At 69.7% G+C, this 111,363-nt stretch carries 113 protein-coding genes, 2 tRNA genes and 3 riboswitches (1 of these 118 only partly in view); of the genes, 77 read left to right on the top strand and 38 right to left on the bottom strand.

Annotation, left to right across the window (positions count from 1 at the left end; translation table 11 throughout):
- Positions 1 to 861: the 5' portion of an MFS transporter gene (locus tag JOE46_RS15835; protein ID WP_097213008.1), read on the bottom strand. Its footprint begins 570 nt before the window's first position; 861 of the gene's 1,431 nt are visible here — the first part of the coding sequence; the start codon lies at positions 859 to 861; its stop codon lies off the left edge, out of view.
- 168 nt (positions 862 to 1,029) lie between these two features.
- Between JOE46_RS15835 and JOE46_RS15830 the strand changes: the two genes are divergently transcribed.
- Entirely contained in the window at positions 1,030 to 1,932 is a 903-nt protein-coding gene (locus JOE46_RS15830) for a LysR family transcriptional regulator (RefSeq protein WP_245221877.1), read from the top strand.
- Positions 1,933 to 2,006: 74 nt separating this feature from the next.
- Positions 2,007 to 2,621 (top strand): dihydrofolate reductase family protein, encoded by a 615-nt coding sequence (locus JOE46_RS15825; RefSeq protein WP_097213006.1) that lies wholly within the window; start codon positions 2,007 to 2,009, stop codon positions 2,619 to 2,621.
- A 5-nt stretch (positions 2,622 to 2,626) separates the two neighbouring features.
- Here the strand turns inward: JOE46_RS15825 and JOE46_RS15820 are convergent, their stop codons facing one another.
- Positions 2,627 to 3,286 (bottom strand): enoyl-CoA hydratase-related protein, encoded by a 660-nt coding sequence (locus JOE46_RS15820; RefSeq protein ID WP_097213131.1) that lies wholly within the window; start codon positions 3,284 to 3,286, stop codon positions 2,627 to 2,629.
- Between the two features lie 90 nt (positions 3,287 to 3,376).
- Here JOE46_RS15820 and JOE46_RS15815 point away from each other — a divergent pair, with 90 nt between their 5' ends.
- Entirely contained in the window at positions 3,377 to 3,976 is a 600-nt protein-coding gene (locus JOE46_RS15815) for a TetR/AcrR family transcriptional regulator (RefSeq protein WP_097213004.1), read from the top strand.
- Positions 3,977 to 3,984: 8 nt separating this feature from the next.
- Here the strand turns inward: JOE46_RS15815 and JOE46_RS15810 are convergent, their stop codons facing one another.
- Positions 3,985 to 5,379, bottom strand: a complete 1,395-nt coding sequence (locus JOE46_RS15810) for an FAD-binding oxidoreductase (RefSeq protein WP_097213003.1) — start codon at positions 5,377 to 5,379, stop codon at positions 3,985 to 3,987.
- A gap of 309 nt (positions 5,380 to 5,688) precedes the next feature.
- On the opposite strand from JOE46_RS15810, the gene JOE46_RS15805 reads away from it, so the two are divergent.
- Together JOE46_RS15805 and JOE46_RS15800 are read left to right on the top strand one after the other, a co-directional pair.
- A complete protein-coding gene (locus tag JOE46_RS15805; RefSeq protein WP_209927823.1) occupies positions 5,689 to 6,171 on the top strand; it encodes an adenosine-specific kinase in 483 nt (160 codons plus the stop codon).
- A gap of 129 nt (positions 6,172 to 6,300) precedes the next feature.
- Entirely contained in the window at positions 6,301 to 6,483 is a 183-nt protein-coding gene (locus JOE46_RS15800) for a hypothetical protein (protein ID WP_209927820.1), read from the top strand.
- A 130-nt stretch (positions 6,484 to 6,613) separates the two neighbouring features.
- Here the strand turns inward: JOE46_RS15800 and JOE46_RS15795 are convergent, their stop codons facing one another.
- Together JOE46_RS15795 and JOE46_RS15790 are read right to left on the bottom strand one after the other, a co-directional pair.
- Complete coding sequence (locus tag JOE46_RS15795) at positions 6,614 to 6,808, bottom strand: hypothetical protein (RefSeq protein ID WP_143548491.1); 195 nt, start codon at positions 6,806 to 6,808, stop codon at positions 6,614 to 6,616.
- 217 nt (positions 6,809 to 7,025) lie between these two features.
- Positions 7,026 to 7,436, bottom strand: a complete 411-nt coding sequence (locus tag JOE46_RS15790) for a VOC family protein (protein ID WP_097213000.1) — start codon at positions 7,434 to 7,436, stop codon at positions 7,026 to 7,028.
- A gap of 144 nt (positions 7,437 to 7,580) precedes the next feature.
- On the opposite strand from JOE46_RS15790, the gene JOE46_RS15785 reads away from it, so the two are divergent.
- The 3 genes from JOE46_RS15785 (at position 7,581) to JOE46_RS15775 (ending at position 10,285) form a co-directional block, all read left to right on the top strand.
- Positions 7,581 to 8,222: a TetR/AcrR family transcriptional regulator gene (locus JOE46_RS15785; protein WP_209927819.1), complete on the top strand. Its 642-nt coding sequence runs from the start codon at positions 7,581 to 7,583 to the stop codon at positions 8,220 to 8,222.
- A 149-nt stretch (positions 8,223 to 8,371) separates the two neighbouring features.
- Positions 8,372 to 9,298 carry an NADP-dependent oxidoreductase gene (locus tag JOE46_RS15780; protein ID WP_097212997.1) on the top strand — a complete coding sequence of 309 codons (927 nt, stop codon included), beginning with the start codon at positions 8,372 to 8,374 and terminating at the stop codon, positions 9,296 to 9,298.
- A gap of 51 nt (positions 9,299 to 9,349) precedes the next feature.
- Positions 9,350 to 10,285 carry an AraC family transcriptional regulator gene (locus JOE46_RS15775; protein WP_209927818.1) on the top strand — a complete coding sequence of 312 codons (936 nt, stop codon included), beginning with the start codon at positions 9,350 to 9,352 and terminating at the stop codon, positions 10,283 to 10,285.
- Between the two features lie 100 nt (positions 10,286 to 10,385).
- On the opposite strand, the gene JOE46_RS15770 is transcribed toward JOE46_RS15775, so the two are convergent.
- Together JOE46_RS15770 and JOE46_RS15765 are read right to left on the bottom strand one after the other, a co-directional pair.
- Positions 10,386 to 10,459: transfer RNA gene (locus JOE46_RS15770), tRNA-Pro, on the bottom strand.
- Positions 10,460 to 10,497: 38 nt separating this feature from the next.
- Positions 10,498 to 11,460, bottom strand: coding sequence for a metallophosphoesterase (locus tag JOE46_RS15765; RefSeq protein ID WP_354578616.1), 963 nt, complete (start codon positions 11,458 to 11,460; stop codon positions 10,498 to 10,500).
- A gap of 69 nt (positions 11,461 to 11,529) precedes the next feature.
- Between JOE46_RS15765 and JOE46_RS15760 the strand changes: the two genes are divergently transcribed.
- The gene (locus JOE46_RS15760) at positions 11,530 to 12,006 is read left to right on the top strand and encodes a GatB/YqeY domain-containing protein (RefSeq protein WP_097212994.1); all 477 of its coding nucleotides are present in this window, start codon (positions 11,530 to 11,532) and stop codon (positions 12,004 to 12,006) included.
- Positions 12,007 to 12,075: 69 nt separating this feature from the next.
- On the opposite strand, the gene JOE46_RS15755 is transcribed toward JOE46_RS15760, so the two are convergent.
- Positions 12,076 to 14,448, bottom strand: a complete 2,373-nt coding sequence (locus JOE46_RS15755) for a transglycosylase domain-containing protein (RefSeq protein WP_269589529.1) — start codon at positions 14,446 to 14,448, stop codon at positions 12,076 to 12,078.
- A gap of 252 nt (positions 14,449 to 14,700) precedes the next feature.
- Between JOE46_RS15755 and JOE46_RS15750 the strand changes: the two genes are divergently transcribed.
- The 3 genes from JOE46_RS15750 (at position 14,701) to JOE46_RS15740 (ending at position 16,810) form a co-directional block, all read left to right on the top strand.
- Positions 14,701 to 15,024 carry a WhiB family transcriptional regulator gene (locus tag JOE46_RS15750; protein WP_077043079.1) on the top strand — a complete coding sequence of 108 codons (324 nt, stop codon included), beginning with the start codon at positions 14,701 to 14,703 and terminating at the stop codon, positions 15,022 to 15,024.
- 234 nt (positions 15,025 to 15,258) lie between these two features.
- Entirely contained in the window at positions 15,259 to 15,882 is a 624-nt protein-coding gene (locus JOE46_RS15745) for an RNA polymerase sigma factor (protein ID WP_209927816.1), read from the top strand.
- Entirely contained in the window at positions 15,875 to 16,810 is a 936-nt protein-coding gene (locus tag JOE46_RS15740; RefSeq protein WP_209927814.1) for a hypothetical protein, read from the top strand. Before JOE46_RS15745 ends, JOE46_RS15740 begins: the two co-directional genes overlap by 8 nt.
- A gap of 15 nt (positions 16,811 to 16,825) precedes the next feature.
- Here JOE46_RS15740 and JOE46_RS15735 read toward each other — a convergent pair whose 3' ends face one another.
- Positions 16,826 to 17,275: a cupin domain-containing protein gene (locus tag JOE46_RS15735; protein WP_097212966.1), complete on the bottom strand. Its 450-nt coding sequence runs from the start codon at positions 17,273 to 17,275 to the stop codon at positions 16,826 to 16,828.
- A 101-nt stretch (positions 17,276 to 17,376) separates the two neighbouring features.
- Here JOE46_RS15735 and JOE46_RS15730 point away from each other — a divergent pair, with 101 nt between their 5' ends.
- Positions 17,377 to 17,859, top strand: a complete 483-nt coding sequence (locus tag JOE46_RS15730; RefSeq protein ID WP_179800621.1) for a MarR family winged helix-turn-helix transcriptional regulator — start codon at positions 17,377 to 17,379, stop codon at positions 17,857 to 17,859.
- Positions 17,856 to 19,112, top strand: a complete 1,257-nt coding sequence (locus tag JOE46_RS15725; protein WP_209927811.1) for an MFS transporter — start codon at positions 17,856 to 17,858, stop codon at positions 19,110 to 19,112. Before JOE46_RS15730 ends, JOE46_RS15725 begins: the two co-directional genes overlap by 4 nt.
- Here JOE46_RS15725 and JOE46_RS15720 read toward each other — a convergent pair.
- A complete protein-coding gene (locus JOE46_RS15720; RefSeq protein WP_097212813.1) occupies positions 19,091 to 20,203 on the bottom strand; it encodes an ArsA family ATPase in 1,113 nt (370 codons plus the stop codon). The two genes, JOE46_RS15725 and JOE46_RS15720, sit on opposite strands and share 22 nt — an antisense overlap.
- The gene (locus JOE46_RS15715) at positions 20,200 to 21,216 is read right to left on the bottom strand and encodes an ArsA-related P-loop ATPase (RefSeq protein WP_097212814.1); all 1,017 of its coding nucleotides are present in this window, start codon (positions 21,214 to 21,216) and stop codon (positions 20,200 to 20,202) included. Before JOE46_RS15715 ends, JOE46_RS15720 begins: the two co-directional genes overlap by 4 nt.
- 54 nt (positions 21,217 to 21,270) lie before the next feature.
- Between JOE46_RS15715 and JOE46_RS15710 the strand changes: the two genes are divergently transcribed.
- The 11 genes from JOE46_RS15710 to JOE46_RS15660 all read left to right on the top strand — a co-directional run bounded on the left by JOE46_RS15710 (position 21,271) and on the right by JOE46_RS15660 (position 30,449).
- Positions 21,271 to 21,435, top strand: a complete 165-nt coding sequence (locus tag JOE46_RS15710) for a DUF4177 domain-containing protein (RefSeq protein ID WP_072750449.1) — start codon at positions 21,271 to 21,273, stop codon at positions 21,433 to 21,435.
- A gap of 6 nt (positions 21,436 to 21,441) precedes the next feature.
- On the top strand, positions 21,442 to 21,900 hold the full coding sequence (locus tag JOE46_RS15705) for a RidA family protein (RefSeq protein WP_097212815.1): 459 nt from the start codon (positions 21,442 to 21,444) through the stop codon (positions 21,898 to 21,900).
- Between the two features lie 122 nt (positions 21,901 to 22,022).
- A complete protein-coding gene (locus tag JOE46_RS15700) occupies positions 22,023 to 22,808 on the top strand; it encodes an MBL fold metallo-hydrolase (RefSeq protein ID WP_097212816.1) in 786 nt (261 codons plus the stop codon).
- Between the two features lie 82 nt (positions 22,809 to 22,890).
- The gene (locus tag JOE46_RS15695; protein ID WP_097212817.1) at positions 22,891 to 23,784 is read left to right on the top strand and encodes an LLM class flavin-dependent oxidoreductase; all 894 of its coding nucleotides are present in this window, start codon (positions 22,891 to 22,893) and stop codon (positions 23,782 to 23,784) included.
- A gap of 76 nt (positions 23,785 to 23,860) precedes the next feature.
- On the top strand, positions 23,861 to 25,336 hold the full coding sequence (locus tag JOE46_RS15690; protein ID WP_097212818.1) for a 2-hydroxymuconic semialdehyde dehydrogenase: 1,476 nt from the start codon (positions 23,861 to 23,863) through the stop codon (positions 25,334 to 25,336).
- A complete protein-coding gene (locus tag JOE46_RS15685) occupies positions 25,333 to 26,154 on the top strand; it encodes a 2-keto-4-pentenoate hydratase (RefSeq protein ID WP_354578631.1) in 822 nt (273 codons plus the stop codon). Before JOE46_RS15690 ends, JOE46_RS15685 begins: the two co-directional genes overlap by 4 nt.
- 11 nt (positions 26,155 to 26,165) lie before the next feature.
- A complete protein-coding gene (locus JOE46_RS15680; RefSeq protein ID WP_209927809.1) occupies positions 26,166 to 26,924 on the top strand; it encodes a 2-keto-4-pentenoate hydratase in 759 nt (252 codons plus the stop codon).
- On the top strand, positions 26,921 to 27,376 hold the full coding sequence (locus JOE46_RS15675) for a RidA family protein (RefSeq protein WP_097212819.1): 456 nt from the start codon (positions 26,921 to 26,923) through the stop codon (positions 27,374 to 27,376). The genes JOE46_RS15680 and JOE46_RS15675 overlap by 4 nt, the downstream gene beginning before the upstream one ends.
- On the top strand, positions 27,373 to 27,894 hold the full coding sequence (locus JOE46_RS15670) for a 3-hydroxyanthranilate 3,4-dioxygenase (RefSeq protein ID WP_097212820.1): 522 nt from the start codon (positions 27,373 to 27,375) through the stop codon (positions 27,892 to 27,894). Before JOE46_RS15675 ends, JOE46_RS15670 begins: the two co-directional genes overlap by 4 nt.
- Positions 27,895 to 27,897: 3 nt before the next feature.
- Positions 27,898 to 28,893: an amidohydrolase family protein gene (locus JOE46_RS15665; protein ID WP_097212821.1), complete on the top strand. Its 996-nt coding sequence runs from the start codon at positions 27,898 to 27,900 to the stop codon at positions 28,891 to 28,893.
- A 215-nt stretch (positions 28,894 to 29,108) separates the two neighbouring features.
- Positions 29,109 to 30,449, top strand: a complete 1,341-nt coding sequence (locus JOE46_RS15660) for an MFS transporter (RefSeq protein WP_097212822.1) — start codon at positions 29,109 to 29,111, stop codon at positions 30,447 to 30,449.
- Between the two features lie 82 nt (positions 30,450 to 30,531).
- Here the strand turns inward: JOE46_RS15660 and JOE46_RS15655 are convergent, their stop codons facing one another.
- From JOE46_RS15655 to JOE46_RS15640, 4 genes are all read right to left on the bottom strand, one after another.
- Positions 30,532 to 31,464 carry a LysR substrate-binding domain-containing protein gene (locus JOE46_RS15655; RefSeq protein WP_097212823.1) on the bottom strand — a complete coding sequence of 311 codons (933 nt, stop codon included), beginning with the start codon at positions 31,462 to 31,464 and terminating at the stop codon, positions 30,532 to 30,534.
- 87 nt (positions 31,465 to 31,551) lie between these two features.
- Positions 31,552 to 32,481 carry an alpha/beta hydrolase gene (locus JOE46_RS15650; protein ID WP_245221063.1) on the bottom strand — a complete coding sequence of 310 codons (930 nt, stop codon included), beginning with the start codon at positions 32,479 to 32,481 and terminating at the stop codon, positions 31,552 to 31,554.
- A 172-nt stretch (positions 32,482 to 32,653) separates the two neighbouring features.
- Positions 32,654 to 33,328 (bottom strand): Crp/Fnr family transcriptional regulator, encoded by a 675-nt coding sequence (locus JOE46_RS15645; RefSeq protein WP_077043064.1) that lies wholly within the window; start codon positions 33,326 to 33,328, stop codon positions 32,654 to 32,656.
- A gap of 179 nt (positions 33,329 to 33,507) precedes the next feature.
- Positions 33,508 to 33,774, bottom strand: a complete 267-nt coding sequence (locus JOE46_RS15640) for a hypothetical protein (RefSeq protein ID WP_097212824.1) — start codon at positions 33,772 to 33,774, stop codon at positions 33,508 to 33,510.
- A gap of 185 nt (positions 33,775 to 33,959) precedes the next feature.
- Here JOE46_RS15640 and nth point away from each other — a divergent pair, with 185 nt between their 5' ends.
- The 4 genes from nth to JOE46_RS15620 are packed head-to-tail and all read left to right on the top strand — an operon-like array spanning position 33,960 to position 37,231.
- Positions 33,960 to 34,640: an endonuclease III gene (gene nth / locus JOE46_RS15635; RefSeq protein WP_097212970.1), complete on the top strand. Its 681-nt coding sequence runs from the start codon at positions 33,960 to 33,962 to the stop codon at positions 34,638 to 34,640.
- Between the two features lie 7 nt (positions 34,641 to 34,647).
- The gene (locus JOE46_RS15630) at positions 34,648 to 35,322 is read left to right on the top strand and encodes a TlpA disulfide reductase family protein (RefSeq protein ID WP_097212825.1); all 675 of its coding nucleotides are present in this window, start codon (positions 34,648 to 34,650) and stop codon (positions 35,320 to 35,322) included.
- Between the two features lie 14 nt (positions 35,323 to 35,336).
- Complete coding sequence (locus tag JOE46_RS15625) at positions 35,337 to 36,044, top strand: CoA pyrophosphatase (RefSeq protein ID WP_097212972.1); 708 nt, start codon at positions 35,337 to 35,339, stop codon at positions 36,042 to 36,044.
- Positions 36,041 to 37,231, top strand: a complete 1,191-nt coding sequence (locus JOE46_RS15620) for a MarP family serine protease (protein ID WP_209927807.1) — start codon at positions 36,041 to 36,043, stop codon at positions 37,229 to 37,231. The genes JOE46_RS15625 and JOE46_RS15620 overlap by 4 nt, the downstream gene beginning before the upstream one ends.
- Before the next feature lie 62 nt (positions 37,232 to 37,293).
- Here JOE46_RS15620 and JOE46_RS15615 read toward each other — a convergent pair whose 3' ends face one another.
- The 3 genes from JOE46_RS15615 to nhaA are packed head-to-tail and all read right to left on the bottom strand — an operon-like array spanning position 37,294 to position 40,079.
- On the bottom strand, positions 37,294 to 38,223 hold the full coding sequence (locus JOE46_RS15615; RefSeq protein ID WP_097212827.1) for an alpha/beta fold hydrolase: 930 nt from the start codon (positions 38,221 to 38,223) through the stop codon (positions 37,294 to 37,296).
- Positions 38,224 to 38,256: 33 nt separating this feature from the next.
- Positions 38,257 to 38,790 (bottom strand): phage holin family protein, encoded by a 534-nt coding sequence (locus JOE46_RS15610; RefSeq protein WP_077043945.1) that lies wholly within the window; start codon positions 38,788 to 38,790, stop codon positions 38,257 to 38,259.
- A gap of 2 nt (positions 38,791 to 38,792) precedes the next feature.
- Entirely contained in the window at positions 38,793 to 40,079 is a 1,287-nt protein-coding gene (nhaA, locus tag JOE46_RS15605) for a Na+/H+ antiporter NhaA (protein ID WP_097212829.1), read from the bottom strand.
- Between the two features lie 208 nt (positions 40,080 to 40,287).
- Here nhaA and JOE46_RS15600 point away from each other — a divergent pair, with 208 nt between their 5' ends.
- Positions 40,288 to 41,688, top strand: coding sequence for an MFS transporter (locus JOE46_RS15600; protein ID WP_209927805.1), 1,401 nt, complete (start codon positions 40,288 to 40,290; stop codon positions 41,686 to 41,688).
- Here JOE46_RS15600 and JOE46_RS15595 read toward each other — a convergent pair.
- Positions 41,685 to 42,872 carry a serine protease gene (locus JOE46_RS15595; protein ID WP_097212832.1) on the bottom strand — a complete coding sequence of 396 codons (1,188 nt, stop codon included), beginning with the start codon at positions 42,870 to 42,872 and terminating at the stop codon, positions 41,685 to 41,687. The genes JOE46_RS15600 and JOE46_RS15595 overlap by 4 nt on opposite strands.
- Positions 42,873 to 43,105: 233 nt before the next feature.
- A complete protein-coding gene (gene acs, locus JOE46_RS15590) occupies positions 43,106 to 45,049 on the bottom strand; it encodes an acetate--CoA ligase (RefSeq protein WP_097212833.1) in 1,944 nt (647 codons plus the stop codon).
- 361 nt (positions 45,050 to 45,410) lie between these two features.
- On the opposite strand from acs, the gene JOE46_RS15585 reads away from it, so the two are divergent.
- The 6 genes from JOE46_RS15585 (at position 45,411) to JOE46_RS15560 (ending at position 52,029) form a co-directional block, all read left to right on the top strand.
- The gene (locus JOE46_RS15585) at positions 45,411 to 47,003 is read left to right on the top strand and encodes an ABC transporter substrate-binding protein (protein ID WP_374102898.1); all 1,593 of its coding nucleotides are present in this window, start codon (positions 45,411 to 45,413) and stop codon (positions 47,001 to 47,003) included.
- Between the two features lie 33 nt (positions 47,004 to 47,036).
- A complete protein-coding gene (locus tag JOE46_RS15580) occupies positions 47,037 to 47,963 on the top strand; it encodes an ABC transporter permease (protein WP_097212836.1) in 927 nt (308 codons plus the stop codon).
- A complete protein-coding gene (locus JOE46_RS15575) occupies positions 47,956 to 48,936 on the top strand; it encodes an ABC transporter permease (RefSeq protein WP_209927801.1) in 981 nt (326 codons plus the stop codon). Before JOE46_RS15580 ends, JOE46_RS15575 begins: the two co-directional genes overlap by 8 nt.
- A gap of 60 nt (positions 48,937 to 48,996) precedes the next feature.
- Entirely contained in the window at positions 48,997 to 50,763 is a 1,767-nt protein-coding gene (locus JOE46_RS15570; RefSeq protein WP_209927799.1) for an ABC transporter ATP-binding protein, read from the top strand.
- Positions 50,748 to 51,215, top strand: coding sequence for a VOC family protein (locus JOE46_RS15565; RefSeq protein ID WP_097212839.1), 468 nt, complete (start codon positions 50,748 to 50,750; stop codon positions 51,213 to 51,215). The genes JOE46_RS15570 and JOE46_RS15565 overlap by 16 nt, the downstream gene beginning before the upstream one ends.
- A 61-nt stretch (positions 51,216 to 51,276) precedes the next feature.
- Positions 51,277 to 52,029 (top strand): oxidoreductase, encoded by a 753-nt coding sequence (locus JOE46_RS15560; RefSeq protein WP_097212840.1) that lies wholly within the window; start codon positions 51,277 to 51,279, stop codon positions 52,027 to 52,029.
- Positions 52,030 to 52,477: 448 nt separating this feature from the next.
- Here the strand turns inward: JOE46_RS15560 and JOE46_RS15555 are convergent, their stop codons facing one another.
- Positions 52,478 to 53,305, bottom strand: coding sequence for an HAD-IB family hydrolase (locus JOE46_RS15555; RefSeq protein ID WP_245221853.1), 828 nt, complete (start codon positions 53,303 to 53,305; stop codon positions 52,478 to 52,480).
- 381 nt (positions 53,306 to 53,686) lie between these two features.
- Here JOE46_RS15555 and ssd point away from each other — a divergent pair, with 381 nt between their 5' ends.
- The 10 genes from ssd to JOE46_RS15505 all read left to right on the top strand — a co-directional run bounded on the left by ssd (position 53,687) and on the right by JOE46_RS15505 (position 61,010).
- Positions 53,687 to 54,802 carry a septum site-determining protein Ssd gene (ssd, locus tag JOE46_RS15550; protein ID WP_209927796.1) on the top strand — a complete coding sequence of 372 codons (1,116 nt, stop codon included), beginning with the start codon at positions 53,687 to 53,689 and terminating at the stop codon, positions 54,800 to 54,802.
- Positions 54,799 to 55,989, top strand: coding sequence for a TadA family conjugal transfer-associated ATPase (locus JOE46_RS15545; protein ID WP_209927794.1), 1,191 nt, complete (start codon positions 54,799 to 54,801; stop codon positions 55,987 to 55,989). The genes ssd and JOE46_RS15545 overlap by 4 nt, the downstream gene beginning before the upstream one ends.
- On the top strand, positions 55,986 to 56,768 hold the full coding sequence (locus JOE46_RS15540; RefSeq protein WP_307861350.1) for a type II secretion system F family protein: 783 nt from the start codon (positions 55,986 to 55,988) through the stop codon (positions 56,766 to 56,768). The genes JOE46_RS15545 and JOE46_RS15540 overlap by 4 nt, the downstream gene beginning before the upstream one ends.
- Positions 56,765 to 57,349, top strand: coding sequence for a type II secretion system F family protein (locus tag JOE46_RS15535; protein ID WP_209927790.1), 585 nt, complete (start codon positions 56,765 to 56,767; stop codon positions 57,347 to 57,349). The genes JOE46_RS15540 and JOE46_RS15535 overlap by 4 nt, the downstream gene beginning before the upstream one ends.
- 72 nt (positions 57,350 to 57,421) lie before the next feature.
- Positions 57,422 to 57,625, top strand: coding sequence for a DUF4244 domain-containing protein (locus JOE46_RS15530; protein ID WP_097212846.1), 204 nt, complete (start codon positions 57,422 to 57,424; stop codon positions 57,623 to 57,625).
- Between the two features lie 14 nt (positions 57,626 to 57,639).
- Positions 57,640 to 57,993: a TadE family type IV pilus minor pilin gene (locus JOE46_RS15525; RefSeq protein ID WP_307861292.1), complete on the top strand. Its 354-nt coding sequence runs from the start codon at positions 57,640 to 57,642 to the stop codon at positions 57,991 to 57,993.
- Positions 57,990 to 58,334 (top strand): Rv3654c family TadE-like protein, encoded by a 345-nt coding sequence (locus tag JOE46_RS15520; protein WP_097212847.1) that lies wholly within the window; start codon positions 57,990 to 57,992, stop codon positions 58,332 to 58,334. Before JOE46_RS15525 ends, JOE46_RS15520 begins: the two co-directional genes overlap by 4 nt.
- Before the next feature lie 126 nt (positions 58,335 to 58,460).
- A riboswitch (SAM riboswitch) is annotated at positions 58,461 to 58,572 on the top strand.
- Between the two features lie 22 nt (positions 58,573 to 58,594).
- On the top strand, positions 58,595 to 59,410 hold the full coding sequence (locus tag JOE46_RS15515; RefSeq protein ID WP_209927788.1) for an AfsA-related hotdog domain-containing protein: 816 nt from the start codon (positions 58,595 to 58,597) through the stop codon (positions 59,408 to 59,410).
- Positions 59,407 to 60,153 carry an HAD family phosphatase gene (locus JOE46_RS15510; RefSeq protein WP_209927787.1) on the top strand — a complete coding sequence of 249 codons (747 nt, stop codon included), beginning with the start codon at positions 59,407 to 59,409 and terminating at the stop codon, positions 60,151 to 60,153. The genes JOE46_RS15515 and JOE46_RS15510 overlap by 4 nt, the downstream gene beginning before the upstream one ends.
- Positions 60,150 to 61,010, top strand: a complete 861-nt coding sequence (locus JOE46_RS15505; RefSeq protein WP_209927785.1) for a hypothetical protein — start codon at positions 60,150 to 60,152, stop codon at positions 61,008 to 61,010. The genes JOE46_RS15510 and JOE46_RS15505 overlap by 4 nt, the downstream gene beginning before the upstream one ends.
- 122 nt (positions 61,011 to 61,132) lie before the next feature.
- On the opposite strand, the gene JOE46_RS15500 is transcribed toward JOE46_RS15505, so the two are convergent.
- The 3 genes from JOE46_RS15500 to JOE46_RS15490 all read right to left on the bottom strand — a co-directional run bounded on the left by JOE46_RS15500 (position 61,133) and on the right by JOE46_RS15490 (position 64,239).
- A complete protein-coding gene (locus JOE46_RS15500; protein WP_209927783.1) occupies positions 61,133 to 62,284 on the bottom strand; it encodes a phosphoribosylaminoimidazolecarboxamide formyltransferase in 1,152 nt (383 codons plus the stop codon).
- A gap of 24 nt (positions 62,285 to 62,308) precedes the next feature.
- Positions 62,309 to 62,385, bottom strand: a riboswitch (ZMP/ZTP riboswitch).
- A 26-nt stretch (positions 62,386 to 62,411) separates the two neighbouring features.
- Complete coding sequence (locus JOE46_RS15495; protein WP_209927781.1) at positions 62,412 to 63,635, bottom strand: MFS transporter; 1,224 nt, start codon at positions 63,633 to 63,635, stop codon at positions 62,412 to 62,414.
- Positions 63,613 to 64,239 carry an FMN-dependent NADH-azoreductase gene (locus JOE46_RS15490; protein ID WP_209927779.1) on the bottom strand — a complete coding sequence of 209 codons (627 nt, stop codon included), beginning with the start codon at positions 64,237 to 64,239 and terminating at the stop codon, positions 63,613 to 63,615. The genes JOE46_RS15495 and JOE46_RS15490 overlap by 23 nt, the downstream gene beginning before the upstream one ends.
- Positions 64,240 to 64,340: 101 nt before the next feature.
- Here JOE46_RS15490 and JOE46_RS15485 point away from each other — a divergent pair, with 101 nt between their 5' ends.
- The gene (locus tag JOE46_RS15485; protein ID WP_097212853.1) at positions 64,341 to 64,922 is read left to right on the top strand and encodes a TetR family transcriptional regulator; all 582 of its coding nucleotides are present in this window, start codon (positions 64,341 to 64,343) and stop codon (positions 64,920 to 64,922) included.
- Here the strand turns inward: JOE46_RS15485 and JOE46_RS15480 are convergent.
- The gene (locus JOE46_RS15480; RefSeq protein ID WP_209927777.1) at positions 64,919 to 65,695 is read right to left on the bottom strand and encodes an SDR family oxidoreductase; all 777 of its coding nucleotides are present in this window, start codon (positions 65,693 to 65,695) and stop codon (positions 64,919 to 64,921) included. The genes JOE46_RS15485 and JOE46_RS15480 overlap by 4 nt on opposite strands.
- Before the next feature lie 189 nt (positions 65,696 to 65,884).
- A riboswitch (SAM riboswitch) is annotated at positions 65,885 to 65,998 on the top strand.
- A 320-nt stretch (positions 65,999 to 66,318) separates the two neighbouring features.
- Here JOE46_RS15480 and JOE46_RS15475 point away from each other — a divergent pair.
- From JOE46_RS15475 to JOE46_RS15435, 9 genes are all read left to right on the top strand, one after another.
- Positions 66,319 to 67,467, top strand: coding sequence for an ABC transporter substrate-binding protein (locus JOE46_RS15475; protein ID WP_097212855.1), 1,149 nt, complete (start codon positions 66,319 to 66,321; stop codon positions 67,465 to 67,467).
- Positions 67,464 to 69,299 (top strand): ABC transporter permease, encoded by a 1,836-nt coding sequence (locus JOE46_RS15470; protein WP_097212856.1) that lies wholly within the window; start codon positions 67,464 to 67,466, stop codon positions 69,297 to 69,299. Before JOE46_RS15475 ends, JOE46_RS15470 begins: the two co-directional genes overlap by 4 nt.
- Positions 69,280 to 70,179, top strand: coding sequence for an ABC transporter ATP-binding protein (locus JOE46_RS15465; protein ID WP_209927775.1), 900 nt, complete (start codon positions 69,280 to 69,282; stop codon positions 70,177 to 70,179). Before JOE46_RS15470 ends, JOE46_RS15465 begins: the two co-directional genes overlap by 20 nt.
- Positions 70,166 to 70,909, top strand: a complete 744-nt coding sequence (locus JOE46_RS15460) for an ABC transporter ATP-binding protein (protein ID WP_097212858.1) — start codon at positions 70,166 to 70,168, stop codon at positions 70,907 to 70,909. The genes JOE46_RS15465 and JOE46_RS15460 overlap by 14 nt, the downstream gene beginning before the upstream one ends.
- Before the next feature lies 1 nt (position 70,910).
- Complete coding sequence (locus JOE46_RS15455; RefSeq protein WP_209927773.1) at positions 70,911 to 71,933, top strand: LLM class flavin-dependent oxidoreductase; 1,023 nt, start codon at positions 70,911 to 70,913, stop codon at positions 71,931 to 71,933.
- The gene (locus JOE46_RS15450) at positions 71,930 to 72,427 is read left to right on the top strand and encodes a CMD domain-containing protein (RefSeq protein WP_143548490.1); all 498 of its coding nucleotides are present in this window, start codon (positions 71,930 to 71,932) and stop codon (positions 72,425 to 72,427) included. The genes JOE46_RS15455 and JOE46_RS15450 overlap by 4 nt, the downstream gene beginning before the upstream one ends.
- Positions 72,424 to 73,026: a peroxidase-related enzyme gene (locus JOE46_RS15445; RefSeq protein ID WP_097212861.1), complete on the top strand. Its 603-nt coding sequence runs from the start codon at positions 72,424 to 72,426 to the stop codon at positions 73,024 to 73,026. The genes JOE46_RS15450 and JOE46_RS15445 overlap by 4 nt, the downstream gene beginning before the upstream one ends.
- A gap of 212 nt (positions 73,027 to 73,238) precedes the next feature.
- The gene (locus tag JOE46_RS15440; protein ID WP_245221833.1) at positions 73,239 to 75,047 is read left to right on the top strand and encodes an amino acid transporter; all 1,809 of its coding nucleotides are present in this window, start codon (positions 73,239 to 73,241) and stop codon (positions 75,045 to 75,047) included.
- 13 nt (positions 75,048 to 75,060) lie between these two features.
- Positions 75,061 to 77,478, top strand: a complete 2,418-nt coding sequence (locus JOE46_RS15435) for a lysylphosphatidylglycerol synthase domain-containing protein (protein WP_209927769.1) — start codon at positions 75,061 to 75,063, stop codon at positions 77,476 to 77,478.
- Here the strand turns inward: JOE46_RS15435 and JOE46_RS15430 are convergent.
- Positions 77,475 to 79,805, bottom strand: a complete 2,331-nt coding sequence (locus JOE46_RS15430; RefSeq protein WP_097212864.1) for a DEAD/DEAH box helicase — start codon at positions 79,803 to 79,805, stop codon at positions 77,475 to 77,477. The two genes, JOE46_RS15435 and JOE46_RS15430, sit on opposite strands and share 4 nt — an antisense overlap.
- A 388-nt stretch (positions 79,806 to 80,193) precedes the next feature.
- On the opposite strand from JOE46_RS15430, the gene JOE46_RS15425 reads away from it, so the two are divergent.
- The 4 genes from JOE46_RS15425 to JOE46_RS15410 all read left to right on the top strand — a co-directional run bounded on the left by JOE46_RS15425 (position 80,194) and on the right by JOE46_RS15410 (position 84,928).
- Complete coding sequence (locus tag JOE46_RS15425; protein WP_005248460.1) at positions 80,194 to 80,397, top strand: cold-shock protein; 204 nt, start codon at positions 80,194 to 80,196, stop codon at positions 80,395 to 80,397.
- A 141-nt stretch (positions 80,398 to 80,538) separates the two neighbouring features.
- The gene (locus tag JOE46_RS15420; RefSeq protein WP_097212865.1) at positions 80,539 to 81,123 is read left to right on the top strand and encodes a hypothetical protein; all 585 of its coding nucleotides are present in this window, start codon (positions 80,539 to 80,541) and stop codon (positions 81,121 to 81,123) included.
- A 101-nt stretch (positions 81,124 to 81,224) separates the two neighbouring features.
- Entirely contained in the window at positions 81,225 to 84,149 is a 2,925-nt protein-coding gene (topA, locus tag JOE46_RS15415; RefSeq protein WP_097212866.1) for a type I DNA topoisomerase, read from the top strand.
- Positions 84,150 to 84,178: 29 nt separating this feature from the next.
- Positions 84,179 to 84,928, top strand: a complete 750-nt coding sequence (locus JOE46_RS15410) for an AraC family transcriptional regulator (protein ID WP_209927767.1) — start codon at positions 84,179 to 84,181, stop codon at positions 84,926 to 84,928.
- Here the strand turns inward: JOE46_RS15410 and JOE46_RS15405 are convergent.
- Entirely contained in the window at positions 84,865 to 85,254 is a 390-nt protein-coding gene (locus JOE46_RS15405) for a VOC family protein (RefSeq protein ID WP_097212868.1), read from the bottom strand. The genes JOE46_RS15410 and JOE46_RS15405 overlap by 64 nt on opposite strands.
- A gap of 91 nt (positions 85,255 to 85,345) precedes the next feature.
- Here JOE46_RS15405 and JOE46_RS15400 point away from each other — a divergent pair, with 91 nt between their 5' ends.
- The 4 genes from JOE46_RS15400 (at position 85,346) to JOE46_RS15385 (ending at position 87,652) form a co-directional block, all read left to right on the top strand.
- A complete protein-coding gene (locus JOE46_RS15400) occupies positions 85,346 to 86,539 on the top strand; it encodes a DNA polymerase III subunit delta' (RefSeq protein ID WP_097212869.1) in 1,194 nt (397 codons plus the stop codon).
- 69 nt (positions 86,540 to 86,608) lie between these two features.
- A tRNA-Thr gene (locus JOE46_RS15395) sits at positions 86,609 to 86,684 on the top strand.
- 172 nt (positions 86,685 to 86,856) lie between these two features.
- Positions 86,857 to 87,387: a hypothetical protein gene (locus JOE46_RS15390; protein WP_209927766.1), complete on the top strand. Its 531-nt coding sequence runs from the start codon at positions 86,857 to 86,859 to the stop codon at positions 87,385 to 87,387.
- A 79-nt stretch (positions 87,388 to 87,466) separates the two neighbouring features.
- The gene (locus JOE46_RS15385) at positions 87,467 to 87,652 is read left to right on the top strand and encodes a hypothetical protein (RefSeq protein ID WP_209927764.1); all 186 of its coding nucleotides are present in this window, start codon (positions 87,467 to 87,469) and stop codon (positions 87,650 to 87,652) included.
- Positions 87,653 to 87,664: 12 nt separating this feature from the next.
- Here JOE46_RS15385 and JOE46_RS15380 read toward each other — a convergent pair whose 3' ends face one another.
- Positions 87,665 to 88,480, bottom strand: a complete 816-nt coding sequence (locus JOE46_RS15380; protein WP_307861291.1) for an MBL fold metallo-hydrolase — start codon at positions 88,478 to 88,480, stop codon at positions 87,665 to 87,667.
- 123 nt (positions 88,481 to 88,603) lie between these two features.
- Between JOE46_RS15380 and JOE46_RS15375 the strand changes: the two genes are divergently transcribed.
- Both JOE46_RS15375 and JOE46_RS15370 read left to right on the top strand, forming a co-directional pair.
- Complete coding sequence (locus JOE46_RS15375; RefSeq protein WP_097212871.1) at positions 88,604 to 89,239, top strand: TetR family transcriptional regulator; 636 nt, start codon at positions 88,604 to 88,606, stop codon at positions 89,237 to 89,239.
- 39 nt (positions 89,240 to 89,278) lie between these two features.
- The gene (locus JOE46_RS15370) at positions 89,279 to 89,965 is read left to right on the top strand and encodes a hypothetical protein (protein ID WP_209927763.1); all 687 of its coding nucleotides are present in this window, start codon (positions 89,279 to 89,281) and stop codon (positions 89,963 to 89,965) included.
- Here the strand turns inward: JOE46_RS15370 and JOE46_RS15365 are convergent.
- A complete protein-coding gene (locus JOE46_RS15365) occupies positions 89,955 to 90,320 on the bottom strand; it encodes a PH domain-containing protein (protein ID WP_077043026.1) in 366 nt (121 codons plus the stop codon). The two genes, JOE46_RS15370 and JOE46_RS15365, sit on opposite strands and share 11 nt — an antisense overlap.
- A gap of 211 nt (positions 90,321 to 90,531) precedes the next feature.
- Between JOE46_RS15365 and JOE46_RS15360 the strand changes: the two genes are divergently transcribed.
- From JOE46_RS15360 to JOE46_RS15335, 6 genes are all read left to right on the top strand, one after another.
- Positions 90,532 to 91,266 carry an RDD family protein gene (locus JOE46_RS15360; RefSeq protein ID WP_097212873.1) on the top strand — a complete coding sequence of 245 codons (735 nt, stop codon included), beginning with the start codon at positions 90,532 to 90,534 and terminating at the stop codon, positions 91,264 to 91,266.
- A 30-nt stretch (positions 91,267 to 91,296) separates the two neighbouring features.
- Entirely contained in the window at positions 91,297 to 91,719 is a 423-nt protein-coding gene (locus JOE46_RS15355; protein ID WP_245221061.1) for a DUF2752 domain-containing protein, read from the top strand.
- 201 nt (positions 91,720 to 91,920) lie between these two features.
- Positions 91,921 to 92,118: a hypothetical protein gene (locus tag JOE46_RS15350; protein ID WP_097212874.1), complete on the top strand. Its 198-nt coding sequence runs from the start codon at positions 91,921 to 91,923 to the stop codon at positions 92,116 to 92,118.
- Positions 92,119 to 92,181: 63 nt separating this feature from the next.
- Positions 92,182 to 92,838: a GntR family transcriptional regulator gene (locus JOE46_RS15345; RefSeq protein ID WP_209927762.1), complete on the top strand. Its 657-nt coding sequence runs from the start codon at positions 92,182 to 92,184 to the stop codon at positions 92,836 to 92,838.
- A 98-nt stretch (positions 92,839 to 92,936) separates the two neighbouring features.
- The gene (locus JOE46_RS15340) at positions 92,937 to 94,112 is read left to right on the top strand and encodes an MFS transporter (protein ID WP_245221819.1); all 1,176 of its coding nucleotides are present in this window, start codon (positions 92,937 to 92,939) and stop codon (positions 94,110 to 94,112) included.
- A 103-nt stretch (positions 94,113 to 94,215) separates the two neighbouring features.
- Complete coding sequence (locus JOE46_RS15335; RefSeq protein ID WP_097212877.1) at positions 94,216 to 95,142, top strand: barstar family protein; 927 nt, start codon at positions 94,216 to 94,218, stop codon at positions 95,140 to 95,142.
- A gap of 74 nt (positions 95,143 to 95,216) precedes the next feature.
- On the opposite strand, the gene JOE46_RS15330 is transcribed toward JOE46_RS15335, so the two are convergent.
- Positions 95,217 to 96,554 carry a M1 family metallopeptidase gene (locus tag JOE46_RS15330; RefSeq protein WP_097212977.1) on the bottom strand — a complete coding sequence of 446 codons (1,338 nt, stop codon included), beginning with the start codon at positions 96,552 to 96,554 and terminating at the stop codon, positions 95,217 to 95,219.
- A gap of 2 nt (positions 96,555 to 96,556) precedes the next feature.
- Positions 96,557 to 100,447, bottom strand: a complete 3,891-nt coding sequence (locus JOE46_RS15325; RefSeq protein WP_209927761.1) for a Pls/PosA family non-ribosomal peptide synthetase — start codon at positions 100,445 to 100,447, stop codon at positions 96,557 to 96,559.
- Between the two features lie 257 nt (positions 100,448 to 100,704).
- Between JOE46_RS15325 and JOE46_RS15320 the strand changes: the two genes are divergently transcribed.
- From JOE46_RS15320 to JOE46_RS15310, 3 genes are all read left to right on the top strand, one after another.
- Positions 100,705 to 101,409, top strand: a complete 705-nt coding sequence (locus JOE46_RS15320) for a YciI family protein (protein WP_209929120.1) — start codon at positions 100,705 to 100,707, stop codon at positions 101,407 to 101,409.
- On the top strand, positions 101,410 to 102,627 hold the full coding sequence (locus JOE46_RS15315) for an RNA polymerase sigma factor (RefSeq protein WP_209927760.1): 1,218 nt from the start codon (positions 101,410 to 101,412) through the stop codon (positions 102,625 to 102,627). It abuts the gene before it with no gap.
- A gap of 90 nt (positions 102,628 to 102,717) precedes the next feature.
- A complete protein-coding gene (locus JOE46_RS15310; protein ID WP_209927759.1) occupies positions 102,718 to 103,008 on the top strand; it encodes a DUF1905 domain-containing protein in 291 nt (96 codons plus the stop codon).
- Positions 103,009 to 103,018: 10 nt separating this feature from the next.
- Here JOE46_RS15310 and JOE46_RS15305 read toward each other — a convergent pair whose 3' ends face one another.
- The 4 genes from JOE46_RS15305 to JOE46_RS15290 all read right to left on the bottom strand — a co-directional run bounded on the left by JOE46_RS15305 (position 103,019) and on the right by JOE46_RS15290 (position 104,937).
- Complete coding sequence (locus JOE46_RS15305) at positions 103,019 to 103,678, bottom strand: SDR family oxidoreductase (RefSeq protein ID WP_209927755.1); 660 nt, start codon at positions 103,676 to 103,678, stop codon at positions 103,019 to 103,021.
- Positions 103,679 to 103,764: 86 nt separating this feature from the next.
- Complete coding sequence (locus JOE46_RS15300; RefSeq protein ID WP_097212883.1) at positions 103,765 to 104,238, bottom strand: iron chaperone; 474 nt, start codon at positions 104,236 to 104,238, stop codon at positions 103,765 to 103,767.
- A gap of 67 nt (positions 104,239 to 104,305) precedes the next feature.
- On the bottom strand, positions 104,306 to 104,524 hold the full coding sequence (locus JOE46_RS15295) for a hypothetical protein (protein ID WP_097212884.1): 219 nt from the start codon (positions 104,522 to 104,524) through the stop codon (positions 104,306 to 104,308).
- A 56-nt stretch (positions 104,525 to 104,580) separates the two neighbouring features.
- On the bottom strand, positions 104,581 to 104,937 hold the full coding sequence (locus tag JOE46_RS15290) for a VOC family protein (protein ID WP_097212979.1): 357 nt from the start codon (positions 104,935 to 104,937) through the stop codon (positions 104,581 to 104,583).
- 177 nt (positions 104,938 to 105,114) lie between these two features.
- On the opposite strand from JOE46_RS15290, the gene JOE46_RS15285 reads away from it, so the two are divergent.
- The gene (locus JOE46_RS15285; RefSeq protein WP_209927753.1) at positions 105,115 to 107,916 is read left to right on the top strand and encodes a LuxR C-terminal-related transcriptional regulator; all 2,802 of its coding nucleotides are present in this window, start codon (positions 105,115 to 105,117) and stop codon (positions 107,914 to 107,916) included.
- Positions 107,917 to 107,936: 20 nt separating this feature from the next.
- Here the strand turns inward: JOE46_RS15285 and JOE46_RS15280 are convergent, their stop codons facing one another.
- The 3 genes from JOE46_RS15280 to JOE46_RS15270 all read right to left on the bottom strand — a co-directional run bounded on the left by JOE46_RS15280 (position 107,937) and on the right by JOE46_RS15270 (position 110,778).
- Positions 107,937 to 108,554: a LysE family translocator gene (locus JOE46_RS15280; protein WP_097212886.1), complete on the bottom strand. Its 618-nt coding sequence runs from the start codon at positions 108,552 to 108,554 to the stop codon at positions 107,937 to 107,939.
- A 42-nt stretch (positions 108,555 to 108,596) separates the two neighbouring features.
- Complete coding sequence (locus JOE46_RS15275; protein WP_209927751.1) at positions 108,597 to 109,628, bottom strand: oxidoreductase; 1,032 nt, start codon at positions 109,626 to 109,628, stop codon at positions 108,597 to 108,599.
- A gap of 76 nt (positions 109,629 to 109,704) precedes the next feature.
- Complete coding sequence (locus JOE46_RS15270) at positions 109,705 to 110,778, bottom strand: Glu/Leu/Phe/Val dehydrogenase family protein (RefSeq protein WP_097212888.1); 1,074 nt, start codon at positions 110,776 to 110,778, stop codon at positions 109,705 to 109,707.
- Positions 110,779 to 111,073: 295 nt separating this feature from the next.
- Between JOE46_RS15270 and JOE46_RS15265 the strand changes: the two genes are divergently transcribed.
- A complete protein-coding gene (locus JOE46_RS15265) occupies positions 111,074 to 111,355 on the top strand; it encodes a hypothetical protein (RefSeq protein WP_097212889.1) in 282 nt (93 codons plus the stop codon).
- Positions 111,356 to 111,363: the final 8 nt, after the last annotated feature.

Genomic DNA, 111,363 nt, shown 5'->3' with positions numbered 1-111,363 from the left:
GACCACCTTGAGATAGGTGATCGAGAAGGTCACAACCAGGTAGTACATGATGTTCTCCGCGAACCGCAGGCCCATCGCGGTGAGCACGCCGCGCGGGTAGCGGCGCAGCACCTCGAACACGCCGTACGAGGCGGCCTTGTTCTTCTCGACCAGCTTCTGTGCCTCGAGGAAGATCGGTGCGTCGCTGACCTTGGTGCGAATGTAATAGCCCACCAACACGATCAGGGCGGACAGCCAGAACGCCACGCGCCAGCCCCAGCTGAGGAAGGCCGCGTCGGAGAGCGTGCTCGTCAGGACCAGGAGCACGATGGTGGCGAGCAGGTTGCCTGCCGGGACGCCCGCCTGCGGCCAGCTGGCCCAGAACCCGCGACTGCGGTTGGGGCTGTGCTCGGCGACGAGCAGCACCGCCCCGCCCCATTCGCCGCCGACGGCGAAGCCCTGAATGAAGCGCAGCGCCACCAGGATCGCGGGCGCCCAGTAGCCGATCTGCCCGAAGGTGGGGATGCAGCCCATGAGGAAGGTGGCCGCGCCGACGAGCAGCAGGCTGAACTGCAGCAGCTTCTTGCGTCCGAACTTGTCGCCGAAGTGTCCGAAGACGATGCCGCCGATGGGCCGGGCCGCGAAGCCGACCGCGTAGGTGACGAACGCGGCGATGATCGCGTCGAGCTCGTTACCGCCCGCGGGGAAGAAGACCTTGGAGAAGACCAACGTGGCGGCGGTGCCGTAGAGGAAGAACTCGTACCACTCCACGACGGTGCCCGCCATCGACGCACCGACGACCTTTTTCAGCCCGGACGGTGCGGTGTCCGGGGCCGGGGCCGGGTCGCCCCCGCCCGCCCGTGACAGTTGTTCGGTACTCATCGCTGACTCCTCATGTGCTCGGCCCGACAATCGATTCGCCCTGTGATGCAGTCCACATTCGGCGTCCTGCGATGAGTATTGGTGCACGCGATGCGGCCCACAATGAGGAAAATCGCACTCTGGATCTGCAAGAATGCAGATGTGGTGGATTCCGTGGAGCGGCATTCTCTGGGTCGTCCGAGCGCCGACGACCTCCTGGTGCTGCTCGCCGTCGGCCGGACCGGGCGCTTCACCTCGGCCGCAGAGGATCTCGGTGTCAACCACACGACCATCTCCCGCCGCATCGCGGCGCTGGAGAAGAGCCTGGGCGGACGGCTGCTGGTGCGGGCGGCGGGTGGCTGGGAGCTGACGGACCTCGGCAGGCAGGCGCTGGCCGCCGCGGAGAGCGTCGAGACGGTCGTCGACGCGCTCGCCTCCGATTCCTCCGGGCAGGGCAGGCTCAAAGGGGTCGTGCGGGTGTCCGCGACGGACGGGTTCAGCGCGTACATCGCCGCCCCCGCCGCCGCGCGGGTGCGCAGGCGCCACCCGGACCTCGCGGTGGAGATCGTGGCGACCACCCGCCGGGCGTCCAGGCAGCGGTCCGGCATGGACGTGGAGATCGTGGTCGGACGGCCGCAGGTGCACCGGGCCGAGGCCCTGCCGCTGGCGGACTACGTGCTGGGGCTGTACGCCTCCCGGGACTATCTGCGCGAGCGGGGCACCCCGCACGCGATCGCGGAACTGGCCGATCACTCTCTGGTGTACTTCGTCGATTCGATGCTGCAGGTGGACGACCTGGATGTCGCGCGGAGCATCGCTCCCGAGATGCGGGAGTCGGTGAGCTCCACGAACGTCTTCGTGCACGTGGAGGCAACCAGGGCCGCGGCGGGGATCGGGCTGCTGCCCTGCTTCATGGCCGACCGTCACCCGGACCTGGTGCGGCTGCTGCCGGAGTTGGTCTCGACGAAACTGACCTATTGGCTGGTGGCCCGGTCGGAGGCGCTGCGCAGGCGGGAGGTGGCGGCCGTGGTCGAGGAGATCAGGGACACCGCCGAGCGGGAGCGTGACCGGCTGCTCGGGACGTTTCGGTAGCGCCGATGAGTTTCGGTCCGTCCGGGAGTCAGAACCTATGACACCCGCGACACCGAGCACACAGGAGTACGACGATGAAACTGACTGTCACCACCTTCGTCACCCTCGACGGCGTCTATCAGGCACCGGGCGGTCCCGAGGAGGACCCCAGCGACGGGTTCGTCCACGGCGGATGGTCGGCGCCGTACGGAGACGAGGACTTCGGGGGGTTCATGATCGAGGTGTTCGACCAGGCGGACGCGTTTCTGCTCGGCAGGAAGACATACGAGATCTTCGCGTCGTACTGGCCGAACCACGACGACCCGGCCGACCCGATCGCCGGCCGGCTCAACCGGCTGCCGAAGCACGTCGCCTCGACCACCCTCGCCGCGGCCGACTGGCAGAACAGTCGCTTGATCACCGGCGACACGCGCCGGGCAGTCGCGGACCTCAAGGCGCAGGACGGGCGTGAGCTCCAGGTCCACGGCAGCGGGGCACTCGTGCAGTGGCTGCTGCGGGAGGGCCTGGTCGACACGCTGCACCTGCTGTCCTTCCCGGTCCTGCTCGGCACCGGAAAGCGGCTGTTCCCGACCGACTCGCTGCCGACCGCCTTCGCGTTGGCGCAGTCGCGGGTTACGGGTAGGGGTGTGGTCATCAGCTCCTACGAGCGTTCGGGCGAGCCCGAGTACGGCGACCTCGGCGAGGAGTAGCGGGCCTAGGCGGGGTTCCGAAGCTCCGCGAGCGCCGCGCGGTACCGGCGTTGCTTGATCGTGCCCAGGGTCTCGCCGGCCTTGGGTGCGAGGGCCCTGGCGCGGTCCATCGCGGCGGGCAGGACGGACTGCTCGTCGACCGCTTCGTCGACGATGCCCTCGGCGGTGGACTCGGCCCCGCCGTAGCGCCTGCCGGTCGTCATGGCGTCGTGCGCGGCGCGGACGGGGAGCTTGGCGGCGATCAGGTCGGACATCCCCACCGAGAAGGGGATCTGGATGTCGACCTCGGGGAAGCAGAAGAACCCGCGGTCGGCGCGCATGACCCGCTGGTCATGGGCGAGCGCCAGCATGGCGCCCGCGCCGAAGGCATGTCCCTGCAGCGCCGCGACCGTCGGTAACCCCAGGACGAGCACGCGGGCGAACAGTGCCTCGACCCGCGCGCCGAACGCCGGGATCTGGTCGGCGTTGGCCATCAGCCACGGCAGGTCGAGGCCGTTGCTCCAGATCTTGCCCGCGGCGGTGGTGACGAGGGCCCTCGGTCCCTCGGCGGCCTCGACGGTGTCGAGGTGCGCGTCGACCGCGTCGAGCCAGTCGGGGTTGAAGCGGTTCTCGCCCGAGCCCAGGTTCAGCACGAAGACGTCGCCGTCGCGGCTCAGGGTGGGCAGGTCGTCTGGGGTGTTCGAGAATGTCATTTCTAGAAACTATCTTCTAGAGCGTGTGGCTGTCCAGCCGCGGGGTTCTGCGATACTCGGCGAATGGCCCGCACCACGTTCTCCACCGACGCACTGCTCGACGCCGCGCGCGAGGTGATCCTCGAGCGCGGTCCGCGGTCCGCGACGATCGCCTTGATCGCCGCGCGGGCGGGCGCGCCGACCGGGTCGATCTATCACCGCTTCGCCTCGATCGACGAACTGCTCGCGCGGACCTGGCTGCGAGCCGTGCGACGCACCCAGCAGGTCAGGCCCGCCGGGTTCGACCCCGCCGGGGAGCCGGTCGAGGTGGTGGTGGAGCTGGCCCTCGCGCTCTACGACCACTGCGTCGCCGAGCCGGGCGACATGCTGTTGTTGGATCGGCTCCGCCGCGAGGACGTGCTGCACCTGAACCTGGGCGACGAGCTGATCGCGGAGGTCGGACGGTCCGACGAGCAGACCGGTGGCCTGATCGCGGAGCTGGCGCGCGCGGTGTTCGGGCGGGCAGGCAAGCGGGAGACGGACCTGGTGGTGCTGGCCCTGGTCGACCTGCCGTACAGCTTCGCCGGGCGCTACCTCCAGGCGGGCGCCCGGCCGCCGAAGAGTCGCCGGGATCGGCTACCCGACGCCGTGCGGGCGATCGTCGCGACCCGTCCGCACGATTAGCCCGTGGCTCACGCCGGCCTGATGTTGGCGTTGAGGTGGAAGGTGTTGCCGGGGTCGTACTGTGCCTTGACCGCGGCCAGCCGGTCGTACTTGCCGGGCCCGTATGCGGCCCGGACCCGGTCCTCGTCCGGTTCCGCGATGAAGTTGACATAGCTGCCCTGGTTCGACGAGAGGGGTCGGAGCGCCTCCCAGATCGAGCGGGTCCACGCCCGGTCCGCGGCGAATACTTCTGGGGTGTCGGACATCCCGGTGATGTTGCATACGTAGTGCGGGGTGCGGGCACCGCCGAATGCCGTGTCGTCCTCGCCGACGGCGGTGAAGGCCCCGTCCAATCGGAAGATCGGCATGAACGAGAGCGGGGAACGCTTGCGCGGCGCCTGCTCGACGATCACGGCGATCACCTCGTCCGTGAGGGCATCGAGGTCGAGCGCCTTCTCGTAGCCGAGGATGCCCCAGGGTGCAGTGCCGTCGAACATCTGCTGCAGTCCGGTGTAGGGGATCGGGGTGACGAACTCGAACAGCGGTGCCAGGGCGTCTCTGATCGGGGCAACCGTGGACGCGTGTTCCGCCGTCGACGAGTATCCGGCGATGATGAGCGCGTGGCCGGGCATGCCCCGGAACTGCTCGGGCACAAAGGGTTCCGGCGGCGCGCACATCCCGGCCGCGATCAGGCAGCCGGCCCTCGCCGGCAGGGTCGGGATGAACTCCTCGCACACGTGCAGCGCGGCGGCGCCGTCGTCGAGCGACCAGAAGAACAGTCCGAGGTTCACCTCGGGGCCGACCGGGTGGAGGCGGTACTCGAACTCGGTGACCACGCCGAAGTTCCCGCCGCCGCCCCGCAGCGCCCAGAACAGATCCGGATGCTCGTCGTCGGAGGCTCGGACGACGCTGCCGTCCGCGAGCACCACCTCGGCCGATGCCAGGTTGTCGATGGACAGCCCCGCGAGCTGGGTCAGCCAGCCCATGCCGCCGCCGAGGGTGAGTCCGCCGACCCCGGTGTGGCTGATCACCCCGCCGGTCACGGCCAGCCCGTGTGCCTGGGTCGCGGCGTCCAGATCCGCCATCGTGGCGCCGCCCCCGATCCGCGCCATCCCGGTTTCGGGTTCCACCGAGGTGCCGTTCATCGCGCTGAGGTCGATCATCAGGCCGCCCTCGCTGACGGAGGTGCCGCTGTAGGCGTGCCCGCCGCCCCGGACCGAGACCTCGAGTTCCCGATCCCGGGCGAAGCCCAGCGTGGAACCGACGTCATCGGGGGACACACATCGCGCGATGCAGAGCGGACGGCGATCGATGTCGCCGTTCCAGATCGATCTGGCCTCGTCGTATCCGGTGTCGTCGGGGCCGAACACCGGGCCGCCGATCGCCGATCGCAGCACGCCGAGGTCGTCGCTCACCTCAGTCATCACGCTCTCCGTCCGTCGGGGCCGGCTCCGCATGGCGTGCGGTCGCGCGTTGCTCCCCGCTGTCCGAGAACGCCGGACCTCGGTGCCGACCGGACCGCGACGGCGCCTCGAACAGGGCACCTGTGACGTGCGTCAATCGTATTCGGTGGCGCTTGCGGGCGGCAAGGAGTCCCGGGCCGCCTGATCCGGGCGATGTCCTGGCGCCGCTGCTGATCGCGTTCGAATCACGTTGTTGTGGACCTCGCCGGAGCGGGGCAGACTGTTTGTCGACGCTGGCCTGCCGAATCGCAGTCACCCCAGGAGGTGATCGTGGAGTTGCACATCGTGGCGGTCGACAAGCCCGACAACATGAACGTGGTCGTCGGGCAGTCCCACTTCATCAAGACCGTCGAGGACCTGCACGAGGCACTGGCTGGAGTGAGCCCCCACCTCCGGTTCGGTGTGGCGTTCTGCGAGGCCTCCGGACCTTGCCTCGTGCGCTGCTCGGGCAACGACGATCGCCTCGTCGAGCTGGCCACGCGCAACGCGATCGCGGTCGGCGCGGGCCACTCGTTCTTCGTGTTCGTGGAGGACGGATATCCGGTGAACATCCTCAACGCGCTGAAACAGGTACCGGAGGTATGCGGCATCTTCTGCGCCACAGCGAACCCCGTCGAGATCATCGTGGCCGAGACGGAGCTCGGCCGGGGCATCGCTGGCGTGATCGACGGACGCCCACCGGTCGGGGTGGAGACGAGTGCCGACGTCGCCGACCGCCGGGCATTGCTCCGCACGATCGGCTACAAGCTCTGAGCGCCTTGCGATGACTGGGTGTGTGCCGGGAGGGTGGGCGGCCGCGAGGTGACCAATGGCCCTGGCGGCGGCGACCGACGGTGATGACACTGAGGGCAGATCGGGACTCGTCGACGGGGAGGCATCATCATGAGCGACAGTAAAACCGGCGCCGCCGGGGGTGGCGCGATCTACGCCCTGGGTATCTTCGGAGCCCTGGTGTGGTTCTGGCAGCAGGCGGACACGTTCGGGGAGTATGTCCTCGCGATCGTTCAGGGGCTGTTCTGGCCGGCCTGGATGGTCTACGAGGTCTTCGAGGCGCTGGTCCGCTGAGAGCAGATGAACCGGCTGACGAAAGGGGCTCCCCAACGCCTGCGGCCCCGGCCGGAGCGTGGACCGGAGTTCGGTCCAGGTGTCCAGGGCTACTTTCTGTTTGGCGAGCACTGGGCGACTCGGGTTCCGCTCAGTTGGCGCCGAGCCTGCACCGCTTCTTCTGAAATGCCTGGGTGACCGCGAAGAAGAGGCGACCACTCGTGCTGGACAGGCTCAGCCATTCGCCCCGAAAGTCGCGGGCGGACTCGTTCTGGTCGGTGAGATCATTCACCGTCGATGGAAACGCATCGAGATCGGCAGGGTCAACCTGCAATGGATCGGACATAATTCCCCCTCCGGAATCCCCCAAACCTCGCTATTACAGCACATCGCGTTAGGGCAGGCGCGGCGATTACTGCGGGACTCCGCGTGGACGCGCGCACCGCAACGGTGCCGCAAGGCAGCGGTGCGGAATCGGCCTGGACCACGGGGAAGACGAGCGAACAGGCGATGGTCCTCGAGCCCTCCGGCGCGCCCCGACGTCGGGGCGTACCGGATGGGCCTCAGGCGAGCGCCGAGGCGTCCTCGGGCGCGTCCTGGTCGGCCCATTCGACGAACTGGACGACGATGCCGTTGGGGTCGGTCACCTGGAACAACTTCTCGCCCCAGGGCTCTTCCCGCAGCTCCATCGTGATCTCGACGCCCTCCGACTTGATCCGTGCCTCTTGTGTGGCGAGATCGTCGACGGTGAACGCGAGGATGAGGCCGTCCGCGTGACGGTCGCGGAACCCCTCGGGCAGCACCTCGATCCCACGCTGGAGCAGGACGATGTCGACCGCCGCGTCGGGCCGGTTCAGCGAGGCGAAACCGTCCGTCGCGGCCTGCTCGCGGTATCCGAGGTGGGTGACGAAGAACGCGCTCGACGCGGCGACGTCGTCGACGGTGAGCGAAATGGTGGAAGCGGTGACCTGCATGGGTGTCTCCTTCGAGCGGGATGGGCGGGGTTGTGGCGCGGCGAGAAACTTATGACGGACGTAATTATACATTCGACGCACCTAGGGTCAAGGAATTCTTACGTCGGATGTAAAAAGACGTCGAACCTATGGGAGGCTGCACTCATGGCAGATGGCATGGGGTTGCGCGAACTGAAGAAGCAGGAGACCCGGCAGGAGATCTCGGACCGGGCGACCGAGTTGTTCCTCGAGCGGGGATTCGAGGAGACGACCATCGCGGACATCGCGTCCGCGGCGCGGGTGGCCAAGAAGACCGTCACCAACTACTTCCCACGCAAGGAGGATCTGGCCCTCGATCATCACGAGGCGTTCACGTCCGGGCTCGCGAGGACGGTGGCTGAGCGGGAGCCGGGGGAGTGCGCGCTGGCGGCGTTGCGCCGGGCCTTCGCGGCCGACGTGCAGCGCCAGGATCCCGTCATCGGCTTCTCGGGGATGCCCTTCGCCCGGATGATCGCCGACAGCCCCACCCTGACCTCGCGGCTGCGTGAGTTGAACGAGCAGCGCGAGGAATCGCTCGCCGCGGTCCTGGCGATCGAGACCGGCGCGGAGCCGGGTGACATCACCGCACGCGCGGCCGCAGCCGTGCTCGGCGGCGTCCACCGGGTGCTCTTCGGGGACGTCGTACGGTTCACGCTCGACGGTCTCGGCAATGACGAGATCGCCGAGCGTGTCGGTGAATCGGGGCGGCGGGCCTTCGACCTCGTCGAGCCGGCGCTGGCGGATTACGCGGTGCGCGCGGGCGAGTGACCGGGGCTGCGGGGCCGAGGCCGTCCGGCCGCCGAAGGTGCTCGCGGGCGAGACGATCGGACATATTTCTGAGCAATATAGATATTCTCCGGCTCGTTGAATCTCCCTAATGTCGACGGCAACAACGAAAACGACAAAGGAGAGTTCGCATGTTTGCTGTCATCCAGAAGTCCTTCGGTGGTCCCGAGGTGCTCGAGATCGCCGAGACCGAACGACCCACGCCGCTCGGTGGCGAGGTGCTCATCCGGGTCCACGCGAGCGCGGTGAACCCGGTGGACGTGGCCGTCCGATCGGGCGCCCTCAAACTGCTGGGGGAGCCGAGTTTCGGCGTCGGCTGGGACATCTCCGGGGTGGTCGAGGAGGCAGGGCCGGGGGCCCGGTTCGCGGTCGGAGACGAGGTCTTCGGGATGCCGTTCTTCCCGCGCGCCGCGACCGGCTATGCGGAGTACGTCGCCGCGCCGTCCCGACAGGTGGCCCGCAAGCCGGCCTCGCTCGATCACGTGCAGGCGGCCGCCCTCCCGCTCGCCGCGCTCACCGCGTGGCAGGGGTTGGTCGACGCGGCGCGGGTGGATGCCGGTGACCGCGTGCTCATCCACCGGGCCGCGGGCGGTGTCGGCCACCTGGCCGTGCAGATCGCGAAATCCCGCGGGGCGCATGTGATCGCGTTGGCCAGTGCCGCCAAGCACGACTTCGTCCGCGGGCTCGGCGCCGACGAGGTGATCGACTACCACGCCACCGACTTCACCGAGGTGCTCCGCGACATCGACGTCGTGTTCGACTCCACTGCCCAGGGTGCTCGTTCGCTGAGCGTGCTGCGCCCGGGAGGCACCCTCGTCAGCATCCTCGAGCACGGGAACCGGGAACTCGCCGCGGAGGTCGAGGTGGCGGGACGGCGCTTCGCCGGGGTGTCGGTCGAACCGGATTACGCCGCACTCGAGGCGATCGCCGAGCTCGTCGACGCCGGGCGGATCCGCCCGCACATCGAGGAGACGTTCCCGCTCGCGGAGGTGGGCAAGGCGCACGAGCTGCTCGAGTCGGGGCAGGTGCGGGGCAAGATCGTGCTGAGGGTGGTCTGACCCGGGCGGCCGTATCGTTGCGGCTGGGGTAACCGAAGGAGGCGCAGGGCGTTGGACATCCTGACCGAGGCGCTGGCGTCGATGCGGACCGGACATCCGTCCTCCGTCCGCACCAACGGGCGCGCGCCGTGGGGGCTGCGGTTGCCGCCGGTCGCGGGGGCGGGCTTCCACGTGGTGCTGCACGGCACCTGCTGGCTCGTCCCGCTCGAGGACGCGCCGCACCTGGAGCCGGTCGCGCTGAGCCCCGGTGACGTGATCTTCCTGCGGGACGGCCGCGGCCACATTCTCGCCGACCACCCGTCCACCCCGGCCGCGGTGGAGACGGCCGAGCAGTTTCAACCGGGGTCGCCGATCGGCACCGTGTCGGTCGGCGGCGACGGCCCCCGAACCAGCCTGCTGTGCGGGAATTACCACCTCGACCAACGGCGGCCGCACCCACTGGTCCGGCAGCTGCCCGAGGTGGTGCACCTGCCGAGCGGACACGGCCGTCACCCCGAGCTCAGCGCGGCGGTCCAGCTCCTCGGCGCCGAGCTGGATAACCCGCGCGTCGGGTCCGACGGGATCGTGCCCGCGTTGATCGACTCGCTGCTGCTGTACATCCTGCGGGCCTGGCTCGAGGCCCAGCCAGGCGCGGACGCGGAGGGTTGGGCCGCCGCGCTCGCCGACAGGGCGGTCGCGCCCGCGCTGGCGGCGATCCACGACGATCCCGCGGCCGCGTGGTCGGTAGAGTCGCTGGCCGACCGAGCCGGACTGTCCCGCGCGGCCTTCGCCCGGCGGTTCACCGCCCTGGTGGGGGAACCGCCGATGGCGTACCTGACCAGGTGGCGCATGACGACCGCCGCCAGGGTGTTGCGCGAATCCGACGCACCGCTCAGCGCTGTGGCCGCCCGGGCAGGCTACGGCTCGGAGTTCGCCTTCGCAAAGGCCTTCAAGCGCGCGTACGGGCTGGCGCCGGGGAGCTATCGGCGTCAGGTGCGGGTGGCCTGATGTCCACCGCAGGCGTCGGCACCGCGGGACGATCCGGCGGAGCCCTCCCGTAACGAAGAAGGACCCGATCCGCGTCGCGGATCGGGTCCTTCTGGCACTGTCGGGGTGGCGGGATTTGAACCCACGACCTCTTCGTCCCGAACGAAGCGCGCTACCAAGCTGCGCCACACCCCGTGCCCTGCATCTGCCCTCATCGGGCAGCGAGCGAAAGTCTAGCGCACGACTGCCGCGGAAGACGAAACGCCTGGTCGCACGCCCTTACTTGGGCCCTTGTTCGGCGCCGCGACCAGGGTCAGCAGGGTCGCCTCCGGGCGGCAGCAGAAACGGGCAGGCGCGTACGGGGAGGTGCCGATGCCCGCGGACACGTGCAGCTGGGTGTGGGCTCCCCACTTCGACGGGCCCTTGACCCGCGAGCGGTCGATCTGGCAGTTGGTGACCAGCGCACCGTAGAACGGCAGGCACAACTGGCCGCCGTGGGTGTGCCCGGCGAGCACCAGGTCGTAACCGTCCTCCGCGAACCGGTCCAGCACGCGGGGCTCCGGCGAGTGGGTGATGCCGAGCTTGAGGTTGGCCATCGGGTTCGGCGGCCCGGCGATGGTGTCGTAGCGATCCCGCTTGAGGTGCGGATCGTCGACGCCCGCGGTGGCGATCCGGATGCCGGCGACCTCCAGCTCGCGCCGGGTGTGCGTGACGTCCAGCCAGCCGCGCTCGGTGAAGGCCGCGCGCAGGTCCTGCCACGGCAACGGCTCGCCGTGGGTGCGCTTGTGTTCCTTCTTGAAGTACTTGAACGGGTTCTTCGGCTTCGGGGCGAAGTAGTCGTTGCTGCCGAAGACGAACAACCCCGGGCGGCCGAGCAGGTTGCTCAGCGACTGCACCACCGCGGGCACCGCACGCTGGTGCGAGAGGTTGTCGCCGGTGTTCACCACCAGGTCGGGGTCGAGCCGGTCGAGCTCGCGCAGCCAGTTCTGTTTGAGCTTCTGATTCGGCATCATGTGGAGGTCGCTGATGTGCAGCACCCGCAGCGACGAAGACCCCGGTTCGAGGACCGGCATGGTGACCTCACGCAGGGTGAATGCGTTCCGCTCGATCAGCGAGGCATACCCGATTCCGAGCGCCGCGGCGCCCGCCAGTCCGGCCGCTGTTCCCCGGAGCACGTTGCGTGAGTCGTCTAACACCATTTCAGGATACGCAGCGCGCGCAATCGACATGCGCGTCAGTGCGCGGAGCGCGTAGCGTTCGGCACCATGTCCGATTCGACTTCCTCCCTCAAATCCACGCTCCGGGCCGACATGACGGCCGCCATGAAGGCCAAGGACGCCCTCCGCCTGCAGACCCTGCGGATGCTGCTCGCCGCTGTGCAGACCGAGGAGGTCTCCGGCAAGGAGGCCCGCGAGCTCACCGACGACGAGGTCCTCAAGGTCCTGGCGAAGGAGTCCAAGAAGCGCGGCGAGTCCGCGGAGATCTACACCGAGGCGGGGCGCGGCGAGCTGGCCGCGACCGAGCGTGCCGAGGCGCAGATCATCGACGAGTACCTCCCGACCCCGCTCACCGACGCAGAGCTGGCCGACGTCGCGGACACCGCGATCGCGCAGGTCGCGGAGGAGATCGGTGAGCGGCCAGGGATGCGGCAGATGGGTCAGGTCATGAAGGCCGCCACCGCGCTCGCGGCGGGCAAGGCCGACGGCACTCGCGTCTCGAAGGCGGTCAAGGACCGGCTCTAGGCGCTGCGCGCTCGTGAGTGCTTCCGGCCCCTATGGGGTCCACAAGCACTCACGGGCGGCGCGGCCGCCTCAGCGCGGCAGCGGGGGGAGCTGGATCGGCGGCAGGCCGGGGATCTGGATCGGCGGCGGTACCGCCGCCGCGGGTCCTGGCGCCGGTGCGGGCGGAGCGGCGGCCTTCGCCGAGCCGTCACTGACGTAGATGGTGATCGCCGAACCGGGCACCGCCGAGCCGGCGGGCGAGGTGCTCAGCACGTCGCCGCGCGGCGGCGGTCCGGACGTGGTGACGGCGTTGACGGTGAACCCGGCCGCCTGCAACGCCCCAGTCGCCTGCGACTGGGTCATCCCGGTCACCTCCGGCACCTGACCGTTCTTCGATCCCTTCTGGTACTTCGGGTCGATCGGCGGCAGCGAGATCGGACCGTACTTGTCGACCACCGGCTTCATCGCGAGATACCAGGCCCTGGCGGGTTCGTTGCCGCCGAACACGTTGCCGTCGCCGCACTGTCGCAGCGGCGAGGTGCAGATCTCGCGGGGGGTCGGCGAATCCGCGTACACATAGACGCTGGCCGCCAGGTTGTTCGTGAAGCCGAGGAACGCCGAGGACATGTGCGACTCGGTGGTGCCGGTCTTGCCTGCCATCGGCAGCGTCCAGCCGACGGATCCTGCCGCGCCGGCCGAGGTGCCACCGGGCTTGTCGTCCTTGCTCATCGCGTTGGCGAGGGTATCGGCAAGACCGGGCTCGACGACCTGCTCACAGGCCTCCTGGGTGATGGACACCGGCTTGCCGTTGCGGTCGTAGATCGAGTCGATCGGCGTTGGCGGGCACCATTTTCCGTGCGAGGCGAGGGTCGCGGCGACATTCGAGAGCTCGAGCGGGTTGATCCAGGTGGGGCCGAGGGTGAACGACCCGAGGTTCTGCTCCTTCTGGAAGTCCGCCATCGACTGGTTGTCGTGCCCGGAGGTGCCCGGCTGCGCGTAGGAGCGCATGCCGAGGCGCACCGCCATGTCGACGGTCGGGGCGACGCCCACCTGCTCGATCAGCTTGACGAACGCGGTGTTCGGGGACTGGGCGAGGGCGTCGGTGACGGACATCGAGGCCGGGTACTTGCCGGCATTCTCGACGCAGTACATGTTGGCCGGGCAGCCCTTCGCGCCGCCGTAGCCCATGCCCTTGACCTCCGCGCGCCCGGGGACCTGGAGGGTTGCGTTGGTGCCGAGGCCCTTCTCCATCGCCGCGGCGGTGGTGAAGATCTTGAACACCGAACCCGCGCCGCTGCCGACAAGTGAGTACGGCTGCGGCTGCACGGTCTCGTTGATCTCACCGTTCAGGCCGTAGGTCCGGCTGCTGCTCATCGCCAGCACCCGGTGCTGATCCTGCCCCGGCTGCACGACGTTCATCACCTGGGCCACGCCGTCGACCGTGGGGTTGGCGGTGGCGGTCAATGCGCTGTGCGTCGAGTTCTGCAGGACCGGGTCGAGGGTGGTCTTGATCAGGTAGCCGCCCTTGTTGACCTGTTCGCGACTGATCCCGGAGTTGGCCAGGTACTGCAGCGCGTAGTCGCAGAAGAAGCCTCGGTCGCCCGCGGCGATGCAGCCGCGGGGCAGGGTGTTCGGTTCGGGCAGGACGCCGAGCGGCTCCTCCTTGGCCGCCCGGATCTCGTCGGCGCGGTCGGGGATGTTCGCGATCATGGTGTCGAGCACGATGTTTCGGCGCTCGAGCACGCCCTCGGGGTTGGTGTACGGGTTCAGTGCGGAGCTGGACTGCACCATGCCCGCGAGCATTGCGGACTGGGTGAGCCCGAGATCCTTCGCGTCGATCCCGAAGTAGGTGCGGGCCGCGTCCTGGATGCCGAACGAGGCGTTGCCGAACGGAACCAGGTTCAGGTACCGGGTGAGGATCTCGTCTTTCGTCAGCTTCTTGTCCAGGGTCAACGCCATCCGGATCTCGCGCACCTTGCGGGCCGGGGTGGTCTCGATGGCGGCCCGGCGCTCCGCGTCGGTCTTGGCGACGACCAGCAGCTGGTAGTTCTTCACATACTGCTGGTCGATCGTGGAGGCGCCCTGCTGGACCTGACCGCTGGTGGTGTTCGTCAGGAAGGCGCGCAGCGTGCCCTGCCAGTCCACGCCCTGGTGATCGGCGAACCGCTTGTCCTCGACGGAGACGATCGCCAGCTTCATGTTGTTGGAGATCTTGTCGCTTGGCACCTCGAATCGGCGCTGCTCATAGAGCCAGGCGATGGGGTTGCCCGCGGCGTCGACCATGGTCGAGACGGTGGGGGCATCGCCCTGCACCAGCTCGGCCGAGACGTTGTCGACGGTATCGGCGGCCCGGTTCGAGAGGATTCCGAACCCGCCGGCCAGGGGAAACATGACGCCCGCGAGCAGAGCCCCGGCAAGAGCGGAGCATCCGGCGAGCTTCGCGACAGTTTTTGCGATCGGCACGGGGGACAGCCTACGTGGACGAGCGTCCGCGACCTGCAGATGTGGGCCGCATGCAGCACTTGATGGACGTCCGTACCAAAAAAATGCCTCAGCACCTTGCGCTAGACGATCTTCAATGCCTAAGTTGTCTTCTGAGTGTGATAGAGATAACACTCGTTGAGGAATGTGGTGTGACTCGCTGTGATACGGCGGGTCATACGTAATTCCAGAGCGTCTGCGAGGGCGACGCTTGGACTGCAGAGGGGCACCAGAATGACCGTTATCACCACGGCCCACCGGTTGGACGTCGAGGAAGCCGAGGCCCGTATCGCTTGGGTCGCACAGGCCAGATGCCGGGCAGTTGATCCTGACCAGTTGTTCGTTCGTGGCGCTGCGCAGCGCAAGGCCGCCACGATTTGTCGGCATTGCCCTGTTCTCATGCAGTGCGGCGCCGACGCCCTCGACAACAGGGTCGAGTTCGGTGTGTGGGGAGGCATGACCGAGCGTCAGCGCCGCGCCCTGCTCAAGCAGCACCCCGAGGTCGAGTCCTGGGCCGACTTCTTCGACACCCAGCGGTCGCAGTCCAACGCCGTCTGACACCGGCGCGCCGGCTGGGGCGAAAGCCCCGGCCGGGCCGGTCCGCGGAGGTAACGACACCCCGCGATATCGGCTGTGAGAACCCGCTCGATTCATTTCACCCGCAGAAACTCCTGCCGGTTTCCCCCGTGGACCGAATGGCCACGTGACCGTGTTGTTATCTACGGGGGTCCCGCCTCCTCCTCGGACTGAGCCGGCCGTGAACCGGGAGCGGCGTCGGTGACAAGTAGGCATGTGGACACTGATGCACTCCGCGAGGTCCCAGCCCCGCGAGACAATGAGCTGATCGCCCGGTCGCTGACGGATCCGGACGCCTTCGCGGGCATCTTCGATCGTCATTTCGCCACGATTCACCGCTACCTCGCTCGTAGGGCAGGGGCGGATGCTGCGGATGATCTCGCCTCGGACGTGTTCACGATCGCGTTCGGTAGACGGGTCGGTTTCGATCTCGAGTACGAGCAGGCGTTGCCCTGGCTGTACGGCATCGCAGGCAATCTGCTGCACGGGAACCGTCGCCGCCTCAACCGGGACGTCGCCCTGCTCGCCCGTCACCCGAGGCCCGAGGCCCCGGTGGCCTTCGAGGAGCGGGTCGACAGTTCGCTCGATGCCCGGCGTGAGTTCCTGGCGCTCGAGCGCCGACTCCGGCGATTGCCGCAGGCCGATCTCGACACGCTGCTTCTCCATGCATGGGAGGACCTCAGTTACGCCGAGATCGCCGAGGCGCTGCAGATCCCGATCGGAACCGTTCGGTCTCGCTTGAACCGACTCCGACGCAAGCTCCGTGAACCGGACGGCGTCGATCCCGCAAGAACAGGACGACAACAGACCGAGTCGAGGCAAGGAGAAGGGCATGCGTGATTTCACGGAGATCCGCGGTCGGCGACCCGAGCCGCAGCCTCCCCGCGACGAGGTCGTCCTCCGAGCGAGAGAGAGCCTGATGCGCACCATCGAGACCGAGACCGCCCCGCAGCCACCCGCCGTCGAGGCCACTGATTCCCGCGCCGCGGTCGTTCGACTCGACCAGCGCCGGCGGCGAATGTGGCGGGTCGTGGCAGGCGTGGGTGCCGCCGCCTGCGTTGCTGTCGCCGCGTCGATATTCGTCGTCGGAGACGACGGACTGGGCGAGTCCGGGCAGGTGCAGGTCATTGAAGCCGGCCCGCAGTTCACCCTGCGGCAAGCGGCACTGGTTGCGGAGAAGTCGGAATTGGTCGGGGCCGGACCGATCCGGCACATGCGGTTCGTCAACCTCACCGACGAGGGCCAGCCGACGTACGACGCCTACGTGCGTCCGGACGGAACCGCCCTCGTCGGCGAGTCCGGGGGCGACCTCCAAGAAACGTCCGGGTACCTGACGAGCGCGCAGTTGGCCGAGCTCCCCGCAGACCCCTACCAGCTGCGGACACGAATGTTGAGCCTGTCGAGCGAGCTCGGGCTGGGGTACCCCGGGGAGGCTCCGGATCGGGCGCTGTACCGGTTGGCGACCGAACTGCTGCCTGACCCGGAGGTCACCCCCGAGATCAAGGCGGGGATCTACCGGGTGCTGGCCGGGCTCGACCTCGAGGCGATCAGGGCACGTGATCTGGGTGTCGGTGCGGACCGGGCAGGGCGGCCCGGCGATGTCCTGGAGTTCACCTTCGAGGAGGGCTACGTCGACCGGCTGGTGATCGACCGTGAGACCAGCGCCCTGCTCAGCACCGAAACGGCGGACCGCGAAGGAAAACCCGCCGGCGGTCAGGTCTACGTCTCCGCCGAAATGGTCGACACGATGCCGCTGGCCTACGCCTGAGAATCCATCCGAGAGCTAGCCGTCGGCCAGCCGGAAGTCGGCGAAGTCGAATCCCGGTACGACCACGCAGCTGACCAGGATCGGTTCGTCACCGGCCGGGCGGGCTCGCTGCCAGTGCCGCGCCGGGACCAGGAGCTGCGGGGCCTGACCGGCAACGATGTCGGGGCCGAGGAGGTGTTCGGTGACCCGGCCGGGCCGGTCGCCGTCCCCGCCGAGGTCCAGCAGGAGCGGGCCGCCGCGGTGGTGCAGCCAGATCTCCTCGCTGCGCACCGTGTGCCACGCGGACTGTTGGCCCGGCATCAGCAGGAACAGGATTGCGGTCCCGGCTGCCCGGGCTCCGGGATAGTCGCCGGGCAGGGAGGTCGCCGGGACGGTGATGCCGCTGCGCCAGGTCTCGCGATACCAGCCGCCCTCGGGGTGTGGCGCGAGGTTCAGCTCGCGCGCCCAGTCGGGCAGCTCCGTCATGGCACCGATCATTGCAGCGCCTGCCGTTCCCGTCAGGCGGTCGACACGTTTCCCCCGGAGTTATATGCTTGCCGATAGGCAACTAAATGGGAGGGGTAACGATGGCGACGGTGCACTCGGAGGACGAGGTCACCCGCCTCAAGATCGCCCTCGGCCGGATCGCCCGGTTGGTCGACCGGCAGGTCTCGGGTGACGGCATGACCCGGACGCAGCTCTCCGTGCTCGGGACCGTCGGGCGACTGGGCCCGCTGCGGTTGGGCGCGCTGGCCGAGACCGAGGGGCTGAACCCGACCATGCTCTCGCGGGTGGTCGGCAAGCTCGAGTCCGACGGCCTGCTCGAGCGTTCGACGGACCCGGGGGACCGCCGGGTCGCGCAGGTGCAGGTCACCGAGGCCGGCGAGCGGATGCACCGCCGGCTGCGCGGCGAACGGACCCGACTGTTCACGGACGCGCTCTCTCGGCTGCCGGAGGAGCAGGAGCAGGCCCTTCGATCCGCCCTGCCCGCGCTCGAGTCGCTGGCCAGGGAGATCGCGCCGCAGCCCGCCGGATCCGGTTCGGGCACCGCCGCGCGCGGCCGGCCGTGACCACGCTCGCGGCGACCGCGCACCGGACCTTCGCGTCCCTCGCCACCCCGAACTTCCGCCGGTACTACGGCGGGCAGGCGGTGTCGATGGTCGGTACCTGGATGCAGGCCGTCGCGCAGGCGTGGTTGGTGCTCCAGCTGACCGGGTCTGGCACCGCGCTCGGCCTGGTGATCGCGCTGCAGACCCTGCCGGTGCTGCTGTTCGGCCCGTACGGCGGCGTCGTCGCCGACCGCCTGGACAAGCGCAGGCTGATGATCGGGCTGCAGTCGATGATGGGCGTGCTCGCGCTGGTGCTCGGGATTCTCACGGTGACCCAGACGGTGACGCTGTGGCAGGTGTACGTGCTCGCGTTCCTGCTCGGGGTGAACAACAGCTTCGAGAACCCCGCACGACAGGCATTCGTGCTGGAGATGGTCGGGCCCGAGAACCTGCGCAACGCGGTCAGCCTGAACTCGGTCCTGGTCAACGTGGCCCGCGCGGTCGGGCCCGCGATCGCAGGCATCATCATCGCGGCGGGCGGGCTCGGACTCTGCTTCCTCCTGAACGCGGTCAGCTTCGTCGCGGTGGTCGTGTCGCTGGTCACCCTCGACCTCGGCGCCCTGCGTCCCTCGCCGCCCGCGCACCGGGGGCCGGGTCAGCTGCGGGAGGGCCTGCGGTACGTGCGGCGCACCCCGGCACTGCTGGTCCCGCTGCTGATGATGGCGCTGGTCGGCTGCCTGGCCTACGAGTTCCAGGTGGTGCTGCCGGTGCTCGCGCGGGACACCTTCGGGGGCGACGCCAGCGTCTACGGATTCATGACCGCCGCGATGGGATTCGGTGCGGTGGTCGGCGGGCTGTTCGTCGCCGCCCGCGGCAAGACCGGGATCCCCGCGCTGATCTCGGCGGCGACGTCGTTCGGGGTGCTGATCGCCGCGGCCGCCGTCGCCCCGACCTTCTGGCTCGAACTGGTGATCCTGGTGTTGGTCGGCGCCGCGAGCGTCGGATTCCTCTCCATCGGGAACAGCACCCTGCAGCTCGAGGCCGAAGCCGGCATGCGCGGCCGGGTGATGGCCCTGTGGTCGGTGGCCTTCCTCGGGTCGACGCCGATCGGCGGGCCGATCGCGGGTGCCGTCGCCGAGCAGTTCGGCGGCCGCGTCGCGCTCGCGATGGGCGCGGCCGCCTGCCTGGTCGCCGCAGGCGCCGCCGCTCTCGTGGTGCGGCAACCCCGGCAGGCGGTGGTCGACGAGGTCGGTCAGCCCCGGCCGGTCAGCTGATCGGCGACCGCCCGCAGCGCCTCGAGGTCGGAGACCTCGAAAGGCAACGACGGCACGCCGACCACGGGCACCCGGGGATGCGCGCCCGTGAACCGGCCGAGCAGCCGCAGCTCCCGCTGCGCGGTGCGGGCCCGTTCGGCGTGGATCTTCAGGACCGCCGCCGTCAACGGGTGCTCGCCCCGTTCCTTCAGCTGATCGGCCGCGGCCGTCGCCCGATCCGCCGACAGGGAGCTCAGGGTCGGATGGGTCCGGTTGAGCACCAGACCCGCCAGCGGCATCCCCTCGGTGGACAGCCGATCGACGAAGAACGACGCCTCTCGGAGCGCGTCCGGCTCGGCGGCCGCGATCACCAGGAAATGGGTGCCCTCCGCGCGGAGCAGTTGATAAGTGTGGTTGGCCCGCTCCCGGAACCCGCCGAACATCGACTCGAAAGACTGCACGAACGCCGATGCGTCGGACAGCATCTGGCTGCCGACGATGGTGTTCACCGCCTTGAGCGCCAGGCCCATCGCGCCGGTGACCAGGCGTCCGATCCCTCGGCCCGGAGCCGAGAGCATCCGGATCATCCGGCCGTCGAGGAACGCGCCGAGGCGTTGCGGGGCATCGAGGAAGTCGAGCGCGTTGCGCGAGGGCGGGGTGTCCACGACCACCAGATCCCACTCGTCGCTGGCGGCCAGCTGACCCAGCTTCTCCATGGCCATGTACTCCTGCGTGCCGGAGAAGGACGTGGCCACCGTTTGATAGAAGGGGTTGGCGAGGATCTGCTGCGCGGTGTCCGGGGCGGAGTGCTCGAGCACCATGTCGTCGAACGTGCGACGCATGTTCAGCATCATCGCGTGCAGCTCACCGGTGGCGCCAGGGGCCAGCTGCACCGGCTGCGGGGAGTTGTCGAGTTCGCGCACCCCCAGCGCCTGGGCGAGCCTGCGGGCGGGATCGATGGTGAGCACCACGACCCGGCGCCCCTCCTCGGCCGCGCGCAGCGCCATCGACGCGGCGGTGGTCGTCTTGCCGACGCCGCCGGCCCCGCAACACACCACGATCCGTGACGCGGGGTCGGTGAGGATCTCGTCGATGTCGAGAGTCGTGGTCATCGGACGCCCTGCTCGGCCAGCTGCTCGGCCAGCTCGTACAGCCCACCGAGGTCGATGCCGTCGGTCAGCGCCGTCAGATGCAGCCGCGCGACGTCCAACTCGTCGAGGGTGGCGGCGCTGTCGTCCTGGGCGCGCAACGTCGAGGCGTACTCGATGGTCTCGGTGAGCAGGCCCGCGAAGTCGGCTTCGGACAGCGAGATCCCGGCGGCGTCCAGCCCGGCCCGGACCGCGTCCGCGTCGATGGTGCCGTCGGCGGCCTGAGCCATCGCCTTGGTCGGCAGGTAGGCGGTGCCGCTGCGGTTGACGATCACCGTGCCCAGCCGAAGGTCGGCCGCCTCCAGCTCCTCGACCGCGTCGGTGGTCTCCTGCACGGGCAGGGCTTCGAGCAGGGTCACCAGGTGCACCATCGTCTCGTCGGAGTGCAGCAGCCGGACCACCCCCTCGGACTGCGAATACACCGGTCCGCCCTTGGCGAGGTCGGCCATCGCCTTCGTCACGTCGAGGAAGCTGCCGATCCGGCCGGTGGGTGGGGAGTCGACGACGACCTCGTCGTAGATCCGGGCGCCCGACTTGTCCGTGCGCACCACGCACTCCTTGATCTTGCCGGTGACCAGCACGTCCCGCAGGCCGGGCGCGATGGTGGTCGCGAACTCGATGGCGCCGAGCTTGCGCATGGCCCGACCGGCGAAGCCGAGGTTGTAGAACATGTCCAGGTACTCGAGGAACGCGTGCTCGATGTCGAGGGCGAGCGCATAGACCTCGCCGCCGTCGTCGGCCGTGGCGATCTTCGTTTCCTCGGGCGGCAGCGGGGGCACGTCGAAGAGCTGCGCGATGGACTGCCTGCCCTCGACCTCGACGAGCAGGACCCGTCGGCCGCCCGCGGCCAGCGCGAGCGCCAAAGCGGCCGCGACCGTGGACTTTCCGGTGCCGCCCTTCCCTGAGACGAAATGCAGGCGAGCTTTGTCCGCCTTGGCGGGCCACTCGTATACGGGTGCTGTCGCGGGTGCTGCCACCCCCCGAGCCTATAAGTCGCGGGAGCGCGGCGTCGGCCGACTAGGCTCAGCGGCATGAGCGAATTGACTACCTGGGAATATGCCACCGTTCCGCTGTTGACCCATGCGACCAAGCAGATCCTCGATCAGTGGGGTGGCGACGGCTGGGAACTGGTGTCGGTGCTGCCCGGCCCGACCGGCGAGCAGCACGTGGCCTACCTCAAGCGCCCGAAGGGCTGATCGAGCATGACCGACTGGACTGCAAGGCTCGCTGAGCTGCGGATCGAGCTGCCCGACGTGGCGGCACCGGTCGCGGCCTACGTTCCCGCGGTGCGGACCGGGAACCTCGTCTACACCTCTGGCCAGCTGCCCTTCATCGACGGTGAACTGCAGCAGGCAGGCAAGGTGGGCGGCGCGGTCTCCGTGGACACGGCGAAGGCCGCCGCCCGCACCTGCGCGCTCAACGCACTCGCCGCGATCGACGCGCTGGTCGGGCTCGACTCGGTGGTGCGCATCGTCAAGGTGGTCGGCTTCGTGGCCTCCGCGGAGGGGTTCACCGGGCAGCCCGGCGTCATCAACGGCGCCTCCGAGCTGTTCGGCGAGGTATTCGGCGACGCGGGTGTGCACGCCCGGTCCGCGGTCGGCGTGGCCGAGCTGCCGCTGAACGCGCCGGTCGAGGTCGAGGTCATCGCGGAAGTCCGCTAGCTGCGGTGCGCCCGCGCGCGATCGGCCCGACAATCGGTGGGCCAGCGCGCGGGCGTCGGCGCGAGTTTCAATCAGCATGTGGCCCAACGCCCGCGGCGCCGCCGGGGTCGTACAGTGAGCCCATGACCACGGCACATCCGGCGTACGCCCAGCTGCGCCAGGTCACCCCGATCGCGGCGGTGATGCTGGAGAACAACCCGGGCATGATGACGCTCGACGGCACCAATACCTGGATCCTGCGGGCGCCCGGCCGCGAGGAATGTGTGGTGATCGATCCGGGTGACGCCGACGAGGATCACCTGCTGCGGGTGGCGGCGGTCGGCCCGGTGGCGCTGACCCTGATCACCCACCGGCACGGGGACCACACCGGGGGCGCCGAGCGGTTCGCCGCGCTCACCGGCAGCCCGGTCCGTTCCGTCGACCCGCGGTTCCGCACGCACACCGACGCGGGCCTGCCGGACGGTGAGCTCATCGAAGAGGTCGGTCTCGCGATCCGGGTGCTGCGCACCCCAGGCCACACCAAGGACTCGACCTCGTTCGTGATCGAGGGAGAGGGGTCGGTGCTGACCGGCGACACCATCCTGGGCCGGGGCACCACCGTCCTGGACGCCTCCGACGGCGATCTCGGCGATTACCTGGCCTCGCTGCGCGCCCTCATCGACCTGGGCACGGGCCGCGCGGTGCTGCCCGGGCACGGTCCCGACCTGCCGGACCTGCAGACGGTGGCGAAGCAGTACCTGAGCCATCGCGAGGAGCGACTCGATCAGGTCCGCGCGGCGCTCGAGATCCTCGGCGCCGACGCAGGCCCACGCGCGGTGGTCGAGCACGTCTACTCCGACGTCGATCAGAGCCTGTGGCCGGTCGCCGAGCAGTCCGTGCGCGTGCAGTTGGAGTACCTGCGCCGCTGAGCCGGCCTCGGCGACCGTTGCGCATTCGGGCCACGTCGGTGACTGTGGACATCAGGCGCAGTCGAGACCGAGGAGCGCGGCGATGACCGACTACGGACGTCCACTGCAGTTCGGCATGTTCCCCACCCCGGATGCCGACCGGGTCGACGAGATCCTCGACCTCGTCGCGATGGCGGATGACGAGGGGCTCGATCTCGTCGGGATCCAGGACCATCCGTATCAGAAGCGGTTCCTGGACACCTGGTCCCTGATGGCCCTGGTGCTGGCGCGCACCACCCGGGTCCGGGTGTTCCCCGATGTGGCGTGCCTGCCACTGCGACCGCCCGCGGTGATGGCGAAGGCGGCTGCGAGCCTGGACGTGATCTCGGGCGGGCGGTTCGAGCTGGCGCTGGGGGCAGGTGCGTTCTGGCCGGCGATCGGGGGGATGGGCGGACCGGAACGCACGCCAGGCGAGGCCGCGGGTGCGTTGTCCGAGGCCGTCGACGTCATCCGGCTCATGTGGTCGGACCAGAAATCGGTGCGGTACGAGGGTGTTCACCACCGGCTCTCCGGTGCGCATCCGGGGCCGCGGCCCGCGCACGACATCGGGCTGTGGCTGGGGGTCGGGGGTCCGCGGATGCTCGGGGTGCTCGGACGCTCGGCCGACGGCTGGGTCCCGTCGGTCAGCTACTTCCCGCCGCCGGTGCTGCCCGGTCTGCACGCGCGCATCGACGAGTCCGCGAGGGCGGCCGGCCGTGACCCCGCGGCGATCCAGCGGATCTACAACGTGTTCGGCGCCATCACCGACGGACCGAGCAGCGGGTTCCTCAACGGGCCGGTCGAGCAATGGGTCGACGAGCTGACCGAGCTGGTGCTCGAGTCGGGCATGGACACCTTCGTGTTCGGCGCCGAGGACGATGACCCGCACCAGCACGAGAAGTGGGCGGTTGAGGTGGTTCCTGCGGTTCGCGAGGCGGTCGCCGGCCAGAGGGGGTGAAGCTATGTCGATATGTGCATAGCTTGCGAGGAAATTCGCATTTGTTCGGCATGGATTCCCCGCCAATCATGAATGCATGACCACACCCCGCGAAGCCTGGATTCGCAATTACGTGGACGGCAGCTTCGTCGACCCGGACCCGGAGCGCAGCTTCGAGAATCTCGACCCCGCCACTGGGCAGCTGGTGGCCCGAGTGCACGAGGCGGACATCGCTCTCGTCGACCGCGCCGTGCGATCGGCGCGGCGCGCGCTCGACAACGGGTGGGCTGATACGCCCGTGCGGGAGCGGGCGGCCCTGCTGCGCAGGGCGGCAGATCGGATCGAGGAGCGGTTCGAGGAGTTCGTCGCCGCGGAGATGGCCGACACCGGAAAACCGATCACGCAGGCCCGCGAGCTCGACGTGGCCCGCGCGCTGACCAACTTCCGCACCTTTGCGGACGTGGTCGCCGCGGCGGGGCAGGAGTCGTTCCTCACCGACCTCGGCGGCGGGCGGCAGGCGTTGAACTACGCGGTGCGCAAGCCCTTGGGTGTGGTCGCGGTGATCGTGCCGTGGAACCTGCCGCTGCTGCTACTGACCTGGAAGGTGGCGCCCGCACTGGCCTGCGGGAACGCCGTTGTCGTCAAGCCGAGCGAGGAGACGCCCTCCACCGCGACGCTGCTCGCGGAGGTCTTGGAGGAGGTTGGGCTGCCTGCGGGTGTCTACAACGTGGTGCACGGATTCGGTGGGAACTCGGCCGGGGAATTCCTCACAGATCATCCGGACATCGACGGGGTCACCTTCACCGGCTCCTCGGCGACCGGATCCCATGTGATGAAGACGGTCGCGCCGCGAGTCCGTCCCGTCTCCTTCGAACTCGGCGGCAAGAATGCCGCGGTGGTGTTCGACGATGTCGACATCGACGAGGCCCTCACCGGCCTGACCCGCTCGGTGTTCGCGAACACCGGGCAGGTGTGCCTGTGTACCGAACGGGTGTACGTGCAGCGCAACATCTTCGACGACATCGCGGCCGGGTTGGTCGAGCGCGCCGAGGGACTTCGGCTCGGCGCGCCAACCGACGCCACGACCACCACCGGGCCACTGATCTCCCAGGCGCACCGCGAGAAGGTCCGAAGCTACTTCGAGATCGCAGAACAGGCCGGGGCCAAGGTGCTCACCGGCGGCGGGATCCCCGACCTGGGCGCCGACCTCGCAGGCGGCTCCTGGATCGAGCCGACCCTCTGGACCGGCCTGACGAACGCCGATCGTGCAGTGCGAGAGGAGATATTCGGCCCGGTTGCGGCGCTGATCCCGTTCGACACCGAGCAGGAGGCGATCTCGCTCGCCAACGACACCGAGTACGGACTCGCCGCGGCGGTCTGGACGAACGACCTGCGCCGCGGGCACCGCGTCGCGCAGCAGATGCGTGTCGGGATCTCCTGGGTGAACACCTGGTTCACGCGCGAGCTCCGCTCGCCGTTCGGTGGCGCGGGCCTCTCCGGGATCGGCCGGGAGGGCGGCGAATCATCACTCCACTTCTACACCGAACCCACGAATGTGTGTGTGCAACTGTGACTGTGACATCGGGATCGACCACGGCTCTCGATGCGGCCGCAGAGCGGCTCATCGCCGCCAGGGCGTCGCTGGTGCCTGCCGCGCCGGTGCGGGAGTTCCTGGGCGAGAGCGACCTCGACGCCGCCTACGAGGTCCAGCGTCGGGTCGTCGCCGCCGAGGTGGGTCGCGGGGCACGCGTGGTCGGCGCGAAGATCGGGCTCACGGCGCCGGCGGTGCAGAAGCAGTTCGGTGTCTTCCGGCCGGACTTCGGCGTGCTGCTCGACGACATGATGTACGGCCACACCGAGCCCGTGCCCGCCGCCCGGTTCCTGCAGCCGCGGGCCGAGGGCGAGATCGCGTTCGTGCTCGGCCGGGACCTCGATCGGCCGGGAGCGACCGTCGCCGACGTCCTGCGCGCGACCGACTTCGTCCTGCCCGCCATCGAGATCGTCGACTCGCGGATCGCCGACTGGGACCTGGCGATCACCGACACGGTCGCAGACAACGCGTCGAGCGGAGCCGTCGTCCTGGGGACCACCCCGTACTCGCTGACCGGGCTGGATCTGTCACGGGTCGGGATGACACTGGAACGGGACGGCGAGCAGGTGTCCTTCGGTGCGGGTCACGCCTGCCTCGGCTCCCCGGTCGTGGCCGTCGCCTGGTTGGCCAGGGAGCTCGTCACACGTGAGCAGCCGTTGCGGGCAGGCGACATCGTCATGTCCGGTGCACTGGGTCCCATGGTTCCGATCACCGAGGCCGGCAGCTTCCGGCTTCGGCTCGATGGGCTGGGCGAGGTCGACGCCGTGATCGAGTCGGCATTGGTAGGACGTGAGAAGTGAAGGAGCTCAACATGATCAAAATCGACGGGCTCGCGGATCGCCTGGATCTCGCCCAGCGGACCGTGACCGACACGCCCAGCCTCGCGGACAGCCATGAGGTCGACATCGACGATGCCTACCGGATCCAGAACGCCCTGGTCGGCCGCCGGATGGGCCGAGGGGAATCCATCGTCGGGGTGAAGCTCGGGTTCACGAGCAAGGCCAAGATGGCCCAGATGGGTGTGTCCGACGTGATCGTCGGGCAGCTCACCGACGCCATGCGGATCGAGGACGGCGGCGACGTGGACCTGGCCCGGTTCATCCACCCGAAGATCGAGCCGGAGATCGCGTACCGGCTCGCCCGCGACGTGAACCCGGGCGATCCGGCCGTGGACATCGTCTCCTGCGTGGACGCGGTGGCGCCTGCGATGGAGATCATCGACTCCCGCTACCGGGACTTCCGATTCACGTACACCGACGTGGTTGCCGACAACACCTCGGCCGCCGGCTATGTGGTCGGGCAGTGGCAGCGGATGCAGGATGTCGACAACCGAGCGGTTCGGCTGGAGGTGGGTAGCCAGGCCATGGTCGGATCCACCTCGGCGATCCTCGGCAATCCGGTGCGCGCGCTGCACGCGCTGGTGGACATGGCGCGTCGTCGGGCGATCCCGCTGCGGGCGGGGCAGGTGGTGCTCGCGGGTGCGGCCACCGCGGCCGTCACGCTGACCGCTGAGGTCGCGCAGTGCCACATCGCCGGGCTAGGCCGCGTCAGCGTGAGGGGAGTGAAATGAGCGAAGCAAAGGTGATCGGGCGGCTGGCCACGCCACGGGGCCGGTTCCCGCACGTCAAGGTCGCCGGGGATTTCGTGTACGTCTCGGGAACCAGTTCGCGACGGCCGGACAACACGTTCGTCGGCGTCGCGGTCGACGAGATGGGTACCACCTCGCTCGACATCCGCGCCCAGACGCGCGCGGTCATCGAGAACATGCGCGCCATCCTCGCCGAGGTCGGCGCCGAGCTCTCCGACCTTGTCCAGGTCACCTCGTACCTGGTGTCGATGAACGACTTCGGCGGCTACAACGAGGTGTACGCCGAGATGTTCGACGAAGCAGGTCCCACCCGCACCACCGTCGCGGTACACCAGCTCCCGCACCCCCACCTGTTGATCGAGATGCAGGGCGTCGCGTACCGACCCGTCGCCCGCTCGCAGAACCGAACCGCCACATCGGAGGCCACGTCATGACCCGAGTCCCGCCGACCATCAACTTCCAGAAGTGGATCGCCGACAACGAGCATCTGCTCAAGCCCCCGGTGAACAACCAGACCATGGCCCTCGGCAGCGACTTCATCGTCCAGGTGGTCGGTGGGCCGAACCAGCGCACCGATTACCACCTGGATCCGTACGAGGAGTGGTTCTACCAGCTCGAGGGTGATATCCACGTCAATGTCATGACGGAGAACGGCCCCGAGACCGTGCACATCCGTGAGGGCGAGACCTGGCTGCTGCCCGGCAACCTGCCTCATTCGCCGCAGCGTCCGACCGCGGGCTCGATCGGCCTGGTCATCGAGCGCGTGCGCGAGGAGGGCACGCTCGAGAAGTTCCAGTGGTACTGCATCGACTGCGACGCACTGATCCACGAGGTCGAACTCCAGGTCCGTGACATCGTCGCCGACCTGCCTCCGGTGTTCACCCAGTTCTACGAGAGTGTCGAAGCCCGCACCTGTGGGAACTGCGGAACCCTCCATCCGGGCAAGGGGTGAGAGGTGAGCGGAATGATCGACGTCCACACCCACTACGTGCCGAACGGCTGGCCCGACCTGACGGCGGTGGCGGGTCCGGAGGCGCCATGGCTGCGGATCGAGTCCGAGTCCGAGGCGATGATCATGATGGGCACGAAGGAGTTCCGCCGGATCCAGGCGGACTGCTGGGATGCCGAGATCCGGCTGCGGGACATGGACGCGGACGGTGTCCGTACCCAGGTGGTCTCGCCGACCCCGGCATTCTTCAACTACGGCCGGACCGGCGAGCAGGGCGAGCGGATCGCACGGATCTTCAACGACCTGGCGCTGGAGATCGTCGCGCCTGCCGCGGATCGGCTGATCCCGTTCTGTCAGGTTCCGTTGCAGGACACCGATGCCGCGTGCCGCGAGCTCGAGCGGTGCGTCGCCAACGGACATCGGGGCGTCGAGATCGGCAACCACGTCGGCGACCTGGACCTCGACAGCGAGGGCGTGGTCACCTTCCTGCAGCACTGCGCCTCACTGGGGGTGCCGGTGTTCGTGCACCCGTGGGACATGGCGAACTCCCCTCGGTTGGATCGGTGGATGGCGCAGTGGCTCACCGCGATGCCTGCCGAGACCCACCTCTCGATACTGGCGTTGATACTCGGCGGCGTGTTCGACCGGATCGACGAGAGTCTGAAGATCGGATTCGCGCATGGCGGTGGATCTTTCGCCTTCTGGCTGGGGAGGATGGAGAACGCCTGGCACGGGCGCAACGACGTGATCGGAACGTCCGAATTCCCGCCGTCGCACTACCTCGGGCGCTTCTATGTCGACTCCGTGGTCTTCGACGAACGGGCGCTGCGGCTGCTGGTCGACACGGTCGGTGTCGAGCGGGTGATGGTCGGCAGCGACTACCCCTATCCGCTCGGGGAACGTCCGGTCGGAGAGGTGGTGCGCAAGAGTGAGTTCCTCGATGATGCTGCACGGCAACTCATTTCCCGCGGCAATGCCGAGCGGTTCCTGGGGCTGAGCTGACCGGCCGGTGGGCGGGCCTGCAGGCTGTGCGGTACCGATCCTGTTATATCGAAATAGGTATGGCAGATCAGCAAATCGGCATTTGTGTGTCATGGCTCACAGGGTGAGACTGTGATCGTCACCGCTTCCCGCCCTCGGTCCCTCGATGAGCGGAACTTCGACTCGCGCGGCTATCGCAATCACATTCGCTGTCTCCCAACATGATAGGTCCCACGATGAACGAGAACCCGGAACACCGTCCCGGCCCTGCCGCGGCGGCTCGCAGCCGGGTGGCCATGGCCACCCTCGCGGGCACGACGCTCGAGTGGTACGACTTCTTCCTCTACGGCACCGCAGCAGCGCTCATCTTCAACAAGCAGTTCTTCCCCAGCCTGAGCCCGACGGTGGGCACCCTCGCCGCGTTCAGCACCTTCGCGGTCGGCTTCATCGCGCGGCCCCTTGGCGGCCTGGTGTTCGGGCACTTCGGTGACCGCATCGGTCGCAAGGCGACACTGGTCGTATCGCTGGTGATGATGGGCGTCGGATCCACGCTCATCGGTCTCATCCCCAACTACGACTCGATCGGCTTCTGGGCCCCGGTCCTGCTGGTCGCGATGCGGATCGTGCAGGGCATCGGTCTCGGCGGCGAGGGCGCGGGCGCCACCCTGATGTCGATGGAGCATGCGCCCGAGGGCAAGAAGAACCTCTATGCCGGGTTCCCGCAGATGGGCACCCCAGCCGGACTCGTGCTCGCCAACGCCATCTTCCTGACGACGAACGCGGTGCTGTCGGATGAGGCCTTCGAGTCGTGGGGCTGGCGCATCCCGTTCCTGCTGAGTTTCGTGCTGGTCGCGATCGGCCTCGTGATCAGGCTGCGGGTGACCGAATCTCCCTCGTTCGCAGGCATTCTCGAGAAGGGCGACGTGGTCCGCTTCCCACTGAAGGAGTCGCTCAAGGTCGGGTTCCCCCGGCTTTCGCTGACCCTGCTCGCGGTGGTGGCCAACTCCGCGGTCGCGTACGCCTTCATGGTGTTCACGCTCTCCTATGGCACCCAGCACCTGGGATATGACAAGCAGTTCCTGGTGCTCAGCGTGACCGCCGCCGCCGTGTTGTGGTTCGCGACGATCCCGGTGTGGACGACGGTCGCGGACCGCTACGGCAGGCGGACGATGTTCATCGCGGGGTCGGCGGCCATCCTGCTGTGGTGCATCGCGTTCTTCCCGTTGCTCAACACCGAGAACTCGGTGCTCGCGGTGATCGCCTTCCTCGGGATGGGCCTGATCATTCCCGTCACGCACTGCGTGCAGGGCAGCATCATCGCGGACACCTTCCCGGCCCGGGTGCGCTACTCCGGATCGTCGCTCATCCTGCAGACCGCGGCCATCCTCGGTGGTGGGCTCGCGCCGATGATCTCGACGGCGCTGCTGAATGCGACCGGTTCCTCGGTCGGTGTCACCTGGTACCTGGTGGTCATCTGCTCGATCAGTCTGGCCGGTGCGATCGCGCTGTTCCGGCTCGTCCCGTCGAGCTCGAGGGGGCCGGAGTTCCCGGCCGCTGCGGAGCGCGCACACGTGTAGGCCGCATCCGTCCAGGCGCATTCGACGAGCCGCTCACCCGACGGGTGGGCGGCTCGTCGCTGTTCGGTGTCGGGGGAGCGGCTCACCGATCTGTCGGTGCGATCTCCGCCGCGATGCGGCGCAGGTTGCCGACGAGCGCCTCGGCCGAAGGGCTGAGGGTGCGTCCGGGAGAGAGTGTGATCCCGACGCGGTGCCCGATCGGATCCAGCGTCACCGGGAGGGTGGTGAGCCGAGCGTCGTCGCGCGGGATCAGGCTCGGCAGCACCGCGATCATGTCGGTCTCGATGAGCAGTTGGCGGACGGTGAGAAACGAGGTTGCCTCGACCCGGTTCTCGGGCAACGGCATACCGTTCCTGGCGAAGAACTCCTCGAGTTCGCGGCGCAGCGAGGTCTCGACACCCGGCAGGATCCAGGGGTAGTCGGCCAGGTCCGCGAGGGTCAGGCCGTCGAGCTCGGCCAGTGGGTGGTGTGCGCGGGTGACCAGTTCCACCGATTCCTCGTAGAGGGTGTCGCGGATGGCGGACTGGTCGGTGGGGGAGGTGAGCCGGCCCACGATCAGGTCGACACGGCCGGCCTCGAGCTCGACGAGCAGCGTCTCCGGGGTTCCCTCGCGCACGATCACCGTGAGCAGCGGTCGTTCCACCTTCAGGCGCGCGATGGCTCCCGGGAGCAGGACGTTCGATCCGGCGAGGTGGGTGCCGACCACCACGGTCCCGCGATCGGCGTCGGCCAGCTCGACCACATGCCTGCCGGCCTGGGTCAGCTGTGCGATGACGGCCCTCGCGTGTGAGGTGAAGGCCTCGCCGAAGATCGTCGGCGTGATGCCGCGCGGCCCGCGCTCGTACAGCTCCACGCCGAGAATCGACTCGAGGTCGTGCAGGCTGCGGGTGGCCACGGGCTGGGTCACGTGGAGTGCGGCGGCCGCGCCGACCACACTGCCCTGCCGGGTCAGCGCGTCGACAAGCACCAGGTGCCGGAGCTTGAGGCGGCCATCGAGGAGTCGGGGCGTGTCCATGTCGCCGAGCCTATCGGGATTCGACCCGCGGAAATAGCTGAAACTGATAGTTCATGGTCCTCGCTATACCTGTTTTGCTATACCCGCCTATCCCGCAGGTGAGCGCTGCTCCGCGAGTCCGTTGATCAAGCCGACGAGGGCGCGATTGAGCGCCGTCGTGGAGTCGGCCAGATCGAGAAAGATGTCGTAGTGGTTGCGATCGGAAACCACGAGCAGGTCGCAGGGTGAGTGCTCCGCCCAGGCGTCGTGGAACCGGTGGGTCTGCATGAGGAACCCGGCGCCGTCGTGTTCCGCAACGGCGATCACGGCCGCAGGTCCGGGTCCGTCCGCATGGAGCAATGGGCTCAACCCGTGCGCCCGCTCGATGTCTAGTTCGAGCCACTCGTTCGCGAACGAGTCGACGAGCGGGCGGAGGTCGAACAGTCCGCTGATCGGCATGGCGCCACGCACGACGGTCTCGGGCAGGCCGAGCTCACGCTGCCAGCCCGAGACCATGACGGCGCCGGTGAGGTGCCCTCCGGCGGAACTGCCGCCGACGACGATGCGATCGGGGTCGAGCCCATGGCCGGCGCCGTGGTGGTAGACCCATGCGACCGCCGCTCGGACCTGGCGAACGATTTCCTCGAGCGTCGTCTCCGGCGCGAGACCGTAGTCGACAGTGACTGTGGCGATCCCCTCCGAGTCTAGGGCGCGCGCCATGAAGGCCGTGTGGTGTCGGGAAAGGGCGCGCCAGTACCCGCCGTGGATGGCGATGAATACCGGCCGGGGGTCGTCGGAGATTCCCCAGACGTCCAGTTTTTGTTGGCTGTGCGGGTCGTAGTAGATGTCGGTGAATCCGCGCAGGCCCTGTACCGCGCTCTCGGATCGGGCGAGGTATTCGCCGATGATCTCGTCGAAAAGCTCTGGCGACACGGTGTTTCGGACGTTGTACTCGACGTCGGTCTGCGGATCGGACATCGGATGCTCGGTCTGGATACCTCCGTTGCGGCGGATCTCCACCCTCGACCTGCTTCCCATCGCTGTGACCCTCCCTGTCGAACCCGGCAAGGTCAATACTGCGGTCCCGGTCTCATGCCTGTCGAATGCAAAGCTTGCTCGCTGCCATGCCAGTTTGGCTATAGGAGTTGGGGTCAACGCAAAATCGGCCACCCCGGGGATCCGGGATGGCCGATTCGTGCGTGTGGGGGAGTTACCGGGCCCGTCGGGCCAGACGCTCCGAGTCGGAGATCAGCACGCTCTTGCCCTCGAGCCGCAGCCAGCCGCGGTGCGCGAAGTCGGCGAGCGCCTTGTTCACGGTCTCGCGGGAGGCGCCGACCAGCTGGGCGATCTCTTCCTGGGTGAGGTCGTGCGTCACGCGCAGCGACCCGGCCTCCTGGGTGCCGAAGCGCTGGGCGAGCTGCAGCAGCGCCTTGGCGACACGGCCGGGGACGTCGGTGAAGATCAGGTCAGCGAGGTTGTTGTTGGTGCGGCGCAGGCGACGGGCCAGCACGCGCAGCAGCTGCTCCGCGATCTCGGGGCGCTGATCGATCCACGACTTGAGGGCATCGCGGTCCATCTGCACCGCGCGGACCTCGGTGACCGTGGTGGCGGTGGAGGTACGCGGACCCGGGTCGAAGATCGAGAGCTCGCCGAACATGTCGGACGGGCCCATGATCGTGAGCAGGTTCTCGCGACCGTCGGGGGAGCGGCGTCCGAGCTTGATCTTGCCGGACACGATGATGTACAGCCGGTCGCCGGGCTCGCCCTCGTTGAAGATCACGTGCCCGCGCGGGAAGTCGACAGGCTGCAGCTGCTTGACCAGCGCGGCCACCGCCGACGGCTCGACTCCCTGGAAGATTCCGGCTCTGGCCAGGATCTCGTCCACGTGTGCTCCTTCTTCGGGTCGTTGGGGGACGCCATCGTGTGGTCTCCCCCGACGTGATCGACGCACGATCGCGTCGACCCATCGTTGAGTACTCGCTGGAAGTCTATCGTCCCGACGTCGAAGACTAGTGACCGACGCCACGCGCCGCACGCCGAACGGGGCCCGACACTCCGAAAAGGTCAGCTCGCGCGCTGCTCCGGCGCCTGCGATTCGTCCTCGTCCTCATCCTCGGCGCCGCGCTTGCGGCGGAGGTGGAACCGGGCGAGCGCGCGCGGCAGCCCCTCGTTGGCGAGGGTGGCGACGTCGGCATGACTCGCCTTGTCCAGGAACTCCTGGACCTCCTGCTCACGCACGGTCAGTCGGCGCAGCCGGAACTCCACCCGCTCCATTGCCAGTGCAAAAAGAATGAGCAGCACTGGGAAGAGCACCACAGCCAGTCCTTGCATACCGGGTAGTAAACACGGCGTTTGTCTCAGAAGCGAAACGATGTCCAGTTCCGTTTGGCACCGTCCGTAGAGTTGGTCCGGTGTCCACCACCGCATCGCAGACCCCGGGCCCGCGTGGGGCGGCGCCGACCTCGCGACCGGCAAAGGAGGAGACCCGCCTCGGCCTCGTGCGCCGGGCGCGGCGGATGTACCGCACGCTGACCGTGGCGTTCCCGCACGTCTACTGCGAGCTCGACTTCACCACCCCGCTCGAGCTGTCGGTGGCGACGATTCTGTCCGCGCAGTGCACTGACGTGCGGGTTAACCAGGTGACGCCCGCGCTCTTCGCCCGATACCGGACCGCCCGCGACTACGCCGAGGCGGATCGAACGGAGCTGGAGGAGTACATCCGGAGCACCGGCTTCTACCGGAACAAGACTAACTCGATCATCGGTCTCGGGCAGGCGCTGCTCGAGCGATACGACGGCGAGGTCCCTGGCGACCTGAAGAATCTGGTGACGCTGCCGGGCTTCGGCAGGAAGACGGCCAACGTGGTCCTCGGGAACGCGTTCGGTGTGCCGGGGATCACCGTCGACACCCACTTCGGCAGGCTTGTCCGGCGGTGGGGCTGGACGCAGGAGGAGGACCCGGTGAAGGTCGAGCACGCGATCGGCGAGCTCATCCCGCGCAAGGAGTGGACCGACCTCTCGCACCGGGTGATCTTCCACGGCCGCCGGGTCTGCCACGCGAAGAAGCCGGCATGTGGGGTGTGCCTGCTGGCCAAGGACTGTCCCTCCTACGGCATCGGGACCACCGACCCGGTGGCCGCTGCGGCCCTGGTGAAGGGCCCCGAAACCGAACATCTGCTCGAGCTGGCGGGTCGGTGAGCTGACCGTGCGATTGTCGAACACCGGCCGGTGGAGCCTGGCCGCACTCGTCGTCGTGGTGGCCCTGATCGTCGCGATCTGGCCGCGGGGCGACTCGGACGAGACCGGATCGCGCGGCTATGCGGACTCCATCGGCAACTCCACCGTCGCGCCGCAGGAGCGGGCCCCCGGCGACACGCCCGAGGCGCTGGCAGGCGTGCGCGCCGAGGCCGCGCTGAGTGCCTGCCCCACTCCCACACCCGGCGCTGTCCCGGCCGGACCGCTGGCCGGGATCAGGCTCGAGTGCCTCTCCGACGGTGGCAGGATCGACGTCGGTGCCGCGCTGGCGGGCAAGCCCGCGTTGGTCAACCTCTGGGCCTACTGGTGTGGGCCCTGCGCCAGGGAATTGCCGGCCCTGCAGGAGTACGCGGACCGCGCCGGGGACGCCGTCACCGTGCTGACCGTCCACCAGGACCCCAAGGAAGGGAACGCGTTGTCCGCGCTGACCGAATACGGCGTGCACCTGCCGGGCGTACAGGACGGCACGGGCAAGATCGCCGCGGCCGTCGGGGCGCCGAACGTGCTGCCCGTGACCGTGATGGTCCGGGCCGACGGCACCGTCGCAGGGGTACTGCCGGTGCCGTTCGATAGTGCAGACCAGATCGCCGCGGCGGTGCACGAGAAGCTGGGCGTGAGCGCGTGAGCGAGACCAACCACCTGCCGCCGGAATGGCTGCGCCGGGTCTCGACGCTGCCGCCGTCGGACACCAATTCCGTCAACCCCGTGCTGCTGCGGCGGGCGCCGAGCGGAGTGCAGGCGCGCGAGGCTGCGGTGCTGGTGCTCTTCGGTGGTTCCCCCGAGGCCGATCCCATCGCCGTCGGTGGCCTACCCGAGGACGCCGACCTGCTGCTGCTCCAACGCGCCTCCACCCTCCGGCAGCACGGCGGCCAGATCGCCTTTCCCGGCGGCGCCAGTGATCCGGAGGACGACGGACCCGTCGGGACCGCGCTGCGGGAGGCGGAGGAGGAGACCGGGCTCGACCCGGCCGGGGTGCGCACCCTCGCGGTACTGCCGGGGATCTTCGTCCCGCCCTCGGGCTTCGACGTGACGCCGGTGATCGGGTACTGGGATCGCCCCACCCCGGTCCGTGCGGTGGACCTCGCCGAGACCGAGCGGGTTGCCCGGGTGCCGATGCGCACCCTGCTCGACCCGGACAACCGCTTCCAGGTCCGGCACCGGCTCGGATACCAGGGCCCGGCGTTCCTGGTCGACGACATGCTCGTGTGGGGCTTCACCGCGGGCGTGCTGGCCGGGCTCATCGCGATCTCCGGCTGGGAGATCGAATGGGACCGCTCCGACATCCGCGACCTCGAGGTCGCGCTGGCAGAGGTGGAGGCGGGGATCGTGGAGGTACACGAGCGATGACCGGTTCAGCCTGGATCGACCTCGCGATCCTCGCGATCGCCGTTCTCGCGGCCACGTCGGGATGGCGGCACGGGGCGGTCGCGTCCGCGCTCGCGTTCTTCGGCGTCGTGCTCGGTGCGGTCGCGGGGATCCTGATCGCGCCGCACGTGCTGGTGCACGTCGACGAGGGGCGGATGCGCGTGCTCGCGGGCATCACCCTGATCGTCGTGCTGGTGGTCATCGGCGAGGTCGCGGGCATGGTGCTCGGCCGCGCCGCCCGCGGCGGCATGCACAGCCCGGTCGCGCGGTCGGTGGACAGCGTCATCGGTGCCGGCCTGCAGTTGACCGCCGTCCTGGTCGCCGCGTGGCTGCTGGCCATCCCGCTGACCGCGTCCTCGCAACCGGAGGTCGCGAGCGCGGTGCGCGGGTCGCGGGTTCTGACGCAGGTCGACGAGTACGCCCCGAGTTGGATGCGCAGGCTGCCGGACGAGTTCTCGGCGCTGCTGGACACCTCCGGGCTGCCCGACGTGATCGGGCCGTTCGGCCGCACCCCGATCGCCGTCGTCGAGGCGCCCGACCCCGGCGTGCTGCGTAGTCCGGTCGCGCAGCGGCTGCAGACCAGCGTGCTCCGGGTGCGCGGGGTGGCGCCGAGCTGCCAGCGCGCGCTCGAGGGGTCCGGTTTCGTGGTGGCCCCGGAGCGGGTCATGACCAACGCGCACGTCGTGGCGGGGACGACCGGGGTCTCGGTGGACACCGCGGACGGGCCGCTGGACGCCGAGGTGGTGCTCTTCGATCCGGCCGTCGACGTCGCGGTGCTGGCGGTGCCCGGCCTGCGCGCCCCGGTGCTGCCGTTCGCTCCGGGGGCGGCCGCGAGCGGGGACAGCGCGATCGTCCTCGGCTACCCGGGCGGCGGTCCGTACACGGCCAGCGCGGCCAGGGTGCGGGAGACCCTGGATCTGACCGGCCCCGACATCTACCGCGCCGCCGAGGTCGAGCGCGAGGTGTACACGGTGCGCGGCTCGATCCGTCAGGGCAATTCCGGGGGACCGTTGGTCGACGAGCGGGGTCAGGTGCTCGGCGTCGTGTTCGGCGCGGCAGTGGACAACAGCGACACCGGCTTCGTGCTCACCGCCGAGGAGGTCTCGCGCCAGCTGGCGGGGGCCTCCGCGGCGAGCAGCGCCGTCAACACGGGTGGCTGCATCCTCTAGGCGGCTTCGCCGCCCGTGAGTCCTTCTGGCCCCTGTGCGGGCCAGAAGGACTCACGGGCGCGTCAGCGCTTCAGGAACTCCGTCAGCGCGGCGGTCACCTCGGCCGGTCGTTCCTGGTGGGCGAAGTGGCCGGCGCCCGCGATGGTGTGCAGGCTCCGACCCGGTGCCCACCTGGTGTCGCGGCGCAACGCGGCTGCCAGCACGTACGGGTCCTGGTCCCCGTGGATCTGCAGCACCGGGATGGTCATCACCTGGTTCATCGCCTTCATGAACCGGCGGCCGTCGGGCCGCCACTGGCTGCGGAACGCCCAGCGCTGGTACTCCAGCGAGCAGTGCGCGGCGCCCGGGATCTGGATCGCGGACCTGGCCCGCTCGACGACCTCGGCGAACTCCTCGGTCTGCGGCCATTCCGGACCGGATCGGCCGCGCAGCAGCCTCTCGACCTCGGCGCCGTCCTCGCGGGTCAACGCCCGCTCCGGCCGCCACGGCAGCTGGCAGCGCAGGAACGCAGGCAGGAAGGCGGACCGCTGGGCCCGGTCGGCCAGCACCGATCGCTTGAGCGCGATCGGATGCGGCGAGCTGACGAGGGCGATCGAGCGCACCAGCCGTGGATGCAGCACCGCCGTCGCCCAGCACACCAGGCCTCCGTCGGCGTGGCCGACGAGCGTGGCCTCGGTGTGGCCGAGGGCGCGGATCAGACCGGCAACGTCACCGGCCAGGGTCCAGCCGTCGTAGCCGCGCGGCGGCTTGTCACTGTCCCCGTAGCCGCGCAGATCCAACGCGACCGCGCGGTAGCCGGCGTCCGCGAGGGCCGTCAACTGATGTCGCCAGGACCACCAGAAGTCGGCGAAGCCGTGCAGCAGGACGACCAGCGGTGCACCGGGGTCGGACGGGCCCGCCTCGACCGCGTGGAAGCGGATGCCGTTGGCGTGCACGTCGCGGTGCTGCCACGGGCCGTCGAATCGGACTGTGGAGGGATCCGGGTAGGTCACGGGAGGGGTGATGCTCTCGGTTCGACGCCGGGGCTACGGCGCGGTCCGGCGGGCGTACTCGCCGGGCGTGTAGTCGCCGTGCTTGTAGCTCGACTCCGCGGCGTTCGGCAGCACCGTCGCGGCCTGCCGGAGCGAGTCGATGGTCTTCTCCGGGGCACGCAGCTTGCGCACCCGCAGGTAGCCGAACAGCGCCAGCACCGCTGTGGTCACCACCATCAGCAGGAACACGATGAGGAACGCGAGCCAGCGCGGCGTCCAGACGGCGAGGGTCTCGGCGAGGAAGAAGAAAAAGAAGAAGGAGCTGAACAGCAGGACGGTGAGCGCGAGGAGGAAGAACAGCGAGCCCTGCAGGCCCTTCTTGACCTCGCTGGTCACCTCGGCCTTGGCGAGCGCCACCTCGGCGCGGACCAGGGTGGAGACCTGCGTGGTCGCGTCTTTGACCAGGTTCCCGATGCTGGCGGTACCGGGGGCGTGCGCATCGACGTCGGTGAGCGGGATCGACGTGATGGTGTTGGGCACCCCGTCCCCGGTCAGCCGGTCGTATCTGTCGCCGTTGCGGTCACTGATGCTCACGTCTGCGCCCCTCCAGTGTGTCGTCGTCCGGCTCGCCGGAGTGTGTCGTCGTCCGGCTCGCCGGAATGTGGTCTTTTCTGACCGGTCGCGGAACCGGCCGCGGTGGCGCGCGCCTGGTGGACGCGCCCCCGGCGTAACAGTAGCGCCGAGCCGATCAGCGACGCCGTCAGCGAGGTCAACAGGACCGCAGCCTTCGCCGTCTCCACCTCGGCTCCTTCGAGCGCGAGTTCGGCCACCAGAAGGCTAACGGTGAACCCGATCGCACCGAGCACCGACAGCGCGAACATGTCGCGGAAGCCGAGGTTTCCCGGCTTCGTGGCGATGCCGAGCCGGACCGCGGCCCACGAGACGCCGAAGATGCCGACGGTCTTGCCGACCAGCAGGCCCAGGATGATCGCCAGCGCGATGCGGTCGGTGAACATCGACTCGAGCACCTCTGGACCCAGCGGGACCCCGGAGGCGAACAGGGCGAACACCGGCACGCAGAACCCGGCGGAGAACGGCTGGATCCGGTGCTCGAGCCGGGTCGCGGGGGCCTCCGCCTCGCCCGGGTCCTTGCGCACCCTGGTCAGCAGTCCGATGGCGACGCCCGCGAGGGTGGCGTGGATGCCCGCCTCGTGCATCGAGTACCAGGCGAGCAATGCCAGCGGGACGTACAGCAGCGGGGTGGTGATCCGCCGGTGCTGCGCGTACGCGTAGACGGCCAGGCAGGCGACCGCGCCGAGCAGCCACAGCATCGCGATCGAGGTGGTGAACAGCGCGGCGATGATGATGATCGCGAGCAGGTCGTCGACGACCGCGAGGCTGAGCAGGAACACCCTGGCGCTGGCCGGGATCCTGGACCCGGTCAGCGCGAGCACGCCGAGGGCGAAGGCGATGTCGGTGGCGACCGGGATCGCCCAGGCCTTCTCGATGCCGGGGGTGCCCCAGCCGACCGCCAGCGCGATCAGCGCGGGCAGGATCACGCCGCCGACCGCCGCGATGATCGGCAGCAGGGCCTTCTTGCGGTCGGCGAGCTCGCCGACGACCAACTCGCGTTTGAGCTCGAGGCCCGCGACGAAGAAGAACACCGCCAGCAGGCCGTCCTGGGCCCAGGTGTTCAGGCTCAGGTTCAGATGGATCGCGCTCGGCCCGACCTGAAAGTCCCGCAGGGCGGTGTAGGCGTCGGCCCACGGGGAGTTCGCCCAGATGACCGCGACGGCCGCCGCCACCAGCAGGATCGACCCTCCGACGGTCTCGGTGCGCAGATAGCGGGTCAGTTCGGAGCGGAGCGGTTGGATCACGTCAGGTTCTCCCGAAGGTCGCGGGCGTACAGGTGTGCCATGTGCCGACCAGACTTCCCGGCGCTCCGATGGCAGCTTAACGCGATCTTGATACCGCTCGGCGCAAACACCTCGCGCTGGATTGCCCCGGAAACGGCGGGAGTGATCTGCTTCCTGAGGTTTGGGCGGCGGATGTCCATTCCGTGGAACAGGTGTGCAGGAGAATCGGATGAGCGAAGCCCCGGACGTGCTGGTCGACGAGGCGGTTGCCGCGAAAGACGCGGTGCCCCGTAGTCGGATCGTGGTGGCCAGCATGATCGGCACCTCGATCGAGTTCTACGACTTCTACATCTATGCGACAGCGGCGGTCTCGGTCTTCCCGCACCTGTTCTTCCCCAAGGGGAACGGCACCACCGCGCTGCTGGCCTCGCTGGCCACCTTCGGCCTCGCGTTCGTCGCCCGTCCGCTCGGCTCGATCGTGTTCGGCCACTACGGCGACCGGATCGGCCGCAAGGCCACCCTGGTCGGATCGCTGCTCACCATGGGCATCGCGACGTTCGTCATCGGGCTGCTGCCGACATACCACTCGGTCGGGCTCATCGCCCCCGCGCTGCTGGCCCTGATGCGTTTCTGCCAGGGCCTCGGGCTCGGTGGCGAATGGTCGGGGGCGGCGCTGCTCGCGACCGAGACGGCGAAGTCCGGCAAGCGGGCCTGGGCGGCGATGTGGCCGCAGCTCGGCGCGCCGATCGGGTTCTTCCTGGCCAACGGGCTGTTCCTGATCATCACCCTGTTCATGGGCCACGACAACGCGAACCCCGACCTGGACAGCGCATTCCTGACCTGGGGCTGGCGAATCCCGTTCCTGCTCAGCGCGATCATGGTGATCATCGGCCTGTACGTGCGGCTGAAGCTGGAGGAGACCCCGGTCTTCGCGCGCGCCGTCGAGCGCGGCGAGAAGGTCAAGACCCCGCTGGCGACGGTGTTCAAGACGAGCTGGCGTCAGCTGATCATCGGCACCTTCGTGATGCTCGCGACGTACACCCTCTTCTACATCATGACCACCTGGGTGCTGAGCTACGGCACCGGAAAGACCGTCGCCGCAGGCGGCACCGGGCTCGGCTTCAAGTACTCGGATTTCCTTGTGCTGCAACTGATCGCCGTGTTGTTCTTCGCGGCGGGCGTGCCCATCACCGGCTGGCTCGCGGACCGGTACGGTCGGCGCATCACCCTGCTGGTCGCCACCGGCGCGATCATGGTCTTCGGGCTGACGTTCTCGGTGGCCCTCGACCCCGAGAAGATGACCGACGCTCGGATGCTGGTCTTCCTCATCGTCGGAATGCTGTTGATGGGCTTCACCTTCGGCCCCATGAGTGCGGTGCTGCCGGAGCTGTTCCCGACCAATGTGCGCTACACCGGCTCGGGTATCGCCTACAACACGGCGAGCATCCTGGGTGCGGCGGTGGCGCCGTTCATCGCGACCTGGCTCGCGACCAGTTACGGCGTCGGCTGGGTCGGCATCTACCTGCTCGCGGCGGGCGCCCTGACGTTCGTCGCGCTGCTGGTGATGCGTGAGACCAAGGACACCTCGCTGGACGCGCCCGAGCTCGATCCGCGCGGGGCCGAGCTCTAGGCCTGAACCGTCCGCCGGATCACCACCACCACGCCTGCGCTCACCGCCAGCAGGACCGCAAGGGCGGCGAGCAGGCCCCAGTTCGGGCCCGAGTCGGATGGCGCCGCGTCCCCGTACAGATCCCGCTCCTGTTCGGCGCCGGCCCGGAGTTCCGCCGCCCCCGGATAGCCAGGGGCGAGGGTCAGCACCTGGTCGAAGTCGGCGATGGCGGCGGTGTAGTTGCCGTCGTAGTAGTGCTCGATCCCCGCGCGGTAGGCGGTGTCGGCAGGCCCGAGAGCCGGGGTGACGCCCTTCTCGCGCATCAGATCCGTGAGTCCGCGCGCCGGGGCGACGAAGGCGAACGGCTGTGTCTGCCCATGGATTCCGAAGCTGTTGACCCCGACCGCCACGCCGCCGAGGTCGGCGGTGGGGCCTCCGCTCATGGCCTCGGACACCTCCGCGTCGGTCTGGTAGACCGGGACGATTCCGGTGGCCTTCTTGGCGCTGATCTCGCCGCCCGATACCGCGGGCCGTAGCGACGGCTCGGCCGCGGTATCGGTGTTGCCGGGGAATCCGGCCGACACCACCGGCGTGCCCAGGTCGACGCCGTCATCGGTGCTCAGCTCGGCGGCCGCAAGGCCACCCCGCTGGACCTTGAGCAACGCGACATCCCCCGCGGTGAGCGGCACCAGGCCGGTGACCTCGGCGGGGAGTGCCTCGCCCTCGGCGGTCCCACCGGCGATCACGGTCATGGCGGTGGTTGGGCTCGATCCGGGCTCGTCGCCCTCGACCCGCCAGTTCGACTGGGCGGTCTCGTTCACGAGCGCGGGATCGAGGGTGGGGATCACGTGCACCGCCCAGTCGACCGCGGTTCGCAGGAGGGCCTCGCGGGCGCCCTCGGCGCAGTGGCCTGCCGTGGCCACCCAGCCGTCCGGGTTGACGACGAATCCGCTACAGCGCCAGCCGGTTACGAAGGGGTCTACCTTGATCGGCTGGCCGTCGGGAAAGCGGACCCAGCCCCTGACCTCCGCCTTGACCAGGACGACGGACGGGGTGACGAGGGCCGCCGCGCGTTGCTCCGGGCTCGGCACGGGACGTTCGGGGGATTCCTGGTCGCCGAGCGCGACGGCGGGGGAGCCGACGAGCGCCGCGAGCAGCAGCACGAGCAGGGCGGCGAACCTCGTTCGCCGGCGCCGATCAGGCATGACGGTCTCCGTTCGAGCTCGGACCCGCGGCTCACCCGTGAGCGTCACTCGGCTCGGCACTCGTCATGAATGGGACTGTGGGCCATCGCTGACGGACCCATGGTAGGCCAATCCGGCACGGCCGGGAAGGTTCGCGAGGGCGGCCCGCGACTGGGCCACACGCGAGACGAGACGGCGGTGCCCCCGTGCGTTCGAGCCGCACGGGGGCACCGCCGTGGTGAGGGGAGCGGGGGTCAGTTGCCCCGGATCGCATCGAACACCTTGGGATCGACCAGCGTCGAGGTGTCGCCCAGATCGCGGCCCTCGGCGACGTCGCGGAGCAGTCGGCGCATGATCTTGCCGCTCCTGGTCTTCGGCAGCTCGGGGACGATGGTGATCTGGCGCGGCCGGGCGATCGGGCTGATCTCCGTCGACACCTGGACCTTGAGCTCGGCGATCAGCGTCTCGCCCGTGTTCTCGGCGCCCTCGCGCAGGATCACGAACGCGACGATGCCCTGGCCGGTGGTCTCGTCGGCGGCGCCGACCACCGCGGCCTCGGCCACGCTGTGGTGCCCGACCAGCGCCGACTCGACCTCGGAGGTGGAGATCCGGTGGCCGGAGACGTTCATGACGTCATCCACGCGGCCGAGCACCCAGAGGTCGCCGTCCTCGTCGTAGCGTGCGCCGTCCCCGGCGAAGTACCAGCCCTCCACGGCGTACCGGGACCAGTAGGTGTCCTTGAAGCGCTCCATGTCGCCCCAGATGCCGCGCAGCATCGACGGCCACGGCTGGTCGAGCACCAGGTAGCCGTTGCCACCGGCGCCGAGCGGCTTGGCATCGTCGTCGACGATCTTCGCGGAGATGCCGGGCAGCGGCGCCATCGCGGAGCCCGGCTTGGTGGCCGTGACGCCGGGCAGCGGGGAGATCATGATCGCGCCGGTCTCGGTCTGCCACCAGGTGTCCACGATCGGGCAGCGCTCGCCGCCGATCACGTCGCGGAACCAGCGCCACGCCTCGGGGTTGATCGGCTCGCCGACGCTGCCCAGCAACCGCAGCGAGGACAGGTCGTGCGCGTCGGGGATCTCGCGGCCCCACTTCATGAAGGTTCGGACCAGGGTCGGTGCCGTGTAATAGATACTGACGCCGTACTTCTCGATGATGTTGAAGTGCCGGTGCTCATCCGGCGAGTTCGGGGTGCCCTCGTAGACCACCTGGGTGGTCCGGTTCGACAGCGGCCCGTAGACGATGTAGCTGTGCCCGGTCACCCAGCCGATGTCGGCGGTGCACCAGTAGACGTCCTTGCCCGCCTTGTGGTCGAAGACGTTGTGGTGGGTGTACGACGCCTGGGTGAGGTAGCCGCCGGAGGTGTGGATGATCCCCTTGGGCTTACCCGTGGTGCCCGAGGTGTAGAGGATGAAGAGCGGGTGCTCGGCGTCGAAGGCCTGTGCCTCGTGCTCGGGCGAGGCCGTGGCCACCGTCTCGTGCCACCAGAGGTCGCGGCCCTCGGTCCACTCGACATCGATGTCGGTGCGCTTGACCACCAGCACGTTCTGGACGGATTCCGCGCCGTCGACTGCGGTGTCGACGGCGGTCTTGAGGGGGGCAGCCTGCCCGCGGCGCCACTGTCCGTCGGTGGTGATGACCAGCTTGGCCTCGGCGTCGTCGATCCGCGACCGCAGCGCGGATGCGGAGAAGCCTGCGAAGACAACCGAATGGGTCAGGCCGAGCCGGGCGCAGGCCAGCATCGAGACGATCGCCTCGGGGACCATCGGCATGTAGATGGCGACGCGGTCGCCTGCCACGAGGCCGAGCTCGGTGAAAGTGTTTGCGGCCCTGCTCACCTCGGCGAGCAGGTCGTTGTAGGTGACGTCGCGGCTGTCGCCGGGCTCGCCCTCCCAGTGGATGGCGACCTGGTCGCCGTGGCCGCTCTGGACGTGCCGGTCGACGCAGTTGTACGCGACGTTGAGCTTGCCGCCGACGAACCACTTGGCGACCGGGGCGTCGGACCAGTCAAGGACCTCGCTCCACGGCTCGTGCCAGTGCAGGCGGGAAGCCTGATCGGCCCAGAACCCCAGCCGGTCGGCATCCGCTGCGGCCTGGAGCTCCGGGCCTGCATTCGCGGTCGCGACGAACTCCGCGCTCGGCGGGTAGCTCGTCGCGTGCTCGGCTGCGTTGGTATCGGCGGTGCTACTGGTCATGTCGCCCGTGCCCTCTTTCGGTGATCCTGGGGGCGCTTTTCGCGCCTTTGTGAGGGTAGTCACATGACACGGTGAGCGCATCGTTGCAATAGGTTGCAACCCCCGGATCTGCGGTGATCGGTCCCGTGGGTGCGCCCGATGGTCGACGTGGGCGACGAACGGATCGATCCACCAGGTATCCGGGGCGTTGCGATTGCCCGACGACTTGGTCCCGACCGGGACAAACGCCGGACACCCGGACACTGTGTGGTTAGTCTTCGCGGCATCCACGGTCGGCCGTGTGCGCGCCGCGCTCACCCGGCGTGCCGACGGCGGCGTCTTCGTGTGAACGAACAGGAGGCGACTCTTGAAGTTCCACAGGGTGACCGCACTGACAGCGTTCGCGTTGTCCGGGGCACTGGTGCTGTCCGCGTGTTCGTCGACCTCCGACGGCGGCAGCGGCATGGTCACGGCCAACGGCAGCGAACCCCAGAACCCGCTGATCCCGACGAACACGAACGAGAACGGCGGCGGACGCATCGTCGACCGGCTCTTCGCCGGACTCGAGTCGTACGACGCGAGGGGCAACCTTCAGCACGAGGTCGCCCAGTCGATCGAGACCACGGATTCGAAGTCGTTCGCGATCAAGATCAAACCCGACTGGACCTTCACCGACGGGACACCGGTCACCGCGAAATCCTTCGTGGACGCCTGGAACTACGGCGCCCTCTCGACGAACGCCCAGCTGCAGTCCAGTTTCTTCGAGCCGATCGTCGGCTACGACGAGGTCGCCGCCGGCCCGCCAACCGCGCAGACGATGTCCGGGCTCAAGATCGTCGACGACACCACGTTCACGGTCGACCTCAAGCAGCCGACCGCGGACTTCCGGCTGCGGCTCGGCTTCACCCCGTTCTACCCGTTGCCGGAGGTGGCGTTCCTGGACATGGCCGCGTTCGGCGAGCGGCCGGTCGGAAACGGTCCCTACGAGTTCGCGGACGGCGACGCGTGGCAGCACAACGTCAAGCTGGACCTGGTGCCGAACCCCGACTACCGCGGCAACCGGAGCCCGAACAACGGCGGCCTGAGCTTCGTCTTCTACAGCTCGCTCGACACCGCCTACTCGGACCTACAGGCCGGAAACCTGGACGTCCTCGACACCGTCCCGGAGAGCGCGCTCAGCACCTTCAGGTCGGATCTCGGTGACCGCGCCCTCGAGGCCCCGACCGCGCAGAATGCGCAGATCGGCATCCCGGGAAACCTGCCGCACTTCGCCGGGCCGGAGGGCGGTCTGCGCAGGCAGGCACTGTCGCGGGCGATCGACCGCGGGCAGATCACCCAGCAGATCTTCCAGGGCCTGCGCACGCCCGCGCGCGACTTCACCGCGAGCTCGCTGCCCGGGTTCAACGCGAACCTGCCGGGAGTTCGGGCGCTCGAGTACGACGCGGGGGTCGCGAAGTCGCTGTGGGCGCAGGCCGACGCGCTCTCCCCGTGGAGCGGCCGGTTCGAGATCGCCTACAACTCCGACGGCGGCCACCAGGCGTGGGTCGACGCGGCCGCCAACAGCATCCGGAACACGCTCGGCATCGACGCGGTCGGCGCGCCGTATCCGACGTTCAAGCAGATCAGGACCGAGATCACGAACCGGACCATCGGGTCCGCGTTCCGGTCTGGCTGGCAGGGCGACTACCCGTCGATCCTCGAATTCCTCGAGCCGCAGTTCGTCACCGGTGCCGGCTCCAACGACGAGGACTACTCGAACCCGGCGTTCGACGACCTGGTCCGCGGGGCAGAGGCCGCAACCGACGAGGACGAGTCGTTCGCACTCGCCGGGCAGGCGCAGGAGATCCTGCTCCTGGACCTGCCCGTGCTCCCGCTGTGGGACTACATCACGGCGGCCGGGCACTCCGAGGCGGTGAGCGACGTGCAGATCAGCTGGAACGGCCTGCCGATGTACGAGGCGATCAAGAAGTCCTGACGCCGTGCCACACGGCCGGAAGGAAGTGACCTGGTGGGGTGGTACATCGGGCGGAGACTGCTGCAGATGATCCCCGTGTTCATCGGGGCGACGCTGCTCATCTACGCGATGGTGTTCCTGATCCCGGGCGACCCCATCCAGGCGCTCGCGGGCGACAAGCCGCTCAGCCCCGCCGTGGCCGACCAGCTCCGCGAGCGATACCACCTCGACCGGCCCTTCATCGTGCAGTACCTGCTCTACCTCAAGGGCATCTTCACCCTCGACTTCGGCACCTCGTTCTCCGGCCAGCCGGTGCGGGACGTGCTGGCCAGGGCGTTCCCCGTCACCATCAGGCTCGCGTTCATGGCGATCGTCATCGAGGCCGCGTTCGGCATCTTCTTCGGTGTCATCGCCGGGTTGCGCAAGGGCAAGGCGTTCGACGCGACCCTGCTGGTGCTCAGCCTCTTCATCATCGCGGTGCCGGTATTCGTGATCGGCTTCCTGGCCCAGTTCTTCCTCGGCGTGCGGTGGGGGATCGCCCCGGTCACCGTCGGTGCCGATGCCAGCTTCTCGAGACTTCTGGTGCCCGCCATCGTGCTTGGCCTGGTCTCCTTCGCGTACGTGCTGCGGCTGACCAGGACATCCGTGGCCGAGAACAAGGACGCCGATCACGTCCGCACCGCCACAGCCAAGGGCTTGAGTCGTCGCCGCGTCGTGGTGGTGCACATCCTGCGCAACTCGCTGATCCCGGTGGTCACCTTTCTCGGCGCCGACCTGGGAGCGCTGATGGCGGGCGCGATCGTCACCGAGGGCATCTTCAACATCAACGGCGTCGGCGGCACGATCTACCAGGCCGTGATCCGTGGCGAGGCCCCGACCGTGGTGTCCTTCGTGACGGTGCTGGTGGTCGTGTTCCTGGTGGCCAACCTGCTGGTGGACCTGCTGTACGCCGCGCTCGACCCGAGGATTCGCTATGCCTGATCCGGACCTCCCCGGGACACCCGATCGCGCATCCCCGCAGGCGCGCGCCGGGCAGAACTACTTCGTCGCCGGACCGGACGAGGTGGAGGCGCTCGGCGTCGATCGGCTCGACGAGGCCTCGCCGCCGACCAGCATGTGGCGCGATGCCTGGCGCGGACTGCGGCGCAACCCGATGTTCCTCGTCTCGGCCCTGCTGATCCTCTTCGTCCTCGTTGTGGTCGCGGTGCCCGGACTGTTCACGGGTCAGGACCCGCGAATGTGTCTGGGGCAGAACAGCATGCGGGGACCGGGCGCCGGGCATCCGTTCGGGTTCGACCTGCAGGGTTGCGACATCTTCGCCCGCACCGTGTACGGCGCGCGGGCCTCGGTGCTCACCGGCGTCGGCGCGACCGCGATCTTCCTGCTCATCGGTGGCACCGTCGGTGCCCTCGCAGGGTTCTACGGCGGCCGGCTCGATGCGGTCGTCTCCCGGATCACCGATGTCTTCTTCGGCATCCCGCTCATCCTCGCGGCGATCGTGATGATGCAGCTGTTCCGGAACCGGAGCATCTGGACGGTGATGCTGATCCTGGCCCTGTTCGCCTGGCCGCACGTGGCCAGGATCGCGAGGGGTTCGGTCATCTCGGTGCGCGGCAACGACTTCGTGCTCGCGGCGACGGCGCTGGGCGTCTCCCGATTCCGCATCCTGTTGCGGCACGTGCTCCCCAACGCGGTCGGTCCGGTGATCGTGGTGACCACGATCTGGCTCGGCGTCTTCATCGTCACCGAGGCGACGCTGTCCTATCTGGGCATCGGGCTGCCGCCGAGCGTGGTGTCCTGGGGAGGGGACATCAGCACCGGTCAGAGCCGACTGAGGTCCGGTTCGGGGATCATCTTCTACCCCGCGGCGGCGCTGGCGGTCACGGTCCTTGGCTTCATCATGCTCGGCGACGCCCTGCGCGATGCGCTCGATCCGAAGGCGAGGAAGCGATGATCGAGCTCATGTGCGAGCCGAGGAAGCAATGATCGAGCTCATGTGCGAGCGGAGGAAGCGATGAGAGACCGCGAGCCCGGTCCGCTGCTCGATATCCGCGACCTCAGCGTCGACTTCCGCTCCGGCGGTCGCACGGTACCCGCGGTGCGCGGGGTGAGCCTGACCGCCTACCCGGGGCAGACCGTGGCGATCGTGGGGGAGTCGGGCTCCGGCAAGTCGACCGTGGCCCACGCCATCATCGGCCTGCTGCCGGGTACAGGAATTGTCACCTCGGGGGAGATCCGTTTCGACGGGAGGGACCTGGTCGGGGCGTCGAAGGCGGACCTGGTGGCGGTCCGGGGTCGCGGCATCGGGCTGGTTCCGCAGGACCCGATGTCGAACCTGAATCCGGTGTGGAAGATCGGCTTTCAGATCGCGGAAACCCTGGCGGCCAACGGGATCGCGAGGGGGAAGGCGGCCAGGGCGCGAGCGGTCGAGCTGCTCGCCGAGGCGGGCCTACCGGATGCGGGGCACCGGGTCGATCAGTATCCGCACGAGTTCTCGGGCGGTATGTGCCAGCGTGCGCTCATCGCCATCGGGCTGTCCTGCCGGCCGAAGCTGCTGATCGCGGACGAGCCGACCTCCGCCCTTGACGTGACGGTGCAGCGGCAGATCCTCGACCATCTCGCCGGGCTCACCGGCGAACTCGGCACGGCCGTGCTGCTGATCACGCACGACCTGGGCCTGGCGGCGGAACGGGCCGAGCATCTGGTGGTCATGCACCAGGGGCGGGTCGTCGAATCCGGACCGGCCCGCCAGATCCTCGGCGATCCGCGGCACGCATATACCCGGAAACTGGTGTCCGCCGCGCCGTCCCTGGCCTCGCAGCAACTCGAGTCCGTCCGGGCCCGCGCGCGGATCCGGGCGCGCGCCGTGGAGGTGGCCGAACACGCCGCGGCGGCGGACGGCGGGCCCCTGCCGGCAGGCGGCGACGTCATGGTGGCCTCGGACCTGGTCAAGGAATTCAGGACCCGGGGCGGTGCGCCGTGGCGACACACCGAATTCACGGCGGTCGACTCCGTGTCCTTCCGCCTCGAGCGCGGCACCACGACGGCGATCGTCGGTGAGTCCGGGTCGGGTAAATCGACTGTGGCGCATATGGTTCTGGGGCTGATGAAGCCGACCTCGGGGACCGTCACCTTCGAGGGACGCGACCTGGCGGAGTTCGATGCGAAGTCCGCATTCGCATTCCGGCGCCAGGTGCAGCCGATTTTCCAGAATCCGTACGGATCGCTTGACCCGATGTACTCGATCTACCGCACCGTCGAGGAGCCGCTGCGCACCCACCGGGTGGGGGACAGGGGCGAGCGGGAGCGGATCGTGCGTGACCTGCTGGACAGGGTGTCGCTGCCGAGCTCGGTGCTGCGGCGGTACCCCAACGAACTCTCCGGTGGCCAGCGGCAACGGGTGGCGATCGCGCGGGCGCTGGCACTGGGGCCCGCGGTGCTCGTCTGCGACGAGGCGGTCTCGGCGCTGGACGTGCTCGTGCAGGCGCAGATCCTGAACCTGCTGGGCAATCTGCAGGCTCAGCTCGGCCTGTCGTACCTGTTCATCTCACACGATCTGGCGGTGGTGCGGCAGATCGCCGACGACGTGGTGGTGATGAGCAGGGGCCGGGTGGTCGAGGCCGCCACGACGGTGGAGGTGTTCGACAACCCGCAGCACGAATACACCAGGAGGCTGCTCGAGGCGATCCCCGGTCGCGATCTCGTCCGGGGTCCTGAGACCGAACGGTCTGGCTCATCTGACGTGCACGGTGGTTCAGTGGAGGGGTGGACCAGCATCTGAGTGTGCTCACCCTCGGCGTCGTCGACCCGGCGCGATCGCACGCGTTCTACGTCGGCGGACTGGGATGGACGCCGACGCTCTACGTCCAGGGCGAGGTGCTGTTCCTGCAGATCGGCTCCGGCATGCTGCTCTCGCTGTGGTCGGTCGACGAGATGGTGCGGGAGGCCGGGCCGACGGCGCCGGTGGCGGGCGAGCAGGGTCGGGCCCCCATCACCCTCGGTCACAACGTCGGCAGCCCGGGGGAGGTGGACGAGGTCCTCGCGACCGCGGCGCGAGTAGGGGGAACGGTGCTGGTGCCGGGTGCCCAGCGGGCCTGGGGCGGGTACAGCGGGTACTTCACCGATCCGGACGGCTACCGCTGGGAGATCGCGCACAACCCGGGCCTGGTGGTGCACGAGGGCGGTCGCGTCACCATCGGGGAGGCCGGCCCCGCGGGCGCGGGGGACCGATAGCCGTGCCGCCCGGCCTCCTCGCTCGCGTGACCGATGGGGCCGCCGGGTAGCGTTGAGCAGCGTGAACGACCCCCTGCAGCCCCTGGTGGACCTGCCCGGCGTGCGCGAAGCCGCCGACCGGGCACGCGATGCGCTCGGCGAGGTGCACCGGCACAAGACCAATCGCCGTGGTTGGCCGACGACCGCGGCCGAGGCGGCCATCCGCGCAGCGCGGGCGTCCGCGTCCATCGACGGGGGCAGCACCGAACTGCCCGCCGAGGGCGAGGAGGGCGACCCGATCCTGGCGGGTGCGCTGCGGGTGGCCCAGGCCATCGACGGCGACGCGCTCACCATCATGGTGCCGACCTGGCAGCGGGCGCCGCTCCAGGCGCTGGCCCGGCTGCACCTGCTCGCGGCGGCCGACCTGGTCACCGACCAGTCCACGCTGGGCCGACCGCGGACGGACCCCGGGGTCGCGGAGCGGCTCGACGGTCTCGCACAGTTGGTCACCGGCGGAACGAAGGCGCCCGCTCCGGTCCTGGCGGCCGTGGTGCACGGGGAGTTGTTGTCGTTGTCCCCGTTCGGTGCCGCCGACGGGGTCGTCGCGCGGGCCGCGTCCCGACTGGTGGCGGCGTCGACCGGGCTGGATCCCCACAATCTGGGTGTGCCCGAGGTGAGTTGGCTGCGGCGGCAGCAGGCGTACCGCGACGGTGTCACGGGCTTCGCGTCGGGAACCGCAGAGGGTGTCGGCAGCTGGGTGATCCTGTGCTGCGGCGCGATGGAGGCCGGGGCGCGGGAGGCCATGTCGATCGCGGACGCCGCGGCCGCGGGCTGATCCGCTCGGGGTCGGACTTCGTCTGGGAGGCAACGGCACTGGGCTCGGTGCGTCAACGGCCCCGGACGCAATGCGAGCGGCGCTGCCGACTCTCGTCGACTTCGCCGCCCGCTAGCACGGATCGCCGGGTTACCAAGCGTGCTTTGGTGGGTTGTGTGTCCGGCCTCGGCGTAGGCTCGAGCATCGTCAGTTCGCCTCTGCAACTCGTGCAAGGTCCTCGCTGCCGAATGTCCGAGTCACGCAGGCCCACAACGCTGCTGCCCTTATAGTGGCTTGCGGCTCCGCGTGGGTGCCTGGTGTCCGTGCTGGGACTTCGCGGCCGGGAGACCGATCCTTCTCTTCCGGGTCGACCTTGGCCTGCCGTTCATCCGTAACTCCTTTGTACCCTGTGACCGCACTCGCTTCAAGGGGTTCGCACACCTGGATTGATCCCAGTCTTCGGTCCAGGTCAGCGCCGACGGCGCAGCATTCCGTACGTCAGCGCGCCTGCCGCCAACGCGCCGAAGCCGACCGCTGCTGTCGCGGCGACGGTGGATCTCGACGGCGGCTGTAGGCGGGCCCGCAGGGATACCGGATTGGAGAAAGTCAGTATGGGCCAACCATTTCCGGCGGCCTCCTTTCGAAGGGCGCGGTCCGGGTTGACGGCGGTGGGGTGGCCGACCGCGGCGAGCATCGGTAGGTCGGTCACCGAATCCGAGTAGGCGAAACTCCGATCGAGATCGTAGTTCTCCCTCAGCGCCAGTGCGCGGATCGCGTCGACCTTGCCCTCGCCGTAGCAGTAGAAGTCGACCTCGCCGGTGAAGCGCCCGTCCTTGACCTCCATCCGGGTCGCGGCGGCGTGGTCGGCCCCGAGGGCTTCCGCGATCGGAGACACCACCTCCTCACCCGAAGCCGACACCACGATGACATCGTGGCCGCGGAGCTTGTGGTCGGCGATCAGATCGGCCGCCTCGGCGAACACGAGCGGGTCGACGATGTCGTGCAGCGTCTCGGCGACCACCGCGCGCACCTGCTCCACGTCCCAGCCTGCGCACATATTGGTCAGGTGGGTGCGCATTCGCTCCATCTGGTCGTGGTCGGCGCCCGCGAGCAGGAAGAGGAACTGGGCGTAACTGCTCTTGAGGACGGAGCGTCGATTGATCAGGCCCTGGTCGAAAAAGGGCTTGCTGAACGCGAGCGTGCTCGACTTTGCGATGATCGTCTTGTCCAGGTCGAAGAACGCCGCGACCCGGCCGTTCCCGGGCTGTCTGTTCGCCTCTGCGGTCACGGAATCCAGGATAGAGCCCCCAGGTGAATCGTGGATCGGAGCGCGATTCTCAGTGTTCACCTTCGGATCTCCGACAGGAAATTCGAATTTGCAAACTCGGATCGCGGCGGGTGTAGTATCAAAATCACCTGGACTTGATCTGGGTGTGTTCAGCCCGACCCCCCGGGGCTGAACTCTGAAGACCCCCGCCTCCTCCCCCCCTGGCGGGGGTCTTCCTCCATTTTCTGGCCGTCCGGGCCTCGTCCTCTCCCGCGTCGACGCGGTCGTTCCGCACGGTGCTCGACGCCGGAGTGGTTCGCGGATACCGGAATCCATCCCCAGGCCCGATTCTGTCCACATTCGGCGAGATCTCCGGCCTGCGGTGCCGTCCGGTCGCGCAGGCTCGTCGGTATGGAACCCCCACATGCATCGGGTGCCCCGCATCCGCCGAATGTCCGGCCGGTCCTCGCGGTGCTCGCGGAGGACGGCCTGTCCCTGAGCGTGCGCCGTGCCGCGGCCGCGGCCGACCGCGCCCTGGACGAGCGGGTGCTCCCGATTCCCCGGCAGGTGTGGGACGGCGCGGCGTCGATCACGCTGGATCCGGCCGCCGCCCGGGCCTGCGCCGCCGACGCGTTGCCGCGCAGGTCGGCCGTCCATGTGGTGTGCTCGGGCCCGCCCGGCCTCCTCGAGTGGCAGGCCGCCGCCGCGGTGGGGGCGGAGTCCGTCCTCGTCCTGCCCGCCGATGAACCCGCCCTGGTCGAGTCGCTGGCGCAGCGGCGCGACCGCGCGGTGGCGGGTGGCTCGGTGGTCGCCGTGGTCGGTGGCTGTGGCGGTGCCGGGGCGTCCACCCTGGCCGCGGCGATCGCGCTGACCGGCCCCGCCCGGAGGGCCGGGAGTCGCGCGTTGCTGGTGGATGCCGATCCGCAGGGCGGTGGCCTCGACCTGCTGCTCGGTCTCGAGGATCGCCCGGGGCTGCGCTGGCCGGCGGTGGTCGTCGAGGGCGGGCGGGTGTCGGCGGCCGCACTGCACGACGCCTTGCCCGGCGCGGGTGCCGGGGTGGCCGTGCTGTCCTGCGGGCGTGGCGGGGACGCGGGACGGCCGTCGGCGGCGGCGATGCGGGCGATGGTCGAATCGGGCTGCGGTGCCGGTGATCTCGTGGTGTGTGATGTCGGACGAGGCCTAGGCGACCTGGCCGCCGTGGTGTTCGACCTGGCCGATCTGGTGGCGGTCGTCGTGCCCGCCCAGGTGCGGTCGGCGGCGGCGGCCGAATCCGTGGTGGCCGCGGCACGCACCAGGAATCCGAACGTGGGCGTGGTGGTGCGCGGTCCGGCGCCCGGTGGGCTGCGCGGCGCGGACGTCGGTGAGCTCCTCGGGCTCCCGGTGCTCGCGGTGATGCGGCCGCAGCCCCGGCTGTCGGCTGCCCTCGAGCGCGGCGGCCTGCGGCTGCGCAGGCGATCGCCGTTGGCCGTGGGCGCGCGGGCGGTCCTCGAGGTGCTCGGGCCCGGCGCCGGGGGGCGGGCCGCGTGAGCTCCCTGGTCTCGCCCGAACTCCTGGACCGGGTCAGGGAGCGATTGTCGCGGACGTCGGCGCAGCCCAGCCCGGCGATGGTGGCGGCCGCGATCCGGGCGGAGGCCTCCGGGGTGCTCGGGGACACGGACCTGCTCGACGCGCTGCAGGTGCTGCAGACCGAGCTCACCGGTGCCGGAGCGCTGGAACCGCTTCTCGCACAGCCGGATGTCTCCGACGTCCTGGTCGCCGGGCCGGACCAGGTCTGGGTGGACCGGGGCTCGGGTCTCGAGCGGGCCCCGGTCCGGTTCGCCGATGAGGCCGCGGTGCGGCGGCTGGCGCAGCGCCTTGCGCTGGCGGCGGGAAGGCGACTCGACGACGCCCAGCCCTGGGTGGACGGCCGCCTGCCGGCGGCGGCGGGGGCCGGGTTCGGGGTGCGGTTGCACGCGGTGCTCGCCCCGCTCGCTTACGGCGGGACCTGCGTGTCGTTGCGGGTGCTGCGGCCCGCGACGCAGGGTCTCGACGCGCTCTGCTCGGGCGGCACGGTGCCCGCCGAGGCCCGTGAACTGCTCGTGCGGATCGTCGCCGCCCGGCTGGCGTTCCTGGTCGTCGGCGGGACGGGCGCGGGCAAGACCACCCTGCTCGCGGCGTTGCTGGCGCAGGTCGACCGCCGTGAGCGGATCGTCTGCGTGGAGGACGCGGCCGAGCTGGCACCGACTCACCCGCACGTGGTGCGGCTGGTCGCCCGTGCCCCGAACGTCGAGGGGGTCGGCGAGGTGACGGTCCGGCAACTGGTGCGGCAGGCGCTCCGGATGCGGCCGGACCGCATCGTGGTCGGGGAGGTGCGCGGCGGCGAGGTGGTAGACCTCCTCACCGCGTTGAACACCGGTCACGACGGCGGGGCCGGCACCGTGCACGCGAACTCGCCGGAGGAGGTGCCCGCCCGGTTGGAGGCATTGGCGGCGCTCGGCGGCCTGGACCGCGCCGCCCTGCACAGCCAGCTCGCGGCCGCGGTACAGGTGGTGCTGCACGTACACCGTGCGGCGGACGGCAGGCGCAGGCTCGCTCAGATCGGCGTGCTGGATCGGGACGAGCGCGGGCAGGTCGGCGTGTTGCCGGCATGGACCCCGACCGCCGAGAGCTGTCCGGGAGCGCACCGCCTCGCGGACCTGCTCGAGCGACGCGGCGTCGGGGCGGGGTCGTGGTGATCGCGGCGCTGACGGTCGCCGAGCTCGCGCTGGTCGTCGCGCCCACCACCAGGACGATGACGAGGCTGAGCCCACCGCGTCGCGGCGCAGGGCTGCGGGGACATGCCCGGTTGTGGGCGGCCGTGGTGCTCGGATCGATTGCCGCCGTGATGATCTACGCGCCGACGGCGGGGTGTGCGGGTGCCGCGCTCACGCTGACGACCGCGTATCGACGCGCACGCCGTCGCCGCGAGGGCACGCGGTACGCGGAACTGTGCGGGCTGCTCGGCTGCCTGGAGGCGGCGACGGGGGAGCTGCGGGTGGGCGCCCATCCGGCGAACGCCTGCACCACGGCGGCGAGGGAATCGAGTGGTGCGGCGGCTGATGCGTTCCGGGCCGCCGCGGCCCGCGCCCGGCTCGGGGGCAGCGCCGCCGACGGATTGCAGGGCGCAGGGAGCGCGATCGACGCCGAGTTGGCGCGGGTGTCGGCGGCATGGCGGGTGGCCGACCGGTACGGCGTCGCGCTGGCGGACCTGCTCGATGCGGTCCGCGCGGACCTGGTGGGGCGCATCAGGTTCCGGGATCGGGTGGAGGCGGGGCTGTCGGGGGCAAGGGCCACGGCGGCGGTGCTCGCCTGCCTGCCGTTGCTGGGGATCGCGCTGGGCCAGTTGATGGGCGCGAGCCCACTGCGGGTACTGCTGTCCGGCGGTCTCGGGGGGACGCTGCTGGTGCTCGGCACGTTGTTCGTCTGCGCAGGCCTGCTCTGGACGGACCGCATCACCGGGCGGGTGACCCGATGAGCGCCGCGGTGGCGGTGCTGTTGGCGGCCGCAGCGCTCGCCACTCCCGGTGCCGGTTCGGCGGCGACGCGGCTGCGGGGAACGGTGGCGGCGCCCGCCGGCCGGGCCGAGCGTGCGCGGCACCGCGAGGCCACCGATCCCATGGCGATCGCCGCCGGATTCGACCTCCTGGCCGCGTGCCTGCAGTCGGGGATGCCCGTCGCCGCGGTGGCGGAGGCGGTCGCGGTGTCCGCTCCGGAGCCGCTGGGCAGCGCACTCGACTCGGCCGCGAACCTGCTGGCCCTCGGCGCGGAGCCCGAGATCGCCTGGGAGCGTGCGGCGGCGCACCCGGAGACGGAGGGGCTCGCGCGGATGGCTCGCCGTTCCTCGCGGTCCGGCGCGGCCTTTGCGGGGGCGGTGGCCGAGTTGGCGGCGCAGCGCAGGCTCGCGCTCGAGGACAGGGCGGTGGCCGCGGCGGAGCGGGCGGGTGTGCTGATCAGCGGTCCGCTCGGGCTGTGTTTCCTGCCCGCCTTCCTCTGCCTCGGAATCGTCCCGGTGGTGGTCGGTCTGGCCACCCGGGTGCTGAGCGGCGGTGTGCTGTGAGTCGGCGCAGTCGCAGGGCCGAGAGAACCCGTCGCGGAGATACCGCGACGGTGATCGAGAGGGGGGAACATTATGGTGACCAAGGGGATTGGCGCGCTGCGCACCCGATTGCTGCTCGCGGCGGCCGCCGAGGACGGCATGTCGACCGCGGAGTACGCGATCGGCACCATTGCCGCGGCGGCATTCGGGGCGGTGCTGTATTCGGTGGTGACGGGCGACTCCATCGTGACTGCGCTGACCGGGATCATCGACAAGGCACTGAACACCGCGGTCTGAACGATGTCGGTGCGGTGACGGTGGAGGCCGCGATCGCGATCGCCTCGATCACGGTGGTCGTGGTGCTGTGCCTGGGTTCCTTTCTCGCGGTGTCCGCGCATGTTCGCTGCGTGGATGCCGCGCGGGAGGCGGCCCGGCTCGTCGCGCGCGGCGACCGGGCGGAGGCGATCCCCGCTGCGCAGCGGGTGGCTCCGCGGGGTGCGCGCATCACGGTGCGGGAGGTCGACGGGTTCGCCACGGCGGCGGTCGAGGTCGCGGTGCCGCTGCTGCCGGCACTCGACGTCTCCGCGGAAGCGATTGCCGCCGTGGAGGACCCGGGCTCGGCGGGATCGCCGTCGGATTCGTTGCCGAGGGGAGCCGGCGGGTGAAGGACGAGCGTGGAGCGGCGACCGTCCTCGCCTGCTGGGCGATGCTGGCGCTGATCGCGGTGGCAGCCCTGGTGATCCACCTCGGTTCGGCGGTGTCGGCACGGCACCGGGCGCAGTCGGCGGCGGACCTGGCGGCCCTCGCGGCCGCGGCGGCCCTCGAGCGCGGCACGGAGGCGGCCTGCGCCGCGGCGACCACGATCGCCGGGCGGATGCGGGGGACGGTCCGCGACTGCCGGATCGAGGACTGGGACGTGGTGGTGACCGTCGGGGTCCGGCTGCCGCTACCGGCCGTCGGGGGCGGTGATGCCGTCGCCGCGGCCAGGGCGGGCCCGGTCCCGTAGCGGCGCATCCCGGTGCGTCCGGCGTCGAACGCCCTTACGCGATCGCAAACTTGAGCCCCACCTCACAGCAACCAATCGGTTGGTTGGGTTGACGCGCGATTCGGGTGGACCTAATTTTCTGTCCACGGTCATGAGTATCAGCGTCAAGCCCCGGCTCGCTGATCGGCAACCCTCCAGTGCGGCGGGGTGCTCCGGGTGACGACCGGATGGCGGTCATCCGACGCCATAAGCGCTCAATTCAGTCCTCGAAGGGGATACCCATGTCCGCAGTTCAGCTCGCCCCGGCGGCCCTCTCGACGCAGCTCCCGGCCGCCGAAGTCGTCGCCGAGATCCCGCTAACGGATCTGGTCGTCGTCGCCGATCGATTCCGTGGCTTCGCCGATGGCACCCGCGTCCACACCGTGTCGGGTCTCGTCGCCGCGCTGCGCGGCGGCGCGTTCCGGAACGTGCGCACCGACCTGACCATCAGGCTCGGGCAGGGGATCAAGCGGCACGACAAGGAATACGTCGAGCACGTCGCGTCGATCCATGCCCCGGCCGCGGAGGTTCGCCTGCTCGGCGACATCGCAGCCCCTGCGCCACGCCATCACGTGCACAAATACCAGGAGACCAACGTCCTCATCGCCAACCTGGCGCGCGCCGAGGACGGGAGCTTCACCTCCGACCTCCGGATCGACGGGGACAACGAGCTGCTCATCGATCATCAGACCGGCGAGCACGTCCAGGGGCTGGTGATCGTCGAGGCGGCACGGCAGCTGTTCCTCGGGGCCTTCGAGCTCGAATACGGCATCCGCTCGCCCGAACAGCACTACTACGTCGTGTGGAACTCGATCGACCTGTCGTTCAAGACCTTCCTGTTCCCGTTGCCCGCATCGCTGCGCGCCCGGTTCGGAGCCGTGTCGATCCAGGATCCGGCCAAGCTGCAGTTCACGATCGACATCGAGGTGACGCAGTTCGGCCGCAGCGTCGCGACCGCGACGATCTCGTTTGCCGCGCTGGAGAACTCGACGATCAGCCAGATCGAGCGGCGCAAGGCAGCGAAGGCCATCGAGGCCTTCCTCGGGGCCACCGCGTGACGCACACCGGCTCCCGGCCCGTGCAGGTCGCCTTCTTCGACGTCGACGAGACGCTGATCACCGTCAAGAGCATGTTCGCGTTCCTCGAGCACTGGCTGCGCGAGCGGGGCGACGACGGCAGCGAGTACTCGAGGCTGCTCGGCGCACTGCGGCGGGCGTCGGATGAGGGCGCCCCGCGGGAGGAGGTCAACCGGAGCTACTACCGCACGTTCCGTGGGGTGCCACTCGTCGAGCTGGAGGAATCGGGTCGCCGGTGGTACCGGGAGTTCGAGTCCACCACAGCCCCGTACTACGCGGACACCCTCGCCGCGCTGCGCGACCATCGCGACGCCGGTGCCGCGATCGTGCTGCTGTCGGGCTCGTTCGGGCCCGCACTGGGGCCGATCGGGGAGGCCGTCGGCGCCGACCGGATCGTGGCGAGCCGCCCGGTCGCCGACGGCCAGGGGGTGCTGACCGGTGAGGTCGAGCGGCCGATGATCGGGCAGGCGAAGGCGGATGCGGTCACCTCGGTACTGGACGAACTCGGGGTCGACGCCGGGAACAGCTACGGGTACGGCGATCACGACAGCGACCTCGCCTTCCTCGAGGCGGTCGGGCACCCGGGGCTCCGGGGCAGCGATCCGGTACTCCGGGCGCACGCGGCCCGGGATCGGTGGCGGGTACTCGGCAGCGCGACCACCGGTCTGGCCGAAGCCCTCCCGCTGCTCGACGCCACCAGCGCAGGACAGCGAGGTCTTCGATGACAGAACAGGTTTCGGCCGAATCCAGGCTCTACGAGCTCACCCCCACCACGCAGGGCCCGCTCTATCCGCCCAGCGAGGCGGTCGACCGCGACGGCAATTTCGTCGTGGTCGGGTGGATCACCCGGGACGCAGGCGACGGCTCCGTCAGGCGGGAGTGGGGGAGCGCGATCGTCGATGCGGGGACCCCGGTTCCCGAGTTCGGGGGCGTGGAGCCGTACACGATCGTGCGCGAACTCGGGACGGTGCTGTCGGCGGAGGACGGGGCGACGGTGCTGCACACCCTGCCGCTCCCGTTGCCCGCCAACAACTATCCGATCGTGTTCGCGCCCGACCAGGTACCCGAGGCCGCGCAGGTCCGGCGGCCCAGTTACGCGTTCCACGAGACGCCGATCCCGGACCTCCGGTACGAGGACGGTAGGCGTCTGACCCGACCGGTCACCCTCGAGGACTGGCTGCAGGCGCGGGGCACCGTGCGGGTGGGGGTCAGCGCGGACGGCAGGGACGGCGAGTTCTCCTTCGAGTTCTCGGGCCTGATCCCGGAGTCGCTGTACACCGTGATGTCGCTGCGCCAGCGGGACCTGGACCCGGCCGCGCCGACGCGACCCGGGCCGCTGGGGGTGCCGAACGTGTTCGTCACCGACCGGGACGGTCGCGCGACCTACCGGGCCTCGCTGCCCAACGCGTTTCCGGCCCCGGACAGCCCGGGGGCCAATCGCATCGTCAGCGTCGTGGTCCTCTGGCAGAGCTATCAGCAGAACTATGGCGGTGCCATCGGTCAGTTCGGTCTCGGCGGCGACATCCACGCGCAGCTGAAGATCCCGGTTCCCGGCTTCGAGGAGTTCACCACAAGGGCCTGAGCCGGGGGGCATGCATCTGCGAAGGACAGGCCGGCGAGACCACCGTGGAAGGTGTGGTGTCGCCGGCCTGCGGTCTCTGGACTCGAGGAGGAGGTCCGCTCGCGGGCTGCAGCGCCGGCTCGTCAGTGGTGGAACAAGCGCGTTCCGGTGTGGATCAGGGTCAGTCCCAGCTCTCGGCATGCATCCACGACTTCGTCGGCTCGGGTGGAGCCGCCGGGTTCGACGATGTAGCGCACTCCGAGTCGGCTTGCGTGGTCGATGTTGTCGCGAAACGGGATGTATCCGTCGGAGACGAGGGTGGCATCGGTGAGTCGAGCGAGCCATTCCAGACGGTCGGCGTTCTCCACCTCTGCGACCTGGGCTGTAGAGGTCACCTGAGCGGTGAGCGCCGTCCGCTGGGAGTCCGTCACAGCGTTCTCGGCAAGGCGAACCTGCCAGTTCAGCCGGTCCTGCCGGGACGTCCCCTCGGCGAATTCGAGTGACTGAATGGCAGGCAGGCGGCGCAGCCACCAGATGCCGGCCTTCGCGCCGGCGAGCCGAGTGCAGTCCACTCGGGACTGCTGACCGGCACCGACGCCTATCGTCATTCCGTCCTTCACGTAGGCCACGGAGTTCGACTGCGTGTAGCGCACTGTGACCATGCCCAACAGTGCGTCGCGGATGGTGTCCGGGCGCGGCGCAGAACCATGCACCACCCGCAGTAGGTCCGCCGTGATCGGCAGCCGATCGCGTTCTTGCTCGAGCACCATTCCGAACACCTCGCGCTGTTCCCATGGCGGCGGCTCGTAGGACGCATCTGCCTCGAGAACGAGGAATGTGCCGCGCTTTTTCCGCGCCAGAATCTCCACCGTGCCCGGCTCGAACCCCGGCGCGATGATTCCGTCGGAGACGACACCCGCAAGTAGGTCCGCCAACTCACGGTCCACCGGCTCCGAGACTGCGATCAGATCCCCGAACGATGATTTCGGGTCGATGTCCCGCGCACGTACATAGGCAGCGGTAGCGTCGCCGACCGCACCGTCGCCGAGATCCCAAGCGCGGCGCATGGTCTCGTCCAGATCGCCCGCCAGGGCAGCGCCGGCTGGGGAGACATGTTTGAACGAAGCTGCTGCTGCGTCGCCAGTGACCGCCGCAGCCTCTCGAACCAACTGCCAACCGTTCAGCGCATCGAGGTAGTTGATCAACGATGGGGATCCGTGAATGACTCGAACCGGTGGCGCCGGTGAGGTGACGCGGGCGCGCTGATGCGGGTTCATTCCGTACCGCAGTTCCATGTGGGTGCTCCTCAGTAGTCAACTGAGGAGCACCCAGGCGTACGACGCTCCGAATTCGCTTCCTTGTGGTGTCCCACCAAACGCCAGTCGCGATACGCGCGACGTTAGCACTCTTGCCGCTTCCGGCTCAGTCGATCCTCGCCGCCACGTAAGCGAGGGCGGCGCCCGCGAGGGCCACCGCGGCCATCGCGCCCGCGACGGCCCAGTAGCCGACCCCGGCGAGCAGATTGGCCACCTGCGGTCCGGCGCTCGCGCCGACGAACAGCGTGAAGGTGTACAGCGAGGTGGCCGCGCCGCGCGCTGCGCCAGCCCGCTCCGCGATGGCCTGCACCAGTGCCGGCGCCGCAACCGCGATCGCCGCCACGAAGATCAGCAGGCACAGCGCGACCCACGCGTTCCCGAACGGCGCCGCCGTGGCCGCGGCGGTGATCGCCGCCGCGAGCAGCGCCGACACCACCCGGGTCGTCGGAGCCACCCGAGCCAGCCGGCCCGCCAGCAGCGGGACCGCGATCATCGCGGGCAGGGCGCTGGCCCGGAGCGCCAGCATGCCACCGCCGTCGATACCGTCCGGGGGGCTGAGCTGGATCCCGGTGTACAGGCCGACGAACACACCGAGAACGCTGACGCCGCTGACGAACAGCAAGGCCAGCACCGGGTTTCGCAGCAGGGCGACGAAGGGACCGAACGAGGCGCGCAGGCCGCGCGGCTCGTTAGCGGGCGGGCCGGGGACCGGTGCCCGCGGCGCGAGCACGAGCCACGCCGCCACGCCGAACAGCACGAATCCCAGGCTGCTCAACAGGAATATCGCGCTCGGGCCCCAGGCGGCCGCGACCGCCTGCGAGGCCACCTGCGCGAGCACGCCCGCTGCGAGGAAGGAGCTTGTCAGGCAGGTGAGCGCGAGCACCCGACGCCGCGGGTCGATGTGCTCGGCGAGATAGGCGAACGCGGCGGGGGCGAACAGCGACGCGGTCGCGCCCTGCGCGATCCGGGCCGCGAGGCCGAGCTCGAGACTCGGGGCGAGTGCCACGAGCAGGGTCGTCACCGAGGTCGCCAGCAGCCCGCCGACGATCACCGGGCGCCTGCCCCAACGATCGGAGAGCGGACCCGTGACGAGAAACCCCAGCGCGTACGCGAGCCCGAAGCAGGTCGTCGTCCACGTCACGGCCGAGCGCGTCGCCCCCCACTCCCGCGACAGGTCGTCGAGGAGTGGGAGGACGACGTACAGCTGCCCGACGACGAGGGTGCCCGCGAGACAGATCAGGCCGATCGTTCGTCCCGTGGGTGCCCAGCGCGGCTCCGCCGCCGCAACGGCGGGCACCGCCGCGAGATCAGAAGCCGGCTGCGAGCTCACGTGCCCGCTCCTGGGCGACGGCCAGGCCCACCGAGGGGTCGGGCGTCAGGACCGTCGGGGCGTACCGGATCTCGGCGACCGAGTCGATGCCGACGAAACGCAGCCAGTCCTCGACGAACGGGGTCGCGAAATCGGCTCCGAACTCCAGGGGGACGCCGGGGCTGTGGACACCGCTGGTGTAGACGGTGACGGCGCGCTTGCCCGCGAGCAGCCCTGAATACCCCTTCGCGGGGTCGAACTCGAACGCCCACCCCGGCTGGGTGACGAGGTCGATCCACTGCTTGAGGATGTACGGGATCCCGGAGTTCCAGATCGGGATGCTCAGGACATAGAGGTCGGCCGCCGCGAAGCGGTCGAAGACCTCTCGGGCCTGGTCCCAGGCCCGACCCTGTTCGAGCGTCTGCTCCTGGCCTGTGAAGACGGCGAGTTTCGCGCCCGCGGCGGCGGTGCCGAAATCGGGCAGCCGCTCCTCGAACAGGTCGAGCGTGTCGACGGTGAGCGACGGGTCCTGGACGGCCAGGGCGTCCAGGAACGTCGTGGCGATGCTGCGCGAGTCGCTCGATTTGCCGCGCGCGGAGGCGTTGATGTGCAGGGCGTTGGTCATCGAAGGGTCCTTCCATTGTGGGCAGGACATACTTCTACCAACCAGTTGGTTGGAGCACAAGGGTTCCGCGATCCCGGAAATGTTGCGGATAGGATTCGCGCATGAATGAGCATGCCGAGGGATCATCGACGCGACGAAAACTCCTGGACGCGGCGCGTTCTGAGTTCGCGGAGACCGGCATCGCCGGCGGTCGGGTCAACCGGATCGCCGAGCGCGCGGGGGTCAACAAGGAACGCATTTACGGGTACTTCGGCAGCAAGGAGAAGCTGTTCGACGCGGTGATCATGGAGGCGCTCACCGAGCTCGGGCAGGCGCATCCGCTCACTCCGGAGACCGACCTCGACGACTACATCGGGGCGGTCTTCGACTTCCATCGCGCGCGCCCGGACCTCCTGCGGCTGTTGATGTGGGAGTCGCTGCACTACCGGAAGGAGGACCTGCCGAGCGACGAGGCGCGCGGCCAGGTGTACCTGGACAAGGTGCAGAGCCTCGCACAGCTGCTCGGCCGCGAGGCCGACGCGCGCACGGCGATCTCCCTCTTCACGCTGATCGGGATCGCCGCCTGGCCGTCCACCGTGCCTCAGCTGCTCACGATGGTGACGGGCGGGACCGAGCCCGCGGTGGACGAGGCCACGCTCCGGGCGTCGATCATCGAGCTCGGTAAGCGTGCCATCGGCACCTAGCGCAGGCTCTGGCCGCCGTCGACGCCGAGTGTGACGCCCGTGATGTACGTGTTCGCCATCAGGAAGAGCGCGGCGTGCGCGGCCTCGTCGGCCGTGCCGACCCGCCCGAGGGGAATGGAACGTCCCGCGGCCGACACCGATTCGTCGTCGACCGGGCCGCCCGCGTTGCGGGTGAGCGCGCCGCGCAGCATCGGGGTGTCGATCCGTCCCGGCCGGATGGCGTTGACGCGATTTCTCGGCGCTACCTCGAGCGCGAGCCCCCTGACGAACGTCTCGAGCGCGGCCAGTCCGGCGGCGACGACGCTCGTATCGGCCGCGGGCCGGACCGCGAACCCGCCGGAGGTGAAGACGAGCGAACCCCCGGGCGCCAGTGCAGGCGCCGCGCGTTGCGCGACGGCATAGGCGGTGGCGAGCCGGTCGGTGTACGCCGGTTCCAGCGCAGACCACGGGGTGGTCCGAGTGGGGCCGGTCGCGGCGAATCCCGCCGTCAGCAGCACGTGATCGACCGTGCCTGCGCGAGTGAAGATCGACTCGAGTCCGGCCGGATCGCGAACGTCCGCGGCGATCGGTAGCAACCGGTCGGTATCCGATTCGTCGATCGCGGCGAAGGACCGCTTCAGGCCCGCCTCGTCCCGGGCGACGCCCGCGACGGAGGCCCCCGCCCGGTATGCCATCGCGGCGGCCGCGCGACCTATCCCGCTGCTCGCGCCGATGACGAGTATTCGGCCGTCGGGCACGAAGGGGTTGACCGGAGGCCAGCTGGATTCGTTCACCTCGCGAACACTACTGAATTGGGCTCGGGTCCATTGTTTTCACGGTGATCCGAATTATCGGGAACCGTTTCGGCAAGGTAAATGTGCAGCGCTGGGCGGGTGCGGGAAGGCCGGCGCGGGGCGAGGCGGACGGCGAACCCAACCGAACGGTTGACACGTCGTAGGGGCCCGGATACCTTCTCTCCCAACGGTCATGAGTATCAGCTGATAGCCCCGGCTTGCTGATCGGCAACCCTCGCGGAGCGGTGGGGTGCCCCGGGTGAGGACCGGGCTGTATCCACGCGGATACGGCAAGCGCCCCTACTGTCGCGAAAGCTGAATACGTTGATTGTCACCACGGAGTGTAGAAGCCGATCAGTGTGAGAACTGATCGGTAATTCGAGTCGAGCGCTCGTGTTGCGTTGCGCAGACCAGTCGAGAATCCCAAGAGGCGGATATCGACGTCGATGCCCGCCTTTTCGAATGGCGGGCCGAAATCGGCGATCGGATTGTTTGGCAATGCCGCCGTCCTTTCAGTTCGCCTTCCTATTCCCATTCGCCGCCACGACAACGAGGTCGTGCGCGGTGGCTTCCTGTCTGTCGCGGCGCGCTCGCGTGGACGAATACCCGGAGGAATTCGCAGAATGAGTACCAATCCAGCTGTCCCCGGACGCACCCGCAGGTTAGTGGCGGGAATGGTCGCCTCGGTGTCACTGCTCGGCTTGACCGCCGCGTGCAGCGACTCGGAGGCGGCCACGGCCGGCACCGTCTACTTCGGTGTGTCGGGACCCAAGACGGGGCCGTCGGCAGAGTACGGGCGACTGTGGCAGCAGGGCTTCGACCTGGCGCTGGAGGAGATCAATCAGAACGGCGGCATCGACGGGCGCAAGGTCGAGCTCAAATGGGAGGACTCGCAGTCCGATCCGAAGCAGACCGTGCCGATCGCGACGAAGTTCGTCGACGACCAGTCCGTGATCGCCGAACTCGGGGACTTCTCCTCGCCCGCGTCGATCGCCGCCTCCCCGGTGTACAACCGGGGCAAGCTGGTGCAGTACGGATTCACCAACTCCGCGGTCGAGTTCACCAACGGGGGTGAGTACTCGTGGAGCCCGTCGATCACCCTCGACGTGTTCCAGGAACGCAACGCCGAGTGGGTTTCCCGCAAGGCGAAGAAGGTCTCCGTGGTCTATCTCGAAACCGACTGGGGCAAGCAGGCATTCAAATACTTCTCGCAGTTCGCGGCAGAGAAGGGCATCGAGATCGTCTACTCGTCGCCGATCCTCCCGGACTCGACGGACGTCAAGCCGATCCTGATCAAGGGTCGTGAGGCGGCGCCGGAGGCCTTCGTGCACCTCGGCTACGGCCCCGACGGCGCCCTGGTGGTCAAGCAGCTCCGGGATGTCGGGTTCGACAAGCAGTTCTTCGGTGGCCAGAACACACCGCAGTTCATCACGCTGGCGGGCCCGGCGGCGGAGGGCGACATCGTGAACGGGATCTTCAGCCCGGCGGACACCGATCCCCGTATCCAGGACTTCGTCGGCAAGTTCCGGGCGAAGTTCGGGGTCGACCCGGGCGACTTCAACGTCTACGCCTATGACGCGCTGAAGGTCCTCGTCGACGCCGCGAACCACGGCGGTGCGACGAGGGAGGGTGTCCTCAAGGGCCTGAAGGAATCCGAGTTCAACGGAATCGGGCTGGGCGAGTTCGCCTTCGATCAGCAGTCCCGCCGTCCCGATGGCGTGGCGCCCCGCGAGCTCGTGCTCCAGAACGGGAAGTTCGTACCCACCACATGATCGACACCCTGCTCGCCGGACTCATCCACGGCAACGCCTATGCGCTGATCGCCGTCGGGATCACCCTGATCTTCGGGGTCACCAACGTGATCAACTTCGCCCACGGCGCGGTGTTCGCGTTCGGGTCGATATTCGCGTGGTGGCTGATCGCCGAACTGGGGCTGTCCCTGTGGACCACCATCGTGGTGGTGGTCGCTGTCTCGGGTCTGCTCGGGTTCGTCGTCAACGTCGTTGCGGTGCGACCGCTGAGCCGGGGTCCGGCCGTAGCGGCGCTGCTGGCCACCGTCGCCGCGGGCATGATCATCGAGAACCTCGTCCAGATGATCTTCGGCCCCGAGACACGACCGTTCCCGCAGGTGCTGCCGACCAACAACTTTCAGATAGGTGGAGTGCGGTTCGGGACTTCGGATCTCGTGATGTTCGCCATCACGATCGTGGTCATGGCCGGCCTCGCAGGCTTCCTCAAGTACGGCAGGTACGGGCTGGCGATCCGGGCGACGGCGCAGGACCCCGATGCGGCGCTGCAGATGGGGATCCCGGTACCCCGCGTGCAGAACCTGGCGTTCATCATCGCGTCGGGCCTCGGCGGTCTGGCGGGAATCTTTGTCGGACTGTACAACTCGAACATCTCGCCGACCAGCGGCACGATCGCCGGGATGAGCGGATTCGTCGCGGCGACGATCGGTGGACTGGGATCGATCCCCGGCGCGGTGCTCGGAGGCTTCGTGCTCGGCATCATCGAGGCCGTGGGGATCTACCAGTTCGGGGACGGATACCGGGACCTGATCACCTTCGGCGTGCTGATCGCGGTGCTCGTCCTGAGGCCGGGGGGACTGCTGGCGAAGGCGCCGTCGATCTCGAGCGAACCGTTGACCGGCACCTTCCTCGGCTCGGGTCGACAGATCCGGGTGCAGTGGTGGCAGGCGGCCGCCGCCTTCGCCGTCGTCGGGATCGGGGTGCCCCTGGTCTCGGGCAGCTACGGACTGGTGGTCGGGACCCAGATCATCGCCTACGCCATAATCGCGGTCTCGATGACGCTGGTGGCGGGCTCGGCCGGTCAGCTCACCATCGGCCAGGCCGGTCCGATCGCGATCGGTGCGTACACCTCGGCCATCCTCACGATCAGCTACGACTGGCCCTTCCTGGCGGCGGTGGCCACGGCCGCGCTGACCGCCGCGATCGTCTCGTCCGTCCTGGCGGCTCCGGTCTGGAGGCTCTCCGGTCACTACGTGGCGATCGCAACGCTCGGGATCGGTGTCGTCACGGTCGCCATCATCCGCAACTGGGAGTCGGTGACCCGGGGCAGCTACGGACTGTTCGGGATCCCGCCGCCGCGGATCTTCGGGTACGAGTTCTCCACCGCTACCGACCTTTTCCGCCTCGATCTGGTGTTCCTGGCCCTGACCGTGGTGGTGGTGGCCGCGATCCAGCGGTCACACCTCGGCACGGTGCTCAGGTCGGTCGGGTCCGACGAGGTGGCGGCGAGGTCGTCGGGCGTGCGGGTGCGCGACTACAAGGCGCTGGCCTTCGCGATCAGTGCGATCTTCTCCGGCATCGGGGGAGCGCTCCTCGGACACCAGTACTCGTACATCGATCCGACGGTGTTCAACCTGGGGCTCTCGCTCCTGGTGGTCACCATCATCGTTCTCGGCGGGACCGGGTCCCCCTACGGCGCGATCCTCGGCTCGGTTGTCCTGATCGGCGTCCCGGAGCTGTTCCGGCTGGCGCCCGAGGTCCGCATTCTGCTCTACGGGGTGATCCTGCTGTTGATCATCCGATTCAGGCCACAGGGAATCTGGACGAGGAGGGACCGTGTCAGCGCAGCAGTCTGAGCAGATCCTGTCGGTGGCGGGGCTGCGCCGCGCCTTCGGCGGCGTGCGCGCCGTCGACGGGATCGACTTCGAGGTCAACAGGGGTGAGTTCGTCTCCATCATCGGGCCCAACGGGTCGGGAAAGAGCACTACGATCAACCTGGTGTCCGGCGTTCTCCGTCCCGACGCCGGACGGATCCTGCTGCGCGGCAATGCGGTACGGCCCGGATCCCCGGAGGCGGCTGCCGAGGCGGGCATCGCGAGGACCTTTCAGAACGGCCGGGTCTTCGGGAACCTCACGGTGGCCGAGAACGTGGAGGTGGGGCTGCACAGCACCCTCCGGGCCGCGCGACCGCTGCGCTCCCTGGTCCGGTATCCCGTGATCCGTTGGGTTCCGATCCTCGCGGAGACAGCGCTCGCGCTGGTGCCAACCCGGAAGGTGCGGGCCGAGCGGGAACTCCTCCGCGCCGAGGTGGACTCCGGGCTGGCGAGATTCGGGGAACGGCTGGCTCCCCGCGCGGGCGACCCGGCGTACACGCTGTCCTACGCGAACCGGCGACGCACCGAGATCGCAAGGGCCCTCGCCCTCGACCCCGTCCTGTTGCTGCTCGACGAACCAGCGGCGGGCATGAATCAGAGCGAAACCGCCGAGGTCGCACGTCAACTGGCCGAGCTCAAGGCGCACGGGCAGACCATCGTCCTGGTCGAGCACAAGCTCGAACTCGTCAACCAGCTCTCCGATCGGGTGATCGTGATGGACGAGGGTTCGATCATCGCGGTCGGGACCCCGGCAGAGGTGCAGGCCGACGAGCGGGTGATCGAGGCCTATCTCGGTCGTCGCCGGCTGCGACCTGCCACGGTCGGCGCGGAAGGACAGGTGGACTCCGATGGCGGTCGATGAGCACGCGCCCCCGATCCTCGAACTCGACGGGGTGAGCGTGTATTACGGACGCTCGCGAGCCCTGAACGAGGTGTCCATCCGAGTCCGGCCGGGCGAGATCGTGTCCCTGCTCGGGGGGAACGCCTCCGGCAAGTCGACGACCATGAAGACCGCCCTCGGGCTGCTGACCCCCACGACCGGGCGGGTGCTGATCGACGGGGAGGACGCCACCGCGGTGGCCCCAGCGGGCCGGATCAAGGCCGGGTTGGCCTCGGTTCCCGAAGCGCGGCGGGTGTTTCCGGAGATGACGGTCGAGGAGAACCTGTACGTCGGCGGCTATGTGCACCGCGAGCGGCGCTCGGTGCTGGCCGAGCGGGCAGCCGAGTTGTTCGATCACTTCCCGCGGCTGGCGGAGCGACGCAGGCAGCACGCGGGGACGCTGTCCGGTGGCGAGCAGCAGATGCTGGCGTTCGCCCGGGCACTGATGAGCCGGCCTCGGCTGATCTGCATGGACGAACCGACGATGGGATTGTCCCCGCTGTTCGTGGACCGGGTGCTGGACGAGATCGTCCGGCTCAACGAGCGGTTCGGGCTCGCGATCCTGATCGTCGAGCAACAGGCCGAGCTCGCGCTGTCCATCGCGCATACCGGCAATGTCCTGGTGAGCGGCGAGATCGTGCTGCACGGCGAGGCCACCGATCTGTTGGGCAATCCCGCGGTACGAGAAGCATATTTGGGAAAGGTGGCATGACGTGACCGGGAGCAAGCGGCTCGGATGGTTCACCCGGCTGGTCGGTGACGAGAGCCGGGACGCGGGAGATCTCTACTGCGACGCGCTGGCGCAGTTCGCCCTCGCCGAGGAGTTGGGTTTCGACGTCGGCTGGGTGGCCCAGCATCACGTCGATCCGGCGGAGGGTGGCCTGCCGTCGCCGTTCGTCTTCCTGGCGCACGCGGCGGCCCGGCTGAGCACGATCCGCCTCGGAACGGCCATCGTGACGCTCGGGCTGGAGGACCCGATCCGGGTCGGGGAGGACGCCGCGGTCCTCGATGCCCTGTCCGGCGGCCGGCTCGAACTGGGTCTCGGCACCGGGGGGTCGGCGAGCGCCTTCGCGTTGTTCGGTCATGCCGACGCCGATCGACGGGCCCTCTACGACAACAAGATCAAGCATCTGACGGCCGCATTGTCGGGGGCCCCGACGGGCGACGGCAAGGCGCTGTACCCGCGGGCGTCGGGGCTACTCGAGCGTCGCTGGCAGGCGACCTTCTCGGGGTCGGGCGCCGTGCGGGCTGGCGAATCCGGGGACGGCCTCCTGCTGTCGCGGACCCAGCCGAGGGAGCCCGGTCTCGCGGATGCCTCCCTCGGACAGGTCCAGGGGCCGCTGATCGCGGCATACCGGGAGGCGCTCCCGGCGGGCGCGCGGCCGCGGATCGGCGCCTCGCGCAGCGTGTTCGTCGCCGACGACCACGAGGCGGCCTGGGAACTCGCGCGCCGAGGCGCGCTGCGTTTCCGGGCCTACCTGCAGGAGATCGGCCTCGCCGACGGCAGCGAGAGCGCCGAGGAGATCCTGCGTGATTCCGTGGTCGGCACCCCGGACGAGGTGACCGACCTGCTCGCCGCCGATCCGGCGGTGCAGCAGTCGACCGACCTGATCTTCCAGGTTCATCCGATCGACCCCGACCAGGCGGCCACGTTGCACTCCATCGAACTCATCGCCACGAAGGTGGCCCCGCGCCTCGGCTGGAATGGCGCTCACCGGAAGGAATCACGACCATGACGAGGTCATCGACCCAAGCCCCACCGAACCCGACGGCGGACGTGCTGGACAGGGTGATCGGCGCCCCGCTTGCAGACGCCGTGTCCCCGCTCAGATCGGCGAGGCCCGCGGTCGCGGAGCACACCCAGCGGCTGCACGACGCATTCTTCGGAGCGCAGTCCCCGCACCGCGAGCAGCTCACCGCGATCGCGTTGCGGGTGACGGTGCTCGCCGCGCAACCCACACTCGTCGAACACTATTCGGCGCTGCTGCCCCCGGACCTCGTCGCGGCGGTGACGGCGGGAACCGTCGACGACCCGGAGCTCGCGGCGTTGCTGCGGCACGCAGAGCTGCTCACCCTCGACCCCGCCGCCGCCACAAGGGAGGCAATCGAGAGCCTGCGCTCGGCGGGCCTGACGGAGGCCGCGATCGTGACCGCGTCCCAGCTGATCGGCTACGTCAACTACCAGATCCGGCTGGTCGCCGGGTACACCCTGATCGGAGAATCGGTATGAGCGAGGTACGCGAGGTCGAGCAGCATCGCCGCCCAAGCGATTTCACCCAGGACCACCTGGACTGGGTGCCCTGGCTGGAGCCGATCCGGCTCGAGGACGCGACCGAGGAGCAGCGGACGCACCTGGTGGGATTCCGCGGCGAGAGCCCGTACTTCCGGCTGCTGGCCCGCGACCCGGAAGTGCTCGGCGAGCGGAGCGCGAACGACAAGGAGATCTTCTACGGGCACGGTGGGCTCTCACGCACCGAGCGGGAGCTCGCGGCGACTGCCACCTCGCGGCTCAACGGGTGCGTGTACTGCACCTCGGTGCACGCACGTTTCACCTCCGAGCTGTCGAAGCGGCCCGCCGACGTGCAGAAGATCCTCGACGAGGGCGTCACCGCCCGCGTCGACGATCGGTGGGACGCCGTCGTCGACTTCGCGGCGGCGCTCGCCGCACAGCCGCCACGCGCCGACTCGGGTCACCTGGCGCGGCTTCGTGCGGTCGGCATCACCGACGAGGAGATCGGCGACCTGGTCCTGTCCACCGCGTCGTTCTCGTGGGCGAACCGGCTGATGCTCAGCCTCGGCGAACCGGAGGTCCCCGCGCAGGCGGAGTGAGGTCCGAGCCGGCGCGGCGACAGCACCACAGGACGCGTTTTCCCGGGTGAGACCCCTGCCGGTGGCAGTATCGGCTTGTGACCACCAGGGATCGAGCACCGTCACGGGTGCGGTCCTGGCTGTTCGAGAACATCACCGAGGAGCCGTCCGGGCACCAGGGGCCGTTCCGGGTGGTGTCGAAGCCGGAGCACAAGCACCCGTGGTGGAAGGTCATGTGCCTGACGGGCGTCGACTACTTCTCCTCGCTCGGGTACCAGCCGGGCATCGCCGCCCTGGCCGCCGGTGTGCTCTCGCCGATGGCGACCGCGGTCCTCGTCGCGCTGACGCTGTTCGGCGCGCTGCCGGTGTATCGCCGTGTCGCGCAGGAGAGCCCGCGCGGTGAGGGCTCGATCGCCATGCTGGCCCGACTGCTTCCGAAGTGGGGCGGCAAGATCTTCGTCCTGGTTCTGCTGGGGTTCGCGGCGACCGACTTCATCATCACCATGACGCTGTCCGCCGCCGACGGTGCGGCGCACGTCGTACAGAACCCGTTCGCGCCCGCGGCCCTGCGCGGGGAGAACCTGCTGGTCACGCTGGTCCTTCTGGGTCTGCTCGCGGCCGTCTTCCTCAAGGGCTTCGCCGAGGCGATCGGGATTGCGGTCGCACTCGTCGCGGCCTACCTGGCGCTGAACCTCGTGGTGGTGGCTGCCGGACTGTGGCACGTGGCGACCGCGCCCTCCGTGGTGACGGACTGGACCGCTGCCCTGACCGCCGAGCACGGCAACCCCTGGATGATGGTCGCGATCTCGCTGCTGGTCTTCCCGAAGCTCGCGCTCGGCCTGTCCGGCTTCGAGACGGGGGTCGCGGTGATGCCCCAGATCGAGGGCGATCCGAGCGACACCGGATCCGCGCCGCGCGGCCGGATCCGCGGGGCGCGGCACCTGCTGACCACCGCCGCGCTGATCATGAGCGCATTCCTCATCGTGACCAGCTTCCTGACCACCGTGCTGATCCCGGCGGACGAATTCAAGGCAGGGGGACAGGCCAACGGGCGCGCGCTGGCCTACTTGGCCCACGAGTACCTCGGCAGCGTCTTCGGAACCGTGTACGACGTGAGCACCATCGCGATCCTCTGGTTTGCAGGCGCCTCGGCCATGGCGGGCCTGCTCAACCTGGTCCCGCGGTACCTGCCCCGGTTCGGGATGGCCCCGGACTGGGCGCGTGCGGTGCGCCCGCTGGTGCTGGTGTTCGCGGCGATCGCGTTCGGCATCACCTGGTATTTCGACGCCAGCGTCGACGCCCAGGGCTCGGCCTACGCCACCGGTGTCCTGGTGCTGATCACCTCCGCCTCCGTCGCCGTCGCGCTGTCCGCATACCGGCGGGGCCAGCGACGCAAGGCGATCGGCTTCGCGGTGGTCGCGGTCATCTTCGTCTACACGACAGTCGTCAACATCGTCGAACGCCCCGAGGGCCTGCATCTGGCGATCCTGTTCATCCTCGCGATCCTGGGCGTCTCGTTCGCCTCCCGCTTCACGCGGGCCTACGAACTGCGTGCCTACTCGGTGAGCTACGACGCTACGGCGCGGGAGCTGATCGACGAGGCCGCGCGGGGGGTCATCCGGGTCATCGCGCACGACGCCGACCGTCCGGACCCGGCGGCGTATCGGGCGAAGGAGTCGGCCCGGCGCCGGGTCAGCCGGATCCCCGCCGCCGATCCCATCCTCTTCCTCGAGGTGAGCGTGACCGATGCGTCGGAGTTCGCCACCGACCTGCGGGTGCACGGGCACCGCCGCGAGGGGTTCCGGGTGCTGACGGTCCGCAGCGCGGCCATCCCCAACTCCATCGCCGCGATCCTGCTCGACATCCGGGACCTGACCGGGACCGTCCCGCACGTGTACTTCGAGTGGACGGAGGGAAACCCGGTCCGCAACCTGCTGCAGTTCCTGTTCTTCGGGCACGGTGAGGTGGCGTCCGTGACCCGGGAGGTGCTGCGGCGCGCCGAGCCCGACGTGGCCCGCAGGCCGCACGTGCACGTCGGATAGGCTCGATCACCCCATGCGAGTCGACGGACGAGAGATCCCGGTCCAGGGCAGCCTCCTGCAGCCTTTGCGTCGGCGTACCAATGATCAGCTCCGTGTCGTGCTGGCGGCGCTGTGCTTGGGCGCGGTGATCGCCACCTCGCTGATCACCCGCGGCCGCTGGGAGGCCGTGGAGAACTCGGTGTCGGACCTGATCGGCGTCGCGTCGCCGGAGGCCTCGACCCGGATCTACCTGCTGTACGGCGCCGCGATCGTCATCCTCCCGTTCGCGATCCTGGTCGGCCTCGTCCTCGGCCGACGCTGGAAGCTGCTCGCGGGGTACGCGACCGCGGGCCTGCTCGCCGTCGCCGCGCTGTCCATCACCGGCACGGGGGTGTCCGCGCCGAAGTGGCACCTCGATCTGGACGGGCACCTCGACACCTTCCTGTCGCAGTTCCTCGACGACCCGCGCTGGATCGCGATGCTGGCCGCGATGCTGACCGTGTCCGGTCCGTGGCTGCCCGCCCGCTGGCGTCGGATCTGGTGGCTGCTGCTGTTCGCCTTCGTGCCGATCCACCTGTTCGTCAGCGCCGTCGTCCCCGCGCGGTCGGTGTTGGGGCTGACCGCCGGCTGGCTGATCGGCGCGCTGGTGGTGCTGTTCGTCGGCACTCCCGCGCTGGAGGTCCCCGTCGATCTCGCGGTCCGGATCCTCGGCAGGCGCGGTCTGCGGGTGGACGCGCTGTCGGTGCTCAGCCCCACCGGGCCGGGCCCGCTCGTGCTCGCCGCCGATTGCAGCCCCGGTTGGCGGAAGGTCGATCTCGGGGTCGATCTCAGGAAGGCGGGCGCGGACGACGAGGTGATCCTCGAGCTCTTCGGGCCGCACCAGCGCAGCGAGGGCGCGCTCCGTCAGGTCTGGCACTGGCTCACCTTCCGGAGCGCGGAGACGCCCGCGCCGTACGCGTCGCTGCGCCGGGCGGTCGAGCACCGGGCGCTGATGTCGACCGCGGTCGGACGGATGGGGCTGTCGTCCAGCCTGGCCGTCGCGGTGTCCCCGCTCGAGCGGGGCTGGATGCTCTACGCGCATTCGGTGCCCGCAGGGACCCCGCTCGAGCAGGCGCAGCCCGAGCACCTCGAGGCGGCCTGGTCCGGCCTGCGGGTCTTGCACGCGAATCAGGTCGCGCACGGCGACCTGCGCCCGGACAACCTCCGGATCAGCGGGGACCGAGTGCATTTCGAGGGCTTTGCGCACGCGGAGGTCGGTGCCTCGGACGCGCAGCTCGAGTCGGACATCGCCCAGTTGCTGCTGACCACCGGGGCGCGGTTCGGGCCGGAATCGGCGGTGCGGGCGGCGCTCGAGACGCTGGGCGAGGACGTGGTCCTCGCGGCGTCGGGCAGGTTGACCAAGTCCGCGATGCCCAAACGGGTTCGCCGGGCACTGCCGGATGCGGACAAACTGATGTCGGCCACCCGGCACCAGGTCCGGACCCAGACCGACTCCGAGGTGATCAAGACCGAGCAGGTCACCCGCTTCAGCCGGAACCAGCTAATCCAGCTGGTGCTGTTGATCGGCCTGGTCTACGTCGCCTACCCGTTCGTCAGCCAGGTGCCGACATTCCTCACCGAGCTGCGGACCGCGAACTGGTGGTGGGCGCTGCTCGGTCTGGTGGTGTCGGCGTCGACGTACATCGGGGCGGCGGTGGCGCTGTGGGCCTGCGCGTCGGAGTCGGTCCGGCTCAAGAACCTGGTGATCATGCAGTTCGCCAACACCTTCGCGGCCACCACCACGCCCGCTGGGGTCGGGGGCCTGGCGCTGAGCGTGCGGTTCCTGCAACACAACGGGCTCGGCGGGGTGCGGGCGACCGCGGCCGTCGCGCTGCAGCAGACGGTCCAGGTGGTCACCCACATCGGTCTGCTGATCCTCTTCAGCATCGCGGCGGGCAGGAGTGCGGACCTGTCCGGCTTCATCCCGAACGCGACGGTCATCTACCTGGTGGTCGGTGTCCTGCTCGGTGTGGTCGGGGCCTTCATGATCGTGCCGAGGTTGCGGCGCTGGCTGATCGACGAGCTGCGTCCCCAGATCGCCGACGTGAGCACCGAGCTGCTTGACCTCGCGCGCGACCCGGGCCGGTTCCTGCTCATCGTCGGTGGGTGTGCGGGCACCACCCTCGGTGCCGCGCTCGCTCTCTGGGCGAGCGTCGCAGCATTCGGCGGCGAGACCAGCTTCGTCACCGTCACCATCGTGACGATGATCGGCGGCACGCTGGCGTCCGCCGCGCCGACGCCCGGCGGCGTCGGCGCGGTCGAGGCGGCGCTGATCGGTGGACTCGCGGCCTTCGGAGTGCCCGCCGCGGTCGCGGTGCCGTCGGTACTGCTGTACCGGGTGCTCACCTGCTGGCTGCCGGTGTTCGCCGGCTGGCCGATCCTGCGCTGGATGCAGAAGACCGACCTGATCTAGGTTCCCCGGAGCGAGTCGACCACCGCGGTCAGCAGCCGGACCGCGCCGTCCTTGTCGAGGGGGTCGTTCCCGTTGCCGCACTTGGGGGACTGCACGCACGACGGGCACCCCGCCGTGCACTCGCAGGACCCGATCGCGTCCCTGGTGGCGCGCAGCCAGCGCAGCAGCTCGGCGTGCCCGCGGTCCGCGAACCCGGCGCCGCCCTGATGGCCGTCGTAGACGAACACCGTTGGCAGCCCGGTGTCCTGGTGCAGCGCCGTCGACACCCCGCCGATGTCGCCGCGGTCGCAGGTGGCCACCAGCGGCAGCAGTCCGATCGCGGCGTGTTCGGCGGCGTGTAGCGAGCCGGGGAACCGGTCCGGGGTGATGCCGGCCCGTTCCATCAGTTCCGGTGTCACCGTGTACATCACGGCCCGCGTGTTCAGGCGCTGCGGCGGCATGTCGAGCTCGATGGAGTCGAGGACCTCGCCGGACGGCAGCCGCCGGAGGTAGCCCACCACCTGGTGGGTGACCTCGACCTCGGTCAGCGCCACCGTGACCGGGCCGTGCTCGCTGTGCTCGAGGAGGGAGGTGATGACGATCTCGGTGGTCTCGCGCGCCGAGGTGCTCCACTCCGGAGTCTCGGCGTGCACCAGCGCCAGGCCCTCCTCCAGATCCAGCATGTCCACCACGAAGGACTCGCCCTGGTGCAGGTGCACCGCCCCCGGGTGGGCGGTCGCGGGGGCGCGGCCGCCGTCGACGGTGCCGAGCATCCGGCCGGACTCGGCGTCGACGATGGCGACCTGCTTGCCGATGCCGCCTCGGATGTCCACGGACGCATGGGGGTTGGATTCCGCGGTGACGAACCAGCCATGCGCGCGACGCCGGATCAGACCCTGCTCGGCGAGCCGGCCCAGCAGCTCGACGGCGCCGAACTGCTCGACCTCGGCGTCGCTGAGCGGCAGCTCCATCGCCGCGCACAGCAGCTGCGGGCCCAGCACGTACGGGTTCGACGGATCCGTGACGGTGGCCTCGACGGGTTTGTCCAGCAGCGCGGCCGGATGGTGGACCAGATACGTGTCGAGCGGATCGTCGCGGGCGACCAGCACCACAAGGGAGCCCTCGCCGCGGCGGCCGGACCGCCCGGCCTGCTGCCAGAACGAGGCGACGGTGCCGGGGAAGCCGGCCACCACGACCGCGTCCAGGCCGGCGATGTCGACCCCGAGCTCGAGGGCATTGGTGGTCGCGGCGCCGAGTAGGGTCCCGTCCGCGAGCGCAGCCTCCAGCTCGCGTCGGTCCTCGGCAAGGTAGCCGGCCCGGTAGGCGGCGACCCGTTCGGTCAAGTCCGGGGCGGACTCCGCCAGCAGCCTTTTCGTGCCCATCGCGGTCAGCTCGGCGCCGCGGCGCGAGCGGACGAAGGTCAGGGTCCTGGCGCCCTCGATCATCAGGTCGGCCATGATCCGGGCGGCTTCCGACCCGGCGGCGCGGCGGACCGGGGCGCCGTTCTCGCCGGTCACCTCGGCCATCAGCGGGGGCTCCCAGAGCGCGACCGTTCGCGGGCCGTGTGGCGAGCCGTCGACGGTGACCTCCGCGCAAGGGGCGCCGATCAGCCGGGACGCCGCGGCCCCCGGTGCCGCGGTGGTGGCGCTGGCGAGGATGAACACCGGGTCGGCGGCGTAGCGGCGGGCGATCCGCTTCAGCCTGCGCAGGACCAGCGCCACATTCGAGCCGAAAACGCCTCGGTAGGAGTGACATTCGTCGATCACGACGTAACGCAGGTTGCGGAAGAAGTGGGCCCAGCGCTGGTGCGAGCGCAGCATGCCGATGTGCAGCATGTCCGGGTTGGTGAAAATCCAGCGCGAGTTGGTCCGCACCCACTGGCGTACCTCGGTCGGGGTGTCGCCGTCAAAGGCGTTGGGGTAGACGGTGGCGAGCGATTCGGCCTGCTCGGTCAGCGCGATGGTGGACCGGATCTGGTCGGCCCCGAGGGCCTTGGTCGGGGCCAGGTAGAGGGCGGTCGCGCGCGGGTCCTCGGCGAGCGCGGTGAGGATGGGCAGCTGGTAGGCCAGCGACTTCCCGGATGCGGTGCCGGTGGCGACCACGACGTGCTCTCCCGCCGCGGCGAGCGAGGCGGCGGCCTCCTGATGTGTCCACGGCAGCGGGATTCCGTTGCCGCGCATGGCATCGACGACATCGGCGTGAATCCACGGTGGCCATTGCGTGAACTGGGACTCGCGTGCCTGCAGTTCCGCCACGTGGGTGAGCGGGTCCTCGCCGCGAGGGGTGCCCGCCAGCACCCGATCGAGCAATGACTGCCCGTAGCTGGCTGCGGCGGCCGGTTGGCTCACTGATAACTCCGAGTTCGTTGGGTGGCCGCGTACACGTGCCGGTTCACCTGCGGTTTTGATCGTACTTGCCGGGATGTGTTTAACACTGTGCAGCCCTTGTCAATAACTTGACGAGTGTCCAATAGAGCGGTTGCCGACGCGTCGTCGGATACAAGATCAATTCTTTACGACCATTGTTGGATTTCGACTGTTGTCATCGCGCGAACCGTGCTTGACTTATAAGTGGTCGCAGCTTCTGTGTTCGTGTACGCGCTCGCAGGATCGATGTTGCGAGCGCGGTGGCGATGCTTTTCCTGAGGGGGAAATCAGCGGTACAGCGGTCGGAACCGGCCCGGTGGACTGTTGACTGCTGTTCACCGAATCCGGTGTTAGAAAGTGAAGGAAAAGCATGGCACAGGGCACTGTGAAGTGGTTCAACGCGGAGAAGGGCTTTGGATTCATCGCCCCCGAGGACGGCTCCGCTGACGTCTTCGTCCACTACTCCGAGATTCAGGGCAGCGGGTTCCGCACGCTCGAGGAGAACCAGCGCGTCGAGTTCGAGGTCGGTCAGGGCACCAAGGGTCCCCAGGCCACCGGCGTTCGCGCGGTCTGATTCATTCGTTCCTCGAGACGGATCAACTCGTCCCCCACCACCGTGAGGTGGTGGGGGACGAGTCGTTTCCCGCCCGGCGCCGCGCGTGGTCCCGCCGTGTCAGCGCGGCCCGAGCGGCCGGATCTGTCCTACTGTCCTCTTGTGAACCAGCTGTCCTTCTTCTCCGCGGAGGCGGTGCCGCCCGCGGTATCGGACCTGAGCGGTCTGCTGGCCGCGCAGGGGCAGGTCTCCGTCGCCGCCGGCCGGGCCAGGGTCTCGGTGGTCGTCGACGCCTCGTGGCGGGCGGACGCCGTCGCCGAGTTGATCGAGGAGGCCGGCCTGGCCGCCGAGATCACCCGCTCCGACGAGGGCAGCCCGCTGGTCCGCACCGCATCGGTGCCCGAGTTGGCCGCGCTCGCCGCTCAGTGGACCAAGGGTGCGGTCAAGGCCGTGCCGGTGGGCTGGATCCCGGACTCGCGTGCCCTGCGGGCCTGGGTGCTGGCCGCGGGCAGGTCCGAGGGTGAGGGCGATCGGTTCGTGCTCGGGCTGGACCCGCACGCCCCGGACACCCACCCGATCCTCGCCCAATCGCTGATGCGGGCCGGGATCGCGCCCACCCTCATCGGCACCCGCGGAGCGGGCCCCGGGCTCCGGATCGTGGGGCACAAGCGGCTGATGCGGCTGGTCGAGAACATCGGTCAGGCCCCTGACCGGCAGGAGGCGCGAGAGGCCTGGCCGCAGGTGTAGAACAGTCGACACGGGATTGATCTGCAAGGATGGTCTCGCGGTGTGTCACTCTGTTACTGAAGTGATCGCCGATTCGAGTCGAGGAAGGTGCAGGCAGCAAGGTGGCAGCTCGGGAGAAGGACACGGCGGGCGACAGCCCCGCCACAGCCGACCAGACGCGCCGTCTCGTGATCGTCGAGTCGCCGACCAAGGCCAGGAAAATTGCCCCCTACCTGGGCAAGAACTACGTCGTCGAGGCCTCGGTCGGTCACATTCGCGACCTCCCGCGGGGCGCGGCGGACGTGCCCGCCAAGTACAAGGGCGAGTCGTGGGCCCGGCTCGGCGTCAACGTCGACCACGACTTCGAGCCGCTCTACGTGGTGAGCCCGGACAAGAAGACCAAGGTCGCCGAGCTCAAGAGCCTGCTCAAGGACGCCGACGAGCTCTACCTCGCCACTGACCCCGACCGCGAGGGCGAGGCCATCGCCTGGCACCTGCTCGAGACCCTCAAGCCGAAGATCCCGGTCCGCCGGATGGTCTTCCACGAGATCACCAAGCCGGCCATCCTGGCGGCCGCGCAGGACACCCGCGACCTCGACCAGGACCTGGTGGACGCGCAGGAGACCAGGCGCATCCTCGACCGCCTCTACGGCTACGAGGTCAGTCCGGTGCTGTGGAAGAAGGTCATGCCGAAGCTTTCGGCAGGCCGCGTGCAGTCGGTGGCGACGCGCGTCATCGTGCAGCGCGAACGCGAGCGGATGGCCTTCCGGTCCGCCGAGTACTGGGACATCTCCGCCACCCTGGACGCGGGCGCCGAGGCGAATCCGCGCAGCTTCGGGGCGCGCCTGGTCAGCGTCGACGGCAGCCGCGTCGCCGCGGGCCGCGACTTCGGGGCAGACGGCCAGCTGAAGTCGACCGGCGTCACGGTGCTGGACGAGGGCTACGCCCGTCGCCTCGCCGAGGCGCTGCACGGCACCGATCTCACCGTCTCGTCTGCCGAGGACAAGCCGTACACCCGCAAGCCGTACGCGCCGTTCATGACCTCGACGCTGCAGCAGGAGGCGGCACGCAAACTGCGCTTCACGTCCGAGCGCACCATGCGGACCGCGCAGCGGCTGTACGAGAACGGCCACATCACCTACATGCGTACCGACTCGACGACGCTGTCGGCGTCGGCGATCGCCGCGGCAAGGGCGCAGGCCACCGAGCTGTACGGCGCCGAGTACGTCAGCCCGTCGCCGCGGCAGTACACCCGCAAGGTGAAGAACGCGCAGGAGGCGCACGAGGCGATCCGTCCCGCGGGTGACGTCTTCGCCACCCCGGGGCAGCTGCACTCGCAGCTGGCCGCCGACGAGTTCAAGCTCTACGAGCTGATCTGGCAGCGCACCGTCGCCTCGCAGATGGCCGACGCGCGCGGCACCACCCTGACGCTGCGGATCACCGGCACCGCGGGCACCGGCGAGGAGTGCACCTTCTCCGCGTCCGGCCGCACCATCACGTTCGCCGGCTTCCTCAAGGCCTACGTCGAGAGCGTCGACGAGGAGGCGGGCGGCCAGTCCGACGACGCCGAGTCGCGGCTGCCCGTGCTCGTCGCCGGGCAGGCGGTCACCGCCACCAAGCTGGATCCGGACGGTCACACCACGAACCCGCCCGCCCGCTACACCGAGGCCAGCCTGATCAAGACCCTCGAGGAGCTGGGAATCGGTCGCCCGTCGACGTATTCGTCGATCATCAAGACGATCCTGGACCGCGGCTACGTCTACAAGCGCGGCAGTGCCTTGGTGCCGTCGTGGGTGGCGTTCGCCGTGATCGGGTTGCTGGAGGCGCATTTCGGCCGGCTGGTCGACTTCGACTTCACCGCGGGCATGGAGGATGATCTCGACGAGATCGCCGGTGGCCGCGAGCAGCGCGGGAACTGGTTGTCCAGCTTCTACTTCGGCGGGGAGCGCGGCGCCGAGGGCTCGGTCGCCCGCTCTGGCGGTCTGAAGAAGATGGTCGGCACCAATCTCGAGGACATCGACGCCCGCGAGGTGAACTCGATCCGGTTGTTCGCCGATTCCGAGGGCCGCGATGTCGTGGTGCGGGTCGGCCGGTTCGGGCCGTATCTCGAGCGGATGGTCGCTGATCCCTCCGGAGAGGGCGGCCCCGATGCGAATCTTGTTTCGCAGCGCGCAAACCTGCCCGACGACCTGCCCCCGGACGAGCTGTCGCCCGAGTACGCGGAGAAGCTGTTCGCCACCCCGCAGGACGGTCGCAAGCTCGGCGTCGACCCGCTCACCGGGCACGAGATCGTCGCGAAGGAGGGGCGTTTCGGTCCGTACGTGACCGAGATCCTGCCCGAGCCGGAACCCGAACCGGAGCCGGACATCGTGCCGGTGACGGCCGAGGGGGAGGGTGCCGTCACCACCAAGGCGCCCGCGAAGAAGGCCGCCGCGAAGAAGACCGCCAAGAAGGCCGCCGGCCCGAAGCCGCGGACCGGCTCGCTGCTCAAGTCCATGGATGTGGCGACCGTGACGCTCGAGGACGCGCTGCGGCTGCTCTCGCTGCCGCGCGTGGTCGGCATCGACCCGGAGTCGAAGGAAGAGATCACCGCGCAGAACGGGCGCTACGGCCCGTACCTGAAGAAGGGCACCGATTCTCGTTCGCTGGAGAACGAGGAGCAGATGTTCACGGTGACCCTCGAGGACGCCCTGAAGATCTACGCGGAGCCCAAGCGCCGGGGCCGCACGGGTGCGGCGACCCCGCCGCTGCGTGAGCTCGGCAACGACTCGGCGACGGACAAGCCGATGGTGATCAAGGACGGCCGCTTCGGCCCCTACGTCACCGACGGCGAGACGAACGCGAGCCTGCGCAAGGACGACGATGTCGCGACCATCACCGACGAGCGTGCCTCGGAGCTGCTCGCCGACCGGCGTGCGCGTGGCCCGGTGAAGAAGAAGGCGGCCGCGAAGAAGGCGCCTGCCAAGAAGGCGGCGGCGAAGAAGACCGCGGCCAAGAAGGCGCCCGCCAAGGCGGCTGCGAAGAAGGCCGCCGCGAAGAAGTCCTGACCGGTCCACACTGAGGTGGTGTAGACGAGGTGGCGTATCGGGAACTGCGAGCGGAAGTTCCGGGAGCGGTCGCCTGGTCGGTGACGTCGGATCCGCCATGCCGGTCGAGGCCGGACGAGGGCGCCCTGGTGCTGCCCGACGGGTGCATGGATCTGATCTGGCACGAGCGCGGGCTGCTGGTGGCCGGTCCGGACACCCGGGCGCACCGCACCACGGCCGCGGGTAGCAGGGCGATCGGTCTGCGGTTCGCGCCAGGCGTCGGACCGCACGTGTTCGGTGTCCGCGCCGACGAGCTGCGAGACGTGCGGGTGCCGCTGGAGCAGCTGTGGCCGGATGCGATGGTGCGCAGCCTCTTCCATGCCGCCGAGCCGGATCCGCTGCGGGCGATCAGTGCGGCGGCACGCGACCGTCTCGTCGGGGTCGGGCGTCCCGTCGAGACCGCGATCGCGGCGCAGCTGGCGCGCGGCGTCACGGTGGCGCAGGTCGCCGCGAGCCTGGGCTGGAGCGAACGCCGCCTACATCGAAAGTCCTTGTCCGCATACGGGTACGGCCCGAAGACGCTGGCCCGGGTGCTCCGCTTCGACCGCGCGCTCGGGCTCGCCCGAGGGGGCATCCCGCTCGCGCGGGTCGCGGCGGATTCCGGGTTCAGCGATCAGGCGCACCTGGCCAGGGAGGTCCGGGCGCTGGCGGGGACCTCCCTGACCGGGCTGCTCGGTCAGCCGGGCAGTGCCGCGAACAGTTCGATGCCGTGGCCGTCCGGGTCCCTGACGACCGCGTAGCGCTGTCCCCAGAACGCGTCCCACGGCTTCGATTCACCGGTGCACCCGGCCTCGGTGAGCTCGGTGTACTTGGCGTCGACGGCCTCGGGCGTGCCGCAGTCGAAGGCCAGCGACGGGCCACCGGTCCCGGGGGTGAAGTCGGGGGCGAAGCCGCGGATGACCTCGAGGGTGTCCCAGCCCACCCGCAGGCCGCCCGGCAGGGTGATCTCGTGGTGTTGCTCCTGGCCGGGATCGGCGGGCAGGTCGAGGCCGAGGCGTCGGTAGATGTCGAAGGAGCGGGGCAGGTCCGCGACGGCGAGACCGATCATGGAGAGCTGTGGCGTCATGCCCGCGACGGTAGTTCCCCGCGGTCCGGACGGTCTTGAACGTTTCGGACGCCCGCCCGGCGGCGTCGGACCCGCCCGATAGGCTCGGCCCGTGGCGGGAGTATTCGATCGACTGGTCGGCCAGGAGCATGTCGAGATGGAGCTGACCGGTGCCGCGAGGGCGGCACGGGGCGGCGCCGCCTCGGCAGGTTCGCTGATGACGCACTCCTGGCTGTTCACCGGGCCGCCCGGCTCCGGGCGCTCCGTCGCGGCGCTGTGCTTCGCCGCCGCGCTGCAGTGCACCGACGAGGGCGAGCCCGGGTGCGGGCGATGCCATGCCTGCACCACCACGATGGCGGGCACCCACGGCGATGTGCGTCGGGTGATCCCCGAGGGCCTGAGCATCAGCGTCGCGGAGATGCGCGGCATCGTGCAGACCGCGTCGCGTCGCCCCAGCACCGGGCGCTGGCAGGTCGTGGTGATCGAGGACGCGGACCGGTTGACCGAGGGCGCGGCCAACGCGCTGCTCAAGGTCGTCGAGGAGCCGCCGGCGCGGACCGTCTTCCTCCTGTGCGCCCCCTCGGTGGACCCGCAGGACATCTCGGTGACGCTGCGGTCCCGGTGCAGGCACGTGGCGCTGGTGACCCCGTCGGTGGAGGCGATCGCCGGGGTGCTGCGCGAGCGCGATCAGCTCGACGCCGAGACCGCACTGCTGGCCGCTTCGATCAGTGGCGGCCACGTCGGCCGGGCCCGACGGCTGGCGACGGACGAGGAGGCGCGGGCGCGCCGCGGCCAGGCGCTGGGCATCGCGTCTGCCGCGACCCGGCCTGCCACCGGATACGCGGCGGCTGACGAGCTGGTCCGGGCGGCGGAGGCCGAGGCCAAGGAGATGAGCGCGGCCCGCGACGAACGCGAGACCGAGGAGCTGCGCACCGCCCTCGGCGCGGGCGGTACCGGCAAGGGCGCGGCGGGCGCGCTGCGCGGCTCGGCCGGCGCCCTCAAGGACCTCGAGCGCAGGCAGAAGTCGCGGGCCACCAGGACCGGCCGCGACAGCCTCGACCGTGCCCTGATGGACCTGGCCGGGCTCTACCGGGACGCGTTGGCGGTCGCGCTGGGGTCGGGGGCACAGCCGAACCACCCGGACAAGGCGGACCAGGTCAGGAAGATGGCCGCGGCGGGCAGCCCCGAGGCGCTGCTGCGGTGTGTGGAGGCGGTGCTGGAGTGCCGCGAGGCGCTCTCGATCAACGTCAAGCCCCGGTTCGCGGTGGCGTCCATGGTCGCCAAGCTGGGTGCCGAGCTGAAGTAGCGGGGCCCGTTTTCGCATCCGCGGGGTGAGCCGCTAGACTCCCTCTGGCTCGACCGCGAGGTCGGGCACGCCGCCTTAGCTCAGTCGGTAGAGCATTTCACTCGTAATGAAAAGGTCAAGAGTTCGATTCTCTTAGGCGGCTCCAATCGAAAGGCCTGGCCTGTCCGCTAACGCGGGCAGGCCAGAGTCGTTTCTGTACCAGCGTTGCCCGGGTCCGATTGTGGCCAGCGCCTTCAATGTCGCTTCCGGCCGGCACTAACGCGGCACTAGGGAAGGGCTCACGCGGGACTACCTCGCAAAACTGTTACTTTCGCCTAGTGACGAGCGCATCGCATGTGGTCCCGTTGTTGTCAGCCTTCATCGCGGCAGGTAGCGCCCTGGCGGCGTGGCTTGCCTACCGCAACGGATTGAGGATGGGGCGGCGCGATGCGCTCAAGTTCGCAGCGGATCTGCATCGAGACATGACGACCGGCGCGGTAGCCGACGCCCGACATGTAGTCGGCACGAAACGGTATGGGAACTCGGACGCTAGGCGCTCGGTCGATGCCCGTGTGATCGAGAGCTACTACGTCTTGCTCTGGGCGTATGAACGCCTGGCGACCGGCGTTGAAGTCTTGAAAAGGGCGCAGTACGAAGAGGCACTCGAGGTCCTGCGTGTCTCCATAGCATGGCATGTCGCTGAGGTTGGGAAGAACATCAACGCCCTCAATGAGGACACAGCAGTGCGTGCCCGGGATGCAGAAGCATTCGAGCGGTTCAAGGCCTGCGTGCGGCAACTCAAGGAGGCGGGGATCGATCCAAAAGTACGTTTCTCGGCTGAGTCAAGCAGTGTGACGACGACAAGATGATGCACCAGGCGGGGATTTCACCTGCGCCGTAGGCGAGGGGCTATTCAGGTCTTGTGGGAGAGTGCGGGAGACTCCTCGCATGACCTCCACCGAACCCGAGCCGACGAAGTTCACCCGCGCATGTCGCCGCGTCGTGACGGGCGCCGTGGTGGGTGCGCTCATCGCGCTCGGGTTCGTTCTCGTCAACCGGTTCCGGGCCCGGCCGCCGGTCACCCAGGCCCTCTGGGACGCCGACCCGATCGGCCCGGACGACCTCGCCGGATAGCCGGAAACGCGCTCAGTCGGTGACGGCGGCCAGCGCCTCGAACTCGCTCGCGTCGTGCGCGCAGATGATGGTGACCTCGTCGCCGTGGGCGGCGTGTAGCTCGCGGAGCCTGCCCTGGTTGGCGATTCGCGACCGGCGATCCATCTCCATCAGGATCTGTGTCGCCCGCAGGCCCGGCGGGCAGGAGGGCGGGGTCAGCTTCTCGTCGGCGAAGTAGTAGCCGTCGCCCGCGTGCAGGTACCAGCCGCCGCCGGGACGACGCACCGCCACCGCGCTGTGCCCGAAGGTGTGCCCACGTAGCGGTATCAGCAGCACGTCCTCGCTGACCGCCTGCACCGATTCGAACCCGAACCACCGGTCGCCGCCCGGGCGGTGCTCGACCCAGGTCGGGTCGTGCGCCCACTGCTTCGCGCTGTACCGCGTCTTGTCGAGCAGGGTTGGCCGTGCGCGCGCGGTCGCGAGCTCGTCGGCGTGTACATGCACGCGCGCCCACGGAAAGTCGCCGAGGCCGCCCGCGTGGTCGCCGTCCAGATGGGTGACCACGATGTCGCGGACATCCGACGGGTCGTAGCCGAGCGCGCGCACCTGGGCGATTGCGGTGAGCGCGAGGTCCATCCTGGCGCCGACCGACATCACGAACGGCCGGCCCAGCCGGCCGATCGGATCGGCGACGTCGGCCGTGCCGAAGCCCGTGTCCACCAGCGTCAGGCCGTCGGGTCCCTCGACCAGCAGGCAGTGCGCGACCAGGCGAGACGGGGCGAGGCCGGGCACGAGGCCGGCGCTGGGGCACATCGTCGCGCAGCTGAGGTGGTGGATGCGATGGCTCACGGGGGACCACTCTCCGGCCTGGGTGTGCTCGGCGCAACCGCGGGCCCAAGGACTTAAGTAGTCAGACTTAAAGAATAAGTATTAGGCATTGACCTCGGTGATGTGTGACCCTACCTTTGAGCGGTGAAGGTCGGGGAAGGGCTGCGGGAGGGATCGGCTCCGCACGCCATCATGCGTGCCGCGGAGGTGCTGATCGCCGAGGCCGGGATCGACGTCCCGCTGCAGGACATCGCCCGCGCGGCGGGTCAGCGCAACAAGTCGGCGGTGCAGTACCACTTCGGTTCCCGCGACGGCCTGATCGCCGCGATCGTCGAGTATCACCTCCGCGGGCTGGAATTCCGGCGGATGGAGCTGCTCGCCGAGTGCGAGGGTGCGCCAGGGGGCGAAGACATCCGGGCACTGCTGACGGTGCTGGCGCTTCCCCTCGTAGAGGTGGTCGATCAGCCGGGATCGACGCATTTCGCCCGGTTCTTCGAGCGCGTGCGCCACCACCGCTCCGTCGCGGACGAGATGAACCTGGACGGCGACAGTCGGCCGACCGTCCGCATCGTCATGTCGCGGCTCGATCACCTGATCGGCGATCTGCCCGCCGTCGCTCGCCGGTACCGGCTCGAGTCACTGGCGACTGTCCTGCTCGCATTGATCGCCGACTACGAACGGATGTCCGACGCCGACCACCGCGGCCGGCCGGAACCCGACGACGTGATCGACCTGCTCGTCGGATTGCTCACTGCGGCCCATTCGTCCACGACGGGCTAGGCCAACGCCGGAATGCCAGGCCACGGAAAGGATTCGACGATGAAGTTGATGTACGCCCTGTGGGGGTCGCGATTGCAGGAGGCGTTGTTCGCGGAGCGTCTCCGCGAGCAACTGGCCGCGCTCGGCGCCACCAGGCTCCAGATCAACATCGCCGACGCCGACGTCGCTCCCGCCCAGCTTCGTCTCACGACCTATGAGCAGCCGGTGGGTGCGATCGTCAGCGTCTGGATTCCAGACGAATTCGCGGCCGTCACCGGCCTCCTCACGGCGGCGGCCGACCGGGTCGCGGGATGGGTGGTCGACGAACGGACGCCGATCCCGCCTCCGGAGTCGGACAACGGAGTTCGCGCCGACGCCCTCGCCGGTCTCGCGCTGTTGCGGATACCCGCGGGCATGGATCGGTCGGAATGGCTCCGCCGCTGGCAGGATGACCACACCACAGTGGCGATCGAGACCCAGGCCACGTTCGGCTACGTGCAGAACACCGTGATCGAGACGCTCACCGCCGACGCTCGCGCCGACGCCCTTGTCGAAGAACTGTTCCCGATGGCCGCGATGACCGATCCGCACGCGTTCTACGGGAGCGGCGGGGACGACGCGGAGCTCGGGCGCCGGGTGTCACGAATGATCGAGAGCACGTCCACGTTCGGCGCGAGCACCGACGTGGACGTGATCCCCACGAGCCGATATGTGTACGACCTGACCGGAGTTCGGCCTACCGGGTGATCTGCTCGAGGATCACCCGGTGCACGTGCTGCGCCTTTTCGATGCCGCGGAAGTCGGCTTCATAGGTCTGCTGGCCGATGTCCACGGCAATGCTGCTCGACGAGAAGAAATGTCCGGCCCATGATTTGTTGCTGAGAAAGGACACCGACCGGACATTCTTGTACGGAATGGACGTGATCGCGGTTCGGCTGCCGACGAAGCTCTTGTCCTGAATGACGAGGCGAAGATTGGTCAGTCCCATGAATCCGGTGCCCGCACCGATGCAGTCGTAGACGGCAATGATCGTCTCGCCCGCGAGAATCGCCTGTTGTACCTGCTTGAGTTGTTCGGACTTGTCGAATATCGGTTCGGTCATGTCTGTCTCCTTGTCGCTGCCGCACGTCTCGCAGTCTCAGGAGCCGACGTCGGAGGCCCTCGACGGTAGCGATCCCGGCGTCGGTGCCCGTGCTTTCGGATCAGGCGAAATGTAGCCCCCGCGAACCGGACGGACAAGGAACGTGGCCGAATGTCGTTCGGGGCTATGGTTTGGGAAGTGAACCACCACCCTGCGGACAGGAAGTGGCGCCATGTCGGACCCGAATCAGCCCCAGCAACCCGATCCCGCGCAGCCAGGCCCGCCGCCGGGTCCTCCTCCGCCCCAGCCCCAGTACGGCCAGCAGCCGCCGCAGTACGGTCAGCCGCAGTACGGTGCCCCGCAGTATCCGCCTCCGGGCCAGCCGCCCTACGGTGCCCCTCAGTACCCGCAGCAGCCGGGCTATCCGCCGCCGGGCCAGCCCTACGGCGGTCCGCCGCCGCCCGCCTATCCGTATGCCTCCTGGTGGTCTCGGGTCGGCGCATATCTGCTCGACCGGATCGTGGTTCCGCTGCCGGGTTACCTGCTCGCGGGCCTCGGGGCATTCATCGCGTTCAAGGACGCGAGATCGGTCACGACCACCTACTCGGGCGACTACTACTACGACTCAGACAGCGAGCTCACGAACGTCAACGGCGTCGGTATCGCCATCATGGTGGCCGGCATCCTGCTTGCGCTCGCGTTGCTGGTCTGGAACATGGTGTTCCGGCAGGGCAACACCGGGCAGACGCTCGGCAAGAAATGGCTGAGCATCTCGGTGGTCCGCGAGGCGGACGGACGCCCGCTCGGCCCGGGCATGGCATTTGTGCGGTGGTTGCTGCTGTGGATCCTCGGCGACCTCTGCTTCCTGAACTTCTTGTGGCCGCTGTGGGACCCGCGGCACCGGTGCTGGCACGACATGCTGGTCACCTCGGTCGTGATCAAGGGCGCGGTGACCGCACCGCAATGAGAGTGAAAGTGACGCGATGACGGTGACCCGATGACGATGACCAAGCCGGAGACCCGGGCCCGCTCGCTGCGCGCGCCGCTCGCGGTCGCGGCGGCGGGCCTCGGCGCGGCGACCCTGCTGTACCTGCGGGACCCGCACCGCGCGGGTGCCTACGGCTTCTGCCCGTTCCACGTGATCACCGGCTGGTGGTGCCCGGGCTGCGGTGGGCTGCGCGCGGTGAACGACCTCACCCACGGGGATCTGATCGGGTCGCTGTCGAGCAACGTGCTGATCCTGCCGCTGGTCGTGGTGCTGGTGGTGGCGTGGATACGCTGGCTGCGGCGGCGATGGGGCGGAGTCGACGACCGGATGATCGTGCTCGGCCGGTCTGCCACGGCAGGGATACTGGTGGTGTTGGCGGTGTTCACCGTGGTGCGTAACACCCCGTGGGGAGCGGTGCTCGCCCCGACGTGACGGCGAGGCGGTCCTCGCGCCGACCTGACGATCGACGAACTCGACCCGGAGGTTCCGATGGCAATGCAGATCTTCTCGCTGATCGTGCTCGTCGGCGCGCTGGTCGTGCTGATCCCGATCGCGCGTCGGGTGTTCCGCAAGCACGACGACTGATTCGGCGCGTCCGGTCGACAGGGCGGCTGCTCTGGTCAATGCTCAGCTATGGCCGATTCGCTGAAGGACCGCGTCCGGGAGAAGCTGTTGCGTCAGATCGCCGAGGACGGCGGCTATCCCTCCGAGCGCGGCGAAGGCAACGATCCGCGACTGGTCGCGCTCGACGACGACCTGGCCGCATTGGATGAGGCGCTCGACGACGATCCCGTGATCGAGCACCTCGCGGCCAAGTACTGGGTCCCCTAAACCCGCACCCGAAATGCCACCCACCTGCGGTGGTGCCGCCTGCGGTCGGTATAAATACATCTTGTGTCTAAGTTGCATTCGGCGGCGGAGGTCGTCTACCGCGAGGTGAAGGAGCGGATCCTGTCCGCCGCGCTGCCCGGTGGTGAGCTGATCAGCGAGGGCGAGATCGCCGCCGAGATGGGCACCAGTCGCACCCCCGTCCGCGAGGCCTTCCTCCGGCTCGAGGCCGAGGGCTGGATGCGGCTCTACCCCAAGCGCGGGGCGCTGATCGTGCCGGTCGCCGACGGCGAGGCCGAACACGTCGTCGCCGCGCGCAGGCTCGTCGAGACGGACGCCGTCCGGACCGTCACCGGCCACGAGACCGCCAGGACCGAGCTGGTCGCGGCCCTGCGCGCGAACCTCGTCGGCCAGCGCGAGGCGGCGGCGAGCGGGGACGTGGACGGCTTCAGTGGCCTCGACGCCGACTTCCACGGATTGATCGTGCGCGCGGGCGGCAACCCGCTGCTCGTCACCTTCTACGCAGGCCTGCGCGAGCGGCAGCGCCGGATGACCGCTCGCTCGCTGGCCAGGGACCCACTGCAGCTGGCGTCGATCATCGACGACCACACGGCGCTGGCAAACCTGGTCGAGGCGGCGGACGCCGACGGCTACGACGCCGCCGTGACGGTGCACATGCGCCGCGTGCACGGCCTGCCGCTGCTGCAGGCCGGTGCCCGATGAGCGTGCGGACCGACCTCGCGGCCGAGACGGCACCGGCCGCGAACGACGGCCGTTCGCGGAAACGGGTCGTGGCGCCGTGGGCGCTCGTGTCCGCGGCGATGTTCGCCGTCGCGTGGGGCGGCAACGAGTTCACCCCGCTGCTGGTGATGTACCGCCTCGACCACGGCTACTCCCCGGTCGTGGTGGACAGCTTCCTGTTCGCGTACGTGTTCGGCATCGTGCCCGCCCTGCTCATCGGCGGCCCGCTGTCCGACCGGCTCGGGCGGCGGCCGGTGATGCTGCCCGCTCCCTTCATCGCGGCGGCCGGCTCGCTGGTGCTCGCCACCGGCGCCGACAGCTCCGCGCTGTTGGTCGCGGGCCGCATCCTCAGCGGCGTCGGCCTCGGCATCGGCATGGCGGTCGGCGGCAGCTGGCTCAAGGAACTGTCGACGTCGCCGTGGGATCGGCGCGCGGGCACGGGTGCCGGAGCCAGGCGTGCGGCCATGAGCCTGACCGCGGGGTTCGCCCTCGGCGCCGGGGTCGCGGGTGTGCTCGCGCAGTGGGCGCCGTGGCCGAGCGCGCTGGCGTACCTGGTGCACATCTCGATCGCGGCGGCGGCGGGGGTCGCGCTGTTCGCGGCGCCGGAGACCCGGCCCGCGGTCCCGGCCGACCAGCGGGTACCGCTGCGCGAGGACCTGCGGATCCCGGCCGCGGGGCACCTGCGGTTCCGGTACGTCATCGCCCCGCTGGCGCCGTGGGTGTTCGGCTCGGCCAGCTGCGCCTACGCGGTGATGCCCGCGCTGATGGCCCCGCACAGCGGCGGTCGCCCGGTCGCGTTCTCGGCGCTGCTCTGCGTGGTCGCGCTGGCCGCCGGGTTCTCGATCCAGGCCGTGGGCAGGCGCATCGACACCCCGCGCAGCGCAAGGGCAGTCGCCGTCGCGCTGGCGATCCTGGTGGTGGGCATGACCGTCGCCGCGGTCGCCGCCGACCGGCTGACGGTCCCGCTGGCGCTGGCCGCGGCCGTCGTGCTCGGCGGTGGCTACGGCATGGCGCTGGTGTCCGGGCTGCAGGAGATCCAGCGGATCGCGCGCCCCGACGACCTCGCCGGGCTCACCGCGGTCTTCTACTCGCTGACCTACATCGGGTTCGCGGTGCCCGCGGCGATGGCGCTGTGCGTGCAGGTCTGGCCGACGGTGTTCAGCTACCCGATGCTGTTCGTGATCGGCGCGGTGGTCGCCGCCGCGTCCCTGGTGCTGGTACTGGCCAAGAGCCGATCGCACCTGCCGACCCGCTGATCGTCGGGTGGCGAGCTGGGTGAGGGCGGCGCGGCCACACCGACCTGTTCAGCGCCGTGCCGACGCGCCTTGGCCGGACCGACCACTCCTCTACGATTCGTGCATGCCTCGCGGTCCTGTCTTCGACCCGCTCGATCGAGAGCTCTTCGACACACAACGGCAGCGCTTCGACTGGAGCCTGTTACAGAACGGATCCGTCTACAGGTACGACACTCGATTCGGGCTCGACTGCGCTTCTAGGCGACTCGACGAACTCGGTTACCTGGTCCATCGGATCGATCTGCAGCACAGCACCACCGTCGTCGACGTCCACGCGGCGTTGGCCGGTGCACTGTCGTTCCCCGCTTTCTACGGCAAGAACCTCGACGCCTTCAACGATCTGATGTACGACGTCGGCGAGTTCCGATACGGCAGCGACCCGGACACCGCCGGCACAGTCCTCGCCCTTGCCGGCTACGACGCCCTGGTGAACCTGGACCGCCGGACGGCAGATGTGCTGCTGACCATTTTCGCGAAGCATGCGCGCCTGGCGGCGCTCTTCTCGCACCCGATGCTGTGCATCGTCGAATCGACCGCCCACGATCTCGGTCCCGTCAATGGACGACCGGTCCAGACCGGGAGTCTCTGGGACACACCACCGAGTTCCTGGCCGATCACAGCGAAGGAGATCGTCGAGTTCGAATTCGAAACGACCAACGCTGACGCCGCGGGGATGATCGAGGTCATCGCGTCCACGCTCGAGGAGCGGGTTGGCGGGTGGGCGAGGTGGCAGATCCTCGACCCGGTCCAACTCGACGGTTCAGCTGAGCATCTCGCAGAACCGCAGCGACAGCGTTGCGATGTGGTCGTGTCGGTGGGTGTGCGAGGGGAGGGCGACCTCGTTGAGATCGACGAGGACATCTATCGGGCTTTGGATCATGCAGGCCTGAGAGTGGGTTCTTCAAGCGGTTCGGGCTACCCCTTCGGTGCGGAGAGGGAGCGTGTTCTCGGTAAGTACAGCGAGCTGCGCGATCTGTCCGAGGATCAGTGACTGGTCAGGATTGAGCCACCCTCGACCTCCGCGGGCGATCCGCAGCGCTGCGGTTCCATCAACAACTCGTGCGGCTAGGGCATCGCCTTCTGGAACAGCCACGCGTCCCACAGCGGGCGCAGCGAGCGATCGGTGTAATGCGCTGCCAGGTCGGTGAATTCCTCGGTGGTGACGGTGCCGTGGCGGTGCTTGGCGGTCCACTGCCGGAGCAGGTCGAAGAAGGCCCCGTCGCCGAGCGCGGTCCGCAGCGCGTGCAGGGTGAGGGCGCCGCGCTTGTAGACCCGGTCGTCGAACATCAGCTCGGGCCCGGGGTCGCCGAGCAGCACGTCGTACGGCAGCCCGGTGAGGTTACGGTGCGCCTGGGTGGCGATCTCCTCTGCCGACGGTCCGCCCGAGTTCTCCGACCACAGCCATTCCGCGTAGCACGCGAAGCCCTCGTGCAGCCAGATGTCGCGCCACGACCCCAGCGTCAGGCTGTTGCCGAACCACTGGTGTGCCAGCTCGTGCGCGACCAGCCGTTCCGCGCTGCGCCTGCCGTCGCAGTGGTTCGCGCCGAACACCGAGATGCCCTGCGCCTCAATGGGGATCTCCAGTTCGTCGTCGGTGACGACGACGGTGTAGTCCGCGAACGGGTAGGGCCCGAACAGCCGGACGAAGGTCTCCATCATCTGCGGCTGCCTGCCGAAGTCGTGCTCGAACGCCGTCCGCAGCCGGGGCGGGAGCACCGCGTACATGGGCAGGCCGTCGTGATCGGCGTGCCTGCGCTCGTAGTGCCCGATCTGGATGGTGGCCAGGTAGCTGGCCATCGGCTCGGTCTGCTCGTACACCCAGGTGGTGTGGCTGGCCCGGACCTGCTTGCGCACCAGCGCGCCGTTCGCCAGCGCGAAGTACGGCGAGTCCGTGGTGATCGAGATCTGGTAGCTGGCCTTGGAGCCCGGGTGGTCGTCGCAGGGAAACCAGGACGCGGCGCCGTTCGGCTGGCTGGCCACCAGCGCGCCCTCGGTCAGCTCCTCCCAGCCCACCTCGCCCCAGAGGCTGCGGATCGGCCTCGGGGTGCCCGCGTACTGCACGGTGACCGACAGCGCGCCGCCCGCCGGGATCGCATGCGCCGGGGTGATCGTCAGCTTCCCGTGCTGGTGGGTGTATTTCGCAGGCCTGGCGCCGTTGACCGACACCTTCGACACCGACAGGCTCTGCGACAGGTCGAAGGCGAACTTCGTCCGGATCTCCGTGGTGGCGGCCGTGATCGACGCCTTGCCGGACAGCCGGTTGCCTGCCACCTTGTAGGTCAGGTCCAGCTCATAGCGCGACACCCGATAGCCGCGGTTGCCGACGTGCGGCAGGTACGAATCGAGCGGTTCCTCGTAAAATTTGCCGGCACCGCCGGCGGCGAACTTCCCTGGCTTGACCATCGTCACGCCCACGGGGTGATCGGGTTGCCCTGCCAGCGGGTGTTCGGCGGCACCGTGTCGCCGCGCATCACCAGGGACGCGGGGCCGACCGTGGCGCCGTCGCCGATGCCTGCCGCGGGCAGCGCGACGCAGTGCGGTCCCAGGGTTGCTCCGTTGCCGAGGGTGACGGTGTCCATGGCCATGATCCGATCATGGAACAGGTGGGTTTGCACGACGCAACCCCGCTCGACGGTCGCGCCGTCGCCGAGGGTCACCAGGTCGGCCTCTGGGAGCCAATAGGATTCGCACCAGACGCCGCGGCCGATCGTCGCACCCATGCCTCGAAGGTAGACGGTGAGGACGGCGGTGCCGGTGGCGGCGCGCGCGAACCAGGGCGCGGCGACGGTCTCGACGAACGCGTCCGACACCTCGTTGCGCCACACGAAGGAGCTCCACAGCGGGTGCTCCACCTTCCGGATCCGCCCGACGACGAGCCACTTCGCCACGATCGAGGCGGTGCCCGCCACCGCGCCCGCGACCAGCAGCACGATCCCGCTGAACAGGGCGGCGAACCAGAAGCCGATCGCGCCCGCCATCGCCTGCAGCGCGAACAGCACGCCGAGGCCGATGCCGAAGGTGATCATGACCGGGATCAGCCGGCACGTCTCCACCACGGCCCTGGCGATCTTGAGCCGCAGCGGCGGTTCGAACGTCCGGGAGGAGTCGGTGTCGTTGGCGGACCGGCGCAGCCGCACCGGCGGGCTGCCCAGCCACGACGAGCCGGACTTGGCCTTGCTCGGCGCCGCGGACAGCACCGCGACCAGACCGTTCTTCGGGACCCGCCGACCGGGCCCGGCCATCCCCGAGTTGCCGAGGAAGGCGCGCTTGCCGACCTTGGCCTCCTTGATGTGCAGCCAGCCGCCGCCGAGCTCGTAGGAGGCGACCATGGTGTCGTCGGCGAGGAACGCGCCGTCCGCGACCGTGGTGAACTTCGGCAGCACCAGCGCCGTGGAGATCTCGGTGTTCTTGCCGATGTTCGCGCCGAGCAGCCGCATCCAGACCGGGGTGAGCAGGCTGGCGTACAGCGGGAACAGCAGGGTCCGCGCCGAGTCCATCAGCCGCTCGGTCGCCCAGACCTGCCATCCGACGCGACTGCGCACCGGGTGGTAGCCCTCGCGAAGGCCGATGCCGAGCGCGCGGACCGCGATCAGGGTCAGCGCCGCGAACACGGCGAGCGTCAGGATCGTCGCGGCGGGCAGCCAGGCGAGCGCCAGGACCACAGCGGCGCCGAGGTCGGGGGTGTCGCGGACGCCCCAGCCGATCAGCGCGATCCCGGCCGCGAGCGCGAAGATCGGCATGCCTGCGATGACGACGGAGGTGAGCCCGAACACCGGCACCCACTTGGTCGCCAGCGGCGGGCGCTCGGTCGGCCACGGGTGGGCGGCCTTGCCGACCTTCACGGCGGGGGAGCCGGCCCAGCTCTGCCCGGCCTTGACCCGCCCTGTCACCGCCGAGCCGGGCGCGACCTCGGCGTTCTTGCCGACGCGAGCGCCGGGCAGCAGCGTGGAGCGGGCCCCGATGGCCGCGCCCGCGCCGATCCGGATCTCCCCGATGTGCACCACGTCGCCGTCGATCCAGTGCCCGGTCAGGTCGACCTCCGGCTCCACCGAGCAGCCGTCGCCGAGCACGAGCATCCCGGTCACCGGCGGCAGCGTGTGCAGGTCGACGTCGCGGCCGACGGTCGCCCCGAGGGCCCGCGCGTAGTAGATCATCCACGGGGCGCCGGACAGGTTGGCCGCGCCGCTGGCCTCGGTGAGCCGGTGCGCGACCCACAGCCGCACGTGTTCGCTGCCGCCGCGCCGGTAGGTGCCGGGGCTGAGCCCCCGCAGCAGCAGCCGGCACCCGGCGACGGAGATCGCCATTCGGCCGATCGGGGTGATGAAGGCGACGAACGCGGCCAGCAGCACCCACCAGGACACGGTCGGCGCCCACGGCACGTCGGTGAACAGGGCGAAGACGTTGTTGACGATCGCCAGCCAGGTCACCCACTGCAGCCCGGTCAGGGTGGTCAGCGGGATGGTGAGCAGGATCTGCGCGAGCTGGGTGGACCGCGGGGTCGGCTCGACGTTCCTCGGCTCCGCGGTGACGCTCGGGGCGAACTCGTCGAGGAACCCGGCCAGCGAGCCGAGCCGCGGATGGTCGTACACCTGGGCGACGGTGACCTCGGGGAAGCGTTCCCGCAGCGCGGTCACCACCTGGGCGGCGGCCAGCGAGCCGCCGCCGCTGGCGAAGAAGTCGTCGTCGGGGCCGGTGATCTGCGCGCCGAGGATCGACGCCCACAGCCCGGCCACCCAGGCCGCGGTGCCCTCGAGCCCGGCGGCCTCGGCGGCGTCCCCGGCGCCCGCGCCCGGCAACGGCCACGGCAGGGCCGCGCGGTCCACCTTGCCGGAGGTGCGGGTCGGCAGCTCGTCGAGCAGGGCCAGCCTCGGCACCAGCGCCGCGGGCAGGCGTTCGGCGAGCAGCTCCCGGGCCGCGGCGACGTCGAAGTCGGGGTCGGTGCTGGCCAGGTACCCGACCAGGATCGAGTTCCCGGCGGCGGTCTTGCGGACGGCGGCCGCCGCGCCGCTCACCCCGGGCAGGTTCTGCAGCGCGTTGTCCACCTCGCCGAGCTCGATGCGCCGACCCCCGAGCTTGACCTGGTCGTCGGCGCGACCCTGGAACAGCAGCCCCTCCAGCTCGAGGCGGACCAGGTCGCCGCTGCGGTAGGCGCGGTCCCAGCCGAGCGAGGGCATCGGCGCGTACTTCTCCGCGTCCTTCGCCGCGTCGAGGTAGCGGGCCAGGCCGACCCCGCCGATCACCAGCTCGCCGACCTCGCCGACCTCGACCGGGTTGCCCTCGCCGTCGACCACGGCCAGGTCCCAGCCGTCCAGCGGCAGCCCGATGCGCACCGGTCCGGTGCCGTCCATCAGCGCGCCGCACGCGACGACCGTGGCCTCGGTCGGGCCGTAGGTGTTCCACACCTCGCGACCGTCGACCGCGAGTCGTTCGGCCAGCTCAGGTGGGCAGGCCTCGCCGCCGAAGATGAGCAGCCGCACCGCCTCGAGCGCCTCGGCGGGCCACAGCGCGGCCAGTGTGGGGACGGTGGAGACGACGCTGACATCGCGCGAGACCAGCCACGGGCCCAGGTCCATGCCGCTGCGGACCAGCGCGCGGGGCGCGGGCACCAGGGTGGCGCCGTGCCGCCAGGCCAGCCACATCTCCTCGCAGGAGGCGTCGAAGGCCACCGACAGCCCGGCGAGCACCCGGTCGCCCGGCCCGATCGGCGCCTGCTGCAGGAACATCCGGGCCTCGGCATCGACGAACGCCGCCGCGTTCCTATGGCTGACCGCGACGCCCTTGGGTGTCCCGGTGGATCCCGAGGTGAAGATGATCCACGCGTCGTCGGCGACGGTGGGGACCCGCGGCGCGGGCGGGTCCTCGCGCTCGGGGGCGGTGCCTGGCTCGATGGAGTCGCCGGTGATGATCGCGGCGACCTTGGCCTCGCCGAACACCAGCTCCGCCCGCTCGTCGGGGTCGTCCGCGTCCACCGGCACGTAGGCGCCGCCCGCGGCGAGCACCGACAGGATCGCCACGTACAGCGAATACGAGCCGGACGGCATCCGGATGCCGACCCGGTCGCCCGCGCCGACCCCGGCCTCGCCGAGCTGCTGCGCGCCGCGGTACATCTCCTCGAGCAGTTCGAGGTAGGTCAGGGTGGTGGTGCCGTCGTCGATGGCGAGGGCCTCGGGGTTGGTCTCGGCGGTCGCGATGACGATGTCGATCAGGGTGCGTGGCGCGGGAGCCAGCGACGACCGAAGGTACTCGGTCGGGATCAGCTGGGATCGGTCCGTTTCCGGTTGGGACTGCAGTGGCACCCGGATTTCCTGTCTGAGTCGGCTGATTGTCGAGTCGTTATCTCATGACAAGTTTGCTAGCTGGTGAACTCGTGGACGAGCGCGGCACGCAGTGGAGGGGTATCGGGGCCTGCGCAACGACGGAAATTGCCGCTGAGACATGCGAGCAGACTACGCCCGAAAAATTCTTCGGCCGTGGTGTCGTATCCGGGGTGGCGCCTTCGTCGCCTGGGTAGAGAGGCTTCCCGGCCCCTCACCCACACGGAAGGATGACAACCATGTACTACCTGGCATTGCTGGCGGGCGAGGAGAACGGTGCGGCGTCGACCCCGGGGACCCCGGAGTTCGGGGATGCAGTGGCCCGGCACGAGAGGTTCTGGGAGGCCGCGGGCACCGCGCTCGTCGGTGGCGGCGCGCTGTACCCGACCGCGGAGGCGGTCACGATCCGGCACGAGAACGGCGGCACGCTCGTCACGGACGGCCCGTTCGCCGAGTTCTCCGAGGTCGTCGGCGGGTTTTATGTGCTCGAGGCCGACGATCTGGACGCGGCGCTGGAGCTGACCCGACAGATTCCGGACGCCTCGGAGGGATTCGTCGAGCTGTGGCCGATGGTCTTCTGGCGGCTGGAGGACGAACACGCCGGGTGCTATCTGGCGGTGCTGCGCGAGCCGGCGGGTGCGGCGAACACGCCGGGGTCGGCGGAGTGGGACGAGGGCATCCGGGCGCACGGCCGGTTCGGGGAGTTCGCGGGGCAGGCCCTCCGCGGCGGTGGCGCGCTGCACCCGCCGTCGTCGGCCACCACGGTCCGCGTCCGTGACGATGAGTTGCTGCTGACCGACGGACCGTTCACCGAGGCGGCCGAGATCGCGAACGGCGTCTACCTGCTCGCGGCCGCGGACCGGGAGGCGGCGACGGCCCTGGCGGCGCGCATCCCGCTCGGCCCCAAGGGCTGCATCGAGCTGCGGCAGATCGTGGACGAGTAAATGCACGTCGACCCGGTGTTTCGGGCGGAATCGGGCCGCGCCATCGCGACGGTGGCGCGGCTGGTCGGCGATCTCACGCTGGCCGAGGACGCGGTTCAGGAGGCCTTCGCCGAGGCGATCCGGAGCTGGCCGCGGACCGGGATGCCAGAGAACCCGGGCGCGTGGATCACCACGGTCGCGCGCAACCGCGCGCTGGACCGGCTGCGGCGGGAGTCGTTGCGGGGCAACAAGGAGCTCGACGCCACGCGGCTGTTCCCGCCGACGGAGGAGGAGGTGTGGCCGGTGCGGGACGATCAGCTTCGCCTCATCTTCACGTGCGCGCACCCCGCGCTGGCCCCGCAGGCGCAGGTCTCGTTGACGCTCCGCCTGGTCTGCGGCCTGACGGTGGCGGAGATCGCGCGCGCATTCCTGCAGCCCGAGCCGACGGTGTCACAGCGGCTGACCCGCGCGAAGAGCAAGATCCGGACGGCCGCGATCCCGTTTCGCCTGCCGCCGGAACACCTTCTCCCGGAGCGCGTTCCGCAGGTGCTCGCGTGCATCTACCTCGTCTTCACTGAGGGATACTCGGCGACCTCGGGGAGCTCGGCGATCCGTGACGAGCTGTGTGAGGAGGCGATCCGGCTGGGTCGCTTGCTGTGCGAGCTGATGCCCGACGAGCCGGAGGCGTGGGCGCTGCTCGCCCTGATGCTGTTGCAGGACAGCCGCCGGGGAGAGCGGATCGCCGCCGACGGTGCGGCCCGGCCGCTCGAGGAGCAGGACCGCTCGCGGTGGGATCGCGGCCGGATCGAGGAGGGGATGCGGTCCCTGGCCGTGGCCCGGCATTCCACGGGCCAGTACTTCCCGCAGGCGGTGATCGCGGCCGCGCACGCGGGCGCACCGAGCTGGGACGCGACCGAATGGGCGGTGATCGTCGCGGCCTACGAGCGGTTGCTCGAGCTGACCGGTTCGCCGGTGGTGGCGGTGAACCGGGCCGTGGCGGTGGGTTTTCGGGACGGGCCCGAGCGGGGCCTTGAGGCTCTGGACGCGGTCCCCGACGATCCGCGGCTGGCCCGGTTACGGGTCCCGGCCCGGGCCGAGCTGCTGCGCCGGATGGGCCGGACCGCCGAGGCCGAGGACGCCTACCTCGCGGCGTTGGCGTTGGCGGGCAACGAGACGACCGAGCGGTTCCTACGGCGCCGGCTCGAGGAGGTCCGTGCCACCCCCGCGGACCGGAGCTGACTGCCGGGCGGACCGCGGGTCGATGAGTTTCCGTCTGCTCGGCCGTCTACATCGGTAGGCGTCGGCAGAGGCCTCAGGCGAAGGAGGGCGATGATATTGGAGGCGGAATTCACCGCGACCATGCGCAAGAGCGCGAGCAAGGGCGGCTGGACGTATGTGCTGTGGCCGGAGTCGGTGACGTTCTTCGGGACCAGGGGACTGGTGAAGGTCCGGGGCACGATCGACGGCTGCCCGTTCCGGAGTTCGTTCATGGCGATGGGCGACGGAACGCACAAACTGCCGGTCCGCGCCGACATCCGACGGGCGATCGGCAAGGGCGAGGGGGACACCGTGACGGTCCGGCTCATCGAGCGGATCGATCAGGCGGGCTCCGGTTCCTGAGGCCGCGCGATCATTCCCCGGCGAGCGAGTCGAGCGCGTCCTCGATCGGGGTGTCGCCGGTGTTGAAACCGATGAACCGACCGATGGTCGCCGGCCTGAGCAGCACCGCCGCCGCCACCCGCGCGACGTCCAAGCGGGGCACCGTGCCCGACTCGAGGCCAGGCCCCACCTCGATCCGACCCGTGCCCGCGTCGAGGGTGAGCGTGCTGGGACCGAGGATCGTCCAGGCGAGGGCGGTGCCGCGGAGATGGTCGTCGGCCGCGGCCTTGGCCTCCGCGTAGGGGAAGAACGAACTGTCGCGCGGGACGCCGTGATCGGCCCGGGCCCCGAAGTAGGACACCATCACGTACCGGTCGACGCCTGCGCGGGCGGCCGCGTCCATCGAGCGGATCGCCGCGTCGCGGTCGACGGCGTAGGTGCGGGTGGGGTCACCGCCGCCGGCACCGGCCGACCACACCACGGCGTCGTGCCCGCGGATCAGCTCGGCGATCCGGTCCGTGTCGAGTCCCTCGACATCGGCGACGACGGCGGTGGCGCCGGTCTCCTCGACGTCCTGGGCGTGCGCTGGATTGCGGATCAGGGCGGTGACCTCGTCGCCCCGGCCGGTGAGAATCCGCGAGAGCTGCCGGGCGATCTTGCCGTGACCGCCGATGATGACGACGCGTGCCATGCTGGTTCCTTCCGTCGGTGCCGCTGCCAGTACAGCGCGTCGGTCCGGCCCCGCGCAACGGAACGCGGGGCCGCCTCGTTCGGTCCTCAGCCCGCGGCCTTCTTCACCAGCTCGCCGATCCTCTCCGCGTCGGCGTCGGTCAACGTGGTCAGGGCGAAGGCGGTCGGCCACATGGTGCCGTCGTCGAGGTTCGCGGTGTCGTTGAAGCCGAACGTCGCGTACCGGGCCTTGAACTTCTCCGCGCTCTGGAAGAAGCACACGACCTTGCCGTCCTTGGCGTAGGCGGGCATGCCGTACCAGGTCTTCGGCGCGAGGTCCGGCGCGTTGGCCTTGACGATGGCATGAATCCGTTCGGCCATGACGCGATCGGATTCCGCCATCGCGGCGATCTTCTCGAGCACGTCCTTCTCCCCGTCCGCCTTGGCATTGCGGGATCCGCGACGGGCCGCCGTCTTCAGTTCCTGGGCGTGCTCTTTCATCGCGGCACGTTCTTCGTCCGTGAACCCGACCGCGGACTTGGACTTCGCAGTGGTGCGTGTGGTCGATTTCTGAGCAGTCATCGCCTTGATTCCTCCGTGTGAGTGATGGTGAGGACGAAATTGATGCTAGGGAGCAGATGCACCCGAGTCACTGCACGACGAGGGTGCGCCGCGCGCTGCGCCGGGTGTACGGCAGCACGAACAGGTAGAGGCCGCTGAAGAGCAGCACGGCCAGCGGGAGCAGCGGCAGGTAGGAAAACCAGATGGCGGCCTTCATCGACACCGCGACCGTGGCGACGATGACGGTGACCGTGAAGACGATGGCCGTCCAGCGGTGGATCTGCCGAAAGCTGTTGTTCGAGTTCATGGGGACTCCTTGGGGAGATGAGCGAGGGGGCGCCGAGCGCGGCAGCGGGGCGGGACTCAGCGGTCCTGGATCAGCCCGAGGACGTTGCCGTCGGCGTCGGTCACGGTGGCCACCAGGCGGCCGCCGCCGACCTCGTTCGCGGCTTCCTTCACGATGGCGCCCGCGGCGGTCAGCTCGGCCAGCTTCGCCTCGATGTCCGGCACGTGCCAGTAGGCCACCGGTCCGGTCATGCCCTGCGGTCCACCGCCCGGCACCAGCCCGATGTGCTGGCCCTCGGCCTCGAAGCCGACGTAATAGGGCGAGTCGGTCTGCGGCTCCACGCCGAGCAGCGCGGCGTAGATCGTCTTGGCCGTCGCCAGGTCGGATACGGGATGCAGCACGGTCTTGATTCCCTGGGTGGTAGAGCTGGTCATGGTCACTCCTGAAGTTGGGGTGGATCGGATGTGTCACAACCATCGCTCTCGGTGGGGCCACTCCACATCCGTGGTGACCACGGAACCGTCCACGGAAAGGGGGCACGGATCGTCCGTGCCCGACACGGAGAACGTCCGAAGGTGCTGAGGGCGAAGCGGATACTGCAAGATGAGCCCATGATGGCGACGGTGGAGATCTCCGCTCGGGAAGCCGAGGTGCTCGCGTTGGTGGGGGAGCACCTCAGCAACGCCGAGATCGGCGCGCGATTGTTCATCTCGGTGCGAACCGTGGAGAGCCATGTCTCCTCGCTCCTGCGCAAGCTGGAGGTTCCGGATCGGCGGGCGCTCGCCCAGCGCGCGTCCGAGCCGGCGCACACCGATCGGTCGCACCCGGCGCCGGTCCTGCCCGCACCGCTGACCTCGTTCATCGGCAGGAAACTGGAACGGGCCGAGCTGACCGCGATGGTCAAGAACGATCGGCAGGTGACCGCGGTCGGCCCCGGCGGAGTCGGCAAGACCCGGCTCGCGTTGACGGTCGCCGCCGAGCTGGCCGAGGAGTACTCGGACGGGGTGTGGTTCGTCGACCTGGTACCCATCACCAGCCCGGACATCTCCGTGGTCGCCGGTACGGTCGGCCTCGCACTCGGTCTCGGCGAGCAGCCCGGCCGTGGCATGGACGAGTCGGTGCTTGCCGCGCTGGCCGACCGTCACGCCTTGCTGGTGCTGGACAACTGCGAACACGTTCGGGACGGGGTGGCACTCTTCATCGAACGGCTGCTCGCGGCGTGTCCACGAGTGACGGTGCTGGCGACCAGCCGGGCTCGGTTGATGGTGCCCTTCGAACGGGCGTACACGGTCCCGCCGATGTCGTTGACCGGTGACGGCGAATCGGACGCGGTCGCGTTGTTCATGGATCGCGCGGCGGCGGGCGGCTGGCCGCCGAATCATGCTCTGCGGGAACAGGTTGCCGCGTTCTGCGGGGGTTTGGACGGGATGGCGCTTGCGATCGAGCTGGCCGCGGCCCGCTGGACCACTCTCGGGCTGGACGGACTGAGCGACGGATTGTCCGACCAGCTCCGGATGCTCGCGGGCGGAGCCCGCACGGATGACCGGCACCGCTCGGTGCGGGCGGCGCTGGACTGGAGCCACGCCCTGCTGGAGCCGGACGATCGAGTGCTGCTGCGCCGGTTGTCGGTGTTCATGAAGTCGTTCACCGTCGCGGCGGCGGCGGAGGTGACCGCGTCGGAGAAGGGCGTCGTCGCGGATGGGCTGGCCCGGCTCGCCGAGCAGAGCCTGCTGGTGGTGATCGCGTCACCGACCGGGACCCAGTACCGGGCGCTGGAAACCATCCGCCAGTACGGGATGGAGCGGCTCGTCGAGGCCGGTGAGCGCGACGAGGTCCGGTCCCTGCACCTTCGCTGGTGCCTGGCCGAGGCGGCCGACCTGGCGGTGGTCCGGGCGGACTGGCGGGCCCGATTCGACGCGGTGGCCGACGATCTCCGCGCCGCCCTTGCGTGGGTGGCCGACCGGCCTGCGCAGCGCGCGGAGGCGTACGGCCTCGCCCGGCAGCTGGCGGAGCTGACCTTCACCCGTCACCTGATCGGCGAGTCCCAGCAGCGCTACGAGCAGGCGGCCGCGCTCGCGGACGAGGCGGCCGCCGCCTCGATGTTCCGGCAGGCCGCTGCGGTGGCCGGGTGCCGGATGCGTGGTGACGACATGTACCGCCTGAACCGGGCGGCCGCGGACGCGGCGAAGCGAGCCGGGGACACCGCAGGCGCCGCCGCCGACCTCGCGACCGCCGCCACGAACGCCTACCGGTTCGCGAGCAAGTTCGTCCGGACCCTGCCGCCGGAGGAGGCGATCGCGCTCATCGCCGAGGCGAGGGAGCTGGCGGGCGATGACCAGGCCGCCGAGGCCGCGGTGGCGCTTGCCGAGGCCGGGAGGGGTCTCACCGAGGCGTTCGGTGCCGCCGAGGGCGCATCCGACGACGCGGTAGCGGAGACGATCGCCCGCGCCGAACGGGCGGTCGAACTCGCCCACCGCACGGGCGACCCCCTCGCCGAGTCCGCCGCGCTCGACACGCTCACCGGCGCCCAGAGCTGGGCCGGTGACGCGTTCGCCGCCGCGGCCACGGCGCGGCGCCGGATCACGCTGCTCGCGTCCGCGCCGCCAACTCCGACCGGCACCCACGAGCTGATCGACGCGCTCGGTGAGGCCACCGAGGCCGGACTCGGCGTGGGGGACCTGCCGGGTGCCCGCCGGTGGGCACGGCAACTCGCGGATCATCCGATGCTGGTCGAGGTCGGCCATCGTGCGACGAGCCAGCTGTTGGTGGCCGACGCGTTGGCGGGCAATGTCGACGAGGTACTGACCCGCAGCGCACGGTTCCTCGAGGCGTGGCAGCGGTCCGGCAGACCGACCGGATCGGTTCTCGGTGCGGCGGTGGCCGGTGTGGGGATGATCCACGGCCTACGCGACGACGACGGTGCGCGGCGCGAATGGGCGGAGGTCATGGATCAGCTCGCCACCCCGGCGGAACATGCCTACGGCTACCGGGCGGTCTACGACTCGATGCTGTTGCTGCACAACGGAGATGCGGGCGAGGCGCTGGAGCGGATGGCGCCGGAACCCGGCGAGGTGTGGAGATGGGTCACGTGGGTCTGGCTGCACTGGTACGTGGCGCTGCGCGCCGAGGCCACCGTGCTGACCGGCAGCCCCGATGCCGCCGATCGCCTGGCCGAGGCCCGGACAATCGTGGCGTGCAACCCCGTCGCCGGGGCCATCGTGGAGAGGGCTGAAGCGATGCTCGCCTGGGACCGGGAGCGTCTGCTCGCCACGGCGGATGCGTTCGACGCCGCCGGTTGCCGCTACCAGTCGGCGCGGACCAGGGTGCTCGCAGGCGGCGACCACGCCGACCGCGGGGCGGCCGCGCTCGCCGATCTCGGTCTCGCCCCGATGGCCACGCCCCGGCCGTCCTGACCGAGGCGGGTCCGCTTCGGTCAGGAACCGCCGGCGGAGGCGAGGGTGCCGATGCCGAGGGCTGCGAGGATTCCGGCGCTGACGGTCTCCAGTCGCTGGGTCACCTTGGGCCTGCGCAGCAGCGCGACCAGGCGTGACGCGGCGACCGCGAAGGCGCCCATCACCACCAGCGCCACGACGGCCTCGACCGCCCCGAGGGTCATCGCCGAGCCGAAGGTCACCTGGTCGAGGAACTGCGGGACGACGGCGAGATAGAACAGGCCCATCTTCGGGTTCAGGGCGCACGAGAGCATCCCGGCGCCGAACGCGGATCCGGTCGAGGCCGCGACCGGTCCCGTCGCGGCGGGTCCTGCCGCCCGCCGCCGGAGCAGGGCGCGGACCCCGAGGTAGAGCAGGTACAGCCCGCCCGCGATCTTGACGACCCGGTAGGCGGACGCGGACTGCTCGAGCAGTGCCGCGACGCCGAGGGCCACCACCACCGCCCAGAACAGGCTGCCGATGGCCACCCCGATGGCCGCGGCGACGCCAGGGCGGATGCCGCCGATGCTGTAGCGGAGCACCAGGAACGAGTCGGGTCCCGGCATGAGCGCGAGCAGCAGGCAGACGCCCGCGAAGCTGAGCAGGGTGGCGGCGGTCATGGCGACAGGAAACCGCGGATCAGGACGCGAATCAAATCGGCGTCATGGGCGCAGCGCCGCGAAGTCGGCACCGGTCATCTCGACGGACAGCTCCCACAGTTCCCGCGCCAGCTCGGGATCCCGCGCGCTCTGGCTGCGACCGCACCGGGTCACGGGTCCGCGCATGCCGCGCAGACCCTCTGGGCCCAGGTAGTCGCCGTTCTCGACGTCGGGCATCGTCGCGCCGTAGAGCTGGCTCAGCGCGCCGTCGGCCTCGCTGTTGACGACGATCCGCATGCCCAGCCGGGTGAGCGACGCGAGTCCGGGGATCGGCGGCAGCATCGAGTCGAAGAGGTTGGTCGCGGCCACACCGGGGTGCGCGCCGATCGAGATCAGCGGGCTACCCGCGGCCGCGGCCCGCCGGGCGAGCTCGGCGCTGAAGATCAGGTTCGCGAGCTTGGACTGCCGGTACGCGGCCATGCGCTCGTACGGGCGTCGGTCGAAGTTCGGGTCCTCGAGGTCGATGGTCCCGCCGTAATGCGCGATGCTCGCCAGGGTGACCACCCGCGGTGCCTCGGCCCGCAGGAGCAGCGGCAGCATCGCGTCGGTCAGCGCGAAATGGCCGAGATGGTTGGTGCCGAACTGGGTCTCGAACCCGTCGGCCGTCGTGCCCTTCGGGATCGCCATCACCCCGGCGTTGTTGATGAGCACGTCGACGGACCCCACGGCCGCCGCGGTCTCGGCGGCCGCCGCCCGCACCGAGGCCAGGTCCGACAGGTCGAGCCGGACCAGCACGTGTTCGGCGGCGGATCCGGCGGCGCGACCCGCCGCCCGGACCGATTCCAGCGCGCTCGCGGCGCGCTCGAGGTCGCGGCAGGCCAGCACCACTCGGGCGCCCGCGCCCGCGAGCGTGGTCACGGCCTGCAGCCCGAGACCGTTGTTCGCGCCGGTGACCATGATCGTCCGGCCGCGCTGGTCGGGCAGGTCCGCCACCCCGAACCGCGGCTTCACGAGCGGCCGCCGGGCCGCGCGCCCGGCCTCGATGACCGGGCCGGGGTCCCGTCGGTGGGATTCGGGCGGCTCGGATTCGGGCATGGCTTCTCCAGACGTTGCGGCGCGGTCCTCGTGCCCGACCCTACGGCCGACCGCGCCACCACGCCCGGAGATGCGCTCAGCCGCGACCGAGTCGCTCGTCCGCGGCCGCGTGTGCGGCGGCCAGCGGGGTGATGCCCGCGCGCTCGGCCCGGTCGAACAGCTCGCCGAGGGTGCTGCCGATGAGATTCACCCGGGCCAGGACCTCGTCGTAGCCCCGGTTCTCGCCGTCGGCCAGGATCGCGAACAGGGCGCCGCCCGCGTTGGCGACGAAGTCGGGTGCCCACAGGATCCCCATGGCGGCCAGGCGATCCGCGCCGTCCGGGCGCGCGAGCTGGTTGTTGGCCGGACCCACGACCGCGCGGCAGTCGAGTCCGTCGATCACCTCGTCGGTGAGCACACCGCCGACACCGGCAGGGACGAAGAGGTCCGCGGGCACGAATGGGGCGTCCTCGGGCCGGACCCACTTGGCGCCGATCTCCTCGGCCAGCGCCCGCTTGCCGAGATCGATGTCGCTCACCGTGAGGACCGCGCCCTCCGCGGCGAGCGTGCGTGCCAGCCGAGAGCCGACCTGTCCGAGCCCGCTGATCGTGACCCTCAGGCCCGCGAGGCCGGCGCCGGGGAAGGCCCGATCGACCGTCGCGCGCAGGGCGGAGTAGACGCCGACCGCGGTGGGCTCGGCCGGTTCGCCGATTCCGCCCGTGGCGGTGGGCAGGCCGAAGACGTGCGCGGTCCGTTCCCGGACGATCTGCATGTCGGCCGCGCTGGTGCCGACGTCCTCGGCGGTCCGGTAACTGCCGCCGAGCCCGTCGACGATGTCGGCCAGGTCGAGCATGGCCGCGCGGCGCCGGTCCCCGTCGAGGACCTCGCCCGGCGCCAGGGCGATGACGGACTTGCCGCCGCCGGTGTCCAGGCCCGCGACCGCACACTTGAGGGTCATCGCGGCGGACAACCGGAGCGCGTCCTGCATGCCGTCCTGCCAGTTCGGGTACTGCCACACCCGGCAGCCGCCGAGCGCGGGTCCCAGCCGGGTGGAGTGCACGGCGACGGTGATCGGGAGGCCCGAGCGCGCACCGGCCTCGAGGGCGACGTGTTCGTGGTCGAAACCGCCGTGCGGGGTGCGGGTGACGGGTCGGGCTTCCAGGGTGGTCATCGTTGACGTCCTTCCGATAGCTGGGCTGGGTGGCGCTCAGAGCAGTGTCGAGGTGCGCTGTGTGTCGCCACTACAGTCGATATGGCTGGCAGAACAGTCAATAGTGAGATTTCTGGCTGATCGCAGTGATCAGTAGGCGGGGGTGACGCGGGTCACTTGTGTGACGTAGCGCTCAGTTGTCCACCGATCGGTGGACCCGAGGTTCCACCGGCGGACCCGCCGATCGGCGGACAGACACGAGCGGCGCCCCCGACGAGAGTTGATTGCGTACCCGAACCCCAGGAAAGGGAATCGCATGACGACAACACAGGCGCCGCTGCAGCTCCGGAGGGTTCTGTTCATCGGAACCCCGGCGGCCTTCGTCGAGGCCGAGCGGTGGGTCGCGGCGCACGGTCTGGAGTCCACGCGGACGCTCGGCGACGACCTGCTCGTCGCGATCGCCACCGAGGACGTGCTCGACGGGATCTGCTCGGCCGCAGACGCGGCGGCGGTGCAGCACGTGCGCGCGCTGGGGGTGCCGTGCGTCGGGGTGGCTCCCACCGTGCCGGTGTTGTCCCTCGCGGCCTATCTGATCTGAACCAAAGG

The sequence above is a fragment of the Rhodococcus sp. PvR099 genome (assembly GCF_017833315.1).
GTDB classification, from domain to species: Bacteria; Actinomycetota; Actinomycetes; order Mycobacteriales; family Mycobacteriaceae; genus Rhodococcus_G; species Rhodococcus_G oryzae.
The sequence above is the reverse complement of the archived record's forward strand: the minus strand, read 5'-3'. Positions and strand labels throughout refer to the sequence as shown.

Excerpts from the sequence above, each read along its gene's own strand:
- JOE46_RS15360 (WP_097212873.1), top strand. The coding sequence starts at position 90,532 with ATGTCGGACCCGAATCAGCCCCAGCAACCCGATCCCGCGCAGCCAGGC.
- JOE46_RS15810 (WP_097213003.1), bottom strand. The coding sequence starts at position 5,379 with ATGACTGAGGTGAGCGACGACCTCGGCGTGCTGCGATCGGCGATCGGC.
- JOE46_RS15485 (WP_097212853.1), top strand. The coding sequence starts at position 64,341 with ATGAATGAGCATGCCGAGGGATCATCGACGCGACGAAAACTCCTGGAC.
- JOE46_RS15710 (WP_072750449.1), top strand. The coding sequence starts at position 21,271 with ATGAGCGAATTGACTACCTGGGAATATGCCACCGTTCCGCTGTTGACC.
- JOE46_RS15370 (WP_209927763.1), top strand. The coding sequence starts at position 89,279 with ATGAAGTTGATGTACGCCCTGTGGGGGTCGCGATTGCAGGAGGCGTTG.
- JOE46_RS15425 (WP_005248460.1), top strand. The coding sequence starts at position 80,194 with ATGGCACAGGGCACTGTGAAGTGGTTCAACGCGGAGAAGGGCTTTGGA.
- JOE46_RS15825 (WP_097213006.1), top strand. The coding sequence starts at position 2,007 with ATGAAACTGACTGTCACCACCTTCGTCACCCTCGACGGCGTCTATCAG.
- JOE46_RS15470 (WP_097212856.1), top strand. The coding sequence starts at position 67,464 with ATGATCGACACCCTGCTCGCCGGACTCATCCACGGCAACGCCTATGCG.
- JOE46_RS15445 (WP_097212861.1), top strand. The coding sequence starts at position 72,424 with ATGAGCGAGGTACGCGAGGTCGAGCAGCATCGCCGCCCAAGCGATTTC.
- JOE46_RS15330 (WP_097212977.1), bottom strand. The coding sequence starts at position 96,554 with ATGGTCAAGCCAGGGAAGTTCGCCGCCGGCGGTGCCGGCAAATTTTAC.
- ssd (WP_209927796.1), top strand. The coding sequence starts at position 53,687 with ATGGAACCCCCACATGCATCGGGTGCCCCGCATCCGCCGAATGTCCGG.
- JOE46_RS15785 (WP_209927819.1), top strand. The coding sequence starts at position 7,581 with ATGGCAGATGGCATGGGGTTGCGCGAACTGAAGAAGCAGGAGACCCGG.
- JOE46_RS15315 (WP_209927760.1), top strand. The coding sequence starts at position 101,410 with ATGCACGTCGACCCGGTGTTTCGGGCGGAATCGGGCCGCGCCATCGCG.
- JOE46_RS15280 (WP_097212886.1), bottom strand. The coding sequence starts at position 108,554 with ATGACCGCCGCCACCCTGCTCAGCTTCGCGGGCGTCTGCCTGCTGCTC.
- JOE46_RS15600 (WP_209927805.1), top strand. The coding sequence starts at position 40,288 with ATGAGCGAAGCCCCGGACGTGCTGGTCGACGAGGCGGTTGCCGCGAAA.
- JOE46_RS15490 (WP_209927779.1), bottom strand. The coding sequence starts at position 64,239 with ATGACCAACGCCCTGCACATCAACGCCTCCGCGCGCGGCAAATCGAGC.
- JOE46_RS15790 (WP_097213000.1), bottom strand. The coding sequence starts at position 7,436 with ATGCAGGTCACCGCTTCCACCATTTCGCTCACCGTCGACGACGTCGCC.
- JOE46_RS15275 (WP_209927751.1), bottom strand. The coding sequence starts at position 109,628 with ATGCCCGAATCCGAGCCGCCCGAATCCCACCGACGGGACCCCGGCCCG.
- JOE46_RS15535 (WP_209927790.1), top strand. The coding sequence starts at position 56,765 with ATGAGCGCCGCGGTGGCGGTGCTGTTGGCGGCCGCAGCGCTCGCCACT.
- JOE46_RS15270 (WP_097212888.1), bottom strand. The coding sequence starts at position 110,778 with ATGACCACCCTGGAAGCCCGACCCGTCACCCGCACCCCGCACGGCGGT.
- JOE46_RS15660 (WP_097212822.1), top strand. The coding sequence starts at position 29,109 with ATGAACGAGAACCCGGAACACCGTCCCGGCCCTGCCGCGGCGGCTCGC.
- JOE46_RS15440 (WP_245221833.1), top strand. The coding sequence starts at position 73,239 with ATGTGCCTGACGGGCGTCGACTACTTCTCCTCGCTCGGGTACCAGCCG.
- JOE46_RS15720 (WP_097212813.1), bottom strand. The coding sequence starts at position 20,203 with ATGACCACGACTCTCGACATCGACGAGATCCTCACCGACCCCGCGTCA.
- JOE46_RS15340 (WP_245221819.1), top strand. The coding sequence starts at position 92,937 with ATGTTCGCCGTCGCGTGGGGCGGCAACGAGTTCACCCCGCTGCTGGTG.
- JOE46_RS15800 (WP_209927820.1), top strand. The coding sequence starts at position 6,301 with ATGAGCGACAGTAAAACCGGCGCCGCCGGGGGTGGCGCGATCTACGCC.
- JOE46_RS15530 (WP_097212846.1), top strand. The coding sequence starts at position 57,422 with ATGGTGACCAAGGGGATTGGCGCGCTGCGCACCCGATTGCTGCTCGCG.
- JOE46_RS15575 (WP_209927801.1), top strand. The coding sequence starts at position 47,956 with ATGCCTGATCCGGACCTCCCCGGGACACCCGATCGCGCATCCCCGCAG.
- JOE46_RS15500 (WP_209927783.1), bottom strand. The coding sequence starts at position 62,284 with ATGGAACTGCGGTACGGAATGAACCCGCATCAGCGCGCCCGCGTCACC.
- JOE46_RS15730 (WP_179800621.1), top strand. The coding sequence starts at position 17,377 with ATGGCGACGGTGCACTCGGAGGACGAGGTCACCCGCCTCAAGATCGCC.
- JOE46_RS15435 (WP_209927769.1), top strand. The coding sequence starts at position 75,061 with ATGCGAGTCGACGGACGAGAGATCCCGGTCCAGGGCAGCCTCCTGCAG.
- JOE46_RS15750 (WP_077043079.1), top strand. The coding sequence starts at position 14,701 with ATGACCGTTATCACCACGGCCCACCGGTTGGACGTCGAGGAAGCCGAG.
- JOE46_RS15705 (WP_097212815.1), top strand. The coding sequence starts at position 21,442 with ATGACCGACTGGACTGCAAGGCTCGCTGAGCTGCGGATCGAGCTGCCC.
- JOE46_RS15285 (WP_209927753.1), top strand. The coding sequence starts at position 105,115 with ATGATGGCGACGGTGGAGATCTCCGCTCGGGAAGCCGAGGTGCTCGCG.
- JOE46_RS15700 (WP_097212816.1), top strand. The coding sequence starts at position 22,023 with ATGACCACGGCACATCCGGCGTACGCCCAGCTGCGCCAGGTCACCCCG.
- JOE46_RS15515 (WP_209927788.1), top strand. The coding sequence starts at position 58,595 with ATGTCCGCAGTTCAGCTCGCCCCGGCGGCCCTCTCGACGCAGCTCCCG.
- nth (WP_097212970.1), top strand. The coding sequence starts at position 33,960 with ATGTACCGCACGCTGACCGTGGCGTTCCCGCACGTCTACTGCGAGCTC.
- JOE46_RS15335 (WP_097212877.1), top strand. The coding sequence starts at position 94,216 with ATGCCTCGCGGTCCTGTCTTCGACCCGCTCGATCGAGAGCTCTTCGAC.
- JOE46_RS15265 (WP_097212889.1), top strand. The coding sequence starts at position 111,074 with ATGACGACAACACAGGCGCCGCTGCAGCTCCGGAGGGTTCTGTTCATC.
- JOE46_RS15795 (WP_143548491.1), bottom strand. The coding sequence starts at position 6,808 with ATGTCCGATCCATTGCAGGTTGACCCTGCCGATCTCGATGCGTTTCCA.
- JOE46_RS15385 (WP_209927764.1), top strand. The coding sequence starts at position 87,467 with ATGACCTCCACCGAACCCGAGCCGACGAAGTTCACCCGCGCATGTCGC.
- JOE46_RS15505 (WP_209927785.1), top strand. The coding sequence starts at position 60,150 with ATGACAGAACAGGTTTCGGCCGAATCCAGGCTCTACGAGCTCACCCCC.
- JOE46_RS15735 (WP_097212966.1), bottom strand. The coding sequence starts at position 17,275 with ATGACGGAGCTGCCCGACTGGGCGCGCGAGCTGAACCTCGCGCCACAC.
- JOE46_RS15355 (WP_245221061.1), top strand. The coding sequence starts at position 91,297 with ATGACGATGACCAAGCCGGAGACCCGGGCCCGCTCGCTGCGCGCGCCG.
- JOE46_RS15475 (WP_097212855.1), top strand. The coding sequence starts at position 66,319 with ATGAGTACCAATCCAGCTGTCCCCGGACGCACCCGCAGGTTAGTGGCG.
- JOE46_RS15655 (WP_097212823.1), bottom strand. The coding sequence starts at position 31,464 with ATGGACACGCCCCGACTCCTCGATGGCCGCCTCAAGCTCCGGCACCTG.
- JOE46_RS15320 (WP_209929120.1), top strand. The coding sequence starts at position 100,705 with ATGTACTACCTGGCATTGCTGGCGGGCGAGGAGAACGGTGCGGCGTCG.
- JOE46_RS15695 (WP_097212817.1), top strand. The coding sequence starts at position 22,891 with ATGACCGACTACGGACGTCCACTGCAGTTCGGCATGTTCCCCACCCCG.
- JOE46_RS15350 (WP_097212874.1), top strand. The coding sequence starts at position 91,921 with ATGGCCGATTCGCTGAAGGACCGCGTCCGGGAGAAGCTGTTGCGTCAG.
- JOE46_RS15295 (WP_097212884.1), bottom strand. The coding sequence starts at position 104,524 with ATGAACTCGAACAACAGCTTTCGGCAGATCCACCGCTGGACGGCCATC.
- JOE46_RS15405 (WP_097212868.1), bottom strand. The coding sequence starts at position 85,254 with ATGACGCCACAGCTCTCCATGATCGGTCTCGCCGTCGCGGACCTGCCC.
- acs (WP_097212833.1), bottom strand. The coding sequence starts at position 45,049 with ATGACCAGTAGCACCGCCGATACCAACGCAGCCGAGCACGCGACGAGC.
- JOE46_RS15620 (WP_209927807.1), top strand. The coding sequence starts at position 36,041 with ATGACCGGTTCAGCCTGGATCGACCTCGCGATCCTCGCGATCGCCGTT.
- JOE46_RS15300 (WP_097212883.1), bottom strand. The coding sequence starts at position 104,238 with ATGACTGCTCAGAAATCGACCACACGCACCACTGCGAAGTCCAAGTCC.
- JOE46_RS15740 (WP_209927814.1), top strand. The coding sequence starts at position 15,875 with ATGCGTGATTTCACGGAGATCCGCGGTCGGCGACCCGAGCCGCAGCCT.
- JOE46_RS15650 (WP_245221063.1), bottom strand. The coding sequence starts at position 32,481 with ATGGGAAGCAGGTCGAGGGTGGAGATCCGCCGCAACGGAGGTATCCAG.
- JOE46_RS15290 (WP_097212979.1), bottom strand. The coding sequence starts at position 104,937 with ATGACCAGCTCTACCACCCAGGGAATCAAGACCGTGCTGCATCCCGTA.
- JOE46_RS15675 (WP_097212819.1), top strand. The coding sequence starts at position 26,921 with ATGAGCGAAGCAAAGGTGATCGGGCGGCTGGCCACGCCACGGGGCCGG.
- JOE46_RS15780 (WP_097212997.1), top strand. The coding sequence starts at position 8,372 with ATGTTTGCTGTCATCCAGAAGTCCTTCGGTGGTCCCGAGGTGCTCGAG.
- JOE46_RS15310 (WP_209927759.1), top strand. The coding sequence starts at position 102,718 with ATGATATTGGAGGCGGAATTCACCGCGACCATGCGCAAGAGCGCGAGC.
- JOE46_RS15365 (WP_077043026.1), bottom strand. The coding sequence starts at position 90,320 with ATGACCGAACCGATATTCGACAAGTCCGAACAACTCAAGCAGGTACAA.
- JOE46_RS15305 (WP_209927755.1), bottom strand. The coding sequence starts at position 103,678 with ATGGCACGCGTCGTCATCATCGGCGGTCACGGCAAGATCGCCCGGCAG.
- JOE46_RS15815 (WP_097213004.1), top strand. The coding sequence starts at position 3,377 with ATGGCCCGCACCACGTTCTCCACCGACGCACTGCTCGACGCCGCGCGC.
- JOE46_RS15760 (WP_097212994.1), top strand. The coding sequence starts at position 11,530 with ATGTCCGATTCGACTTCCTCCCTCAAATCCACGCTCCGGGCCGACATG.
- JOE46_RS15640 (WP_097212824.1), bottom strand. The coding sequence starts at position 33,774 with ATGCAAGGACTGGCTGTGGTGCTCTTCCCAGTGCTGCTCATTCTTTTT.
- JOE46_RS15570 (WP_209927799.1), top strand. The coding sequence starts at position 48,997 with ATGAGAGACCGCGAGCCCGGTCCGCTGCTCGATATCCGCGACCTCAGC.
- JOE46_RS15595 (WP_097212832.1), bottom strand. The coding sequence starts at position 42,872 with ATGCCTGATCGGCGCCGGCGAACGAGGTTCGCCGCCCTGCTCGTGCTG.
- JOE46_RS15670 (WP_097212820.1), top strand. The coding sequence starts at position 27,373 with ATGACCCGAGTCCCGCCGACCATCAACTTCCAGAAGTGGATCGCCGAC.
- JOE46_RS15690 (WP_097212818.1), top strand. The coding sequence starts at position 23,861 with ATGACCACACCCCGCGAAGCCTGGATTCGCAATTACGTGGACGGCAGC.
- JOE46_RS15460 (WP_097212858.1), top strand. The coding sequence starts at position 70,166 with ATGGCGGTCGATGAGCACGCGCCCCCGATCCTCGAACTCGACGGGGTG.
- JOE46_RS15680 (WP_209927809.1), top strand. The coding sequence starts at position 26,166 with ATGATCAAAATCGACGGGCTCGCGGATCGCCTGGATCTCGCCCAGCGG.
- JOE46_RS15450 (WP_143548490.1), top strand. The coding sequence starts at position 71,930 with ATGACGAGGTCATCGACCCAAGCCCCACCGAACCCGACGGCGGACGTG.